The 112,925-nt window shown below is 66.3% G+C and carries 111 protein-coding genes and 1 pseudogene (2 of these 112 cut by a window edge); 65 read left to right on the top strand and 47 right to left on the bottom strand.

Going from position 1 to position 112,925, the window contains the following annotated elements; translation table 11 throughout:
• Positions 1-780, bottom strand: the 5' portion of a protein-coding gene (locus tag IC40_RS0119280; protein WP_051644387.1) for a DUF3060 domain-containing protein. The gene continues 6 nt to the left of window position 1, outside the view; the window shows 780 of its 786 coding nt (coding positions 1-780); its start codon is at positions 778-780; its stop codon lies beyond the left edge, outside the window.
• Positions 781-881: 101 nt separating this feature from the next.
• Entirely contained in the window at positions 882-2,285 is a 1,404-nt protein-coding gene (locus IC40_RS0119275) for a cation:dicarboxylate symporter family transporter (RefSeq protein WP_030136324.1), read from the bottom strand.
• Positions 2,286-2,403: 118 nt separating this feature from the next.
• On the opposite strand from IC40_RS0119275, the gene IC40_RS0119270 reads away from it, so the two are divergent.
• The 5 genes from IC40_RS0119270 to IC40_RS26615 all read left to right on the top strand — a co-directional run bounded on the left by IC40_RS0119270 (position 2,404) and on the right by IC40_RS26615 (position 7,306).
• Complete coding sequence (locus IC40_RS0119270; protein WP_234797890.1) at positions 2,404-3,990, top strand: sensor histidine kinase; 1,587 nt, start codon at positions 2,404-2,406, stop codon at positions 3,988-3,990.
• The gene (locus IC40_RS0119265; RefSeq protein ID WP_030136322.1) at positions 3,987-4,676 is read left to right on the top strand and encodes a response regulator; all 690 of its coding nucleotides are present in this window, start codon (positions 3,987-3,989) and stop codon (positions 4,674-4,676) included. Before IC40_RS0119270 ends, IC40_RS0119265 begins: the two co-directional genes overlap by 4 nt.
• Before the next feature lie 122 nt (positions 4,677-4,798).
• Entirely contained in the window at positions 4,799-5,569 is a 771-nt protein-coding gene (locus tag IC40_RS26620; RefSeq protein ID WP_234411643.1) for an amidase, read from the top strand.
• Between the two features lie 423 nt (positions 5,570-5,992).
• A complete protein-coding gene (locus tag IC40_RS0119255; protein WP_138158172.1) occupies positions 5,993-7,009 on the top strand; it encodes an MmpL3/TtfA transport complex stabilizer in 1,017 nt (338 codons plus the stop codon).
• Positions 7,010-7,048: 39 nt separating this feature from the next.
• On the top strand, positions 7,049-7,306 hold the full coding sequence (locus IC40_RS26615; protein ID WP_030136319.1) for a hypothetical protein: 258 nt from the start codon (positions 7,049-7,051) through the stop codon (positions 7,304-7,306).
• Here IC40_RS26615 and IC40_RS0119245 read toward each other — a convergent pair.
• From IC40_RS0119245 to IC40_RS0119230, 4 genes are all read right to left on the bottom strand, one after another.
• Positions 7,303-8,490: a lipid-transfer protein gene (locus IC40_RS0119245; protein WP_030136318.1), complete on the bottom strand. Its 1,188-nt coding sequence runs from the start codon at positions 8,488-8,490 to the stop codon at positions 7,303-7,305. The two genes, IC40_RS26615 and IC40_RS0119245, sit on opposite strands and share 4 nt — an antisense overlap.
• Before the next feature lie 53 nt (positions 8,491-8,543).
• Positions 8,544-8,879 (bottom strand): DUF732 domain-containing protein, encoded by a 336-nt coding sequence (locus IC40_RS26610; RefSeq protein ID WP_036461781.1) that lies wholly within the window; start codon positions 8,877-8,879, stop codon positions 8,544-8,546.
• A gap of 89 nt (positions 8,880-8,968) precedes the next feature.
• Positions 8,969-10,621, bottom strand: a complete 1,653-nt coding sequence (locus tag IC40_RS0119235; RefSeq protein WP_030136317.1) for a serine/threonine-protein kinase — start codon at positions 10,619-10,621, stop codon at positions 8,969-8,971.
• Between the two features lie 29 nt (positions 10,622-10,650).
• Positions 10,651-11,826 carry a BTAD domain-containing putative transcriptional regulator gene (locus IC40_RS0119230; RefSeq protein ID WP_036470304.1) on the bottom strand — a complete coding sequence of 392 codons (1,176 nt, stop codon included), beginning with the start codon at positions 11,824-11,826 and terminating at the stop codon, positions 10,651-10,653.
• Positions 11,827-11,923: 97 nt separating this feature from the next.
• On the opposite strand from IC40_RS0119230, the gene IC40_RS0119225 reads away from it, so the two are divergent.
• Together IC40_RS0119225 and IC40_RS0119220 are read left to right on the top strand one after the other, a co-directional pair.
• A complete protein-coding gene (locus IC40_RS0119225) occupies positions 11,924-12,979 on the top strand; it encodes an NAD(P)H-dependent amine dehydrogenase family protein (RefSeq protein ID WP_030136315.1) in 1,056 nt (351 codons plus the stop codon).
• The gene (locus tag IC40_RS0119220) at positions 12,976-13,827 is read left to right on the top strand and encodes a patatin-like phospholipase family protein (protein ID WP_030136314.1); all 852 of its coding nucleotides are present in this window, start codon (positions 12,976-12,978) and stop codon (positions 13,825-13,827) included. Before IC40_RS0119225 ends, IC40_RS0119220 begins: the two co-directional genes overlap by 4 nt.
• On the opposite strand, the gene IC40_RS0119215 is transcribed toward IC40_RS0119220, so the two are convergent.
• Both IC40_RS0119215 and IC40_RS0119210 read right to left on the bottom strand, forming a co-directional pair.
• Entirely contained in the window at positions 13,824-14,774 is a 951-nt protein-coding gene (locus tag IC40_RS0119215; RefSeq protein ID WP_030136313.1) for a patatin-like phospholipase family protein, read from the bottom strand. The genes IC40_RS0119220 and IC40_RS0119215 overlap by 4 nt on opposite strands.
• 97 nt (positions 14,775-14,871) lie before the next feature.
• On the bottom strand, positions 14,872-15,294 hold the full coding sequence (locus IC40_RS0119210; RefSeq protein WP_030136312.1) for a lipoprotein LpqV: 423 nt from the start codon (positions 15,292-15,294) through the stop codon (positions 14,872-14,874).
• Between the two features lie 124 nt (positions 15,295-15,418).
• On the opposite strand from IC40_RS0119210, the gene IC40_RS0119205 reads away from it, so the two are divergent.
• Together IC40_RS0119205 and IC40_RS0119200 are read left to right on the top strand one after the other, a co-directional pair.
• The gene (locus tag IC40_RS0119205) at positions 15,419-15,967 is read left to right on the top strand and encodes a cysteine dioxygenase (RefSeq protein ID WP_030136311.1); all 549 of its coding nucleotides are present in this window, start codon (positions 15,419-15,421) and stop codon (positions 15,965-15,967) included.
• 5 nt (positions 15,968-15,972) lie between these two features.
• On the top strand, positions 15,973-16,365 hold the full coding sequence (locus tag IC40_RS0119200) for a rhodanese-like domain-containing protein (protein ID WP_030136310.1): 393 nt from the start codon (positions 15,973-15,975) through the stop codon (positions 16,363-16,365).
• On the opposite strand, the gene IC40_RS0119195 is transcribed toward IC40_RS0119200, so the two are convergent.
• From IC40_RS0119195 to IC40_RS0119185, 3 genes are read right to left on the bottom strand one after another with little or no spacing between them, the layout of a single operon-like run.
• The gene (locus tag IC40_RS0119195) at positions 16,348-18,033 is read right to left on the bottom strand and encodes an alpha/beta hydrolase (protein ID WP_030136309.1); all 1,686 of its coding nucleotides are present in this window, start codon (positions 18,031-18,033) and stop codon (positions 16,348-16,350) included. The genes IC40_RS0119200 and IC40_RS0119195 overlap by 18 nt on opposite strands.
• A gap of 9 nt (positions 18,034-18,042) precedes the next feature.
• The gene (locus IC40_RS0119190; RefSeq protein ID WP_030136308.1) at positions 18,043-18,816 is read right to left on the bottom strand and encodes an enoyl-CoA hydratase; all 774 of its coding nucleotides are present in this window, start codon (positions 18,814-18,816) and stop codon (positions 18,043-18,045) included.
• Positions 18,813-19,862: an enoyl-CoA hydratase/isomerase family protein gene (locus tag IC40_RS0119185; RefSeq protein ID WP_030136307.1), complete on the bottom strand. Its 1,050-nt coding sequence runs from the start codon at positions 19,860-19,862 to the stop codon at positions 18,813-18,815. Before IC40_RS0119185 ends, IC40_RS0119190 begins: the two co-directional genes overlap by 4 nt.
• Positions 19,863-20,057: 195 nt before the next feature.
• Here IC40_RS0119185 and IC40_RS0119180 point away from each other — a divergent pair, with 195 nt between their 5' ends.
• Positions 20,058-20,912: a Bax inhibitor-1/YccA family protein gene (locus IC40_RS0119180; protein WP_019511387.1), complete on the top strand. Its 855-nt coding sequence runs from the start codon at positions 20,058-20,060 to the stop codon at positions 20,910-20,912.
• Positions 20,913-21,121: 209 nt separating this feature from the next.
• Positions 21,122-21,973 (top strand): endonuclease domain-containing protein, encoded by an 852-nt coding sequence (locus IC40_RS0119175; protein ID WP_030136306.1) that lies wholly within the window; start codon positions 21,122-21,124, stop codon positions 21,971-21,973.
• Between the two features lie 47 nt (positions 21,974-22,020).
• On the opposite strand, the gene purT is transcribed toward IC40_RS0119175, so the two are convergent.
• From purT to IC40_RS0119160, 3 genes are all read right to left on the bottom strand, one after another.
• A complete protein-coding gene (gene purT, locus IC40_RS0119170) occupies positions 22,021-23,220 on the bottom strand; it encodes a formate-dependent phosphoribosylglycinamide formyltransferase (protein WP_030136305.1) in 1,200 nt (399 codons plus the stop codon).
• Between the two features lie 73 nt (positions 23,221-23,293).
• On the bottom strand, positions 23,294-24,511 hold the full coding sequence (locus tag IC40_RS0119165) for an acetyl-CoA C-acetyltransferase (protein WP_030136304.1): 1,218 nt from the start codon (positions 24,509-24,511) through the stop codon (positions 23,294-23,296).
• 37 nt (positions 24,512-24,548) lie between these two features.
• Positions 24,549-25,505: an SGNH/GDSL hydrolase family protein gene (locus IC40_RS0119160; protein ID WP_030136303.1), complete on the bottom strand. Its 957-nt coding sequence runs from the start codon at positions 25,503-25,505 to the stop codon at positions 24,549-24,551.
• Positions 25,506-25,694: 189 nt separating this feature from the next.
• Here IC40_RS0119160 and IC40_RS0119155 point away from each other — a divergent pair, with 189 nt between their 5' ends.
• From IC40_RS0119155 to IC40_RS0119130, 6 genes are all read left to right on the top strand, one after another.
• Positions 25,695-26,735, top strand: a complete 1,041-nt coding sequence (locus IC40_RS0119155) for an alpha/beta hydrolase (RefSeq protein ID WP_030136302.1) — start codon at positions 25,695-25,697, stop codon at positions 26,733-26,735.
• 30 nt (positions 26,736-26,765) lie between these two features.
• A complete protein-coding gene (locus IC40_RS0119150; protein ID WP_030136301.1) occupies positions 26,766-28,160 on the top strand; it encodes a cystathionine beta-synthase in 1,395 nt (464 codons plus the stop codon).
• 83 nt (positions 28,161-28,243) lie between these two features.
• The gene (locus tag IC40_RS0119145; protein ID WP_110783425.1) at positions 28,244-28,870 is read left to right on the top strand and encodes an Rv1078 family RDD domain-containing protein; all 627 of its coding nucleotides are present in this window, start codon (positions 28,244-28,246) and stop codon (positions 28,868-28,870) included.
• An 8-nt stretch (positions 28,871-28,878) separates the two neighbouring features.
• Positions 28,879-29,370 (top strand): Rv1078 family RDD domain-containing protein, encoded by a 492-nt coding sequence (locus IC40_RS0119140; protein ID WP_234411645.1) that lies wholly within the window; start codon positions 28,879-28,881, stop codon positions 29,368-29,370.
• 185 nt (positions 29,371-29,555) lie between these two features.
• Entirely contained in the window at positions 29,556-30,566 is a 1,011-nt protein-coding gene (locus IC40_RS0119135; protein WP_030136299.1) for a DUF2189 domain-containing protein, read from the top strand.
• Between the two features lie 81 nt (positions 30,567-30,647).
• Positions 30,648-31,820, top strand: coding sequence for a cystathionine gamma-synthase (locus IC40_RS0119130; RefSeq protein WP_030136298.1), 1,173 nt, complete (start codon positions 30,648-30,650; stop codon positions 31,818-31,820).
• A 74-nt stretch (positions 31,821-31,894) separates the two neighbouring features.
• Here the strand turns inward: IC40_RS0119130 and IC40_RS0119125 are convergent, their stop codons facing one another.
• From IC40_RS0119125 to IC40_RS0119115, 3 genes are all read right to left on the bottom strand, one after another.
• Entirely contained in the window at positions 31,895-32,548 is a 654-nt protein-coding gene (locus tag IC40_RS0119125) for a GOLPH3/VPS74 family protein (protein ID WP_030136297.1), read from the bottom strand.
• A 23-nt stretch (positions 32,549-32,571) separates the two neighbouring features.
• Positions 32,572-33,066, bottom strand: a complete 495-nt coding sequence (greA, locus tag IC40_RS0119120; RefSeq protein ID WP_030136296.1) for a transcription elongation factor GreA — start codon at positions 33,064-33,066, stop codon at positions 32,572-32,574.
• A 203-nt stretch (positions 33,067-33,269) separates the two neighbouring features.
• Positions 33,270-33,695 carry a DUF4307 domain-containing protein gene (locus IC40_RS0119115; protein ID WP_030136295.1) on the bottom strand — a complete coding sequence of 142 codons (426 nt, stop codon included), beginning with the start codon at positions 33,693-33,695 and terminating at the stop codon, positions 33,270-33,272.
• Between the two features lie 96 nt (positions 33,696-33,791).
• Between IC40_RS0119115 and mca the strand changes: the two genes are divergently transcribed.
• The 4 genes from mca to IC40_RS0119095 are packed head-to-tail and all read left to right on the top strand — an operon-like array spanning position 33,792 to position 37,267.
• On the top strand, positions 33,792-34,658 hold the full coding sequence (gene mca / locus IC40_RS0119110) for a mycothiol conjugate amidase Mca (protein WP_030136294.1): 867 nt from the start codon (positions 33,792-33,794) through the stop codon (positions 34,656-34,658).
• Complete coding sequence (locus IC40_RS0119105) at positions 34,655-34,915, top strand: hypothetical protein (RefSeq protein ID WP_019511372.1); 261 nt, start codon at positions 34,655-34,657, stop codon at positions 34,913-34,915. The genes mca and IC40_RS0119105 overlap by 4 nt, the downstream gene beginning before the upstream one ends.
• Positions 34,899-36,887, top strand: a complete 1,989-nt coding sequence (locus IC40_RS0119100; RefSeq protein ID WP_030136293.1) for a thioredoxin domain-containing protein — start codon at positions 34,899-34,901, stop codon at positions 36,885-36,887. The genes IC40_RS0119105 and IC40_RS0119100 overlap by 17 nt, the downstream gene beginning before the upstream one ends.
• A gap of 11 nt (positions 36,888-36,898) precedes the next feature.
• Entirely contained in the window at positions 36,899-37,267 is a 369-nt protein-coding gene (locus IC40_RS0119095; protein WP_019511370.1) for a nuclear transport factor 2 family protein, read from the top strand.
• Positions 37,268-37,324: 57 nt separating this feature from the next.
• Here IC40_RS0119095 and trhA read toward each other — a convergent pair whose 3' ends face one another.
• Entirely contained in the window at positions 37,325-38,062 is a 738-nt protein-coding gene (gene trhA / locus IC40_RS0119090; RefSeq protein ID WP_030136292.1) for a PAQR family membrane homeostasis protein TrhA, read from the bottom strand.
• 56 nt (positions 38,063-38,118) lie between these two features.
• On the opposite strand from trhA, the gene IC40_RS0119085 reads away from it, so the two are divergent.
• The 3 genes from IC40_RS0119085 (at position 38,119) to IC40_RS0119075 (ending at position 40,923) form a co-directional block, all read left to right on the top strand.
• A complete protein-coding gene (locus IC40_RS0119085; protein WP_036461789.1) occupies positions 38,119-38,925 on the top strand; it encodes a (2Z,6E)-farnesyl diphosphate synthase in 807 nt (268 codons plus the stop codon).
• A 5-nt stretch (positions 38,926-38,930) separates the two neighbouring features.
• Positions 38,931-40,283: a hypothetical protein gene (locus tag IC40_RS0119080; RefSeq protein WP_030136290.1), complete on the top strand. Its 1,353-nt coding sequence runs from the start codon at positions 38,931-38,933 to the stop codon at positions 40,281-40,283.
• Positions 40,284-40,518: 235 nt separating this feature from the next.
• On the top strand, positions 40,519-40,923 hold the full coding sequence (locus IC40_RS0119075; protein WP_030136289.1) for a hypothetical protein: 405 nt from the start codon (positions 40,519-40,521) through the stop codon (positions 40,921-40,923).
• A gap of 65 nt (positions 40,924-40,988) precedes the next feature.
• Here IC40_RS0119075 and coaA read toward each other — a convergent pair whose 3' ends face one another.
• Positions 40,989-41,921 (bottom strand): type I pantothenate kinase, encoded by a 933-nt coding sequence (gene coaA / locus IC40_RS0119070; RefSeq protein WP_030136288.1) that lies wholly within the window; start codon positions 41,919-41,921, stop codon positions 40,989-40,991.
• 30 nt (positions 41,922-41,951) lie between these two features.
• Here coaA and IC40_RS0119065 point away from each other — a divergent pair, with 30 nt between their 5' ends.
• From IC40_RS0119065 to IC40_RS26935, 6 genes are all read left to right on the top strand, one after another.
• Positions 41,952-43,148 carry a hypothetical protein gene (locus IC40_RS0119065; protein ID WP_030136287.1) on the top strand — a complete coding sequence of 399 codons (1,197 nt, stop codon included), beginning with the start codon at positions 41,952-41,954 and terminating at the stop codon, positions 43,146-43,148.
• A 34-nt stretch (positions 43,149-43,182) separates the two neighbouring features.
• Positions 43,183-44,640, top strand: coding sequence for a glycine hydroxymethyltransferase (locus IC40_RS0119060; RefSeq protein ID WP_030136286.1), 1,458 nt, complete (start codon positions 43,183-43,185; stop codon positions 44,638-44,640).
• Between the two features lie 78 nt (positions 44,641-44,718).
• Complete coding sequence (locus tag IC40_RS0119055; protein WP_030136285.1) at positions 44,719-45,549, top strand: acyl-ACP desaturase; 831 nt, start codon at positions 44,719-44,721, stop codon at positions 45,547-45,549.
• Positions 45,550-45,751: 202 nt separating this feature from the next.
• Positions 45,752-47,065, top strand: a complete 1,314-nt coding sequence (locus IC40_RS0119050) for an RNA 5'-3' helicase PhoH2 (RefSeq protein ID WP_030136284.1) — start codon at positions 45,752-45,754, stop codon at positions 47,063-47,065.
• Positions 47,062-47,772 carry a polysaccharide deacetylase family protein gene (locus IC40_RS0119045; RefSeq protein WP_030136283.1) on the top strand — a complete coding sequence of 237 codons (711 nt, stop codon included), beginning with the start codon at positions 47,062-47,064 and terminating at the stop codon, positions 47,770-47,772. The genes IC40_RS0119050 and IC40_RS0119045 overlap by 4 nt, the downstream gene beginning before the upstream one ends.
• Before the next feature lie 35 nt (positions 47,773-47,807).
• Entirely contained in the window at positions 47,808-48,269 is a 462-nt protein-coding gene (locus tag IC40_RS26935; RefSeq protein WP_030136282.1) for a PRC-barrel domain-containing protein, read from the top strand.
• A gap of 73 nt (positions 48,270-48,342) precedes the next feature.
• Here the strand turns inward: IC40_RS26935 and IC40_RS0119035 are convergent, their stop codons facing one another.
• Both IC40_RS0119035 and glpX read right to left on the bottom strand, forming a co-directional pair.
• On the bottom strand, positions 48,343-49,758 hold the full coding sequence (locus IC40_RS0119035; protein WP_030136281.1) for a class II fumarate hydratase: 1,416 nt from the start codon (positions 49,756-49,758) through the stop codon (positions 48,343-48,345).
• 31 nt (positions 49,759-49,789) lie between these two features.
• A complete protein-coding gene (gene glpX, locus IC40_RS0119030) occupies positions 49,790-50,818 on the bottom strand; it encodes a class II fructose-bisphosphatase (RefSeq protein WP_036461797.1) in 1,029 nt (342 codons plus the stop codon).
• Positions 50,819-50,874: 56 nt separating this feature from the next.
• Between glpX and IC40_RS0119025 the strand changes: the two genes are divergently transcribed.
• Positions 50,875-51,534: a DUF4245 domain-containing protein gene (locus IC40_RS0119025; RefSeq protein WP_090559203.1), complete on the top strand. Its 660-nt coding sequence runs from the start codon at positions 50,875-50,877 to the stop codon at positions 51,532-51,534.
• Positions 51,535-51,567: 33 nt separating this feature from the next.
• On the opposite strand, the gene IC40_RS0119020 is transcribed toward IC40_RS0119025, so the two are convergent.
• From IC40_RS0119020 to IC40_RS0119010, 3 genes are all read right to left on the bottom strand, one after another.
• A complete protein-coding gene (locus tag IC40_RS0119020; protein ID WP_030136278.1) occupies positions 51,568-52,764 on the bottom strand; it encodes an AI-2E family transporter in 1,197 nt (398 codons plus the stop codon).
• Between the two features lie 21 nt (positions 52,765-52,785).
• Entirely contained in the window at positions 52,786-53,544 is a 759-nt protein-coding gene (locus IC40_RS0119015) for an SDR family NAD(P)-dependent oxidoreductase (RefSeq protein WP_030136277.1), read from the bottom strand.
• A gap of 73 nt (positions 53,545-53,617) precedes the next feature.
• Positions 53,618-54,688, bottom strand: coding sequence for an NAD-dependent epimerase/dehydratase family protein (locus IC40_RS0119010; protein WP_030136276.1), 1,071 nt, complete (start codon positions 54,686-54,688; stop codon positions 53,618-53,620).
• Positions 54,689-54,886: 198 nt separating this feature from the next.
• Between IC40_RS0119010 and IC40_RS0119005 the strand changes: the two genes are divergently transcribed.
• Positions 54,887-55,348 carry a DUF5994 family protein gene (locus IC40_RS0119005; RefSeq protein WP_051644384.1) on the top strand — a complete coding sequence of 154 codons (462 nt, stop codon included), beginning with the start codon at positions 54,887-54,889 and terminating at the stop codon, positions 55,346-55,348.
• 151 nt (positions 55,349-55,499) lie between these two features.
• Here the strand turns inward: IC40_RS0119005 and IC40_RS0119000 are convergent, their stop codons facing one another.
• The 4 genes from IC40_RS0119000 to IC40_RS0118985 form a co-directional block, all read right to left on the bottom strand.
• Entirely contained in the window at positions 55,500-56,600 is a 1,101-nt protein-coding gene (locus IC40_RS0119000; protein ID WP_030136274.1) for a 3-beta-hydroxysteroid dehydrogenase, read from the bottom strand.
• Between the two features lie 73 nt (positions 56,601-56,673).
• Positions 56,674-56,886, bottom strand: a complete 213-nt coding sequence (locus tag IC40_RS0118995) for an exodeoxyribonuclease VII small subunit (RefSeq protein WP_030136273.1) — start codon at positions 56,884-56,886, stop codon at positions 56,674-56,676.
• Positions 56,873-58,111, bottom strand: a complete 1,239-nt coding sequence (gene xseA / locus IC40_RS0118990; protein ID WP_030136272.1) for an exodeoxyribonuclease VII large subunit — start codon at positions 58,109-58,111, stop codon at positions 56,873-56,875. Before xseA ends, IC40_RS0118995 begins: the two co-directional genes overlap by 14 nt.
• Positions 58,108-58,704 carry a lipid droplet-associated protein gene (locus tag IC40_RS0118985; protein ID WP_030136271.1) on the bottom strand — a complete coding sequence of 199 codons (597 nt, stop codon included), beginning with the start codon at positions 58,702-58,704 and terminating at the stop codon, positions 58,108-58,110. Before IC40_RS0118985 ends, xseA begins: the two co-directional genes overlap by 4 nt.
• A 52-nt stretch (positions 58,705-58,756) precedes the next feature.
• On the opposite strand from IC40_RS0118985, the gene IC40_RS0118980 reads away from it, so the two are divergent.
• Both IC40_RS0118980 and IC40_RS0118975 read left to right on the top strand, forming a co-directional pair.
• Positions 58,757-59,758: a 4-hydroxy-3-methylbut-2-enyl diphosphate reductase gene (locus IC40_RS0118980; protein ID WP_030136270.1), complete on the top strand. Its 1,002-nt coding sequence runs from the start codon at positions 58,757-58,759 to the stop codon at positions 59,756-59,758.
• A gap of 62 nt (positions 59,759-59,820) precedes the next feature.
• A complete protein-coding gene (locus IC40_RS0118975) occupies positions 59,821-61,539 on the top strand; it encodes a penicillin-binding transpeptidase domain-containing protein (RefSeq protein WP_042509935.1) in 1,719 nt (572 codons plus the stop codon).
• Here IC40_RS0118975 and IC40_RS0118970 read toward each other — a convergent pair whose 3' ends face one another.
• Entirely contained in the window at positions 61,540-62,676 is a 1,137-nt protein-coding gene (locus IC40_RS0118970) for a DUF6542 domain-containing protein (protein ID WP_036470298.1), read from the bottom strand.
• A gap of 83 nt (positions 62,677-62,759) precedes the next feature.
• Here IC40_RS0118970 and ychF point away from each other — a divergent pair, with 83 nt between their 5' ends.
• The gene (gene ychF / locus IC40_RS0118965; RefSeq protein ID WP_030136267.1) at positions 62,760-63,851 is read left to right on the top strand and encodes a redox-regulated ATPase YchF; all 1,092 of its coding nucleotides are present in this window, start codon (positions 62,760-62,762) and stop codon (positions 63,849-63,851) included.
• A gap of 3 nt (positions 63,852-63,854) precedes the next feature.
• Positions 63,855-64,622 (top strand): TIGR02391 family protein, encoded by a 768-nt coding sequence (locus IC40_RS27345; protein ID WP_199900932.1) that lies wholly within the window; start codon positions 63,855-63,857, stop codon positions 64,620-64,622.
• A gap of 32 nt (positions 64,623-64,654) precedes the next feature.
• Here IC40_RS27345 and IC40_RS0118960 read toward each other — a convergent pair whose 3' ends face one another.
• On the bottom strand, positions 64,655-65,587 hold the full coding sequence (locus tag IC40_RS0118960; RefSeq protein WP_030136266.1) for a DUF5655 domain-containing protein: 933 nt from the start codon (positions 65,585-65,587) through the stop codon (positions 64,655-64,657).
• Between the two features lie 651 nt (positions 65,588-66,238).
• On the opposite strand from IC40_RS0118960, the gene IC40_RS0118955 reads away from it, so the two are divergent.
• The 3 genes from IC40_RS0118955 (at position 66,239) to IC40_RS0118945 (ending at position 71,258) form a co-directional block, all read left to right on the top strand.
• Positions 66,239-68,188, top strand: a complete 1,950-nt coding sequence (locus tag IC40_RS0118955) for a site-specific DNA-methyltransferase (RefSeq protein WP_036470295.1) — start codon at positions 66,239-66,241, stop codon at positions 68,186-68,188.
• A gap of 4 nt (positions 68,189-68,192) precedes the next feature.
• Positions 68,193-70,523: a DEAD/DEAH box helicase family protein gene (locus IC40_RS0118950; protein ID WP_030136264.1), complete on the top strand. Its 2,331-nt coding sequence runs from the start codon at positions 68,193-68,195 to the stop codon at positions 70,521-70,523.
• 174 nt (positions 70,524-70,697) lie between these two features.
• Complete coding sequence (locus IC40_RS0118945; protein WP_030136263.1) at positions 70,698-71,258, top strand: recombinase family protein; 561 nt, start codon at positions 70,698-70,700, stop codon at positions 71,256-71,258.
• 109 nt (positions 71,259-71,367) lie between these two features.
• On the opposite strand, the gene IC40_RS26600 is transcribed toward IC40_RS0118945, so the two are convergent.
• The gene (locus IC40_RS26600) at positions 71,368-72,975 is read right to left on the bottom strand and encodes a hypothetical protein (RefSeq protein WP_051644382.1); all 1,608 of its coding nucleotides are present in this window, start codon (positions 72,973-72,975) and stop codon (positions 71,368-71,370) included.
• 158 nt (positions 72,976-73,133) lie between these two features.
• Between IC40_RS26600 and IC40_RS0118935 the strand changes: the two genes are divergently transcribed.
• Positions 73,134-73,304: a hypothetical protein gene (locus tag IC40_RS0118935; protein WP_157837329.1), complete on the top strand. Its 171-nt coding sequence runs from the start codon at positions 73,134-73,136 to the stop codon at positions 73,302-73,304.
• A 191-nt stretch (positions 73,305-73,495) separates the two neighbouring features.
• On the opposite strand, the gene IC40_RS0118930 is transcribed toward IC40_RS0118935, so the two are convergent.
• Positions 73,496-74,857: a recombinase family protein gene (locus tag IC40_RS0118930; RefSeq protein WP_030136260.1), complete on the bottom strand. Its 1,362-nt coding sequence runs from the start codon at positions 74,855-74,857 to the stop codon at positions 73,496-73,498.
• A 185-nt stretch (positions 74,858-75,042) separates the two neighbouring features.
• Positions 75,043-76,608 (bottom strand): hypothetical protein, encoded by a 1,566-nt coding sequence (locus tag IC40_RS0118925; protein ID WP_030136259.1) that lies wholly within the window; start codon positions 76,606-76,608, stop codon positions 75,043-75,045.
• A gap of 396 nt (positions 76,609-77,004) precedes the next feature.
• Here IC40_RS0118925 and IC40_RS26930 point away from each other — a divergent pair, with 396 nt between their 5' ends.
• Positions 77,005-77,622, top strand: coding sequence for a hypothetical protein (locus IC40_RS26930; RefSeq protein ID WP_138158173.1), 618 nt, complete (start codon positions 77,005-77,007; stop codon positions 77,620-77,622).
• 122 nt (positions 77,623-77,744) lie between these two features.
• On the opposite strand, the gene IC40_RS27340 is transcribed toward IC40_RS26930, so the two are convergent.
• The gene (locus IC40_RS27340) at positions 77,745-78,752 is read right to left on the bottom strand and encodes a DUF3644 domain-containing protein (protein ID WP_158631990.1); all 1,008 of its coding nucleotides are present in this window, start codon (positions 78,750-78,752) and stop codon (positions 77,745-77,747) included.
• Between the two features lie 341 nt (positions 78,753-79,093).
• Between IC40_RS27340 and IC40_RS0118915 the strand changes: the two genes are divergently transcribed.
• The 3 genes from IC40_RS0118915 to IC40_RS0118905 are packed head-to-tail and all read left to right on the top strand — an operon-like array spanning position 79,094 to position 80,610.
• Entirely contained in the window at positions 79,094-79,435 is a 342-nt protein-coding gene (locus tag IC40_RS0118915) for a DUF1801 domain-containing protein (protein WP_030136257.1), read from the top strand.
• Between the two features lie 29 nt (positions 79,436-79,464).
• Positions 79,465-79,932 carry a methyltransferase family protein gene (locus IC40_RS0118910; RefSeq protein ID WP_030136256.1) on the top strand — a complete coding sequence of 156 codons (468 nt, stop codon included), beginning with the start codon at positions 79,465-79,467 and terminating at the stop codon, positions 79,930-79,932.
• 51 nt (positions 79,933-79,983) lie between these two features.
• Entirely contained in the window at positions 79,984-80,610 is a 627-nt protein-coding gene (locus IC40_RS0118905; protein ID WP_324604707.1) for a GNAT family N-acetyltransferase, read from the top strand.
• A gap of 3 nt (positions 80,611-80,613) precedes the next feature.
• Here IC40_RS0118905 and IC40_RS0118900 read toward each other — a convergent pair whose 3' ends face one another.
• Both IC40_RS0118900 and IC40_RS0118895 read right to left on the bottom strand, forming a co-directional pair.
• Complete coding sequence (locus IC40_RS0118900; RefSeq protein ID WP_030136254.1) at positions 80,614-81,180, bottom strand: dihydrofolate reductase family protein; 567 nt, start codon at positions 81,178-81,180, stop codon at positions 80,614-80,616.
• A gap of 49 nt (positions 81,181-81,229) precedes the next feature.
• Positions 81,230-81,826: a TetR/AcrR family transcriptional regulator gene (locus tag IC40_RS0118895; protein ID WP_036470292.1), complete on the bottom strand. Its 597-nt coding sequence runs from the start codon at positions 81,824-81,826 to the stop codon at positions 81,230-81,232.
• Between the two features lie 163 nt (positions 81,827-81,989).
• On the opposite strand from IC40_RS0118895, the gene IC40_RS0118890 reads away from it, so the two are divergent.
• Positions 81,990-83,204 carry a cytochrome P450 gene (locus IC40_RS0118890; protein ID WP_030136252.1) on the top strand — a complete coding sequence of 405 codons (1,215 nt, stop codon included), beginning with the start codon at positions 81,990-81,992 and terminating at the stop codon, positions 83,202-83,204.
• A 12-nt stretch (positions 83,205-83,216) separates the two neighbouring features.
• Here the strand turns inward: IC40_RS0118890 and IC40_RS0118885 are convergent, their stop codons facing one another.
• The 3 genes and pseudogenes from IC40_RS0118885 to IC40_RS26595 form a co-directional block, all read right to left on the bottom strand.
• Positions 83,217-83,711 carry a nitroreductase/quinone reductase family protein gene (locus IC40_RS0118885; protein ID WP_030136251.1) on the bottom strand — a complete coding sequence of 165 codons (495 nt, stop codon included), beginning with the start codon at positions 83,709-83,711 and terminating at the stop codon, positions 83,217-83,219.
• A 28-nt stretch (positions 83,712-83,739) separates the two neighbouring features.
• Positions 83,740-84,465 carry a DUF72 domain-containing protein gene (locus tag IC40_RS0118880; RefSeq protein ID WP_030136250.1) on the bottom strand — a complete coding sequence of 242 codons (726 nt, stop codon included), beginning with the start codon at positions 84,463-84,465 and terminating at the stop codon, positions 83,740-83,742.
• Positions 84,465-85,114, bottom strand: a pseudogene (locus IC40_RS26595) (UdgX family uracil-DNA binding protein). Before IC40_RS26595 ends, IC40_RS0118880 begins: the two are co-directional and overlap by 1 nt.
• A gap of 69 nt (positions 85,115-85,183) precedes the next feature.
• Here IC40_RS26595 and IC40_RS0118870 point away from each other — a divergent pair.
• Positions 85,184-86,131, top strand: coding sequence for a DUF1214 domain-containing protein (locus tag IC40_RS0118870; protein ID WP_030136249.1), 948 nt, complete (start codon positions 85,184-85,186; stop codon positions 86,129-86,131).
• Here IC40_RS0118870 and IC40_RS0118865 read toward each other — a convergent pair.
• Positions 86,128-86,823: a hypothetical protein gene (locus IC40_RS0118865; protein ID WP_036461813.1), complete on the bottom strand. Its 696-nt coding sequence runs from the start codon at positions 86,821-86,823 to the stop codon at positions 86,128-86,130. The two genes, IC40_RS0118870 and IC40_RS0118865, sit on opposite strands and share 4 nt — an antisense overlap.
• Positions 86,824-86,849: 26 nt before the next feature.
• Here IC40_RS0118865 and IC40_RS28055 point away from each other — a divergent pair, with 26 nt between their 5' ends.
• Entirely contained in the window at positions 86,850-87,008 is a 159-nt protein-coding gene (locus tag IC40_RS28055) for a hypothetical protein (protein ID WP_110783429.1), read from the top strand.
• A 19-nt stretch (positions 87,009-87,027) separates the two neighbouring features.
• Here the strand turns inward: IC40_RS28055 and IC40_RS0118855 are convergent, their stop codons facing one another.
• Both IC40_RS0118855 and IC40_RS0118850 read right to left on the bottom strand, forming a co-directional pair.
• Complete coding sequence (locus IC40_RS0118855) at positions 87,028-89,922, bottom strand: aminotransferase (protein ID WP_030136247.1); 2,895 nt, start codon at positions 89,920-89,922, stop codon at positions 87,028-87,030.
• A 5-nt stretch (positions 89,923-89,927) separates the two neighbouring features.
• Complete coding sequence (locus tag IC40_RS0118850; protein WP_030136246.1) at positions 89,928-90,791, bottom strand: alpha/beta fold hydrolase; 864 nt, start codon at positions 90,789-90,791, stop codon at positions 89,928-89,930.
• An 87-nt stretch (positions 90,792-90,878) separates the two neighbouring features.
• Between IC40_RS0118850 and IC40_RS0118845 the strand changes: the two genes are divergently transcribed.
• The 13 genes from IC40_RS0118845 (at position 90,879) to IC40_RS0118785 (ending at position 104,582) form a co-directional block, all read left to right on the top strand.
• The gene (locus IC40_RS0118845) at positions 90,879-91,502 is read left to right on the top strand and encodes a TetR/AcrR family transcriptional regulator (RefSeq protein WP_030136245.1); all 624 of its coding nucleotides are present in this window, start codon (positions 90,879-90,881) and stop codon (positions 91,500-91,502) included.
• A 193-nt stretch (positions 91,503-91,695) separates the two neighbouring features.
• Positions 91,696-92,475, top strand: coding sequence for an MlaE family ABC transporter permease (locus IC40_RS0118840; RefSeq protein ID WP_023986154.1), 780 nt, complete (start codon positions 91,696-91,698; stop codon positions 92,473-92,475).
• Positions 92,472-93,314 (top strand): MlaE family ABC transporter permease, encoded by an 843-nt coding sequence (locus IC40_RS0118835; protein WP_042509885.1) that lies wholly within the window; start codon positions 92,472-92,474, stop codon positions 93,312-93,314. Before IC40_RS0118840 ends, IC40_RS0118835 begins: the two co-directional genes overlap by 4 nt.
• Before the next feature lie 2 nt (positions 93,315-93,316).
• Positions 93,317-94,789 carry an MCE family protein gene (locus IC40_RS0118830; RefSeq protein WP_030136243.1) on the top strand — a complete coding sequence of 491 codons (1,473 nt, stop codon included), beginning with the start codon at positions 93,317-93,319 and terminating at the stop codon, positions 94,787-94,789.
• Between the two features lie 34 nt (positions 94,790-94,823).
• Positions 94,824-95,855, top strand: coding sequence for an MCE family protein (locus IC40_RS0118825; protein WP_030136242.1), 1,032 nt, complete (start codon positions 94,824-94,826; stop codon positions 95,853-95,855).
• On the top strand, positions 95,852-97,216 hold the full coding sequence (locus IC40_RS0118820; RefSeq protein WP_030136241.1) for an MCE family protein: 1,365 nt from the start codon (positions 95,852-95,854) through the stop codon (positions 97,214-97,216). Before IC40_RS0118825 ends, IC40_RS0118820 begins: the two co-directional genes overlap by 4 nt.
• The gene (locus IC40_RS0118815) at positions 97,213-98,559 is read left to right on the top strand and encodes an MCE family protein (RefSeq protein ID WP_042509887.1); all 1,347 of its coding nucleotides are present in this window, start codon (positions 97,213-97,215) and stop codon (positions 98,557-98,559) included. The genes IC40_RS0118820 and IC40_RS0118815 overlap by 4 nt, the downstream gene beginning before the upstream one ends.
• Positions 98,556-99,686: an MCE family protein gene (locus IC40_RS0118810; protein WP_030136239.1), complete on the top strand. Its 1,131-nt coding sequence runs from the start codon at positions 98,556-98,558 to the stop codon at positions 99,684-99,686. Before IC40_RS0118815 ends, IC40_RS0118810 begins: the two co-directional genes overlap by 4 nt.
• Position 99,687: 1 nt before the next feature.
• Positions 99,688-101,154 (top strand): MCE family protein, encoded by a 1,467-nt coding sequence (locus IC40_RS0118805; protein ID WP_030136238.1) that lies wholly within the window; start codon positions 99,688-99,690, stop codon positions 101,152-101,154.
• Positions 101,118-101,786 carry an Rv1363c family protein gene (locus IC40_RS0118800; RefSeq protein ID WP_030136237.1) on the top strand — a complete coding sequence of 223 codons (669 nt, stop codon included), beginning with the start codon at positions 101,118-101,120 and terminating at the stop codon, positions 101,784-101,786. Before IC40_RS0118805 ends, IC40_RS0118800 begins: the two co-directional genes overlap by 37 nt.
• A complete protein-coding gene (locus IC40_RS0118795; RefSeq protein WP_030136236.1) occupies positions 101,783-102,424 on the top strand; it encodes a hypothetical protein in 642 nt (213 codons plus the stop codon). The genes IC40_RS0118800 and IC40_RS0118795 overlap by 4 nt, the downstream gene beginning before the upstream one ends.
• A 3-nt stretch (positions 102,425-102,427) precedes the next feature.
• Positions 102,428-103,342, top strand: a complete 915-nt coding sequence (locus IC40_RS0118790) for an alpha/beta fold hydrolase (protein WP_030136235.1) — start codon at positions 102,428-102,430, stop codon at positions 103,340-103,342.
• Positions 103,329-104,582, top strand: a complete 1,254-nt coding sequence (locus IC40_RS0118785) for a WS/DGAT domain-containing protein (protein ID WP_030136234.1) — start codon at positions 103,329-103,331, stop codon at positions 104,580-104,582. Before IC40_RS0118790 ends, IC40_RS0118785 begins: the two co-directional genes overlap by 14 nt.
• A gap of 41 nt (positions 104,583-104,623) precedes the next feature.
• Here IC40_RS0118785 and IC40_RS0118780 read toward each other — a convergent pair whose 3' ends face one another.
• Positions 104,624-105,022 carry a RidA family protein gene (locus tag IC40_RS0118780; protein WP_051644380.1) on the bottom strand — a complete coding sequence of 133 codons (399 nt, stop codon included), beginning with the start codon at positions 105,020-105,022 and terminating at the stop codon, positions 104,624-104,626.
• A complete protein-coding gene (locus IC40_RS0118775) occupies positions 105,019-105,624 on the bottom strand; it encodes a TetR/AcrR family transcriptional regulator (RefSeq protein ID WP_030136232.1) in 606 nt (201 codons plus the stop codon). The genes IC40_RS0118780 and IC40_RS0118775 overlap by 4 nt, the downstream gene beginning before the upstream one ends.
• Before the next feature lie 24 nt (positions 105,625-105,648).
• Here IC40_RS0118775 and IC40_RS0118770 point away from each other — a divergent pair, with 24 nt between their 5' ends.
• Together IC40_RS0118770 and IC40_RS0118765 are read left to right on the top strand one after the other, a co-directional pair.
• A complete protein-coding gene (locus IC40_RS0118770) occupies positions 105,649-106,398 on the top strand; it encodes an SDR family NAD(P)-dependent oxidoreductase (protein WP_030136231.1) in 750 nt (249 codons plus the stop codon).
• 22 nt (positions 106,399-106,420) lie between these two features.
• Positions 106,421-106,930: a DoxX family protein gene (locus IC40_RS0118765; protein ID WP_030136230.1), complete on the top strand. Its 510-nt coding sequence runs from the start codon at positions 106,421-106,423 to the stop codon at positions 106,928-106,930.
• Between the two features lie 56 nt (positions 106,931-106,986).
• Here IC40_RS0118765 and IC40_RS0118760 read toward each other — a convergent pair whose 3' ends face one another.
• Complete coding sequence (locus tag IC40_RS0118760; RefSeq protein WP_030136229.1) at positions 106,987-107,877, bottom strand: NAD(+)/NADH kinase; 891 nt, start codon at positions 107,875-107,877, stop codon at positions 106,987-106,989.
• 73 nt (positions 107,878-107,950) lie between these two features.
• The gene (locus IC40_RS0118755) at positions 107,951-108,949 is read right to left on the bottom strand and encodes an SPFH domain-containing protein (RefSeq protein ID WP_030136228.1); all 999 of its coding nucleotides are present in this window, start codon (positions 108,947-108,949) and stop codon (positions 107,951-107,953) included.
• An 84-nt stretch (positions 108,950-109,033) separates the two neighbouring features.
• On the opposite strand from IC40_RS0118755, the gene IC40_RS0118750 reads away from it, so the two are divergent.
• On the top strand, positions 109,034-109,723 hold the full coding sequence (locus IC40_RS0118750; protein WP_030136227.1) for an NUDIX hydrolase: 690 nt from the start codon (positions 109,034-109,036) through the stop codon (positions 109,721-109,723).
• 51 nt (positions 109,724-109,774) lie between these two features.
• Positions 109,775-111,538: a DUF3556 domain-containing protein gene (locus IC40_RS0118745; protein ID WP_030136226.1), complete on the top strand. Its 1,764-nt coding sequence runs from the start codon at positions 109,775-109,777 to the stop codon at positions 111,536-111,538.
• A 29-nt stretch (positions 111,539-111,567) separates the two neighbouring features.
• On the opposite strand, the gene IC40_RS0118740 is transcribed toward IC40_RS0118745, so the two are convergent.
• On the bottom strand, positions 111,568-112,365 hold the full coding sequence (locus IC40_RS0118740; protein WP_036461829.1) for a FadR/GntR family transcriptional regulator: 798 nt from the start codon (positions 112,363-112,365) through the stop codon (positions 111,568-111,570).
• A gap of 177 nt (positions 112,366-112,542) precedes the next feature.
• On the opposite strand from IC40_RS0118740, the gene IC40_RS0118735 reads away from it, so the two are divergent.
• Positions 112,543-112,925: the start of a thiolase family protein gene (locus IC40_RS0118735; protein WP_030136224.1), read on the top strand. It continues 775 nt past the right edge of the window; 383 of the gene's 1,158 nt are visible here — the first part of the coding sequence; the start codon lies at positions 112,543-112,545; its stop codon lies off the right edge, out of view.

The raw sequence follows: 112,925 nt of genomic DNA, 5'->3' as shown, positions 1-112,925 counted from the left end.
TTGTTCGATGGCGTTTCCGCTGCCGGACTGGTTGATCGTCGGTGACCCGTCACGGTAGGTGACCCGGTTTTCGAAACCCGACACCGTGATCTCCTCGGTGGACTGGGCGGTGACGACATTCTCGAAGCCCGATACGGTGACCGCCGTGCAGTGACCGGTCACATCGATGGTGTTGTTGGCGCCGCTGATGATAACGATGTGGTCCGCACAGGCCACCGTCCGGTTGGTGCCGATGCCGGTGATCGTGATCGTGCCACCGGGTTCGACGGGGGTGTTCGGGCCGCCCGGATCGACGACGATCGGCGGCAGTTCGGGTATCTCGGGCAACCCTGGCACAGCGGGCCGGACGGGCTCATCGATCAGCACACCACCGCCACCGGCCACATCCGGAGTCGAATCGTCGGCACTGAACAGCCAGAACGCGGCGGCCGCCCCGCCGAAGAACAGCAACACCAACGCCAGCGGAACAATCACCATCCACGGCCGCAGCCCGGAACGCTGCGGTGCCGACGGATACGGCTGGGCGTACGCGCCGCCATAGGGGTCGGCACCGTAAGGACTCTGGCCGTAGTTGCTCTGGCCGTAGGAGTTCAGTCCGTATGGATCCGATGCGTGGGGCGCCTGGCCGTAGGGCGGCTCCGGCCACGGCTGAGTCGGCGGTGGCAGCGGCGGCGCGGCGGGACTTCCGGTGCCGTAGGTGGACGGGCTCGGCTGCTCGGCACCCAGCTCGGTCGGCTCCAGTGCACGGATCCGAGCTTCCGGGTCGTCCTGCGGATTCATACCGGGATGGTCGCATATCGGCCGATTTCACGTGCGGCGGTGCGAAAAAGGCTGTGGCGCCGGACCTCCACAGAGGTCCGGCGCCACAGTTCTCGCGCACCCTATACCGGAACGACAGCTCCGGTCTTTTCCCGTGCAGGGGGATCGGTTTCGGCGCGCGCGGCGTGATCGTCGAGCATGGTCAGCTCGTCGAAGGGGTCCCGTCCGCCGAGGACGGCGTCGACCTTGGCGCGGTCGATCGTCTTGGTCCAGGTGCCGACCAGCAGCGTCGCCACGGCGTTACCGGAGAAGTTGGTCACCGCGCGGGCCTCGGACATGAACCGGTCGATGCCGACGATCAGGCCGACACCATCGAGCAGGTCGGGGCGGTGGGCCTGCAGGCCGCCGGCCAGGGTGGCCAGACCGGCGCCGGTGACGCCGGCAGCACCCTTGGAGGCGACGATCATGAACACCAGCAGGCCGATCTGCTCGGTCACCGACAGTGGGTCACCCAGGGCGCTGGCGATGAACAGCGACGCCATGGTCAGGTAGATCGCGGTGCCGTCCAGGTTGAACGAGTAGCCGGTGGGCACCACCACACCGACCGTCGAGCGGTCCACGCCAAGGTGCTCCATCTTGGCGATCAGCCGGGGAAGGGCGGACTCCGACGACGAGGTCGACACGATGAGCAGGTACTCGCGGGCCAGGTAGCGCAGCAGTTTGAAGATCGAGATCCGCGACACCAGTTGCAACAGGGTGCCCAGGACGCCGAAGACGAAGATGGCACAGGTGATGTAGAAGCCGAGCATCAGCGCGGCCAGCTGGCCGACCGCCGCCCAGCCGGTCTGGCCGACGACATTGGCGATCGCACCGAACGCACCGATAGGAGCCAGCCACAGGATCATCACCAGGACCTTGAACACCAGCTTCTGCAGGTGCTCGATACCGCGCAGGATCGGATCACCGGCCGTACCGAGGCCCTGGATGGCGAACCCGACGAGCAGTGCGATGAACAGCGCCTGCAGCACGCTGCCCGCGGTCAGCGCGGAGAACAGCGAGGTCGGGATGATGCCCTGGACGAAATCGAGCAGGCCGCCGGATTCGTGTGCCTTCTCGGCGAGTTCGGCACCCTTGCCCGCAGCGCTCTCGGTGAGCTTGAGGCCGCTGCCGGGATGCAGGATGTTGCCCACGAGCAGGCCGATGGCCAGCGCGAAGGTCGACATCGCCAGGAAGTAGACGAAGGCCAACCCGCCGACCTTGCCGATGGTGGCGGCCTTGCGGACCGAACCGATGCCCAGCACGATCGTGCAGAAGATGACCGGGGCGATCATCATCTTGATCAGTGCGACGAACATCGTGCCAAGCACGCCGACGCTCTTGCCGACCTCCGGGGCGTAGATGCCCACCCCGATGCCGGCGATCACCGAGATGATGACGGCGATGAACAGCCAGTGGGTGCGGTCGTGCTTTTTCTTCGGCGCGTCCGGTGCCGGCTCGGGCGCCGGCCGGTCCATCGTGGTTGTCATCGGGTTCTCCTTCGAACACTGCACGGAAAATGGGTCTGAAAGGATGGTCGAACACGCACGTGAGGTAGGTCACGTTTTAGTTCATTACGTTCAGCCGGGAGAGGGTTGCGCAATGCGGGTGGGCGGCACGCGAGGCCCGGCCCGGGGCTGGTCCTCGGGGTGGCCCAAGTCGTTGGCCGGACAGTCGATCGCGCTGCAGATCCTGGTGATCGCGCTGATCGTGGCGGCAGGTAGCGCGCTGGCGCTCTTCGATGCCCGCCGCGACGGTGATGCCGCGGCCAGGGCGCAGGTGCTCGGCATCGCCACCGCGCTGGCCGATTCACCGTCGACCGCCGACGCGATCGTCGCCGGGCGCGCCACCGAGATCCTGCAACCGGTCACCGAACTGGTGCGCAGGCACACCGATATCGCCTTCATCACCATCATGGCGCCGGACCGCACCCGCTACACCCACACCGATCCGAGCCAGATCGGTGGGAAGTACCTGGGCAACATCGCACCCGCGTTGCGCGGTGAGTCGTTCACCGAGCTGTATACCGGCACGCTCGGACCGTCGATCCGCGCCGTCGTCCCGGTGCCCGATGCGGACGGGCGGGTCATCGGTCTGGTGGCCGCCGGCATCCTGCAGCAGAGTCTGGCCGATCGCTGGCACGATCAGTGGGCGAAGATCGCCACCGTCGCCGTTGGCGCGCTTGCGGTTTCGTTGATCGGGGTGTGGGGGATCCGACGCCGCCTGCTGCGCCAGACGCGGGGATTACGGCCCGACGAGCTGCGTGTCATGTACGACCACCACGACGCCATTCTGCATTCGGTGTCGGAGGGGCTCATCGTGCTGGACCGCGACGGGGTGGCACTGGTCAACGACGAGGCCCGTCGGTTGTTGGGGCTGCCCGACGGTGCGGTGGCGCGGGCCGATCTGCCCGAATTCCTACGGTCCTACAACCCCGGGGCCCGCGACGAGATCCACGTGACCGATGACCGCGTGCTGGTCGTGAACCGGTCACCAGTGCAGTCGGACGCGAACGCCGCGGAGGTGGTGACGATCCGCGACCGGACCGAACTACAGGGCGCACTCGGCGAATTGAGCTCCCTGAAGGTCCTCACCGACTCGCTGCGCGCGCAGGCCCACGAGGCCGCCAACAAACTGCACACCATCGTCACCATGGTCGAGATGGGGCACGCCGAGCGAGCGGTCACCTTCGCCACCGCCGAACTGGAACTGTCCCAACAGCTCGTCGACCGGCTGTCGGCTGCCGTCGGCGAGCCCGCACTGGTCGCCCTGTTGCTCGGCAAGACGGCGCAGGCCGACGAGCGTGGTGTCGAGCTGACGATCACCGAGGAGACCGGCCTGCCCGCCGACACCGACGATCTGCTGCTGAGCGGACAGGAGATGGTCACCGTGCTGGGCAATCTGATCGACAATGCCATGGACGCCTGTGACCCCGAGGACCCGTGGGTGGAGGTGACTGTTCACCAGGACGAGGAGCAGTTGCTGATCCGGGTTGCCGACAGTGGGCCGGGCATGGACCCAGGGACCTTCGAAAAGGCAATGCAGCGCGGCTATTCGACGAAGTCGGACCATGATGCCGGCGCGCACGGGCTGGGTCTGGCCCTGGTGGCGCAGGTGGTCAAGAAGCACCAGGGGACCCTGACCGCCGATGTGACGTACGGTTCGGTCGTGACGGTGACGGTGACGCGCCGATGATCAACGTGTTGATCGTCGAGGACGAGAGCCTGATCGCCGAGGCGCACAAGACCTACCTCGGGCGCATCGCCGGGTTCTCCGTGGCAGCCGTGGCACATACCGCTCGTGATGCGATGCGGGTGGCCAGTGAGGCGGCGGCCTCCGATGTGCCGATCGATCTGGTGCTGCTCGATATCGGGCTGCCAGATGCCAGCGGCATCACCCTGGCGTCAGCGCTGTCGGGCATCCAGCCGCCACCCGACATCATCACCATCACATCCGAACGCGACCTGGAGATGGTGCGGGCGGCCGTCGGCCATGGTGCCCTGGCCTACTTGCTCAAACCTTTCACCTTCGCGGCGTTCCGTGACCGGCTCGAGCGCTATCAGCGCTACCGGGAGGCGCTGCCCGCGGGAACCGACGCTGCCAGTCAGGACGAGGTCGACCGGGCGCTGGCCGAGTTGCGGGTGGGGTCCGGCCGGACGGCGGCGCCCAAGGGGGTCGCGCCGGGCACCAACGACGAGATCGCGCGCGCGGTGCGGGATTCTGCGGATGGGATCACCGCCGATGCGGTCGCCAAGCAGGTCGGGGTGTCACGGGTGACCGCCTGGCGGTATCTGGAGCGCCTGGCCGAGGAGGGCACCGTGACCCGACATACCGACTACGGCAAGGCAGGGCGGCCCAAGACCCGCTACCAGTGGCGGTGACCGTGCCGCGGCGGCCGAACACACCCGGCAAATGACGGTCGGCCTCCCAGCAAATGATCAGTCGGGAACTTATGCTGTGCGCACCGGTGTCCGAAAGGCTTGCTGTGCACCCGACAGTGCTGATGAACAGGCGGCGTGGCCCGCTGGTCGTGCTCGCGATTTCGGCGGTGGTCCTGGCCGCGGCACCGGTCGTCGGTGCGGCCCCTGAATCGGTGGCCGAATCGGGATCGGCGACGGTCACGGTCAACACCGGTAGTCGCGACCTCAACATCCGATCGGCGCCGTCCGCCGAGAGCCAGAAGATCGGGACACTTCCCGACGGCGCGCGAATAGTCATCACCTGTTACGCGCGCGGTGCGGTGTTCTCCGGTGGCCCCTATCGGATGTCCACCGATCTGTGGAATCGGTTGCCCGACGGCGGCTTTGTCACCGACGCCATGTTGGACACCGGCTCGGACGACCCGGTCGTGCCACCGTGCGCCACCGAATCGATGACGGTGTCGCAGGCGCGCGCCACCGGCCGCTCGGTCGCGACCAACCCCGCCGAGAAGGGCAGTGCGGCCTGGGGGGCCTTGGAGAAATGGTTCTTCGCCTCGGGGGAGCGGTCCTATCCGGCCCTGCGCGGCGCACCCCGGGAGCTGGCCGGTGCCGCCCGCGCGGCCGGTTGGACCGTCGTCGACGAACCCATGCAGCGGTCGCTGGTGGTGATTCCGCCGGGCGTGCTGGCTGCGCCGGAAACCGGGCATATCGCCTGGGTGGACACCGTCTCGACCCGGCCCGACGGGACGTATCTGGCGCTGACCGAGATGAACGCCGCGGGCAAGGGGCCCAATATCTGGTCGGGGCGCACGGTCAAGGCCGAGCCGGGGTTGCTCTACATTCTGCTGCCGTGACGGTGGCTGGAGCAGTCAGCAAAACTTCGAGGTACCCGCTCGCGAATCGCTCGTGTTGGTACCGGTGACGCCGGTCACAAAGTTTGCTGACGCGGCTCCTGTGATCTGGCGCTCACTTTTCCGGCAGGCCCTGAGGAAATCGTGTGGGGCTGGTGGGGTTCGGTGCCGGAGGGTGATTCGCTGAAATCTGAAAAGGGCTGATAGAAGGAAATTGTCAGTTCGCTGCAAGCAGGTCACAACTGTATAACGATCTTTTCCTGAGGGATGTCTGAGATGTTGCGCGCCGGTGAACGTCTGGGGCGACAAGATCACGATTTCGGTGTCACCGTCCGTCGCTAGACTCGCTCACAGGAACGCGTCCGACCTACGGACGCGTGGCGTGATCAAGTGCCGGCGTAGCCACCCGGCGGAGGTGTCGAAGAGATGGCAAGTGTTTCCGTGCGTGCCAACGCCGCAGCGCTGAACGACTCACGAACCGCTTTCGCCGGTTCGGTCACGGTCAACCGCGGCCCCATCGCGACGGTGGCGGCCAACACCGGCGCCATCGTGGCGGCCAACCTCGGTGACGACAGTGTCGCGGTCGTCCGTGCCGATGCCGCCGCCGTGCCCGCCCTGGTGGAACTCGACGGAGCTCCGGTCGCGGTCAGTCTGACCGAGGACCGCGCCTTCGTGGTCACCAGCGCGGCCGAGGCCGACTGTCTGACGATCGTCGACATCCGCACCAATGCGGTGGTCGCCGAGTACCCGCTGGCTTTCACGGTCACCGCCGTCGCGGTCAGCCCCGACGGTAAGCGCGCGTACGCAGCCCGCACCGGTGACGACCATGTCGACGTCGCGGTCGCGGACACCACCGCCGACCGGGTCGGCACCATCGATATCGCCGCCGGTGCCGCCACGTCGATCGACGGACTGGTCGTCGACCCGTCCGGCCGACGGTTGTACGTCGGCGTCAGCACCGCGACCGGTAGCCGGCTCGTGGTCGTCGACACCGAGACCGCGCGGGTGCATCGGACGGTGGCCATCGGGGCGCCGATCCGGCAGCTCGCGGTCGCGGCCGACGGCACCGTCTATGTGCTGACCTCTGACCTGCGAAACCGCGGCGTCATCAAGACCGTCGACCCGGCCCGGCTCGTCGTGACCGCAGGTTTCGCGGCCGGCACGCTGCCCATCGACATGGTGCTGTCCGCAGACGGTGCCCGCGCCTACGTCGTCGACTACGACGAGGTGTCGGTCCTGTGCACGCTGACCCACGAGGTGGTGGAGACCATCACCCTGGGCGCGCGTGCGACCGCGATCGCACTCAACACCCCTGGTGACCGGCTGTACATCGCCGATGTGGACGGCCAGATCACCGCGCTGCGGGTGCCCGCGCCGGCGCCGACCTACGCGCCGTTCGACGCGGCGGCCTTCGCCGATATGCGTGAGCTGGCGCAGGTCTGATTTCCGTTTAGCGTCCCGCCGAGCGGTAATGCCTGTGGCATGGGTACCGAAAACACCGATGCCACCGGCGCTGCCGGGGCCACTTCGGCCAATGATCTCGGAGGCTCCGACGACCTGTTGAGTCCGATGGAGGCCACCGACCCGGACGAATTGGGTGCCGAGGAAGACGAGGTGCCCGACCCGCCGCAGACCTGGTCCGCGGCAGACAAATTCGGGATGTCTGCCGAGGAGCAGCGGGCGGGGGAGACCCTCGATGATCGGCTGGCGGCCGAGGAACCCGATATCTCCGAGAACTAACGCTCGGCGCGCTGGTAGGCGGTGACCACGGCCGCGCCGCCGAGCCCGATATTGTGCTGCAACGCCGCGGTGACGTCGTCGACCTGCCGTTTGTCGGCGGTGCCGCGCAGTTGCCAGGTCAGTTCGGCGCACTGGGCCAACCCGGTGGCGCCCAGCGGATGGCCCTTCGAGATCAGCCCGCCCGACGGGTTCACCACCCAACGCCCGCCGTAGGTCGTGTCATCGTTGTCGATCAACGTGGGCGCCTCGCCGGGGGCGCACAGACCCAGCGCCTCGTACAGCAACAATTCGTTCGCGCTGAAGCAGTCGTGCAGTTCGATGACCTGGAAATCCTGCGGGCCCAGCCCCGACTGGTCGTAAACCTGTTGTGCGGCGTGCACGTTCATGTCGTAGCCGATGATGTTGGCCGCGCTTCCGTCGAAGGTCGACGCGAAATCGGTGGTCATCGCCTGGCCGACGATCTCGACCGCCTGACCGGCCAGCCCGTGCTGGTCGACGAACGCCTCGCTGGCCAGGATGGCCGCGCCGGACCCGTCGGAGGTGGGTGAGCACTGCAGCTTGGTGAGCGGATCGGAGATCATCTTGGCGGCCAGGATGTCATCGAGGGTGTATTCGTCCTGGAACTGCGCATACGGATTGTTCACCGAGTGCTTGTGGTTCTTGTAGCCGATCTTCGCGAAATGCTCGGCGGTGGTGCCGTACTTCTTCATGTGCTCGCGGCCGGCCGCACCGAACATCCACGGCGCCACCGGGAAACCGAACTCGTCGATCTCGGCCAGTGCCTTCACATGCTTGCCGAGCGGGGATTCGCGGTCCTGTGCGCCACCCCCGAGCGAACCGGGCTGCATCTTCTCGAAACCCAGCGCGATGGCGCAGTCGGCAAGCCCGCCCCGGATCGACTGGGCGGCAAGGTAGAGCGCCGTCGATCCGGTCGAGCAGTTGTTGTTGACGTTGACGATGGGGATACCGGTCATGCCGAGTTCGTAGAGCGCGCGCTGTCCGGACGTGGAGTCCCCGGAGCAATAGCCGACATAGCCCTGCTGGACCTGGTCGTAGGAGATGCCGGCGTCCTGGAGGGCCTTGGTGCCGGACTCGCGCGCCATATCGGGATAGTCCCAGCCCTCGCGTGCGCCCGGCTTCTCGAATTTGGTCATCCCGACCCCGACGACGAACACCCGGTTCATAGCTGTCCCTTTCGCGCTGCTTTGCGGTCAGGTCAACATAACCCGCTGTCCGGTCAGCCGAAGGCTTCTGCGTGCTGCGGGCAGTAGTAGTCGATCGAGTTCACCAGGAACGCCGCGGCCTGTCGGGCGTTGATGCCGGTGTGGTCCATGATCTCCAGTCCGATCGCGGTGGCGCTGATCCCCGAGTCGAGCTCGCTGCACACCTGGTAGGCATTGGCGATCACGTCACCGGCCGACTCGTAGCCGATGCCCTCGGCGCGCAGATCGGACAGGAAGGCCGAGTCCGCCGCCGAGGTGACCGCACTCGCCGGCGCGGCAACCAACACCGCGATCGCACCCGTGACCAGGGCGGTACCCGTCAGCTGGAGCAGGCGTGTGGTGCTGTACATCGTGGATCTCCGTCAGGGGCCGACCCGGCGTGTCCGGGTGTGTGCCCACAGGATCCAACGGCGCACTTGGCGGATTCTTGGCGTGCCGATCAGCCGTACGTCAACCACCACTGGTGCAGGTCCTCAATGGTCGGGCCCTGGGCGTTGCCGAGGATCAGGCCGTCGTTCTTGGTCCAGGTCAGGTCAGGGCCGCCCTCGTACACACCGCAGGCGATGGACCCCTCCACCGTGCCGGGGGTCTCGGTGTAGTGCCAGGTGGTGGGCGAGTCGAGGTCGCTTGCCGGGCACGGGAACAGATCGGAGGCCTCGGCGATGGCGTCCTCGAAGTGCGAGCGCAACGCGCCCTGATCACCGAACAGCGAGTACCGCGACGTCGTGGGACCACCGGGCAGATCGGACTGCCCGCAGTCGGCGGTGGCCAGCGCTCCGGTCACCGGCGGCCGCACCGGCTGGCAGACCCCCGGCGCATAACCCTGCGGCAGCATCGCCATCAGCTTGTCCGCCATCGCGGCCGGGTCCGGGGCGCGCGTCGTACGGGTGGCCCGGGTCGAGGACGTGTCGGGGGCGGCCGATGCGCTCGTCTTCGGGCCGGTGGCCCTGCTGTCCTCGGGCTGCACCAACAGGAAGATACCGACGGCACCCAGCACCAGGATCAAGACGCCGGCCACCGCAGCCACCGGCACCCAGGTCCTCTTCTTCCTCGGCGGTGGCGGCGGACCCGGTGCGTGCCACTGCGGCCCGGACGGGTACGGCGGCGCGGTGCGCAACGGTCGTGGCGTCACACCGAAACCAGGCGTCGCGCCCGGGGGCGGGGTGGCACCGGGCACCTGCGGCGGCACCCCGAACAGCGGACCGGGCATGGTGGCGGCCTCGCCACGTTGCACGATATGGGCGGCTTGGTCCTGGTCACGCACGCTGAGTGCGTCGGTGGCGGCCGCGGCCAGGTCCCCGGCACTGGCGAACCGGTCGGCAGGCTTCTTGGCCATGCCGCGGGAGATCACCCGGTCGAACGCGGCGGGGATGCCGGGGCGCACCGTGCTGGGCGCAGGAACCGGCTGCATCAGGTGGGCGGTGATGACCATGCTGACGCTGTCGCCCGGAAACGGCTGTGAACCGGTCAGGCATTCGTGCAGCACACAGGTCAGCGCGTAGACATCGGCCCGGTAGGTAACCTCGTCGCTGGTGAAGCGCTCGGGCGCCATATAGGCGTAAGTCCCTACCGCCGTGCCCATTTCGGTGAGCTTCTCATCGCTGGCGGCATTGGCGATACCGAAGTCGACCAGGTACGCGAAATCGTCGCGGGTGATCAGGATGTTCTCCGGCTTGACGTCACGGTGCATGATGCCGCTTTCGTGCGCGGCGTCCAGCGCGGAGGCGATCTGGCGCACGATGGCCACCGCGCGGGCCGGGGTCATCGGACCGTAGCTCTTGAGGATCTTGCGCAGGTCGGCACCGTTGATCATGCGCATGTCGACGTAGAGCACGCCGTCGATCTCGCCGTAATCATGGATCGGCACCACATGAGGTTCCTGCAGCCGGCCCGCCGAGTGAGCCTCGCGCTGCAGCCGCTTGCGGAAGACGGGATCGTGGGATACGCCCTGCGGCAACAACTTCAGCGCGACGATGCGGTCCTTCTCGGTGTCCTCGGCCTCGTAGACCTCACCCATGCCGCCGCGGCCGATCAGTCGGCGCAGCCGGTACCTGCCGAACTCCGTTCCGACCCGCGATGTCGGCTCGCTCATCTACCTGCCCCCGTCCGCAATTCGGTTCATCACACTAATGCGTCGGCGGGATACTCACCCCCGGTGGCACGGTCGTGGCGCACGATCTCGAACACATACTCGTGATCGCATACCCGGATGCGATCCCCGTGGGCGAGGGTGGCGGTACCCCGGATGCGCCTGCCGCCGACCTCGACACCGTTGGCCGAGCGCAGATCGGTGATCACGAAGCTGGTGCCGGTATCGATCAGCACGGCGTGATGGCGGCTGACCCGCACGTCGTCGAGCACGATGTCGTTGTCGGGCAGGCGGCCGATGCGCGTCGCGGCCGCCGCCAGCGGATGCACCCGGCCGGATTCGGCGCGCAACTGGGCGGGCGCGGACTGGGTATTCACCGCGGTGCGCAGGTCGATCCGCGAGATCTGGTGCACCGCGGTGGTGCGCGCACTACGGCGGGCGTCGAGCGGCTCCTGACGCAGGATGCGCTCGGCCAGCCGGCGAACCGTCGGGCCGGGGTCGATACCGAGATCGTCGGCCAGCGTCGTGCGCAGCCGCTGATAAGCGTCGAGCGCATCGGATTGTCGGTCGCTGAGGTAGTAGGCGATGATCAGCTGGGCCCACAACGGCTCCCGGTACGGATGCTCGGCTACCAGCTGCTCCAACGTGCCGATCACGGCATGGCCTCGGTTGCAAGCGATTTCGGCCTCGGCGTGGGCGGTATGGGCGACCACCTTGTCCTCGGTCAACGCCGTCGCGAACGGGCCGACGAACTCGAAATCGCGCAGATCGTCGAGGACCGGTCCGCGCCACTGCGCCAGCGCCTCGGCGAGGTGGGCGCTGGCCTGCTCGAAACGGCTCTCGGCGGCGGCCTGCACACCGGCGTTCTTGGCGGCAACGAAACGCCCGATATCGCAGTGCGGATCCGCCACGCTCAGGCGGTATCCGGGCGGGGCGGCGGCCAGCACGGACCGGCCGTCGGCACCGGAACTGCCGATGAGCTTGCGCAGGTTGGAGACGTAGGAATGCAGACTGGCCTTGGGCTCCGGCGGCGGGAACTGCTCCCAGGCCGCTGTCACCAACGCGTCGCTGCTGACCGGACGGTTGCGGCTCATCACCAGCATGGCGAGCACCGCGCGCTGCTTGGGTGTGCCCAGCGCGACGGGCTGCCCCGCGATGCGCAGTTGCAGCGGACCGAGCACTCCGAAGTCCAGTCCTGGGCTGTCCATGGTCAACGATTGTGCCCGGATGCCGCCTCGCGCCGCCCCGCGAGATGGTAGAACGTGTTCTAGTTTTGCGTGTGCTGGGCGATCGGAAGGGATGACGATGGCGTTGCGAGTCGTGCAGTGGGCCACCGGCGGAGTGGGCACGGCCGCCATCAAAGGAGTGCTGGAGCATCCCGACCTCGAACTCGTGGGTTGCTGGGTGCACTCGGCGGACAAGAACGGCCGCGATGTCGGCGAGCTGATCGGCGGTGATCCCATCGGCGTGTTCGCCACCACCAGCGTCGAGGACATCCTGGCGCTGGACGCCGATGCCGTCGTCTATGCGCCGCTGCTGCCGAATCCCGACGAGGTGGCCGCCCTGCTGCGCTCGGGCAAGAACGTCGTCACCCCGGTGGGCTGGGTGTACCCCAGCGAGAAGCAGGCCGCGCCGCTACGTGCCGCAGGCCTGGCCGGGAACGCGACCCTGCACGGGACCGGGATCGCCCCCGGCGGCATCAGTGAGAAGTTCCCGATCCTGTTCTCGGCGATGTCCACCGGCGTGACTTTCGTTCGGGCCGAGGAGTTCTCCGACCTGCGCACCTATGACGCGCCGGACGTGGTGCGGCACGTGATGGGCTTCGGTGAGACACCGGACAAGGCGCTGTCGGGCCCGATGCAAAAGCTGCTCGACGGCGGGTTCATCCAGGCCGTGAAGATGTGCGTCGACGCCTTCGGGTTCGCGGCGGATTCCAAGATCGTTGCCCGGCAGGAGATTGCGGTGGCGACCGCGCCGATCGACTCGCCGATAGGAACCATCGAACCGGGTCAGGTGGCCGGCCGGAAGTTCCACTGGGAGGCCCTCGTCGGCGATGACGTGGTGGTCAGGGTGACGGTCAACTGGCTGATGGGGGAAGAAAACCTCGATCCGCCATGGGATTTCGGCCCCGGAGGTCAGCGCTACGAGATGCAGGTCCAGGGCAATCCGAACTTCTCGGTCGTCATCACGGGTTTCCAGGGTGAGGTCGGTGAACAGGGACCCGAACCGGGTGTGGTGGCCACCGCCGCGCATTGCGTCAACTCGATTCCCGCAGTCTGCGCGGCACCGCCGGGGGTGGCGACCTATCTGGACCTGCCGCTGTTCGGCGCCAAGGCCGCGCCGGGCCTGCATCGAGGATGACCGGGCTCGCGCTGGTGCTCGCCGGCGGCGGGCTGGCGGGCATCGCCTGGGAGACCGGTGTCCTTGCCGGTATCGCCGAGAGTTCGCCGCAGACCGCGGCCGCCGTGTCGGGCGCCGACGTCCTGGTGGGCACCTCGGCGGGGTCGGCGGTGGCGGCGCAGATCGGCAGCGGTACCGCCATCGCCCGGCTGTACGACCGTCAGATCGCCGCCGACACCCACGAGCTCGATCCGGGCGTCAGCATCGAGGACATCACCGCGGTCTTCCTAGAAGCGCTGACCGGCACCAGCGACACCGGCGAGCGGCTGCGCCGCATCGGCGGGATCGCGCTGGCCGCCGATACCGTGCCCGAGGCGACCCGCCGGGCGATCATCGGGCACCGGTTGCCGTCGCACGACTGGCCGGGGCGGGCGCTGCGGATCACCGCCATCGACGCCGCCACCGGTGAGCTGGTGGTGTTCACCGCCGACTCCGGGGTGCCGTTGGTCGACGCCGTAGCGGCCAGCTGCGCGGTGCCGGGGGTGTGGCCGCCGGTGAGCATCGGGTCCGCGCGCTACATGGACGGGGGAGTGCTCAGCACCGTGCACATGCCTGTCGCGGCGGACTGCGCCCGCGCGGTGGTGCTGGCGCCTGCCGCCCCGGACGCCCCGGCGCCGTTCGGTGATGGGGCCGCCGCCGAGATCGCCGCATTCGGTGGTGCGACGTTCGCGGTGTTCGCCGATGATGACGCGCTGGCCGCGTTCGGAGCCAACCCGTTGGACCCGGCCTGCCGCGTGCCGTCGGCCGTCGCCGGATTCGCACAGGGTCGACGGGTGGCCGAGGGGCTGCGCGGTTTCCTGGGCGGCTAGTCCATGGCGTCGAGGGCGGCCGCCGCGAGCTCCTGGCCGATCTCGATGACCTCCTCGGCGCGGTGGTACTCCAGGCTGCGGCAGGCCGTGCGCGGCACCTCGATCAGCAGATCCGGCGGATAGGTCGCCAGCGTGTGCCGGGCAAGTGCGGCCTGGGCGATATCGATGGTGCGGTTCATGATCTCGAAGCTGCCGAGCCGCGGTAGCGCGGGCACGCCTTCTGCAGGTTCCTCCGGTGCCTCGTCCAGCGCGCTGCTGAACCGGCCGAGCACGGATTTGGCGGCCGGACTGTCCATCATCCGCTGGGCGGTGGCGGTATCGAGCAATGCCGTTGTGCTGCGCCACATCCTGCCGAGGAACTCGGTGGTCACCCGCGGCTGTGGCGTGTTGATCCCCGGCGCCGGATCGTCACCGGACAAGCTCACCGCGATGGTCAGATCGGCGTTGACGGCCGCGATCGGCGCCATCGGCAGCGGGTCCAGGATGCCGCCGTCGGCCAGCAACCGCCCGTCGAGCAGATGCGGGGTGAAGATCCCCGGTATCGCGATCGACGCGCGGATCGCATCATCGAGCGGGCCGCGTTGCAACCACACGGCCTTTCCGCTGATCAGATCGGTGGCCACCGACGTGTACGGGATCGGCAACGCCTCGATGGTGACGTCGCCGAGAATATCGCGCACGGCGTCCAGGATCTTCTCCGCGCGCAGCACGCCGGGGGAGTTCAAGGACGGGTCGAGCAGGCGCAGCACCGCGCGCTGGGTCAGCGAGCTCGCCCAGTGCGAGAATTCGTCGAGCTTTCCCGCCGCGTGCAGACCGCCGACGAGGGCCCCCATCGAGGACCCGGCGACGCCGACGATCTCATAACCCCGCTCCTGCAGCTCGTTGATGACCCCGATGTGCGCGTACCCGCGCGCACCCCCGCTGCCCAGTGCCAGCGCAATCCGCATACAGCCATTCTGGTGCACCGGTGTCGTCGGTTGCGCGGACTGTGACGATCGCGATGCCACGCCGGCGGCGGGCTTTCCGCTCGCCGTGATCGCAACCTCAGCCGCACTCGCCGCGCGACGCGGCGTTGGCGGCCATGATGACCCCCGCCTGGCGGGCCGGGGTCAGTTCCGCCCACGCCGTGTTGAAGCTGCCGGGGCCCGCCGCGCCGTCGCTCTGCAGCGTCTTCAGATACGCCTCCACCGGGTCCTTGTGCTCGTCGAACCACCGCTTGGCGGCCAGGCAGGCCTGGCCGTATTCGGATTCGGTGGCGTCGGACGGAACGTCGACGACGGTCGTCACCCCATCGGGTGACACCCGGACCGCGCCGCTGACCGCGGCCTCCGCCGGCAGTCGGGGCGTCTCGCTCGCCGGGGTCTGCGAGGACGCCGCGGTGTCCGTGGACTCGGGTTCGGAGGACCCGCACCCGGCGAGCAGCGTGACGGCGGCGGTGGCGAGCAGAGCGATCGGGTAGCGGCGCATGTGGCCAATCTATGCAACACTCGCGTCCATGACCGAGAGGGCTCAGAACGTGGGTGTGCGGGGCTGTTGTCGCGCTCGTTGAGTGCGCCCACCCGTCCCTTTCTCTTTCTGGAGTTCCATTCCCATGGTTGCCCCACTGCTCGCTCCGCCCGCTGTCTCCGCGCCCACCCGGTTGCGCCTTCCCGACCTGCTCGCCGCCACCGACCGGTGCGCCGATGATGTGCTCTCCGGCCGGTACGACCGGCTGATCGACAGGGACCGGCTGCCCATCGACGAGCGGTGGTACCGGCGGCTCTACGGTGACGACGAACTCGACATCTGGCTGATCAGCTGGGTGCCCGACAAGTCGACCGAACTGCACGACCACGGCGGATCGCTCGGTGCGTTGACGGTTGTCTCCGGTGCGCTGCGTGAAACTCGTTGGGATGGAACCGAATTACGTAACCGTCAGTTGGAAGCCGGTGATCAGGCCGCATTCCCGCTCGGCTGGGTGCACGATGTGGTGTGGGCGCGCGAGTCGGTGTCGGCGGGTGGGGTTGCGGTACCGCCGGCGCCGACACTGAGTGTGCACGCCTACTCGCCGCCGTTGACCGCGATGTCGTACTACTCGGTGACCGAGCGCAACACCCTGCGTCGCAGCCGCACCGAACTGACCGACGCCCCGGAAGGATAGGACGCATGCCCAGTCGTATCGACGCGGTGCTCGCCGCCGCCAGGTCCCGGTTGCGTCGGCTCCCCGCCGCCGATGTTCCTGCCGCGCTGCGCCGTGGCGCGCTGTTGGTGGACATCCGGCCGGGTTGGCAGCGGGCGCAGGAGGGTGAGGTCGCCGCGTCTCCGCAGGTCCTTGTCATCGAACGTAACCATCTGGAGTGGCGGTGCGACCCGACCAGCGAGGCCCGCATCCCCGAGGCCGTCGACGATGACGTGGAATGGATCGTGCTGTGCTCGGAGGGCTACACCTCCAGCCTGGCCGCCGCGGCGTTGCAGGACCTCGGTCTACACCGGGCCACCGACGTCATCGGCGGTTATCACGCCCTGCCCGCCGAACTGCGGTCAGCTGTTCTCGTCTGAGCGCAGGATCGGCCGCAGCTTGTCGGTCTTGGCCGGCGTCCAGCCCGGCGGCTGCAGGATCGCCGCCCACGCGTTGGCGACATCGCGCACGTAGACGTGGCCATGGCCGTCGGGCACATCCACCGCGACCGCCATATCGGCGGACACCTGCAGGAAGGTCACCACGGGGATCCATTCCATCCGGGGTGAGACGTCGTAACCGCGGGGTTCCCTGAGCCAATCGGGTTTGGCGAACAGCAGATCCGGGTTCCACCACGAGATCGGGTCCGAGGCATGCTGCAGATAGACCACGCGGGGTTGCCCCCACGGGGCATCGGGCCTGCGCAGATCCTGTTCGGCGCGGGCCGAGAACCGGACGTTCTCGCCGCGATCGTAGATCGGCAGCCACTCCGGGGATCCCGCGTCGCGATCGCGGGTGAGCGTCGTCCAGATGGTGTTCTTGAACGTGGGACCGCTGAACAGCGCCCCGTCGGTGCGGGCGATCAGATTGTTCAGTGCCAGGAACGGGGCCTCGCCGCCGAATGAACCCAGGCTTTCGCCGAACACCACCAGTTTGGGGCGTTCGGCCTGCGGCATCTCACGCACCAACGCGTCGACCGCCTCGAACAGCGCCTGCCCGGCCTGCAGCGCGTTCTCCTGGTCGACGAGGAACGAGATCCAGCTGGGCAGGAACGAGTACTGCATCGACACGATCGCGGTGTCGCCGTTGTACATGTATTCCAGCGCGGAGGCCTCGGCCTCGTTGACCCAGCCGGTTCCGGTGGTGGTGGCGATCGCGATGACCGCGCGGTCCAGCCCGCCGGTGCGGCGCAGTTCCTCGGCGGCCAGTGCGGCGTCGGCCTTGAGATTGTCGCCGGAGTTCAGCCCGGCGTAGGCGCGAATCGGTTCGGTGGCCGGTGCCCCGTTGAAGGCGGTGAGCTCTTCCACCGTCGGGCCACCTGCGACGAAGTTGCGACCCTGATGCCCCAGCGACTCCCAACTGACCAGTGACTGCGGGCCACCGGACCGCAAAGTGGATGTGGGAGCGGGGTTGTCGGGATCATCCTCGTTGTTGACGTTCTCGAATGTGCTGTTGATGGTGGTCATCGCGAAGCGCACCACGATGCCGTTGAGCAACGCGATGGTCAGCGCGAGCACCAGCGCCACCGCTACCACACCGGACACCCGCGGCGGCGCGATGCGCTCCAGTTGGCGCACCAGGTAACGGATCAGCTTGCCGACCAGCTGGCCGATCTCGACGAACAAGAACAGGAAGACGATCGCCAGCACGGCGGTCAGCGGGTGATCCCAGAAGCCGAGTCGCGGAACCCCCATCAGATCCCGGATATCGTCTTGCCACACATGGAAGTAGACGATCGCGGCGATCTGCCCGATGACGCCGACCACGACCAGGACCAGCCAGGCCCGTTTGGGCGGCGGCGGCGTGCTGTCCCGCGACAGCATGTACCGGAACAGCCAGACGCCGAAAACGCCGAGCCCATAGCCGATACCGCCGGCCGCGCCGCTGACGAGGCCCTGGAACAGCGGTCCGCGCGGTAACAGCGACGGTGTCAGGGACAGCCAGATGAAGACCAGGCCGACCGCCGTACCGGTGAAGGTGTAGTGCCGAATCCACCACGCGCGCTTGGGTGGCGCGTCGGGTGCTGGCGGTGCGGCGGTGGCGGTCACCGCTCGACTTTAGCGATGGGTGAAGTTCGGCGCGCGCTTCTCGGTGAACGCGGCCATGCCTTCCTTCTGGTCTGCGGTGGCGAAGGCCGAATGGAAGATCCGGCGCTCGTAGAGCAGTCCCTCGGTCAGCGACGACTCGAAGGCGCGGTTGACCGCCTCCTTGGCCATCCGTGCCGCCGACAACGACATCCCGGCGATGGTGGCGGCGGTGGCGTTGGCCTCGTCGAGCAGGGTGTCGGCGGGGACCACGCGGGACACCAGGCCGCTGCGCTCGGCTTCGGCGGCGTCGATGGTGCGCCCGGTCAGGATGAGGTCCATCGCCTTGGCCTTGCCGATCGCACGGGTCAACCGCTGACTACCGCCCATGCCGGGCAGCACACCGAGCTTGATCTCGGGCTGGCCGAACTTCGCGGTGTCCGCGGCGATCAGCAGATCACACATCATGGCCAGTTCGCAGCCGCCGCCGAGTGCGTATCCGGCGACCGCGGCGATGGTCGGGGTGCGGGTGGCCGCGAATTTGCCCCAGAGGGCGAAGAAGTCCTGGCCGAACACGTCGGCGAAGGACAGTTCGGCCATCTCCTTGATATCGGCGCCGGCGGCGAAGGCCTTCTCGCTGCCGGTCAGGATGATCGCACCGATACCCGGGTCGTTGTCGAATTCCGCTGCCGCGGTGGTGACCTCGTGCATCACCTGCGTGTTGAGCGCGTTGAGCGCCTTGGGCCGGTTCAGGGTGATGGTGCCGACCCGACCGTCGCGGGTCACCAGGATGGTCTCGAAACTCATGATTGCTCCTCGTGGAATGTCAGATCGGGGTCGGCGGAGGCGAAATAGGCGTCGACGGCGGCGTCGTCGACGTCAGCCAGAGTGGCGGGCGACCATTGCGGATTGCGATCCTTGTCCACGAGCTGGGCGCGGATGCCTTCGACGAAATCGTGCGACTTCATCGACGCCACCGACACCCGGAATTCCTGGTGCAGAACCTCTTCCAGGGTGGGCAGGTGGGCCGCGCGGCGCACCGCGGTCAGGGTGACGGCCAGCGCGATGGGGGAGCGGGTGGCGATCAGCTCGGCGGCGTCGTGTGCGGCGGGCGCGGCGTGGGCGCGCAGGTCGTCCAGGATCGCTGCGACGCTGTCGCCTGAATAGCAGTCATCGATCCAATCCCGTTGGGCAAGAAGTTCACTGGCCGGTGGCTCCTCGGCGTAGCTGTTCAACGCGTCCTGATGCCCGTCGGTGACGACGGCTTCGGCGAAGTCGGCCAGCCGGGCCTGGGGGACGAAGTGGTCGGCGAATCCGAGGGCGATGGCGTCGGCGCCGGAGAACGGGGCACCGGTCAGCGCGGCGTGCAGACCCAACGATCCCGGTGCCCGGGAGAGCAGGTAGGTGCCGCCGACGTCGGGGATGAACCCGATGCCGACCTCGGGCATGCCCATCTTGGTCTTCTCGGTGACCACGCGGACGTTGCCGTGTGCGGCGACCCCGACACCGCCGCCCATCACGATGCCGTCCATCAGTGCGACATAGGGCTTGGCGAAGCGGCCGATGTGCGCGTTGAGCAGGTATTCGTCCCACCAGAACTTGCGGGCGTAGGAGCCGTCGGCGCGCGCCGAGTGATACAGCGCGACGACGTCACCGCCGGCACACAGGCCGCGCTCACCGGCACCGGTCAGCAGCACGGCCGAGATCGCATCGTCGTTCTCCCAGGCGTTCAGTGCCTGCTGCAGTCCGTCGACCATGACGGCGTTGAGCGAGTTGATCGCCTTGGGGCGGTTCAACGTCACGATGCCGACACCGTTACGGACAGTTACTAGGATGTCCTCGTTTTCTGCCACGAATGCAATCTAGTTCGTGGTCCGCGCGTGATGTGCGACGGGTAGGGTTTGCACAGCTTCATCCCAGGAATGGGGTCGCGGCCGATACCTGAGAGCGCTCTCAGTGCAGGGGTATCGCGGGAACCCGTTCCCGGCAATGATCGTTGACTGTGTGTTCGTAAATCGAACCACCAGTACTGAAGGAGAGGACCTACGGTGCGCGAAAGCAGCAACCCGGTATTCCGATCCCTGCCCAAGGGGCAGCAGGGCGGATACGCGCAATTCGGTACCGGAGCCGCAAGCTTCGGTGCCCAGCAGGTACATGCGGACCCTTATGCCGCAACCCAATACCCCGATCAGCAGCAGGCCGGCGTCTCGCGGCCGATGACGATCGACGACGTCGTCACCAAGACGGGCATCAGCCTGGCGATCCTGACGGCGGTGGCGGTCGTCTCGTACTACCTGGTCAGCACCAACCTCAGCCTGGCCACCCCGTTCACCCTGGTGGGCGCGCTCGGCGGCCTGGCGTTGGTGCTCATCGCGACGTTCGGGCGTAAGCAGGACAACCCGGCCATCGTGCTGAGCTACGCGGCGCTGGAAGGTCTGTTCCTCGGCGCGGTGTCGTTCATCATCGCCAACCTGGCCTCGGTCGGTGGCGTCGGGATGATCGCCCAGGCGATCGTCGGCACGCTCGGCGTGTTCTTCGGCATGCTCGTGGTCTACAAGACCGGTGCCATCCGCGTCACCCCGAAGTTCACCCGCATGATCGTCGCCGGCCTGTTCGGTGTGGTCGCGCTGATGCTGGTGAACCTGGTGCTCGGCCTGTTCGGTGTCGGCGGCGGTGCGGGCATGGGCCTGCGCGACGGTGGCGCCATCGCGATCGGCTTCTCGCTGCTGTGCATCGCACTGGCGGCGTTCAGCTTCCTGATCGACTTCGACGCGGCCGACCAGATGATCCGCGCCGGTGCTCCGGAGAAGGCCGCATGGGGCGTCGCCCTTGGCCTGATGGTCACCCTGGTGTGGCTGTACCTGGAGATCCTGCGTCTGCTCAGTTACTTCAACAACGACTAGCAGTTCGGCCAGAGAAAGGGCGTCCCGCGCGGGGCGCCCTTTTTCGTTGCCGTTTTCTCGCTGACTCTGCGGTGAGGGTGCGGGCTACTCGTATTCTCGCGCCGTACGCGCAGAGTCAACGCATCCACAGTGGCGGATTGATTCACAGGGCGTGTCGGATGATGGGTGCCCGCCGTGTGTCTGTCGGCGCGTGTCGGCACGGTCCGGTCATGGATATCCCGGAGGTCTTCATCGGTAGCGAAGCTTTGGCGGCAGGCACCCTCAGCCGTCACGAGCTGCGTAAGCACTACCGCGCTGTGATGCCTGACGTGTATGCGGGCACGCGCGCCGCGCTCACCCTTCGACAGCGCACCATGGCGGCGTGGTTGTGGTCCGGGCGTGAGGCGGTGATCGCGGGTGCGGCAGCATCAGCACTCCATGGCGCCGAATGGGTTGCCGATGACGCGCCGATCGAGCTGATCTGGCCGAACGCTCGTGCGCCACGGCAGGTCATCACCCGCCACGATCTGCTGATCGACGGCGAGGTGCTGGTGCTCGACGGTATGACTGTCACCACGGCCCACCGCACCGCATTCGATCTCGGTCGACGCGGCCGGTTGGCCGATGCCGTCGCACGCCTGGACGCGTTGATCCGGGCTACCGGCCTCGCACCGGCTGATGTGCGTGGGGTAGCCGAACGTCATCGTCGTACCAGGGGACTGCGGCAACTCGAGCGGGCGCTTGAGCTTGCTGACGGCGGTGCTCAGTCTCCGAAGGAGACGTGGCTCCGACTGATGCTGATCGAGGATGGTTTTCCTCGGCCGCGCACGCAGATTCCGATCCTTGATCCGACCGGATACCCGAAGTACCACCTGGACATGGGGTGGGAGGACCGCAAGCTCGCCGTCGAGTACGACGGGGTGCAGCACGCGGACGCACTCGCCTACGACATCGAGCGACACGACTACATCGCAGGCCTCGGGTGGACCGTCGTCAGAGTGGCGGCGGGCCAACGGCGTCCCGGCATCATCGCGCGTGTCGAGCGGGAGTGGAGACGACTATCAGCGTTGACTCTGCGGTGAGGGCGCGGACTACTCGCACTTTTGCGCCGTGAGCGCAGAGTCAACGGTCAGGGGACGCGCGGGGTGACCCGGCTCGCCGCCTCGGCGGCATTGGCCCGCGCCGCGTCGACATCGGCGTCGTAGGCCAGCGCCACGCCCATGCGGCGCTTGACGAAGCTCTCCGGCTTGCCGAACAGCCGAATATCGGTGCGCGGCACCCGCAATGCCTCGTCCACGCGATCGAACACCACCCCGGAGGCGTCCACGCCGCCATAGATGACCGCGCTGGCGCCGGGCGTCTTGAGCGTGGTGTCCACCGGCAGGCCGAGGATGGCCCTGGCATGCAGCTCGAATTCGTTCTGCCACTGCGTGATCATCGTGACCATGCCGGTGTCGTGCGGGCGGGGGCTGACCTCGCTGAACCACACCTGGTCGCCCTTGACGAACAGCTCCACCCCGAAAATGCCCTGTCCACCCAGGTTTTCGGTCACCGCGGCGGCGATCTGCTGGGCCGACTCCAGCGCGGCGGCCGACATCGGGTGCGGCTGCCAGCTCTCCACGTAATCGCCGCTGACCTGCCGGTGCCCGATCGGCTCGCAGAACTGGGTCTCTATCGCAGCAGACGCGCCGACCCCGCGCACCGTCAACAGCGTGATCTCGTAGTCGAAGTCGATGAAGCCCTCGACGATGATGCGGGTATTGCTGACCCGGCTGCCCGACATGGCGTACTCCCACGCGGGCTCGACACCGTCGGGTCCGTCGATCTTGCTCTGCCCCTTGCCCGAACTGCTCATCACCGGCTTGACCACGCACGGGTAGCCGATCTCGTCGACCGCCGCCCGCAGCTCGGCCAGCGAATCGCAGAAACGGTACGGACTGGTCGGCACGCCCAGGGTCTCGGCCGCCAGGCGCCGGATGCCCTCGCGGTCCATGGTCAACCGGGCCGCCCGCGCCGTCGGGATCACCCGGACCGCGCCGGCGTCCTCGAGCTCTTCGAGCACCGGGGTCGCGATGGCCTCGATCTCGGGCACCACCAGATCCGGCTTCTCGGTCTCGATGAGCTCGCGCAGTGCGTCGGCGTCGGTCATCGCGAGCACCCGCGCATGGTGGGCGATCTGGTGCCCCGGCGCGTTCGGGTAGCGGTCGACGGCGATGGTCTCGACGCCCAGGCGCTGCAGCGCGATCAGGACTTCGCGGCCGAGCTCACCGGAGCCGAGCAGCATCACCCGGGTGGCGTGCGGGGACAGGGGTGTTCCGAGTGTGGTCATCGGCAGGGAGTTTATGCACAACGACGCCGCGGCGGAGGCGCAGTACGCACCCCCGCCGCGGCGTCGTGAGAAATCAGGAGAGGCGCTCGACGACCATCGCCATGCCCTGCCCGCCGCCGACGCACATCGACTCGATGCCGAAGGTCTTGTCGTGGGTGGCCAGGTTGTTGAGCAGGGTGGCGGTGATGCGGGCGCCGGTCATGCCGAACGGGTGGCCCAACGCGATGGCGCCGCCGGAGACGTTCAGCTTGTCCTCGTCGATACCCAGTTCGCGCGCCGAACCCAGCACCTGCACCGCGAAGGCCTCGTTGATCTCGACCAGGTCGATATCGGAGATCGTCTTGCCGGCCTTGGCCAGCGCCTTGCGGATGGCCTCGATCGGGCCGAGGCCCATGATCTCCGGCGACAGCCCGGACACCCCGGTGGACACGATGCGCGCCAGCGGGGTCAGGCCGAGCTCCTTGGCCTTGGTGTCGCTCATGATGATGACGGCCGCCGCGCCGTCGTTCAGCGGGCAGGCATTACCCGCGGTGATCGTGCCGTTCGGGCGGAACACCGGCTTGAGCTGGCTGATCTTCTCGTAGGTGGTGCCGGCGCGCGGGCCGTCATCAGTGGAGACGACGGTGCCGTCGGGCAGCGTCACCGGGGAGATCTCGCGCTCGAAGAAGCCGCTCTTGATGGCCTCCTCGGCGCGGTTCTGCGAGCGCACCCCCCAGTGGTCCTGATCCTCGCGGCTGATGCCGGTGTAGGTGGCGACGTTCTCGGCGGTCTGGCCCATGGCGATGTAGACGTCCGGGATCAGGCCGTCCTCGCGGGGATCGTGCCAGGTGGATTCGTCTTCGGCCTGCTTGATGGTGCGCGCCTGAGCCTCGTCGAACAGGGGGTTCTTGGAGTTCGGCGCACCGTCGGCGGCGCCGACGGCGAACCGCGACACCGTCTCCACACCCGCGGAGATGAAGACGTCACCCTCGCCGGCCTTGATCGCGTGGAACGCCATCCGGGTGGTCTGCAAGGAGGAGGAACAGTACCGGTTGACGGTGGTACCGGGCAGGAAGTCATAGCCGAGCTCGACGGCGACGGCGCGGCCGATGTTGTAGCCGGCCTCACCGGCGGGCTGTGCGCTGCCCATCATCAGGTCGTCGATATCGCGGGGGTCCAGCGAGGGCACCTTGTCCAGGGCGGCGCGCACCATCTGTGCGGCCAGATCATCGGGACGCATGGTGACCAGCGATCCCTTACCCGCCCGACCGATCGGTGAGCGTGCGGTGGCGACGATGACGGCTTCGGGCATGTTGACCTCCGTGAACAAGTGCTTGGTTGGCTCTACGCTAACTCGCGGGCACCACTATGGGTGCGGGGACCCCGGTGGAACGACGCCACAGCCGACTGATGTTGCCGATCCGGGCCAGCAGCGAACCACTGCCGTCCATCCGTGATTCCAGGGCGGCCTCGGTCGGCGTCTGCGAGTTGAACTCGCCGAGTGCCCGACACAGCGCCGGAAGCAGCTGCTTGGCCGCCAACTCGTAGCCGGCCGCCGACGGATGGAACATATCGGCGGAGAACAACACCTCGGGCGCCTCGTAGAAGTGCGGGGCCAGCAGGTCCGAGAACGGCACCGGCACCCCGCCCGCCGCCCGAACCGCGGCGGCCTGGGCGCGGGCCAGCCGCAGACCCCGGTTGCGTGTCACCCACCGCAACGGCTGCGGGATGGCCTTGATGACGCCGAAGTCGGGGCAGGTACCGACCACGACGACCGCGCCCGCGCTGCGCAACCGCTCCACCGCCTGGCCGACGCGGCGCGCCGACGGGCCGAGCCCGTTGGGTTTGGTGATGTCGTTGGCGCCGATCATGATGACGGCCGCATCCGGCGGCGGTCCGGCGACGAACATGGCATCGATCTGTCCGGACAGCCCCTTGGAGGTGGCGCCGACGATGGCCTTGGTGCTCAGCCGGATGCGCTTACCGGACTCCTCGGCGAGGCCGCGGGCCAGCAGCACCCCGGGCACCTCATCGCCGCAGGTGCTGCCATACCCGGTTGCGGTGGAGTCGCCGAAGATCATCAGATGCAGGTCGACGGGGGTGTCGCGGGTCCACCGTTGCACCGGTCCGCCGCCGGGGGAGTAGACACCGTCGGCACGCGGGGGCGCATCCCAGGATTTCGGAATGGTCTGGCGGGCCTGGTCGGCCTGGCCGCTCAGCAGGTTACGGGCGCCGACGTAGGCCGAACCGGTGGAGACGAGCGCAGCGGCGGCCACGGCGACGGACGTGATGCGACCCACGACCACGATTTTAGGTCTCGATTCAACAAAGTCAGTAGGCGCGCGAGTAACCGCGGTCACATTGGGGTATCGAACGCGGTACCAAATTTGAATCAGGCATTGTTGAACAAATTGACGGCAGGCAAGCTAAATTCAACCCCCTGGCTAACAACTTATCGGCCAACGGGCACTACAACGGCGTAGGAAGTGGTGGCGATGACGGCACCAAGCAGGGTCTCCGGGGCCCCACATGCAGCGATAAGCCCTGCTAGGGCGCGTCAATCGCGGCGTTTTCCGGTCGGCGACTGGCGTCCTGTCGAGATCGTCGAAGACGGTGCAGGCCTGGCGGGCAGGCTCGCCGGACTGGTAGCCATGATGACGATCAAGCCAACTTTGGCAATCGGATCGCACGTGCCGAAGCTGCCCTGGCCGTTCGGTCTCGTCGACTTCGCCGCCCGCGTCCTGCGGCCCGCGCCGGGCACGGTGCGTGCCACGATCGCGCTGCCGCACTGCACGGCCCAACTGATCCGCGCCGCCGGGGTGTTGCCCGCCGACGGCAAGCGTTCGGTGATCCTCTACCTGCACGGCGGGGCGTTCTTGACCTGTGGCGCCAACACCCACGGCCGGATGGTCACCGAACTGTCCAAGTTCGCCGACAGCCCGGTGTTCGTCGTCAACTACCGGATGATCCCCAAGCATTCGATCGCCAGCGCGATCGACGACTGCTACGACGCCTACAAATGGCTGCGCCTGACGGGCTATGACCCGGCCAATATCGTCCTGGCCGGCGACTCGGCCGGCGGCTACCTGGCGCTCGCGCTCGCCCAGCGCCTGCAGGCCGAGGGCGGCGAAGTGCCCGCGGCGGTGGTCACCATGTCCCCGCTGTTCGAGATCAACAGCGACAGTCGTGCCCAACACCCCAACTCGCGTTCCGACGCGATGTTCCCGCCGCGCGCGATCGAGGCCCTCGGTGCCATCGTCGAGGAATCGGCCAAGCGGCACGGCCAGGAGGTCTACGAGCCGCTGGAGCACGTCGAACCGGGCCTGCCCCGCACCCTGATCCACGTCTCGGGCTCGGAGGTTCTGCTCAACGATGCGCGAAAGGCGGCCCGGATTCTGGCCGAGTCCGGCGTCCCGGTCGAGGTGCGCATCTGGCCCGGTCAGATCCACGTTTTCCAGTTGTGTTCGCCGATCGTCGGGGAAGCGACGCGCTCGTTGCGCCAGATCGGTGAGTACATCCGAGAGGCGACGTGGTGAGTCTGCGCGCAGCCTGACACGATAGGTGTCATGCGCATCGCCAGCCATATCAGTGAGCTCATCGGTAACACCCCGCTGGTCCGGCTGAACTCGGTGGTCCCACCGGGTGCCGGTGTGGTCGCGGCCAAGGTCGAGTACCTCAACCCCGGCGGCAGTTCCAAGGACCGCATCGCCGTGAAGATGATCGACGCGGCCGAGGCGTCCGGCGAGCTCAAGCCGGGCGGCACCATCGTCGAGCCCACCTCGGGCAACACCGGCGTCGGGCTGGCGCTGGTGGCCCAGCAGCGCGGTTATCACTGCGTGTTCGTGTGCCCGGACAAGGTCAGCGAGGACAAGCGCAACGTGCTGCGCGCCTACGGTGCCGAGGTGGTGGTCTGCCCGACTGCGGTGGCCCCGGACGATCCGGCGAGCTATTACAGCGTGTCCAATCGTCTGGTCGAGGAGATCGACGGGGCATGGAAGCCCGACCAGTACTCGAACCCGATGGGTCCGGCCAGCCATTACGAGACCACCGGTCCGGAGATCTGGGCCGACACCGACGGCAAGATCACCCACTTCGTCGCCGGCGTGGGTACCGGCGGAACCATCACCGGCACCGGTCGTTACCTCAAGGAGGTGTCCGGCGGACGGGTGAAGATCATCGGTGCCGACCCGGAGGGCTCGGTGTACTCGGGCGGCACCGGCAGGCCTTATCTCGTGGAGGGTGTCGGCGAGGATTTCTGGCCCAGCGCCTACGACCCCGCCATCCCCGACGAGATCATCGCCGTGTCCGATGCCGATTCCTTCGATATGACCCGTCGGCTGGCCCGTGAGGAAGCGCTGCTGGTCGGCGGATCGTGCGGCATGGCCGTCGTCGCCGCGCTGCGGGTCGCCGAGAAGGCCGGACCCGACGCGGTCGTGGTCGTGCTGCTGCCCGACGGCGGGCGAGGCTACCTGTCGAAGGTGTTCAACGACTCGTGGATGTCCTCCTACGGCTTCCTGCGCAGCAGGCTCGACGGTTCCATCGACGAGCCGACCGTCGGGGAGGTGCTGCGGCACAAGTCCGGAGCCCTGCCGGATCTGGTGCACACCCATCCGTCGGAGACGGTGCGCGACGCCATCACCATCCTGCGCGAGTACGGGGTCTCCCAGATGCCGGTGGTTGGTGCCGAGCCGCCGGTGATGGCGGGCGAGGTCGCCGGCAGTGTCTCCGAAAGAGAGCTGCTCTCAGCGGTTTTCGAGGGACGAGCGAAGCTGGCCGATGCGGTGTCGTTGCACATGAGCGCACCGTTGCCGCTCATCGGTTCCGGCGAGCTGTTGGGTACCGCGGCAAAGACGTTGCGGGACTGCGATGCGGTGATGGTCGTCGAGGACGGCAAACCGATCGGTGTGCTGACTCGCCACGATCTGCTCGGCTCGCTGTCCAAGGGGTCCGTCGGGCGCTGACCGCCGGTACCGACCTGGACAGCGACTTCTCCGGTAGGGTTCTGGCCGCAGAGCAGGCTAATTCCTCACCAGGAGGGCGTCCCATGACTGAGCAACCGCCACCACCTCCTGGGGACTATCCGCCGCCACCGCCCGGTGGCTACCCGCCGCCCCCGCCGCCTTCGGGTAGCTACGCGCCCCCGCCGCCCGGTCACCCGGGTGTCGAGGCCGCAGCGCCATTGCCCAAATCGGCCTACACCTCGTGGTTCACCCGGGTGCTCGCATTCCTGATCGACGCCGTTCCGGTGCTGATCCTGCAGGGAATCGGCTACGGTTTGCTGCTCGGTACCCGAGAGACCGTGTGCCTCACCGAGACTTCGGAATACGACCTCGGTGCATTCTGTGCCACAGGGGCTTCCACTCTGGGGCAGGTGGCCGTTGCGGTGTGCGGTGTTCTCGCACTTGCCTACTACGTGTGGAACTACGGCTACCGGCAGGGCACCACGGGTTCCAGCATCGGTAAGGCCATCATGGGTTTCCGGATCGTCGGGGAGGCCACCGGCCGGCCGATCGGCTTCGGCATGTCGATACTTCGTCAGCTCATCTACTTCGTCGCCAATGTGATCTGTTTCCTGCCCTGGCTTGTCGCCGTGTTGTTCCCGCTCTGGGATCCCAAGGCGCAGACGCTGGTCGACAAGGTCGTGAAGACGGTCGCGCTCCCGGGCCGATGACCGGCAGCATGAACGGCGACGGTTCCTCGTCGGATGCCTACACCCCGTGGCTGAGTCGAGTGCTGGCATTCGTCATCGACCTCATTCCCTTCGCCGTGCTGCAGGGCATCGGGTATGCGTTGCTGTTGGGCACGCGGGAGACGGTGTGCGGCACCAGCGATTCGGGCTATGCCCGCGCCGAATTGTGTGCGGCGGGGGCATCGACGTTCGGTCAGGTGGCGTTTGCCGTGACCTGGATCCTCGCGGTCGCGTACGCGCTGTGGAACTTCGGATTCCAGCAGGGTAGGACGGGCTCGAGCCTGGGCAAGGGGGTGCTCAAGTTCAAGGTGGTCGGTCAGAACACCGGGCAGCCAGTCGGATTCGTGGCATCGGTGGTGCGCCAGGTGGCGCACGCCGTCGACGCCGTCATCTGTTATGTCGGCTTCCTGTTTCCGCTCTGGGACGCCAAACGACAGACGTTGGCCGACAAGCTCGTCAAGACGGTCTGTGTGCCGCTGTGACGAGGTTGTGACGGAGAGGTGCCGCGCGTCGGCCCCTTCCAAGAATTCTCCAAGTGCGGCACCGCAGACTTCGTCTGAAACTCATGTCGATCTTGAGCGCCGCGAGACCACCGGCGTGACATAGGCTCACCTCACGCGCCGACGGCGCGGCGTTTGTCGGTACTCAATTCTCACGAGAAGGTGAAATGACACAACCGCCTCCTCCGCCGGGCAGCACCCCGCCCGGTGGATTCCCGCCACCCGAGAACGTCCCGCCGGGCGGCTATCAGCCGCCCTCGCAGGGTGGTTACCAGCCGCCCCCGCCGCAGGGTGACTATCCGCCCCCGCCCGGGAACTTCCCGCCGCCGCCACAGGGCGGCTACCCGCCACCCCCGCAGGGTGGCTATCCGCCTCCGCCGCAGGGTGGTTACCCGCCGCCCCCGCCCCCGCAGGGTGGCTTCGCGCCGCCGCCTCCGGGATACCCGCAGCCGGGCTACCCGGGTGGTGCCGCGCCCTACAGCGTCGGCGACGCGTTCTCCTGGGCGTGGAACAAGTTCAGCAAGAATGCCGGCGCGCTGATCATCCCGACCCTGGTCTACGCGCTGGTGGTGGGCATCTTCGGCGGCATCGTCTTCGGCATCGCCGCTGCGGTGGCACCGAGCGGGGTCACGACCTACGACTCGTATGACAGCGGCTTCAGCTACGAGTACAGCTCAAGCCTCGGCGGGGCCAGCATCTTCGTGCTGGTGATCGGCCTCATCCTGCTGCTGGTACTGCTGGCGGCGATCTCATCGGCCTACTTCGGTGGTGTCCTGGACATCGCCAACGGGGTGCCGGTGACGGCGGGTTCGTTCTTCAAGCCACGCCTCATCGGCCCGGTGATCATCGCGACCCTGCTGGTCGGTATCGCGGTCAGTATCGGCAGCGTGCTCTGCTACATCCCCGGTCTGATCGTGTCGATCTTCGCCTTCTTCGTGACTCCGGCGCTGATCGATCGCAACCTGTCGGCCATCGATGCGATCAAGCTGAGCATCGACGTCACCAAGAACAATTTCGTTCAGGTGCTGCTGAGTTGGCTGCTGTACTCGGTGATCCTCGCCGTCGGATCGTTCCTGTGCTACGTCGGTCTGCTGGTCGCCGCGCCGCTGGCGATCCTGTTCCAGGTGTACGCCTACCGTCGCCTCACCGGTGGACAGGTTGCACCGCTGACACCGTAATCGGGCATAGCGCAACAGAACGGGGTGGACCGAACCGGTCCACCCCGTTTCTGTTGTCCGGGCACCACTACCCTGGACGGCATGGGTGAACAGCGCAGTGCTCACGACGCACACCGGTGGCAGGGTCTGGCGACCAGGGCGATCCACGCGGGGTTCCGGCCCGATCCGGCCACCGGCGCGGTCAACGCCCCGATCTATGCCAGTTCGACCTTCGCCCAGGATGGTGTCGGTGGATTGCGCGGTGGCTTCGAGTACGCGCGCACCGGCAACCCGACCCGCGCCGCCCTGGAGGCCTCGCTGGCCGCGGTCGAGGAGGCCGATTTCGGCCGGGCTTTCGCCTCGGGGATGGCGGCCACCGACTGCGCCTTGCGTGCGGTGCTGCGTCCCGGCGATCACGTCGTCATCCCCGACGACGCCTACGGTGGCACCTTCCGGTTGATCGACAAGGTGTTCACGCAGTGGGGGATTCGCTACACCCCGGTCGCGTTGGCCGATCTCGATGCCGTGGCCGCCGCGGTGACGCCGGAGACCAAGCTGATCTGGGTCGAGACGCCGACCAACCCATTGCTCTCGATAGCCGATATCGCGGGCATCGCCGAGATTTCCCGCAAGAACGGCGCGAAACTGTTGGTGGACAACACCTTCGCTTCTCCGGCGCTACAGCAGCCATTGACCCTCGGCGCGGATATCGTGCTGCACTCCACGACGAAGTACATCGGTGGGCATTCCGATGTGGTCGGCGGCGCGTTGCTGACCAACGACGAGGAGCTCGACACGGCGTTCGCGTTCCTGCAGAACGGCGCGGGCGCGGTGCCCGGTCCCTTCGACGCGTACCTGACCATGCGTGGCCTGAAGACCCTGGTGCTGCGCATGCAGCGGCACAGCGAGAATGCGGCCAAGGTGGCCGAGTTCCTTGCCGAGCATCCGGCCATCGACTCGGTGCTCTACCCGGGTCTGCCGAGCCACCCCAACCATGAGGTCGCGGCCAAGCAGATGTCCGGTTTCGGAGGGATGATCTCGGTCCGGCTGCGCGGTGGCGTGGCCGCGGCGCGCGATTTCTGCGCCCGCACCGAAATTTTCATTCTCGCTGAGTCTTTGGGCGGTGTGGAATCGCTGATCGAGCATCCCGGTGCGATGACGCACGCCTCGACCGCCGGCTCCCAGCTGGAGGTGCCCGAGGATCTGGTGCGCCTGTCGGTCGGTATCGAGGAGATCGCCGACCTGCTCGGCGATATCGAGCAGGCGCTGCGGTAGTCCGGTCCTCCGGCGAGCAGACGCAGATACCCCTGGATCGCCCGATGTCTGGGGGTAGGAGCGTCTGCTCGCGGTCAGGACTGCAGCACCGGCCGCAGCGCTGCGGCGGTCACCGCGACGTTGATCTCCGGCAGCGCCGAGGGTGATTCGTCGAGCCAGCTGCCCAGGGCGATCTCCCCGGCCCGGGCGTGCACCCAGCGCCACCCGCGATCGTTGAGGCTCAGCACGGCGCCGAGACCATCCGCGGCATGTAGCAGCGTGATCGCCGCGGCCGTCGGCGTCGACGGCGGTCTGCGGTCGAACAAGGCCGCCAGCAATGCCTCTCGAGCCGGCCCGACCCGCGCCCGAGTCCGCAGCGGATAGCTGAATTCCTTGGGCCCCAACGGGACCCGCTGAATCTGTCCGGCCCGTTCCAGCTGGTCGAGCAGCTGTTGTTCGGCATCGCGGCTCAACTTGGACACTGCCGCGCCCACCTTCAGTGGTCGCCGCGTCAGCAGCGTCCACGCCGGGCCGGTCACCGGGTCCAACGGGGCATCACCGGCCAATGCGAGCAGGCGACCGGCGGGGACGGAATCCCCGTCGGCCGACGGTCGGACCCGGCAGACGCGGGCCAGGTCCAACAACACCGCAGCTGCAAGAACGCGTTGCCTACGGCGTCGTTCGATGCCCGGGCGCGCTGCGGCATTGTCGAGGAGAAGCAGCAGCAGATCCTCGGCGATCTGGGCCATCTGGAGCCGATCGTCCCGACGGGTCAGGCGTGGTAGGGCTCCGCGCTGATCAGGGTGACCTTGACGGTGTTGCCGCTGGGCACGGTGTAGGTGCGGCTCTCGCCGACCTTGGCGTCGATCAGTGCGTTGCCCAGCGGGGAGTTCGGGGAGTAGACCTCGAGCTTGCCGTCGCTGACGCCCTCCTGGCGGGTGGCGATCAGGAACGTCTCGGTGTCCTTCTCGTCATCGTCGTAGTAGACCTTGACCACCGAACCGGGCAGTGCGACGCCGGACTGCTTGGGGGCCTCGCCGACCTTGGCATTGTTGAGCAGTTCCTGCAGCTGGCGGATGCGCGCTTCCTGCTGGCCCTGCTCTTCACGGGCGGCGTGGTAGCCACCGTTCTCGCGCAGGTCACCCTCTTCGCGACGGTCGTTGATCTCGGCGGCGATGACCGGCCGGTTGGCGATCAGCTGATCCAGCTCCGCCTTCAACCGGTCGTAGGCCTCTTCGGTCAGCCAGGTGACCTGGGTATCGGTCATGTCCTCGCGCTCCTGTCGTTGGTCATTTCCCCCGCGACGCATCGCGTGAAAAGGTCGTGTATCGCCGCTGTTGCAGGCGCTTATCGCGCGCAAATGCAGCAATACACGGCTCCAGTGCGGAACCGTGTATGGGTCGAGCTTACCACCGCCGCGTTGCCGGGTTTTCACGTTTGTGCAGCCCGGCGTCGGTTGTGCCCCGCGGATCAGGGAGCTACCAGATACCCCGGAACGTCGATCCCACACCCGTAGATATCGCCCACCACCGGCGGCTTCGTCGACTTGACCTCGGCATCGATCACCACCGAATCCGCGGTCGAGGGCGGCACCAGGATCTCGCGACGGCCGGTTTCGGCGCCGTCGATGGAGCGTGCGCGCACGATGCAGACCGCAGGGACCGACGGATCCGCCCGCGTGACGGTGATGGTCACGGCGACGGTCTGGTCGTCGATCAGCCGATACCCGCTGAGTTCCCCCTTGGCGTCGGCGGTGCCGAAGCGCTGGAAGGCGATGATCGCGATGCCCACCCCCACCGCCACGATCAGCAGGAACAGGCCGATCACCAGCCCGCGCCTGCCGTTGCGGGACAGCTTCTGGCGCCCGTAGCGGGCGGCGGGACGCTCGATGGTCAAGGTTTTGGGTGCCCGTCGGTCGGTGGCTTCTCTTAGACCTGGAACTATAGGGGGCGTGGGCATAAGCGAGAGGGACGCCTTCGTTGAAGAGACACGATGACTGAATTGCGCTTGATGGCGGTGCACGCCCACCCCGACGATGAGTCCAGCAAGGGTGCGGCGACGACCGCACGCTACGCCGATGAGGGCGCCAGAGTGATGGTGGTGACCCTGACCGGCGGTGAGCGGGGTGACATCCTCAACCCGGCGATGGACATCCCCGAGGTACACGGCCGCATCCACGAGGTACGTCGCGACGAGATGGCGCGTGCCGCGCAGATCCTCGGCGTCGAGCACCACTGGCTGGGCTTCGTCGACTCGGGGCTGCCGGAAGGGGACCCGCTGCCGCCGCTGCCGGAGGGCTGCTTCGCCCTGGTGCCGCTGGAGGAGCCGGTCGAGCGGCTGGTCAGGGTGATCCGCGAGTTCCGGCCCCACGTGCTGACCACCTATGACGAGAACGGCGGTTACCCGCACCCGGACCACATCCGTTGCCACGAGGTGTCCGTGGCGGCCTACGAGGCGGCCGCCGACCACGTCCGGTATCCCGACGCCGGAGAGCCTTGGGCGGTGTCCAAGCTGTACTACAACCACGGTTTCCTGCGGCAGCGCATGCAGGTGCTGCAGGACGAGTTCTCCAAGCACGGCCAGGAAGGCCCCTTCGGCAAGTGGCTGGAGAGCTGGGACGCCGAGGAGGACAGCATCGAGAAGCGGGTGACCACCCGTATCGAATGCGCCAAATACTTCGCCCAGCGTGACGATGCGTTGCTGGCCCATGCCACGCAGATCGACCCCAAGAGCTTCTTCTTCACCACGCCCATGGAGTGGCAGCAACGGCTCTGGCCCACCGAGGAGTTCGAGCTCGCGCGGTCCAGGGTTCCGGTGCAGCTGCCCGAAACCGATCTGTTCGCCGGAATCGAGCCATGACTGACCTGATTTTGATCGCCGCCACCCTGCTCGCCGAAGACGGCGGGCCCCGCCAGACCGGACCCGATTTCGGCAAGGCCAGTCCCGTCGGCCTGCTGGTGCTGATCGTGCTGCTGGTGGGCACCTTCGCGCTGGTGTTCTCGATGAACCGGCACCTCAAGCGGTTGCCGGAGTCCTTCGACCCCGATCATCCGGAGCCGGACCAGGCCGTCGACGAGGGCACGACGAACGAGTTCAAGGGTGACGCCAAGGATTAACGCCCTGGGCGAGGCGACCAGCCCGTACTTGCGTCAGCACGCCGACAACCCGGTGCACTGGCAGCAGTGGACCCCGGCTGCGCTGGCCGAGGCCGTCGAGCGCGACGTGCCGATCCTGCTGTCGATCGGCTACGCGGCCTGCCACTGGTGCCACGTGATGGCGCACGAATCCTTCGCCGATCCAGAGGTGGCGGCGGCGCTCAACGACGACTTCGTCTGCATCAAGGTCGATCGCGAGGAGCGTCCCGACCTCGACGCTGTCTACATGAACGCGACCGTCGCGCTGACCGGTCAGGGCGGCTGGCCGATGACATGCTTTCTCACCCCGGACGGCCGGCCGTTCTTCTGCGGCACCTACTACCCGAAAGACGGCTTCCTGCAGCTTATCTCGGCGGTCCGGGAAACCTGGCGGCAGCGCCGCGACGAGGTGGAGCGGGCGTCCGACGAGATCGCCGGCGAGCTCCGCGCGATCAGCGTCGGATTACCGGGCTCCGGCACGCCGCCCGACGCGCGGTTGTGCGATGACGCGGTCGCCGCGGTGCTGCGCGAGGAGGACGTCGAGCGCGGCGGCTTCGGGCAGGCGCCGAAATTCCCGCCGTCGATGACGCTGGAGGCGCTGCTGCGACATCACGAACGGACCGGGTCGGCCGATGCGCTGGCCGCGGTGCGGCGCAGTGGCGAGGCGATGGCCCGCGGCGGCATCTACGACCAGCTGGCCGGCGGGTTCGCGCGCTACAGCGTCGATGCCGCCTGGGTGGTCCCGCATTTCGAGAAGATGCTCTACGACAACGCATTGCTGTTGCGCTTCTACGCGCATTGGGCCCGTCGCGACGCGGATGCGTTGGCGCGCAGGGTCACCGATGAGACCGCGAGGTTCATCATCGACGGTCTCGGCGCGGACGGTGTGTTCGCCTCGTCCCTGGACGCCGATGCCGACGGGGTGGAGGGCCTGACCTACGCCTGGACGCCTACCGAGTTCGACGAGGTGCTCGGAGCCGATGCCGACTGGGCTGCAGCGCTTTTCGGGGTCACCGAGGTGGGCACGTTCGAGCGGGGGAGTTCGGTGCTGCAGCTGCGGGCCGATCCCGACGACTGGGCCCGTCATGCGCGGGTGCGCGCGGCATTGTTGGCGGCACGGTCGCGTCGGCCGCAACCCGCGCGTGATGACAAGGCGGTGACGGCATGGAACGGGCTGGCGATCACGGCGCTCGTCGAGGCCTCGGTGGCGCTCGGTCGCCGCGAATACCTCGATGCGGCCATCACGTGTGCGCGCGAACTGTTGCGGTTGCATCTGGTCGACGGTCGGCTGCGGCGGGCCAGTCTCGGCGGTGTGGTCGGTGACAGTGCGGCGATCCTGGAGGATTACGCGGCGCTGGCGTCCGCGTTGTGCGCCGTGTACCAGCAGACCGGTGAACAGTCCTGGCTCACCGCGGCCACCGGCCTGATCGACACCGCGCTGGACCATTTCGCCGATCCGCAACGGCCAGGGCATTGGTTCGACACCGCCGACGACGCGGAGGCGTTGGTGCTGCGCCCGGCCGACCCGCTCGACGGTGCGACCCCAGCGGGTGCGTCCGCGATGGCCGAGGCACTCCAGATCGTCGCGCACCTCAGCGACGATCCGCGCTACCGCACGGCCGCCGAGGCCACGCTGGCCGCCGGGGCCACGGTATTGAACAAGGCGCCGCGCTCGGGTGGGCATTGGCTGGCGGTGGCCGAGGCCGCCGTGCGCGGGCCGATCCAGATCGCGGTGGCCTGTGACCCCACCGACTCGCATCTGCTGGCCGCCGCCCGGATGCTGGCGCCGGGCGGGGCGGTGGTCGTCGGCGGCGAGCCGGACTCCGGTGAACTGTTGCGCGGCCGGGACCGGGTGGGTGGTTGCGATGCGGCCTATGTCTGTCGCGGCCGGGTGTGCGACCTGCCGGTCCGCACAGTGGAAGATCTGGATACCGCGCTGCGGCGTGCCGTGTAGCGTGGCCGGTCATGAGCTTCGAGCCTGATGCCTTGCAGGGTTTCGTCCAGCGCTATCTGGACACGGTCTCCGGCGGCAGCGCCGACGATGTCGCCGCGCTCTATGCCGAGGACGCCACGCTGGAGGATCCGGTGGGCGGCGGCGAGGTGCACATCGGACGGCAGGCCATCGCCGGCTTCTACAAGAACGTGCAGGGCGCCGAGATCTCGACCGAGTTGCTGTCGTTCCGCGCCGGTGGGACCGAGGCCGCGTTCGTCTTCGCCATCACCGTCGGCGGGGCGATGCGCATCGAACCCATCGAGGTCATGACCTTCAACGGCGAGGGCTTGATCACCTCGATGAAGGCCTACTGGGGTCCGGCGAACATCACCCAGCTCTGACGTGATTTGTGGAGTGTCACCCGGAAAGAGCGCGGGTGAGACTCCACAAATCGCATATCAGAAGACCGCGAACCACATCGCGATGTAGTGGCACACCGCCGCGACCGCGGTGCAGGCGTGGAAGAACTCGTGATGGCCGAACGTCGCAGGCCACGGGTTGGGCCATTTGAGTGCGTACAGCACGCCGCCGACCGAATAGAACGCGCCGCCGACGATCAGCAGCACCACCGCGGCCACCCCGGCCCCGTCCATGATCGGCCCGATGAACCACGCGGCCACCCAGCCCAGCAGGATGTAGAGCGGCACCCCGAGCCACCGCGGCGCCGACGGCCAGAACATCTTCAGCAGCACACCGGCGATGGCCCCGCCCCAGACGATCCAGAACAGCACCATGCCCTTCTGCGAGGGCAGCGCCAGCAGTGCGAACGGGGTATAGCTGCCGGCGATGAACACGAAGATCATCGAATGGTCGAGGCGCTTCATCCAGGTGCGCGCCTTGACCGACTGCCAGGTCACCCGGTGATAGGTGCCGCTGACGGCGAACATCGCCACGATGGTGAACGTGTAGATCAACGTCGCCACCCCGGCGCGGGTGGACTCCGCCGACCACGACACCGCCACCAGTGCGGCGCCGGCGATGAACGCCACGACCGCCGAGTAAACGTGAATCCAGCCTCGGGCGCGCGGGCGGCCGAGGATCTGCGCGACACCTTCGGCGAGTGCCTCGGGCAGATCCTCCGCGGGACGCACCGCCGCCGACCGGTAGGGCCGACTGGAATCGATGGGCGTGGACATTTCACCTCCCCTGAGTGGCTTAGAACTGCGCCACGATCACAGTAGTCTGGATCGCTGTGGAGATCATTCCGCCGCGACTCAAGGAGCCGGCCTACCGGCTGTATGAAATGCGGTTGCGCCGCGAACTGGCGCAGTCCCGGTCCGAACTCCCACGTCACATCGCGGTGTTGTGTGACGGAAATCGCCGTTGGGCGCGCGATGCGGGCTTCGACGATGTCAGTTACGGATACCGCATGGGCGCGGCCAAGATCGCCGAGATGCTGCGCTGGTGCCAGGCCGCCGGTATCGAGCTGACGACGGTCTATCTGCTGTCCACCGAGAACCTGCAACGCGATCCCGACGAGCTGGCGGCGTTGATCGAGATCATCACCGATATCGTCGAACAGATCTGTGCTCCCGAAAACCGTTGGAGCGTACGCACGGTCGGTGATCTGGAGCTGATCGGCGAGGAACCCGCCCGCCGGTTGCGCGAGGCGACGGAACGGACGCTGGGCAGCACCGGTGCGGCCGTTCCCGGCGTGCTGCAGGTCAACGTCGCCGTCGGCTATGGCGGTCGGCAGGAGATCGTCGACGCGGTCCGCGGACTGCTCGGTAAGGAACTGGCCAACGGCGCCACCGCCGAGCAGCTGATCGAATCGGTCACCGTCGACGCGATCTCGGAGAACCTCTACACCTCGGGCCAGCCCGATCCGGACCTGGTCATCAGAACCTCCGGTGAGCAACGTCTCTCCGGATTCCTGTTGTGGCAGAGCGCCTACTCGGAGATGTGGTTCACCGAGGCGCACTGGCCGGCGTTCCGGCGCGTCGACTTCCTGCGTGCATTGCGCGACTACACCAATCGGCACCGCAGGCACGGGTTGTAGCAGCGATGTCGGGGCTGTCGGCGGTCGTCTTCGCACTCAGCTGGTGGCTCGGGTTGTATCTGCTGGCGCGTGACCCCCGCAAGCCGGTGCTGGTGTTGGCCGCGGCCGGGTTGGCCAGTTTCGCCGCCGTCGTTGCTCTCGACGCGGTGCGCACCGTGACCGGTTCGGAGCTGCTGAGCCGCATCGAGGTGTTCCTGGTGGTAGCGCCCGGCATCTTCTGGTTCGCGGTGCTCGTCGAGCTGTCCAGGCCGATCGACACCTGGCGCAGCCGGGTCGGCGAGATCGCGTGTGTCTGCGGTGTTGCCGTCATCGCCCTCGGCGGCGCGGCGCTGGCCGGCAGTGTCGACGGACCGCTGCGCGCCGGCCACTGGTTGATGTTCGCGGCGGTCTCGCTGCCGTCGCTGGCGGCGATGGTCACCACCATGCTGCGGCCCGCCCAGCCAGTCCCGGTGGTGCGGTTCGTTCTGGTCGCGACGTTGTTCTTCGCCCTCGGCAACGCCATCCTGGTCATCCCGCTGGGACTGCTACCCAGCGGTCTTGCGCTGGCCTCCACCGGGTTCGACGTGGCCCTGCTCGGCGTCGCCGTCGCGCTGTGGGACGCGTTCGACGAGGGACAGGCGCTCAAGGCCGATATGGCGCGCTCATTCGTCGGAACGGCCGCGGTGGCGACGATCTTCGGCGGGCAGGCCGTGATAGGCATAGCTGTCGCGGGGGAGTCGGCCCAGCCTGCGCTGACCGTGCTGCTGTTCACCAGCCTGGCGCTGGCCATCGCGATCAACGTACTCGCCGATCCGCTGGCCGGGGTGCTGGACCGCCTGACCTTCTCCCCGGCACTGCGGGCCGACCGGGCGACCCTGCGCGGCACCGAGGCGGCGCTGCCGCTGCGGTCGGACAACCCGCTCGACGAGCTCGACGATGACACCTTCGCCCGGCTGACCCGCCGCGCGCTGGGCCACTACGGCGATCTGTCCAAACTGGTGGCCAGTCCGCTGTGCGCGCTCCCGGCGATCGACGCCAGGCTGGCCGCCCGCGGCGCACCGGATCAACCGCTGGAGCGGGCGAACGAACTGCGGGCGCTTTTGGCCGACCGGATCGCCGCGCTCAAACCGCGCGATGGCGGGGATTTCGGCACCGGGGAGCAGTGGCGGCACTACAACTCGCTGTACTTCCCGTATGTCGTCGGCGTGCGGGCCTATGCCCAGAACGCCACCGCCGCCGGTCTCGACCCCGTCGCACGACAGGCGTGGCAGTGGTTGGTGACGGAGGTCCCGCAGCGCTCACTGCACAACTGGCAGAACGCCGCGGCCCGGATGATCGCTGCGGATCTGCGCGGCGCCCAGCCGGTTTCGGCCGCCTGATTCCGGCTTGCCCTGGCCCACGGAATCGGCGCTGACCTGGCGTTGGCAGTAATTGGCAGCGTTCGGCGTCGAACTGGCAGCGGTCGCCGAGCAGTCTTCGACGTGGCAGAAGCATCTTCGGCCAACCGGTGCGGGGACGTCACGCACACACCGGGAGCGCGTGCCGGCGTGTCGAGGCTTGCGGGGCGCTCCCGCACCGGTCTCCCTTCATCAACGACTGCTGGAAGGAACCACCATGTCCGCCATCACCGCTTCGGCCACATCCGCCCGATCCGATGCGTTCCTCAGACTCGTCATGCGCGTCGACGCGATCATCGTCGGGCTCGCGGGAGTGGGCCTGCTGGCCGCGACCGGCTGGTTCGCCGACCTGAGCGGATTGCCCCACGCGGTGGAACTCGGGGTCGGCATCTTCTCGGTCAGCTACGGTGCCGTCGTGCTGGTGCTGGCCGCCCTGCAGCGCGTTCGGCCGGGCGGTATCGCCACCGTCGTGGCCAATGCGATCTGCACCGTCCTCGCGGTCGGCGTGGTGGTCGCCGGGGTGTTCCCGCTCACCGGTCTAGGCATCGCGCTGGTCCTCGGTGTCGGGCTGTACACCCTGGCTATGGCCGAGCTTCAGTGGGTCGGGGTGCGACGCACCTGAGACCGCGCAACTTCGGCGCGCTGACGTTCGCTCACCGAACGTCAGCGCGCCGAAATCGACGGCGTCTACAGCTTGCGCAGGCGCAACCGGTTGATCGAGTGGTCGGAATCCTTGCGTAGCACCAGGGTCGCGCGGGGCCGGGTCGGCAGGATGTTGTCGATCAGGTTCGGTCGGTTGATCGAATGCCAGATGTCACGGGCGGCGAACACCGCCTGCTCATCGGTCAGCGTGGCGTAATGGTGAAAGTGCGATGCCGGGTTGGAGAACGCGCCGGCCCGCATCGACAGGAATCGGGAGATGTACCACTTCTCGATGTCTTCGATGCGGGCGTCGACGTACAGCGAGAAGTCGAACAGGTCCGACACCATCAACGCAGGCCCGGTCTGCAGGACGTTGAGTCCCTCCAGGATGAGGATGTCGGGCTGGCGGATGCGCTGCTTGTCGCCGGGGACGATGTCGTAGATCAGGTGCGAGTACACCGGTGCGCAGGCCAGATCGGCACCCGACTTGACCGCGGTGACGAACCGCATCAACGCCCGCCGGTCGTAGCTCTCTGGAAACCCCTTGCGGTGCATGAGATTTCGACGCGTCAGCTCGGCGTTGGGGTAGAGGAACCCGTCGGTGGTGACCAGGTCGACGCGCGGGTGGTGCTCCCACCGGGCCAGCAGCGCCTGCAACACCCGCGCGGTGGTCGACTTGCCGACCGCCACGCTGCCGGCCACCCCGATGACGAAGGGCACCGGCCGGTGCGGGTTCTGCTCGCCGAGGAACTCGGCGGTGGCGGCGAACAACCGTTGGTGGGCGGCCACCTGGAGATGGATCAACCTGGCCAGCGGCAGGTAGACGTCCTCGACCTCGGCCAGGTCGATCTGCTCACCGAGACCGCGCAGGCCGACCAGTTCGGCTTCGGTCAACGCCAGGGGGGTCGACATGCGCAACGAACGCCACTGGGTTCGATTGAACTCCACATACGGGCTCGGCTCGCTGGGCCGCGACATCCGTCAAGTCTTGCATCTACCGTTGAGGCCATGAACGCCAGCACCCTCATCGATGAATATCTGTTGCTCGGGCTGCGCTTCGACCGGGTCGAAGAGGGTTACGTCGACTCGTTCACCGGCGACCCCGCGTTGCGCCGGAAGGTCGCCGACGAGCCGGCGCCCGATCGCGCGGATCTGGCCAGGACCGCCCAGCGGCTGCTCGCCGAGGTGCCCGCCGCCGAAGGGCTCGACGCCCAGCGCCGCGCCTACCTGTCGGCCCACCTGAAGGCGTTGGCCTGCGCGGGCCGCAAGTTCGCCGGTGAGGATGTCGGGTTCGTCGAGGAGGTCCGCGAGTACTTCGACGTCGACATCGTCAAGGGCGACCAGGACCGCTACCGTGACGCGCACCGCCGCCTCGATGAGGCGCTCGGCGGCAGCGGGCCACTGGCGCAGCGGCTGCAGTCGCACCGGCAGGCCGAGGAGATCCCGCCGAACCGGCTTGAGGAATGCATCCACGCGTTCTCCTCGGCGCTGCGCGACACGGTGCGCGCCGTCTTCCCGCTGCCCGACACCGAGACCGTCACCTACGAGGTCGTCACCGACAAGCCGTGGTCGGGCTTCAACTACTACCTCGGCGACTACGCCTCGACCGTGGCGGTCAACGCCGACCTCAAACAGCAGATGTCCAACCTGCCGCGACTGGTGGCCCACGAGTCCTACCCCGGGCATCACACCGAGCACTGCCGCAAGGAAGCCGGCCTGGTGGCCGGGCTGAATCAGCAGGAACAGACCATCTTCCTGGTCAACACCCCGCAGTGCCTGATGGCCGAGGGGTTGGCCGACCTGGCTTTGTACGCGGCCATCGGACCGGACTGGGGCGGCTGGGCGACCGAGATCTACGCCGATCTGGGGTTGCGGTTCGACGGTGAGCGTTCGGCGGCGGTCTCCGAGGCCGCCGCGGCGCTGGCCGACGTCCGTCAGGACGCTGCGCTGATGCTGCACGACGAGCACCGCGATGTCGACGATGTGGTCGCCTACCTGAGTCAGTGGCTGTTGGTGTCCGACGAGCGGGCCCGGCAGATGCTGCGCTTTCTGTCCTCGCCGCTGTGGCGGGCCTATACCTCCACCTATGTGGAGGGCTACCGCCTGCTGCGCGCGTGGCTGGACGATCGACCCGCCGAGGTGTCGCTGACCGAGCGCTTCACCAGGCTGCTCGACGAGCCGCTGATCCCGTCCAGCCTGCGGTAACTGGGCCTGCAGCCAGGGCGATAAGCTGAGCCCCATGACTGCTGATTCGTCGATCGCCGCCCCCGGCACTGATTACGCCGCCACCGCCAGTGAGGCGTACCGCGCCGCGCTGAAGGTCATCGAGTCGGTCGAACCGCGGATCGCCGAGGCAACCCGTCAGGAGCTCGCCGACCAGCGTGATTCGCTCAAGCTGATCGCCAGTGAGAACTACGCCTCACCCGCGGTGCTGCTGACGATGGGGACCTGGTTCTCCGACAAGTATGCCGAGGGCACCATCGGCCACCGCTTCTACGCGGCGTGCCAGAACGTCGACACCGTCGAGGCGCTGGCCGCCGAGCATGCCCGCGAGCTGTTCGGCGCTCCCTATGCCTACGCCCAGCCGCACTCCGGTATCGACGCCAACCTGGTCGCGTTCTGGGCCATCCTGGCCACCCGGGTCGAGGCGCCGGGCCTCGCCGAACTGGGCGCCAAGCACGTCAACGACCTGTCCGAGGCGGACTGGGAGACGTTGCGCGCCAAGCTGGGCAACCAGCGGCTGCTGGGCATGTCGCTGGACACCGGCGGTCACCTCACGCACGGCTTCCGGCCCAACATCTCGGGCAAGATGTTCCACCAGCGCAGCTATGGCACCGACGCGCAGACCGGCCTGATCGACTACGACGCCGTCCGCGCCGCGGCCAAGGAGTTCAAGCCGCTGATCCTGGTGGCCGGCTACTCCGCCTACCCGCGCCGGGTGAACTTCGCCAAGATGCGCGAGATCGCCGACGAGGTCGGTGCCACCCTGATGGTGGACATGGCGCATTTCGCCGGTCTGGTCGCGGGCAAGGTGTTCACCGGTGACGAGGATCCGGTGCCGCACGCCCACGTCACCACCACCACCACGCACAAGTCGCTGCGCGGCCCGCGTGGCGGTCTGGTGCTGGCCACCGAGGAGTACGCACCGGCCGTCGACAAGGGCTGCCCGATGGTGCTCGGCGGACCGCTCTCGCATGTGATGGCCGCCAAGGCCGTGGCGCTGGCCGAGGCCCGCCAGCCCGCGTTCCGCGAGTATGCGCAGGCCGTTGCCGACAACGCGCAGTCGCTGGCCGAGGGGTTCACCTCCCGGGGCGCCCGGCTGGTCACCGGTGGTACCGACAACCACCTGGTCCTGCTCGATGTCACCTCCTTCGGGCTGACCGGCAGGCAGGCCGAGTCGGCGCTGCTGGACGCCGGTGTGGTGACCAACCGCAACGCCATCCCGGCTGACCCGAACGGGGCCTGGTACACCAGCGGTATCCGGTTCGGCACCCCGGCGCTGACCACCCGCGGTTTCGGTGCGGCCGAGTTCGACAAGGTCGCCGAGTTGGTCGTCGAGGTGTTGTCGAACACCCAGGCCGAGGGCACCTCCAAGGCGAAGTACGCCACCGCCGACGGCGTCGCCGCTCGCGTGCACGCCGCCTCCTCGGAGATGCTGGCGGCGAACCCGCTGTACCCGGGTCTGACGCTGTCGTAGTCGCGACCGCGAAGCCCGCGGCGTGACACGCGGCACGGAATTTCAGGGAACGTGTGTCGACGGGTTACAGTTACTTTCATGGCTGAGAAACCCGTTGCGAATGCGCTGACCCTCGAACTCGAGCCGGTCGTGGCGGAGAACCTGTCGCGACACCTCGCGACCGAGGAGCCCTGGTACGGGCACGATTACGTGCCGTTCGACCAGGGCGAGAACTTTGCCTTCCTCGGCGGCAAGGATTGGGACCCGTCGGATGTGACGCTGCCCAAGCCGGTCACCGACGCCTGCGAGATCCTGCTGATCACCAAGGACAACCTGGCCGGCTACCACCGCGAGCTCGTCGAGCACTTCATCCTCGAGGACAAATGGGGACGCTGGCTGGGCCGCTGGACCGCCGAGGAGCACCTGCATGCCGTCGCGCTGCGCAACTATCTGGTGGTCACCCGGGAGGTGGACCCCACCGCCAACGAGGACGTCCGCGTCGAGCACGTCATGAAGGGCTACCGCGCCGACCGTCTCACCCAGATCGAGACGCTGGTGTTCATGGCGTTCTTCGAGCGCTCGCACGCGGTGTTCACCCGCAATGCCGAGGCCCAGACTCCCGAACCGGTGCTGCGCGGGCTGCTCGGCCGGATCGCCGCCGACGAGGAGCGCCACACCGTGTTCTTCGCCAACCTGGTCGGCTATCTGCTGGACGGGGACAAGCGGGCCGAGACCATCGCCGCCATCGCGTCGCAAGCCGCCGCCCTCGACGTCGTCGGCGGGGATATCGACGCCTACGGTGACAAACGTGCCGTGGTCGCCGAGGCGGGCATCTTCGACGAGGCCGCCAAGCGTGCGGTGGTGGCCGAGCTGATCACCTCGTGGGGACTGGCCGAGGTGCCGGAGTTACGAGAGTTCACCGGCGCGTAACCTGTTGTGCCGGTTGAGTCGGCGCGCCTGGCAGGCAGACGCCGCGCCGCCGGAGTAGCGTCGAGGTCGATGGCTAGCGAATTGCTTTGCTGTCCGGGCGGTACCGAATCTCTTCACGAGAACAGGACCGGCCCCGGTCCTGGTACCGCGCGCGCCCGCCGAAACGCCTTCGCGGGGCTCGCGGAGGTTCTAGGAGCGCCTCGTGACCGATTCGCCGATCCGGACCTACGTGCTCGACACCTCCGTGCTGTTGTCCGATCCCTGGGCAATTACACGGTTCGCCGAACATGAGGTGGTCGTCCCTCTCGTGGTTATCAGCGAGTTGGAGGCCAAACGGCACCATCACGAACTCGGCTGGTTCGCCCGCCAGTCACTACGATTGCTCGACGATCTCCGGCTGGATCACGGTCGCCTGGACCAGCCCATTCCCATTGGCACAGAGGGCGGGACGCTCCAGGTCGAGCTGAACCACAGTGACCCGAACGTGCTGCCCTCGGGCTTCCGCAACGACAGCAACGATGCCCGCATCCTGACGGTGGCCGCCAACCTGGCCGCCGAGGGCAAGTTGGTGACGCTGGTCAGCAAGGACATCCCGCTGCGGGTGAAGGCGGGCGCGGTCGGTCTTACCGCCGACGAATACCACGCCCAGGACGTCGTGACCTCGGGATGGACCGGGATGGGTGAGCTCGACGTCTCGGCCGAGGAGATCGACACGCTGTTCGCCGACGGCGACCTGGATCTGGCCGCGGCGCGGGATCTGCCGTGTCACACCGGTATTCGCCTGCTCGCCGGGAGCTCGTCGGCGCTGGGTCGGGTCAACGCCGACAAGCGTGTGCAGCTGGTGCGAGGTGATCGCGAAGTGTTCGGCCTCCGGGGAAGGTCCGCCGAACAGCGCGTCGCACTCGATCTGCTGCTCGACGAGTCCGTCGGCATCGTGTCCCTCGGCGGCAAGGCCGGCACCGGAAAGTCCGCCCTGGCGTTGTGCGCCGGCCTGGAAGCCGTGCTGGAACGCCGCACCCAGCGCAAGGTCGTCGTCTTCCGGCCCCTCTACGCGGTCGGCGGGCAGGACCTGGGGTATCTGCCGGGCAGCGAGAGCGAGAAGATGGGGCCGTGGGCGCAAGCCGTCTTCGACACCCTGGAGGGGTTGGCCAGCCCGGCGGTGCTTGAGGAGGTGCTCTCCCGCGGGATGCTGGAGGTGTTGCCGCTCACCCATATTCGCGGGCGGTCGTTGCACGACTCGTTCGTCATCGTCGACGAGGCGCAATCGTTGGAACGCAATGTGCTGCTGACCGTGCTGTCGCGGTTGGGTTCGGGATCGCGGGTGGTGCTCACCCACGATGTCGCCCAGCGCGACAATCTGCGCGTCGGCCGGCACGACGGGGTTGCCGCCGTCATCGAGAAGCTCAAGGGCCACCCGTTGTTCGCGCACATCACGCTGACCCGCAGCGAGCGGTCGCCGATCGCGGCGCTGGTGACCGAGATGCTCGAGGAGATCAGCCCCAACGCGCTGCCATGAGAGTGATTTGTGGAGTCGCAGCCGTGCTGCTCGCGGCTGCGACTCCACAAATCGCAGAGGCACAGACCGTCGACTGTGCGGTGGTCAAGTGCGTCGCGCTGACCTTCGACGACGGGCCGGCAGCCCCGACCGACAGACTGCTCGACGTGCTGACCGCCAATGGTTCCGGCGCGACGTTCTTCCTGATCGGGGACAAGGTCGCCGCCGACCCGGCGGCCGCCGCGCGGATCGCCGCGGCGGGGATGGAGATCGGCAATCACACCTGGAGTCATCCCGATCTGACGACCATCCCGGCCGACCAGATCGCCGGACAGCTCGCCCGTGCCACCGATGCCATCGTCGCGGCGACCGGGCAGCACCCCACGCTGATGCGTCCGGGATTCGGCAAGATCGACGACCGGGTTCTTACCGAGGCGGGCAGACAGGGTCTGGCGGTCGTGAACTGGGATGTCGTCCCGTACGACTGGATTCACGACCGTGATATCGCGGCCAGTCGCGCCCTGTTGATGAGTCGGGTGCAGCCCGGGTCGGTGGTGCTACTGCACGACATCTTCGACTCGACGGTCGATCTGGTCGAGCAGTTCCTGCCGGTGCTGCGGGCGAACGGCTATCACGTGGTGACCGTGGGTGAGCTTCTCGGGCCGCGGGCACCGGGCACGCTGTACGGCGGCGTCGAGAACGGACCCGCGGTCAACGCGCTGCGCTGACGTTTACCGATTTCGCCGATCGGATATCCGAAGGCATGGCGACTTTGGTGGAGCAGTACGTCGGAGCGACCGTGTACGACGTCGCGGGGGAGAAGATCGGCAAGATCGACAAGCTGTTCGTCGACGACGAGACCAGAGAACCGAAATGGGCCCTGGTGCGCTCGGGGTTCCTCGGCATGTCACATGCGGTGGTGCCGCTGAAGGCCTCCCGCCGCGGTGAAGGCGCCGTCACCGTCACGGTGACCAAGGACGCGGTCAAGGACGCGCCGACGGTCCACACCGACGAAGGCATCACCATCGACGAAGCCGATCAGCTCAGCAGGCACTTCCGGCTCGACGAGGAACACCCGGAGGCACCCGAGCCGCCGCCACCGAGCACCCACTCCTCGGTGCTCGACATCGCCTCTGCCGCAGCGGGTATCGGCGGCACGGCGGTGAACACCGCGGCCTACACCGATACCACCGCCGACGAGACCGCCGACACCCCGCCGCGCTGATCGCGCCGACCAGACGCGTGTGCCCCCGAAAGCCGCAGCTTTCGGGGGCACACGTGCGTGCTCGCGGGGTGGGCTACTCGCCCGGCGCGACCTTGGCCATGGCCAGCACATCGAGGCGCTTATCCAGCTCGGCTTCGGAGAGCTTGTCGCCGATCAGACCGCGGTCGATCACGGTCTGGCGGATGGTCTTCTTCTCCTTCAGCGCTTCCTTGGCGACCTTGGCGGCCTCCTCGTAGCCGATGGCGGAGTTCAACGGCGTCACGATCGACGGTGAGGACTCGGCCAGCTGCAGCAGATGCGCGTCGTTGGCCACCAGGCCCTCGATGCACTTCTCGGCGAACAACTTCGACACGTTGGCCAGCAGGGTGAACGACTCCAGCACGTTGCGGGCCATCATCGGGATGTAGACGTTGAGCTCGAACGCACCCGACAGACCGCCCACCGTGACCGCGGCATCGTTGCCGATCACCTGCGCGGCGACCTGCGTGACGGCCTCGGGCAGAACGGGATTGACCTTGCCCGGCATGATCGAGCTACCCGGCTGCAGGTCGGGCAGCTGCAGCTCGCCGAGCCCGGTGAGCGGACCCGATCCCATCCAGCGGATGTCGTTGGCGATCTTGGTCAGCGAGGCGGCGATCGTCTTGAGCGCGCCGGACGCCTCGACAAGACCGTCGCGAGCGGCCTGAGCCTCGAAATGGTCGACGCACGGGCGCAATTCGGCGATACCGGTCTCGTTGACCAGGACCTCGACCACCTTCTCGCCGAACCCGTCCGGTGCATTGAGCCCGGTGCCGACGGCGGTGCCGCCGATCGCGAGCTCACCGAGGCGGGGCAGCGTCGCCTTGACCCGTTCGATGCCGGCCTCGACCTGCCGGGCGTAGCCGCCGAACTCCTGGCCGAGGGTCACCGGGACCGCGTCCATCAGGTGGGTGCGACCCGACTTGACGGTGGTCCGCCACTGCTTGGCCTTCGCCGCGAGCGAGGCGTGCAGCAACTCGAGGGCCGGGATGAGGTGGCGCACAGCGGCTTCCGTCGCGGCGATATGCGTCGCGGTGGGGAAGGTGTCGTTCGAGCTCTGCGACATGTTGACGTCATCGTTGGGATGCACGGTTACGCCGTTGGCGGCCGCGATCGAGGCGATGACCTCGTTGGCGTTCATGTTGGAGCTGGTGCCCGAACCGGTCTGGAAAACGTCGATCGGGAACTGGTCGTCGTGGCGGCCGTCGGCGATCTCGGCGGCCGCGGCGATGATGGCATCGGCCTTGTCCGCGGCCAGTAGGCCCAGGTCCTTGTTCACCTGCGCGCAGGCGCCCTTGAGCAGACCGAGGGCGCGGATCTGGGTGCGCTCCAGCGGCCGGAAGGAGATCGGGAAGTTCTCCACGGCCCGCTGGGTCTGGGCGCGCCACAGCGCGTTCTTGGGCACCCTGACCTCGCCCATGGTGTCGTGCTCGATGCGGTACTCGGTGTTGTCGACAGCGCTGTCGGGCATTGTGCTCCCTGTTTCGTTGAGGTGTGATCGATTACGGAAGTGGATATGCGGCCGAGCTGTCGCCGGTGAAGTTGACCGCGGAGTACTCGTTGAGCTTGGAGAGCCGGTGGTAGGCGTCGATCATCCGGACGGTGCCGGACTTGGACCGCATCACGATGGACTGGGTGGTGCAGCCGCCGCCGAAGTAGCGGACACCCTTGAGCAGATCGCCGTCGGTCACACCGGTGGCGCAGAAGAAGACGTTCTCGCCGGCCACCAGGTCCTTGGTGGTCAGCACGCGGTCAAGGTCGTGGCCGCGGTCGAGCGCCCGCTGGCGCTCTTCGTCGTCGGTGGGGGCCAACGTCGCCTGGATCTCCCCGCCCATGCAGCGGATGGCGGCGGCGGCGATGATGCCCTCGGGGGTGCCGCCGATGCCGACCAGCAGGTCGGTGCCGGAGTCGGGGCGGCAGGCCGCGATGGCGCCGGCGACGTCACCGTCGGAGATCAACCGGATGCGGGCACCGGCCGAGCGCACCTCCTCGATCAGCTTGGCGTGCCGGGGGCGGTCCAGGATGCAGACCGCGACATCGGAGACCGAGGCCTTGCGGACCTTGGCGATGCGCTGGATGTTGGCCGCGATCGGGGAGGTGATGTCGATGAAATCGGCGACATCCGGGCCGCCGGCGATCTTGTTCATGTAGAACACCGCCGACGGGTCGAACATGGCGCCCCGCTCGGCGACCGCGAGCACCGAGATGGCGTTCGGCATGCCCTTGCTCATCAGGGTGGTGCCGTCGACGGGATCGACGGCGAAATCGCAATCCGGACCGTCGCCGTTGCCGACCTCTTCACCGTTGTAGAGCATCGGGGCGTTGTCCTTCTCGCCCTCACCGATGACCACGACGCCCTTCATCGAGACCGAGTTGACGAGCTCGCGCATGGCGTCGACGGCAGCACCGTCCCCGCCTTCCTTGTCACCGCGTCCGACCCAGCGGCCGGCGGCCATGGCACCGGCCTCGGTGACACGGACGAGTTCGAGGGCAAGGTTGCGGTCCGGCGCTTCCCGGCGCGTAGGCGTCATAGCTGCAGATTGTCCCATTAGCGGGGTCGGCTGAGGGAACTGGGATACTGGCTGTCATGAGCACCCCGGAACCTGGCCAGGACGGCGGCCGCGACGAGACCGTGGTCGTGCCCGTCGCGCGACCGGCCAAGGACCGGCTGTTACACGACGGACGCGATATGTTCTGGTCGATGGCCCCCCTCGTGGTGGCCTGTGTGGTGCTCGCCGGGCTGCTCGGCATGTGCTCGTTCCAGCCCAGCGGTCCAGGTCAGGGAGCCGTGCCCAGCTTCGACGTGCCGGCGGCCCTGAAGTCCGATGCCCAGACGCTGAAGCTGGCGGTGCGGCTGCCCGCGCTGCCCGAGGGCTGGCAGGCCAACTCCGGCGGACGCGGTGGCATCGACGGCGGGCGCACCGATCCGGCGACCGGCCAGTCGGTGCGCGCGGTGACATCGCGGGTGGGCTACCTGGCGCCCGACGGGATGTACGTCAGCCTGACCCAGAGCAATGCCGACGAGGCCCGGCTGGTCGGCTCGATCGACGTTGAGGCGGTGCCGACCGGGGCCCAGGATGTCGACGGGGTGACCTGGGTGGTCTACGAGCCCGGTGAGGGGGAGCCGATCTGGACCACCCGGTTGTCGGGTCCGGCCCAGATCGCCATCACCGGCGCGGGATCGCCCGAGGACTTCCGCACGCTGGCCAAGGCCGTGCAGACCCAGCAGCCACTGCCGACGAGCTGATCCGCGCGCCGACGGTGCGGACAGATCGAGTTCTCAACCGTTTTCGCGATCTGATGGCACCGTCGGCGGTGGTGTCGGGGTCACTCGGCGGGCTCGCGCCTTGGCGATGAGTTGCCGTAATCGGCTGGGTTTGTCGGGTTCGTCATCGTCTTCGGTCCCCAGGTCCATCGGTACGCCCTGATAGACCCACAGGTAGACGCTGATGGTGGTGACGATGACGATCATCACCACCGGCCCGATCACGATGCCCAGGAACCCGAACATCGTGATACCGGCGAAGACCGACAGCAGCATCAGCGCCGGATCCAGCTTGGCCTCCCTGGGCACCAGGATCGGGCGCAGCACATTGTCGATATTGGTCACCACGAGGATGTGGAACGCGATGACGAAGATGCCGCCGATCACGTTGCCGAACAGGACGAGCCCGATACCGAACGGGATCGTCACGATGCCGCTGCCCAGCGGGATCACCGACAGCGCCGACAGCAGGATCGCGAAGATGAAGAAGCCGTCGTGGAAGCCGGCGATATAGATCGAGATGGCGCCCGCGACGCCTTGCACCACCGCGATGACGAACTGCCCGCGGACCGTGCCGCGGACCATGGCCGCCATCTTGGCCAGGTACAGATCGGTGGCCTCCTCGCCGAGGGGGTTGAGGCGGCGGACCAGCAAGCGCAGTTCGTCGCCGTTGACCAGGAGCGAGATGAACACGTAGAGGAAGATGATCGCCGCGGTCAGGCCGCCGAACAGACCGCCGAGGGCGCCCTGCAGGAAATCCAGACCCCATTCGCCTGCTCGTTGGGCGAAGGTGACGACCCAGTGCTGCACCTGATCGGTGGTGATCTCGGTGCTCTTCATGAACGGCACCTTGTCGAGCAGCGTGTTGACCGCTTTGAGGGTCTTGTCGCCGAGTCCACTGAGGTCGGTGCGGCCCACCCAATCGGCGACGCTGCGGATCATGTTGCTGATCTGCATCACGCCGAATGCCACCGCGCCGCAGATCGGGATGATCACAACTGCCAGCGCGGTCAGCAACGTCAGGGTCGCCGACATGCCGGAACTGAACCGGCCGGTCAGGCGGTCATAGAGCGGGTTGAACAGATAGGCCACCACGGCGGCGACGACGATCAGGATGAAGAAGCCGCGCAGGAAATACGCGCCGAACACCAGGGCGATGACGGTGGCGACAGCCAGCGCCCGTTTCTGGCTGAGAGTGAACTCAGTTTTCACGGCTCTATTTGACCGGTTATTTCACTGCTGCGCGAGCTTCGCGATGTGACCGAGCAGATCCGGGTAGCGCTTCATGTGCGCACCGCCATTGAGGTCGAGCACCTCACCGGTCAGCCACGGGGACTTGGTGAGGAAGACGACCGCCTGCGCGATGTCCGCAGGCGTACCCGCCCGCCCCAGCGGCGTGTTCTCCACGTACTCCTCGACGACACCGGGAATCAGTGCGGCCCCCTCGGTCAGCGGGGTGTGCACGAATCCGGGCGCGATCGCGTTGACCCGGATACCGCGCGGTGCGAACTCCAGCGCGGCGACCTGGGTGAGCATCGACAACCCGGCCTTGGCCGCGCAGTAGGCGCTCATCCCGGCGGCGGGCTGGCGACCGTTGAGTGAGGACATCGAAATCAGCGAGCCGCCTTCGGTGAGGTGCTTGCCCGCGTACTTCGCGACGATGAACGCGCCGTTGAGGCAGACGTCGATGACATCGCGGAAGTCCTGCACCGCCAGGTCGACGATGAGGCCGATGGTGGAGAACCCGGCGCAGCTGACGACCACCTGCACGGGGCCGACGCTGTCGAAAAGCGTTGCCACCGAGGTCTCGTCGACGACGTCGACCTCTGCGGCCAGGTGTGGGTCGCCGAGTTCTGCGGCCCGGGCCGCGGCGCCCTCGCCGTTGCGGTCGGCGATGACGACGCGGTAGCCCTCGGTCGCCAGCGCCTGCGCGGACGCCCAGCCGATACCGGAGGCGCCGCCGACGACGATCGCTGTTCTGTCTTTGCTCATGCCTCGTCTTCCGTTCGCTCCGGTCCTCGCTCGTTCCTCGCTGCGATCCTCGCTCGCGGTCGACTTCGGGTGCTCATGCCTGCGCTCCGTCCGGTCGGGGATCGCCCCACTTCTCGGTGATGGCCGCCCACGGGTCGGCGTACCTGTGTCCGCTGCCGTGATAGGGGCTCATCCTGGTCAAGATCTGCTTGGCCAGCGGTGCCACCAGCCGCAGCAGCGGTCGTTTGATACCGGCGTTCTCCGCAGTCTCGATGAGCATGTCCGGCCACGAATGCTGTTGGAAGTTCAGCACCTGTTGGGCTCGGGTTGTGTCCATCCAGTCGGTGTTGAACCAGGCGTCATCGTCACCGGGGTCACCTTTGAGTCCGGTCGGCAGCCCGCCGACCAGACCGAGGGCCGCCGCCATCGCCGGCGCCACGTCCCCCTGGACGAGCCGATGGGTGGCGTCGTCACCGCCGATCAGCAGCGTTTCACCGATGGCATCGGCTGTGGTGGCGGCCGCGAAGGCCCGCGCCACGTCGCGCACGTCGACGGTCTGGATCCGGCCGTCGATGGGCAGCATCGCCTCGAAGGCGAAGTTGTCGAGCTTCATGTAGGACCCCGGGTCGGCCGTCAGCACGCCGCCCAGACGCAGGATCACCCAGTCCAGGTTCGAGGTGCGCACGATCTTCTCGGCTTTGACCTTGTGGTCGCCGTAGATATCGGCAGGGTTGACCGGCGTGTCCGCGGTGAGCACCCCGTCCACGGTGTGCGGGTTGCGTGAGCCGTACACCGCGATGCTGGAGGCGAGAACGAATCGTGCTGGCTGCGAGAGCTTTTCGGCCGATCGCACCAGGCTGGCGGTGGCCTCGACGTTCACCTTCTCGGCAAGCCCGCGCCGCTGGTAGATGAACGGTGGGATGACGGCGGCCAGGTGGATGATCGCCGTCGGTTCGGTCTGTGTCACCAAGGCCCCGACGGCGGCGGGGTCGGTCAGGTCGGCCCAGCGCACCGTCACCCCGGCGGGAAGGGACTCGGCGGCCTTGCGATTGGGCGGGTTGTCCAGATCGGTGGCCACGACGCGGCGTCCGTCGGCGGCCAGTCGGCGCACGGTAGCGGAACCGACCAACCCGAAGGCCCCGGTCACCAGCACGGTATCGGTCATCGCAACCCCATCAGCCGCTGGATAGAACGCCTGTCACAGTAGCGAACAAGCTCGCAGTTGGTTAGGCAGTCTTTGGAACTGTCCTGCGTTCCGGCGATGCATCGGATCATTGCGGGCGGCGCGGGCTACGCTGGTTGCAGTCGTGGGTTTCTCGCGTGCCCGATTCATCGGTTGCCGTCTGCGATTGCTCTGATAGTGATGGGAGCATCGCCGGTGGTCGATGTCCAATGTCAGCCCGATACCCGGCTCGCGATCTGCGGGCGCACCGATGTACAGGGCAGCGTCGACGGCGCGTGGTGGCCGCCGAATTATGACCTGCGGACCGAACTGCCGGACCTGGTATCGGTGATGGGCCGCTGGTTGGGCCCCGTGCGCCGAGTTCTGTACGACGCCAGTGTTTTTCCTTCGGCGCCCGCGCGCGTCATCCGTGGTGGCGCGGCGATCTCTGTGGATCGATATGCCATGGTCTCACCGGACACGCTGTACCTGGTCGGCTCCCACTCCCGCACGGCATTGTTGTGGGTGGTGCCGCCGCAGACGCCGGCCGCCGATGCACGTACGCTGCTCGCCACCGTTGCCGAGGCGGCGATGCCCATGACTGTCCGGCGGTTGCGCGCGATTGTCGGCGGAGATCCCCTGAACTGCGAAGAGATGGGGTGAGTTTGGCTTCCCAGCGCGGCGTCACGTATCCTTGGAGGCAAGCTTCCCCGGTTCTGTAGACTCCGTGCGGGAAGCCAGAGGCCGGGGCGCTACAGCGCCACCGGCCTTGTCCATATCTGAGGCCTGTGGGGTGTGAACCGGCCGACGACGATCAGCTCTTCGGTGCCGCGGCCACAGCAGGCTGGGCGCCCTGAGCCACCATCGTGTCGAACAGCTCGGTGTAGTAGGGCAGGCATTCGGCCATCGCCTGTTCGGTGGTGAACAACGGCTCGTAGCCGAGGTCGCGCCGCGCCTTGGCGATCGAGAAGTAGTTGTTCAGGTAAAGCCGTTCCACGGCAAGGGGTTCCACCAGTGGCTCGCGGATGCCGTACTTGAAGTGCAACCACTGCCAGCCCATCATCGCCTTGTGTACAAGCCGTCCGGAGACGCGGATGTTGGGAAGCTTGCGACCGCACGCGACCACGACCGGTCGGGCGAACTCGAACATGTTCAGTGGTTCGCCGTCGTTGATGAAATAGGCCTGCCCGGGTGCGGTGCCGCCCGGCACCAGATGTTCGGCGGCCAGGATGAAACCGTGAATGAGGTTGTGTACGTAGGAGTTGTCGAGCTTGATGTTCTTGCTGCCGACGAGCACCTTCACGTGACCGGCCAGCACGTTCTCGAACACTTTGCGGAACATGGTCTGATCGCCGCGACCCCAGATACCGCTGGGCCGGATCGAGCAGGTCAACATGCCCTGCTCACCGTTCTGGCCCAGCACGAACTTTTCGGCGACCACCTTGGTCTCGGTGTACAGATCGTTGAATCGCGTTGTGTAGGGCAGGGTTTCGTCACCGTTGACGATGTCCTGACCACCCATCACGACGCTGTTGGAGGCGGTGTAGACGAATCGTTGGACGCCGGCCTGCTGACCGGCGTGCACCAGGTTCTTGGTGCCCTCGACGTTCACCGAGAAGCTGCGCTGCCGGTACTGCTCGGTGACGGTGGCCCCGCCCATGAGGTCGATGATGGCCGCAGTGTGGAAGATCGTGTCGATGCCCGCGACGGCGGTCGCGACGTCCTCGCCGTTGGTGATATCTCCCACCACGGTCGTCAGCTTGGGATGCGCAGGCAGCGGCGACGGCACCCGATCGAAGGACCGGACCTCGTGCCCCCGCTCGAGCAGCGTCGTCACCAGGTTGGCGCCGACGAAGCCGGAGCCGCCCGTCACCAGCACTCGGCCCAGGTCAGTACGCAAAGTTGGGTCACCCATGTGGCGAGGATAACTGAAACGTGTTCCAGTTTTGAAGTCCTGGCCGATAAGTCCGACTAATTCGGCTGCGTCGTCACTCTTCTTCGGGGGTACCCGAGGCCAGCGTGTCGGCGACCTTCTGGCGGGCCCCGGCCAGGTGTTCCTCACAGCGTTTGGCCAGTTCCTCACCTCTTTCCCAGAGCTTGAGGGACGCGTCGAGGTCCAGCCCGCCGTGTTCGAGCTGGCGTACCACCTCGATCAGCTCGTCCCGCGCCTCTTCGTACCCCAACTTACTAATGGGCTTCATCTGCTCCCTCGCTCACTGCGGTGACGGCGCCGTCGGCAACCCGCACCCGAAGTCGTGTACCGGCCGACGCGTCCGCCGTCGACCGCAAGACCTGCCCGCTGGAACTGCCGTCCAGCACCTGCACCACCGCGTATCCGCGGGCCAGCGTCGCCGCCGGTCCGAGTGTGCTCAACCGCGCGGACAGGTGCTCGAGTCGATCGGTCTGCACGGCGATCATCCGGTTGATGTCTCGGCGTGCGGTGGTCCGCGCGCGCTCGATCTCCTCGGCGCGGGCGTCGAGGGCCCGCAGCGGATGCGCCAGCACCGGGCGCGATCGCAGTCCCTCGATGATGTGCGCCTCGCGCCGCACCCAATTGCGCAACGCCTGGGCGCTGCGCCGGCGCATCTCGGTCACCCCGGCCTGCTCGGCGGCGGCGTCGGGCACCACACGCTTGGCGGCATCGGTGGGGGTGGCCGCCCGCAGATCGGCCACCAGATCGCAGACCGGATTGTCCGGCTCGTGGCCCACCGCGCTGATCACCGGTGTGGTGGCCGCGGCGATGGCGCGGCACAGCGTCTCGTCGGAGAACGGCAACAGGTCCTCCACGCTGCCGCCGCCGCGGGCCAGGATGATCACGTCGACATGCGGATCGGCGTCCAGCTCGGATAAAGCGGCCACCACCTGCGGCACACAGTTAGGGCCCTGCACGGCGGTGTTGCGGACCTCGAAGCGCACCGCGGGCCACCGTGCCGACGCAATGGCCATCACATCATGTTCGGCCGCCGACGCCCGGCCGGTGATCAGCCCGATGGTGTTGGGCAGGAACGGGATCGGGCGTTTGAGTCGCGGGTCGAAGAGCCCCTCGGCGTCCAACAACCGGCGCAGCCGCTCGATACGCGCCAGCAGTTCACCGATGCCGACGGCACGGATATCGGTCACCCGCAGCGAGAACGTCCCGCGGCCGGTGTAGAACTGCGGCTTGCCATAGACGATGACCTGGACACCCTCGGCCAGCTTCACCGGCGCGTTGGCCACCAGGTCTCGCGGACAGGTGAGGGACAGCGACATGTCCGCGGCCGGGTCGCGCAGCACCAGCCACGCGGTGTTCGAACCCGGGCGCATGGTCAGCTGCGCGATCTGACCCTCCACCCACACGGTGCCCAACCGGTCGATCCATTTGGCGACCCGTGTCGCGACCGCGCGGACCGGCCACGGGTTCTCCGGGGACTGGCCGGGTTCGCTCACTTCGCCGACGCGCGGGTGATCCTGTTGGCGATCAGCGTCTGGAAAGGGGCGCGGGCCTTGTTGGCCTCCTCGAAGGCCAGCAGTGCCTCCAGATCGGTCAGCTTCAGCGAGGTCAACCGCGCGCGCAGCTGTGCCAGCGTCAGTGTCTCGTAGCCGATCTTGTCCACGATCGCCGGAACCTCGCCGTTGCTCGTCGGTGCGGTGGCCGCTGCCGGCACCTCCGAATTGGCCTCCGAATGAGCCTCACCCTCACTGAACAGTGCGAACCGGCCCTCGGTGAGACGTGTCACCGACGCGAGGTCCTCGCCGCCGTCCGCATCGGAGGTGTCGGCGAAGCGATCGCGCGGTTCGTCCTCGTCGAACGTCGCCCACTCCGGCTGTTCGTCCTTGGGTGGGAACAGTTCCTCGAGTGCCTCGTCACCGCGATTGACCAGGTCGGCGACGTCCTGCTGCACCTTCATCACCAGATGCGCCAGCTGGCTGGCCACCGTCATCGGATAGGTGAGGATGGTCTGGGGGAGTTTGCGGGTCTCGTCCAGGGCGGTCACCGCCGCACCCACCAGCAATCGAACTCCGTATGGTGCTGTTGCCATGGGGTCAGCCTACGGCTGGCCCGTGACGGGTGCGGGTAAGTACCCTGGATGCATGCCACCAACCGTCAACATGGGAATTCCCGGTGCCACCAGTTCGGTGGCCGCGCGGGTTGACGGCAAGCGCGTGCTGCTGGCCGAGCCTCGCGGCTATTGCGCAGGCGTCGACCGGGCGGTCGAGACCGTCGAGCGTGCGCTGGAGAAGCACGGCGCTCCTATCTACGTGCGCCACGAGATCGTGCACAACCGCTACGTGGTGGACACGCTGGCCAAGGCCGGCGCGGTGTTCGTCGAGCAGACCGACGAGGTCCCCGAGGGCGCCATCGTGGTGTTCTCCGCCCACGGCGTGGCGCCGACGGTGCACGAGGAGGCCGCCGCCCGCAACCTGCAGACCATCGACGCGACATGCCCACTGGTCACCAAGGTGCACAACGAGGCCAAGCGCTTCGCCCGCGACGACTACGACATCCTGCTCGTCGGCCACGAGGGCCACGAGGAGGTCGTCGGTACCGCCGGTGAGGCCCCCGACCACGTCCAGGTCGTCGACAACCCCGACGCCGTGGACAAGGTGACGGTGCGCGATCCCAACAAGGTCATCTGGCTGTCGCAGACCACGTTGAGCGTCGACGAGACCATGGAGACCGTGCGCCGGCTGCGCGAGAAGTTCCCGACGCTGCAGGACCCGCCCAGCGACGATATCTGCTACGCCACCCAGAACCGCCAGGTCGCGGTCAAGGCGATGGCACCCGAATGTGATCTCGTCATCGTCGTGGGCTCGAAGAACTCCTCGAACTCGGTCCGCCTCGTCGAGGTGGCGCTGCTGGCCGGTGCCAAGGCCGCGCACCTGGTCGACTACGCCGACGATGTCGATCCGGCCTGGTTCTCCGGGGTGACGACGGTCGGTGTCACCTCGGGTGCGTCGGTGCCCGAGATCCTGGTCCGCGGGGTATTGGACCGACTCGCCGAATACGGTTACGCCACTGTGCAGCCCGTGACCACGGCCAATGAGACGTTGGTGTTCGCCCTGCCGCGGGAGATCCGTCCGCCGCGCGGCTGACCCGGGTACGTTCGGGCGTTGTGGGCTCTCTGCGACGCATCATTCCCGTGGCCCTGGTGGCCATGCTCCTGCTGGCAGGCTGTGGCGACAGCGAAGACCGGCTGAACAACGCCACCGACGGGTTCGCCGAGGCACTCAGCCGCGGTGACGCCCCCGCCGCGGCAGCGCTGACCACCGATGCCGCCGCCGCGACGGGAACTTTGGACGCCCTCTACGCCAGCCTGGGCACCGATGTCCGTTTCGAGGTCTCCGAGGTGCGACGCGAAGAGGACAAAGCGACCTTCACGCTGGCGGCAACCTGGAAGTTCGGGCCGCAGAAGACGACCGAGTGGACCTACACCACGACCGGGTCGGCCGCCGCCGAGGGCGATGACTGGAAGGTCCGCTGGGACGCGGCGACCGTCGCGCCCGGTCTGGACAAGGGCCCGCTGTCCTTCGGCACGCTGGCCCCGCAGCCGGCGGCCAGGGTGCTCGATCGCACCGGTGCCGACCTGCTCACCCAACACATCGTCACCCTCGTCGACGTCGCCCCCGGCGCCGATGTCAACGCCGTTGCCGCACTGCTCAATCCGATCGCGCCGACGGTCACTCCGGAATGGCTCGGCGGGGAACTGGCCAAGGGTGCGCCCGTCACCGCCGTCACCCTGCGCGATGAGGACCTCGCCCCGATCCGGGAGCAGCTGGCTGCGCTGCCGGAGGTGACCCTGCGCCCGCAGACCCGGCTGCTGGCCACCGACCGCGCGTTGACCTCGCCGACCCTGTCCGGATTGTCCGAGCTGTGGCAGCAGCGCACCGATGCGGCCGCCGGCTGGGCGGTGTCCGCGCAGACCCCCACCGGACCCACCCGCGTCGGCGGACAGGACCCCGGCTCCGTCGGCGATATCGCCAGCACACTCGATATCGGCATGCAGCTGGCCGGGGAGACCGCCCTGGCATCGCTGACCACGCCCGCGGCCATCGTGGCCATCCAGCCGTCGACCGGCAATCTGCTCGCCGTCGCGCAGAACGCCCCCGCCGATGCGCAGGGCCCGATCGCGCTGACCGGCCTCTACCCGCCGGGATCGACCTTCAAGACCGTCACCGTCTCGGCGGCCCTGCAGGACGGGCAGGTGACCCCGGACAGCATCGTCGGCTGCCCGGGCACCGAGAACATCGAGGGCCGCCAGATCCCCAATGACGACAATTTCGACCTCGGCGAGGTGCCGCTGCACACCGCGTTCGCGCGGTCCTGCAATACCACGATGGGCAGGCTCGCGGTCAACCTGCCGCCCGACGGGCTGACCAAGGCCGCCGCCCAACTCGGTCTCGGCATCGATTTCGTCGCACCCGGCATGACCACGGTCACCGGTTCGGTGCCGGCGGCGGACACCTCGGCGCTGCGCGTCGAGGAGGGCATCGGCCAGGGCAAGGTCACCGCCTCGCCGTTCGGGATGGCGCTGGTGGCCGCGACGTTGGCGGAGGGATCGGTGCCCGCCCCGACCATCGTGCAGGGTTCCCCGGGTGTGCCCGACCGGACGCCCGACCCGTTACCGCAGTCCGTCGACGAGCAGGTACGGGCGATGATGCGCGAAACCATCACCGGTGGCACCGCGACGGCGCTGCAGGACATCCCCGATCTGCTCGGCAAGACCGGAACCGCCGAATATATCGACGACACCCATGCGCACGGCTGGTTCGTCGGCATCCGTGGTGACCTGGCGCTGGCGGTGTTCGTCAGCGATGCGGGCAGTTCGGCGCCCGCGGTCGAAGCGGCGGGCACGTTCCTGCGCGCCGTGCCCTAGCTAGTCCCAGTCGTCGCGGCGGTGGCTGGCCCGGGGACGGGTGCGGTGCTCGGTGCGCCGCTCGTCATCAGTGCTGCGATAGCGAACCCGCGAGACCGGGTGATGCGCACCCTCGGTGGCGGCGCGGCGAGGCGGCTCCGGATAGTCCGGGTACTCCGGATAGCGGTCCTCGGGGCGAGGCCGGTAACCGGGCTGGTAATCGGCGTACGGGCTGTCGTACTCACGGCGGCGGCGCGGGCGCTCGTAGGAATCCGGGGCGTCTTCGGCGCGGCTGCGGCTCGGCGGCGGCGTGCGGCGCGGCTGACGGGGTTCGCGTGGATCGCGTGCGGAAGGCTCGCGGGTCCGGCGTGCGCGGCGCGGCGGGGTATCGCGCGGCTCCTCGTCGGGACGGGGGCGGCCATAGCGCTCCCGGGTTGCGGCGCGTTCGCGCCGGTCGGCGGCGGCGGCCGAGGCCGCGATATCCGACTCCGGCGGCCGGTTGTGCCGGGCACGCGACGGTTGGCCCGCGCGGGTGCGGCGGGTCTCACGCTCCTGGCCGGCGCGGGCGGCGGTCTGGCGCGGCCGCCGCGACCGGCGTGCGGGCTGCTCCTCGGCATCGGGATCCTGGGTGCGGCGCAGCCGTCGAGCGACACGTTCGGCCAGATCGGGGGCGTCGGGGTTCGCCGACTCTGCGACCTCGGCGGCATCTGCGCTCTGCTTGTCCAGGTACCAGCGCGCCACACCGACCGCCAACACCGCCACCGAGGTGAAGAACATCAGCGGGAAGCGTTCGATCAAGGGGTAACCGCAGTTGATCAGGATGTCCTTGAGACCGCTGATCTGACCGCTGTGCATCAGAAAGTAGGCAGACGGCACCGAGATGAACAGGATCAGCGGGGGCTGGATGACCGTGGCGAAGATGCCGGAGCGACGCACCAGCAGCACCGCCGCCAGACAACCCAACACATAGAACGTGGCGAACACCGCACCGAGCTCGCCGGTACCGGCCCCGGCGTGATAGGCGAAGCCGACCAGGGTTGCCGTGACGGCCACCAGAACAGCGCCCCACCAGGGCAGCAGTCCCGATGGCCAGCCCGGGATGCGGGGGAGGACGGTTCGGTGGGACACCGACTCCGTCGGCTCGGGCTGACCTGACACATGTTGACCGTACCGGCTGACGCTGGGTGGGCGCTGCCAGCACGCGCTGGCGAGCCTGTCACACCCTCTAGACTCTGGAGTCCGTGAGCTTGAACCTCGGAATCGTCGGACTCCCCAATGTCGGCAAGTCGACCCTTTTCAATGCGCTGACGCGGAACGACGTGCTGGCCGCGAACTACCCGTTCGCGACCATCGAGCCCAACGAGGGCGTGGTGGCGCTGCCCGACCCGCGGCTGGACAAGCTCGCCGAGATCTTCGGCTCGGAGAAGACCGTCCCTGCACCGGTGACGTTCGTCGATATCGCAGGCATCGTCAAGGGCGCCTCCGAGGGGGCCGGGCTCGGCAACAAGTTCCTGGCCAACATCCGCGAGTGCGATGCCATCTGCCAGGTGGTGCGCGCCTTCGCCGATGACGATGTGGTGCACGTCGACGGTCGGGTGGACCCGCGCTCGGATATCGAGGTCATCGAGACCGAGCTGATCCTGGCCGATATGCAGACGTTGGAGAAGGCCGTCCCGCGGCTGGAGAAGGAAGCCCGCAACAACAAGGACCGCAAGCCGCTGCTCGACGCCGCGGTGGCCGCCCAGGCGGTGCTCGATTCGGGTAAGACCCTGTTCTCGGCGGGGGCGGACGCGTCGGTCCTTCGCGAGCTGAACCTGATGACCACCAAACCGTTCCTCTACGTGTTCAATGCCGACGAGTCGGTGCTCACCGATGAGGCCAAGAAGGCCGAGCTGCGCGAGCTGGTCGCCCCGGCCGATGCGGTGTTCCTGGATGCGAAGATCGAATCCGAGCTGATCGAGTTGGACGATGAGTCGGCGGCCGAGCTGTTGGAGTCCATCGGCCAGACCGAGCCCGGGCTGGATGCGTTGGCGCGGGCAGGTTTCCACACCCTGAATCTGCAGACCTACCTGACGGCGGGACCGAAAGAGGCCCGCGCGTGGACGATTCACCGCGGCGACACCGCGCCGAAGGCGGCCGGGGTGATCCACACCGATTTCGAGAAGGGCTTCATCAAGGCCGAGGTCGTGTCCTTCGATGATCTGGTCGAGGCCGGGTCGATGGCCGCGGCCAAGGCGGCGGGCAAGGTGCGCATGGAGGGCAAGGACTACGTGATGGCCGACGGGGACGTTGTGGAGTTCCGTTTCGGATCAACGTCTACAAGCAAGGGGTAAGCCGTGCCGGAGACGGTCAATCGTGAGTGGGCAAGAGAGGTCCTGACCTGGTGGATTGAGCAGGGCGACGCTGCGCTCGCTGCCCTCGATCGCTTTGGGTCCGTTGACACCCACACCTACTGCGAAGCGGGTCCGGCGACCGACGCCATGCTCGGTCGCGAGATGCAGACGCGACGAGTCATCGGCCTAGTGCTCGGAATTAAGAGCGTTGGACCTCTCATCGAACAGCTGAAAACGAGAAACGCCCGCAATTTAGTAGAACTACGGGCCGGGATCGACCTAGCCCGACGTGCGTTGGGACACCTAGCCACATCTGCCGAGACCGAGCGACATATTTTTGGTACATCAGCGCCGACTATGTCTGCCGACTCACTGCATGCTGTGGTGTGGGACGCCGCAGCAAAGCTATGGCGGGACGAGCATCACGAGTCCGCAGTCCAACGTGCGGCAACCTTCCTCAACGCCCACGTGCAGGACCGCACCGGTCGTAGAGATGTGTCAGACAGCGCCCTAATGGCCCAAGTCTTTTCGCTCAGTCCTCCTGAGGCGGGCAAGCCACGCCTGCGTTGGCCGGGGGATGACATGGATCTCACAGTCAGAGCAATGCGTACTGGTCTTCTACAATTCAGCCAAGGCTGCTTTGCCGCGATACGGAACCCGGCGACACACGGTACGGCCGATATTGCCCCTCAAGAAGCACTGGAACAGCTTGCGGTCCTAAGCACTCTGGCGCGCTGGATCGACCAGTGCATTCTTCTTAAGGCACCATAAGCCGCGTAGTGGTCGGATCTGTTTCGTATCAGCTAGCTTGCTTCATAGCTCGACCGAACCAAGGGAAGAGCCTGCTGTAGGTGTTCGGATGTGCTCACTCGAAGTTCGAGGTCACCTGTGCCGAAGTGGCCGATCGCGCGGACGTCTCGGCTGTACCCGGGAGTGAGCTCGATGGTTTCGGGATCGACTTTTAAATACACGAGCAAGTTGTTGGACTGTGGATGAACCTCAACACATGCGAAATTCTTCAGCCGTCGAAACGCCGTGTAATTCTTTCGGACGGTCACTGTGACGTCGTCACCGAGGTTCTGGCAATACCGTTCAAGGTCGGCGTAAAGGGTCTTGAGGGCATCCGAAGATTGGAGTAGTAGCTCGCTGAATGTCTTCTGTCCCTTCGTGCCGATCCCCTTCCTATTCGTCTTGCCAAACGACTCAGGCGAAATGCTCGTTACCGCGTCGGCTTTGGAGGTTGTGACCAGTTCAAGCGCAAGCAACTCGCCGCCGAAATCGCGATAGCGCACGAGTTCAATCGCGCGGTTGATCTGCAGCACGGCGTGCTCGTCGTACCGTGTGAAGGCGTTAGCGATGCAAATGAGTCTTGGGTTGCGCCAGTCGATCGTGCCGGCAGTCTCTTCGTCGAGTGTCTTGCGAACCAGAAGTTCAAACTCCGCGCGATGGTCGAGGAGCCAGTCGAGATAGAAGAGGCCCTGGTTAATCACGTTTTCGTCAATCGCGCGTTTGTATTCGAAGATCACCGGAGTGAAGTTCTCGTCGATGCCGAGGGAGTCGATGCGGCCCCGATGCTTTGCACCGGTGTGGTACTCGCTCGCCAGAAAGCGAGCGCCAAAGAGCGTCTCCATGTTCTGCTCGATTAGGGTCTGCAGCGACTTCTCAAGTGCGACAGACTTGCTCATGATTTCAGTCGCATTGCCAGCCGCCATTCGGAACAACTTGAGATCAGACACACGCTCTCCTACAGATTCGACTTGGTGCAGCCAGGATCAAACCATGATTAGTGCGATTCGCTATGCGCGTCTGAAAGAAGGTGTCGTCGGCCATCTGCCCGGACGTGGAGACAGGCTACGTCGGCCTGTCGGATCGATGGTGCTGACGTCTGGAGGCCGCTCTCCGCGGGCCACCTTCGCCGCAGGATCCAACATAGTTGCGTTCGACCGTCCTTCCATAGCGCAAGGCCAGGCGTCGCGGAGGTTAGCTCGCTGGTGAAGTCGCGGGTCCCTCACGATTTCCGATACTTCGCTCGGTTGTCGTACGTCCGTTCTGCGCATACCTATGTCACTGGCGGGAGTATGCAGGACAATACCGACATGCCGCTTAGAGATCGCCGGTCGAGGTCAAACGAAATCTGGCTCTCAGGCTCCACCCGTCCGGACCACTTCGCGATGGGGCTCCGCCGAGGGCGTCATAGCGCAGTCCGGTTCTAAGCAACATTCGGACAGTCGAGAAAGCGTAACCTCTGACCGCTGCGGACGCCGCCGAGGCCCGGTGTTCCGGGTTGTCGGTGGCAGCTGGTGTACTGCTTTCAAGTGCGCATCTGAGCCGTTCTTCGTGGACAGCGCTCCGCACCTTTGCTAGTTCGGACGAACCAGGGGGAGCTCATGGTGGATGACGTGAACGGACTTGAGGCGCTGCCAGTCGAGCAGCTTGTCGAGATGATCCGCGAGAAGACAGGAGCGGGGGTGAATCTCTCGTTCCCTGGCAAGGTGGTGGCGCGTCAGCTCGGACGACGGGTCCGCCCGCGCAACCAGAGGACGATCAAGTCGCTGAGTACGGGTGACGAGTACGGTCGGTCACGGAACTTAGTGATCGAGGGCGACAATCTCCAGGCGCTGGCTTCCCTATACCGCGAGCGCGGCCAGATCGACATGATCATGACGGATCCGCCCTACAACACGGGCAATGACTTCCGATACAACGATAAATGGGACAAGGACCCAAACGACCCTGATTTGGGCGAGTTCGTAGGCAGCGACGACCCTGCGAAACACACCAAGTGGATGAAGTTCATGTATCCGCGGCTTCAGATGATGCGGGCCATGCTGAAGCCTTCTGGCGTGCTAGCCATTTGTATTGACGGCCGCGAGCTGTTCCATCTCGGTCAGATGCTTGACGAACTCTTCGGAGAAGAGAATCGCCTCGCGATTATCAACTGGCAGAAATCATACTCGCCGAAATCGGACAACCGACACGTTTCCACCGCGACCGAGTATGTACTTGTCTACGCGCGCAACGAAAAGATGGCCAAGACCGGCCTAGAGACACGCACCGAGTCCATGAATGCCCGATACATCAACCGAGATGGCGACACTCAGCTCTGGAAGAGTGAAAACGCCACGGGACCAAAGGCCCGTACACACCAAGGGATGGTTTACGGGATTCAGTCACCTTTCACAGGCGAGATGCAATACCCGCCTGCGGGCCGATGCTGGGTGTATCCGCAGCGCGTGACCAAGCGGATTCTGGAGGAGTGGGGTGCTGACTACACGCTCCGTACGTTGGACGACGCCAAACTCCGCGCTGAAATCGCGGGCGTTGACGAGAGCGACGTCCGCGCAGTGAAGGCGCTCGTCCTCAAGACTCCAATGAAAGCAGCGAAGGCGGCAGCGCTCCGGAAGCTGGACAACGGCCCTTGGCCAGAAATTTACTTTGGCATCGAGGGCAATGGCCGGCCACAACTGAAACGCTATTTGGAGGACGTTAAGAAGGGACGAGTCCCGCTGACCTATTGGGCAGATGAAGACATAGAAGATCCGGAGGTCCTGGGCGACGTTTCATGGGACCACGAGGATTCTGGGCACAGCCAGACCGGCGTCACCGAGTTGTCTAACATCGTCGGCTCGGGCCATGGGTTCGAGACCGTCAAGCCAATGAAGCTGATCACCAAGCTGATTCAGATCTGGTGCCCGACCAATGGAACAGTGCTGGACCCCTTTGCAGGCTCTGGCACGACCGGTCACGCGGTGCTCGAACTCAATGAGGTCCAGGGGGCGGACAGACGTTTCATCTTGGTAGAGCAGGGTCGCCCAGACAACGGGGATTCGTATGCAAAGACGCTGACGGTCGAACGCCTCCGCAGAGTGATCGACGGCGATTGGTCAAAAAGGGCAACCGCCCCTCTAGGCGGTGGGTTCACGTTTAAGACGCTTGAGAAGAAGGTCGATGCGAAGACACTCCTTCTTATGGAGCGTGACGAGATGATTGATACCGTCATCGCTTCGCATTCCAGCACGGGTATGCGTCGGAATGCCACGCTCATAGCGCTGGGCGGAGACGCCGAACCTTATACGTATCTTGTGGCGAAGAACGCCGCTAATGAGGGTATTTACCTCGTGTGGTCGGGCGCGGGCTCGAACACCGATCTCACCGAAGATGCATACGAGAAGATTACTCAGGAGGCTGAGGCGGCCGGGCTAGCTGAGGTCTACCACGTCTACAGCAGGCGCAACCTGATCGTCACGGACGATGTCATCTGGTACCAAATTCCCGATCGCATCTTGTCCGACTTTGGCCTGGACGTCCGTACAGAGTCGTTCACAGAGGAAGTGTGAGCATATGGGGATTGAACTTTTCCAGTTCCAGCAGGACGCCGCCTCACAGATGGCCGATCGCTATATGGAGTACAGCTCTCAGCCGATCGTAATGGGTCGGCGCGCGAATACGCGCGACGTAGCGTTCTACCAAGCGCTGTCCTCCATCACGGGTTCCGGCAAGACTGCAATTTTGGCGCAGGCAGTTAGCGAAATTGCGGCGTTGTCGGAGATTCCGCCGGTAATCCTGTGGCTATCCAAGGGAAAGGTAGTCGTCCAGCAGAGTTATGCGAATCTGGCGGAGGGCGGCAAGTATTCGCACCTGCTGCCGGACATCACGGTGCGTTTGCTCAGTGAGTACGACCCGGAAGAAGTCGCCAATGCAAGAAGCGCAATACTCTTCTTCGCCACGGTTGGCACTTTCAACCAAAGGGACCGCGACAACAGCAAGCTCAGAATCTTCTCGCTTGATACTGACAACATCGAGTCCACCCGGTGGGAGGCGCTTAAGGCCCGCGAGACGTTTGACGGTCAGCGTCGCCCACTTGTAATTGTGTATGACGAGGCTCAGAACCTCAGCGATCAACAGACGACGCTGCTTCTTGAGCAGCAGCCGGCCGTGTTCCTTCTTGCGAGTGCAACCTTGCGGTTCCCGGCCCAGTTCGATGCGGACGTCATCCAGCCGTTGCGAACACAGGGCGAATACAAAGATGAAGACCTGATCACTTCGGTCAAGTCATCGACTGTTGTTGCGTCGGGCCTGGTGAAGGGCATCATCTCACTTGACGGCCTCAATGCGCCTATGCAGGAAACCATCTCAACGATGCTGTCGGATATGCGTGATGCAGAGGACGACGTCCGTGCTGCAGGGCTGAGTTTTTCACCGAAAGCGATCTACGTCTGCAATACGAATGTGCTTGCCGATGACGCCAGCCAGACGGACGACCCAAAGCAGGCATTCGATCAGCGGCAGGCTCCGCCGATCCAGATCTGGCGCTACCTCACAGAGCAGTGCGACGTACCGTCAGACGAGGTAGCGGTTTACGCAGACCTCAGGACACATAAAGACTTTCCGCTTCCATCCGATTTCACGCTCTTTAACGGTGGTGAGAGCGACTACGAAGACTTCCTTGCCGGAAACTTCCGCCACGTCATTTTCAATCAGACCCTTCAAGAAGGCTGGGACGACCCTACCGTCTACTTCGCCTACGTGGACAAGACTATGGAGTCTTCGACCCAGATCACCCAAGTGGTCGGGCGCGTGCTCAGGCAACCCGGTTCCACGCATTACGAATCCGATCGCTTAAATACCGCTCATTTCTACGTGCGCGTCGACAGGAACGAAACGTTTGCCCAAGTTGTGGACGAGGTTCGTAAAGGTCTCGGTAGTGAAGCTCCAGAGGTACGAATTCTCACGTCGCCTCCGGGATCGGAAGAGCCCCAGAGCTTAGCTGCGAAGCAATCGCTAACTGTTCCTCGCACCGCGATTGATAACACGCCAACTGTGAAGCCGGTGGAAAGGGTGCTTGCGAAGGTCCACGACTATTCAATTGATGCCGTGAACACACGAGGCGTTGGTCGACGTCGCACCGTTCAGCAGGCCGTCGGCGCAGGCGAAGCTGTCGATTCTGAATGGGTGGACTTTGAGCAATCCAACCGAGTTAATGCCCGATGGGTATTCCGGCGGGAAGTAGCTCGCCGCTACCGGCCTGCCTTGATGGTGATGAACACCGATACGGAGAAATACGATGCCAAGGTTGGTGTGGGTAGCAGCGCGTACGCGAGCTTGACGGAAAGTGCTGCCGATGCAGTCGATGAATATCTTCGCCATGCGATCGTCAAGCAGCTCAAGCCGAAGCCCTACACTATCGGCAGTACTCTCGTGCGCCGCGGCGGTATGGATACATTCAAGAACGCACTCCACGAGGGTTACGACGGCCTCAACGAACTGGAACGACGGTTCGCGCGCGCGGTTGATGAAACCGGTTTTCCTTGGGCTCGAAATCGATCGCAGACGGGGTACAAAATCCCTCTTGTAACTCTCGGCCAGACGGTGTGGTTCTTTCCAGATTTCCTCATTTGGGTGGACGAGAAGGTGCTCTGTGTCGACACAAAGGGCCATCACCTTGTTGAAAGCGACGCGCGCCGGAAGTTGTTGACCATCCAGCCTCATAAGGATGTGCCGACGACGATCGAGGTGAAGTTCGTTACCGAGGGAACCTGGAAAGCCGACGGCACCCCAGACGGCAAGGATGGGTTTTCCGTCTGGGAGCTGGGCAGCGGTCAGTCCCTACGTGCGCTGGCATATGAGGACCTGGAGTCTGTAGCGAACTCATTCGTCGGACGGGAGACTTAGCGACGGCTCGGATTCGTAGGTCTAGGTGGCACGCGATCTTGCGCTGTCCAGCTAGGGCACACCCATAGTGGACACCCGCCACTTCCCTCCTGGCTGTCAAAATAGAATCCATCGGCGCATTGATTGACAGTCGTCCATCCAAGTCCTCGAGTCTATGTTGACAAGCGCCTAGTGATGGAGACGGACGTGGGGCAGCGCCTCGGATACCTGCGAGTGAGTACCGCCGATCAAAACACCGTTCGTCAACTTGATGGGGTCGAGCTGGACAAGGTGTTTACGGACAAGGCCAGTGGCAAGGACACCGACCGCCCCGAGTTGGCCCGTGCTGTCGATTACGCCCGTGAGGGTGACACGCTTGTGGTGCACTCGATGGACCGCCTCGCACGCAACCTCGAAGATCTCCGACGTTTGGTCAGGGAACTCACCGGCCAAGGCGTCAAGGTTGAGTTCGTCAAAGAGAACCTGACTTTCGCCGGTGATGACTCGCCGATGAATACGCTGTTGCTGTCCATGCTGGGGGCCGTCGCCGAGTTCGAACGGTCACTGATCCTTGAACGGCAGCGCGAAGGCATTGCCATTGCCAAGGCTGCTGGCAAGTACAAGGGTCGGAAAGCGGCGCTCACCGACGATCGGGCGGGAGAACTCCGCGGTCGCTTGGCCGCCGGTGAGTCCGTCACTACCCTTGCCCGTGAGTATGGGATCAGCCGCCAGACTGTCTACAACTATGCGAGCTGAGAACTGATCGCCCCCCTGGGGGGTGCCCCGATCGGCACCACCCCGCCGGGCCTCGTACGGCCAGCGACTCTTCTCTCTCTGGAAGTCGGGCTAGCAACCGGGATGCGCGCTAGGCCACCTTGGCCAGAGACCACGTACAGCCTTTGCGGCCACGACGGTCGGCCACTGGGATGTCGCGACGCTTGGTCTTAGCGACATAGAGGCTGCCATCGCTGTAACCGGCGGCGCGGCCAGCGTCGTAGACGGCAGAAGACTCGACGATCGTTTCTCCTGCCGCGACCCGTTCCGCGATGTGTTGATCAAACCACTTCTGGCAGGACAGCGTCGCCTTGCCGGCCTTTTCCTCCTGGTGGTTGTCCGGATCCGTCGCGCTACCGCCGTGGTCACCGTGACCAGGGCGGTCACCGGCCTTGACATGCGAGTTTGTGGGGTGACCAGTCTGGTCACCGTGACCACAGTGAATGAGCCGGTATCGGGTCCCGCCGGTGACACGCACAGGCTCGATTGCATTCTCGTCGATCAGTTCCGCGATTGCCTCGTCGAAGAATTTGCGCCTACCAGTGCTGCTACCCAACCTGCGCTTCAGATCGCCACCCGCTTGCTCGCCTACCGCGAGGAAGCGAACAATGCTGGCCTTCACAGATTCCAGCGCATACCGAGCTTGTGCCTCGTTGATTGCAGCTCGCTTCTCGCCTTCCCGACGCGCTTGCTCGATGGCGGCCTTAGTGCCATGGTCGACCAGTTCAGTGCGGGTCTGCTCAGACACCGCCATGACTTCCGCGGACATGTCCCAATCCCACTGGTTGACCTCGACGCGCCCGTGCATGATCCCCAAAAGCGCGGCGACCTTGCATCGCATCAGCAATATATGGCCGTCGAGCGCGTTCCCTTCGCCACGCTGCCGGGCGATGTGGGCCGCAACGATGGTCTGTTTGATTTCTGGCGGCCCGTAGACGACCTCCACTACCCCGTCCTCGCCGGGCTCCCATATCGGCAACGCCGTGTCGAGTGGAGGCGGAGGCTCAGTTGCGGTGTCGGGCATGCTCGGATCAGTGGTCGGTGCCCATAAGAACCGCTGCGGGGTCCCGCCGGTGGTGTCGTTGAAGAGCACACCCGTGTGGCCCGGCTGCGCCCCGACTGACAGGCACATCCGATACGAGTGCGCCACTACGATCCTCGTGGTGTCCTCCTTGGCGTTCGCTTGGCCAATCGGCTCGCCCATCGCGGCGGCCTTCAACTCGGCAAGTAAGATACTGCCGGCTCTACCAGCGATGCCCGCGATCTTGTCGATCTCCGATGCCGTGAAAATCACCGGAATGCCTGCCGCCCCAGCTTTCCCGCGCGAGAACTGCTCGGCGATGCCTTCCCCGGAACCGATTGGCAGCTCGATGATGTCGTCTGGCCACGCTGCCCGCGCCACGTTGTCGCTGACACCCTTGCCACTGCCCGACTTGCCCGCGAAAGCGCAGAACAGATTTAAGCTGGCCCGCCCACCAATGACGGGCGGCAACTGCACCGATGGCGGGACGCTCGCGGCTACGCGCAGCAGCACTCCAAAGAACACCGCCCATGGTGCCGCGTACCGTGCCCGCGCCCAACGGTAGATCTTCTCCAGCTGGTCGCTGCCGGAGTTCAGGAAGAATTCTTCGGGGGCATCGATGGTCGCGCCGCGGTATGCGGCGATGTTGGCTGCGTCAATAATTGGAGCCTCAGACATGACTTACTTTCCTGGTGGCAACGCTAACCCGTTGCCGTTCGGTACCCGCTCAAGAATTGAGCACTGGACGCTTGCGGGATCAACCGCCTGAGTTTCGTTGCATGTCTGAAGTGCTGTGCGCGTCCACTGGTCGCGCCAAGTTAGCACGGGTGTTCGAGATGGCAACTCGACACGCCGAGATGCGTGTCGACGACCCATGGGTGGCCCAACTGGTCGCGACGTCGTTGGTATCCGAAGATCTGGACCACGGCGTGTCGGGGTTGCGGGTGAACGGGCTTTCGGGTACCTATCTTCTCGACGCGGGGGCTGCGACTGCCGGGCCGCGTTGAGGAATCCGCCGCATGGGTCGGGCCTGGGAAAAGTCGCAGGGGGTACCGATGAATGTCGGAGTGCCAGAAAGCCAGTCGCGAGACTGAAGCGGAGCGGAGGCTACGCGCCATCCGCGAGACTGTTTCCAAGGCGCCACCTCTTACAGCCCTTCAGCGGGCTGCAGTGGTGGCCGCGCTGACAGGCGGTGTCACTAGCCCGCCCAATCGATCTGGACCGTTTGGGGATCAAACACGCGCGAACCGCGAGTGCCTCGGTGAAGTCTTACAGTTGCCAGCGAGTCCACCACTACGCGCTGCCTCATGATCCCTGCTGTCAGAAACTCCGCTGCAGGGTCTTCGCTCCCCAGAAGCTCGGCCAGTGTTGCACCCTGGTTAGATGTGGCCATCTTCTGTTGTGCGGCAGCGAGTTCCGCGCGAATGGACTCGTTGGCAGAAGCGAATCTGCGGCCGTCGATGAGACCTGCGTCGTAGTCGGACTCCACGCTGACAAGTCTGATTCGCAACCGCTCGACTTCGACCAGCAGGGGAGCTAGGTCTTCGGTGGCTGGTTTCAGTAGGTCTGCTACATCGGGTTGTCGTAAACGTTCCGCGATCACGTCGAGCACGTACTGATCAACCTGTGACTGCGATCGGTTGACGTGCTTGTCCTTACAGCGGTATCGCCCCTGGGACCACGATGACGTTGGTTGGTCGCAGGCCGCACACAGATACAGCCCCGAGCCGAGGTGCTTGCGGTCGGTGCCGACACGATTTGTTTTGCGGCGTGGATCTGCCAGGCGCGCTTGCACGAGGTCGAACACGTCGTCGCTGACAAACGGTTCCCAATTGCCCTGTCTCCCTGTGGTTTCGCCCTGGTAGATGGCGCGACCCGCGTAGCGCGGATTCGTCAGGATGCCCCGGATGCTTGACGGATTCCACGGACGGCCCTTGCGAGTGGTGACGCCTTCATTTGTCAGCAGGCGTGTGATCGAACGCAGTGACTCGCCCGCATGGAACAGCTTGAAGATTCGCCGCACCAGCTCGGCCTCCTGGGCGACGGTGTCACCCTGCGGCGTATAGCCCGTTAGCCTCGTCCCAAGCGGGGGGCGGCCGAGGTTTGAACGTTGGACGGCCGCGGCTGTCTGCCGTTCACTCTTCAGTCCAATCTCCATCTCGGCGACTTCGCCGAGCACTCCGATAACCAGTCGTCCGGATGCTGTGGTCGGGTCCATGTCAGAGCCTTGGACGAGCGCGATGATGACGCCATGGTCTCGACATGCTTCGACGAGTGCCAGGCGGTCACGTGCGTTACGTGCAAGGCGGTCGAGGGACCAAGCAACGACGGCCTGAATCTCGCCGCGCTTGATGGCGTCGAGCATCCTCGTAAACTCCGGCCGCTCCTTCTTGCCGGCCGCGCTCACAGAGTTATCCGTGTAGGTGTCGACGATGTTCCAGCCGCGCTGCTTGACGACACGCTCGGCGTCGTTCCGCTGTCGCTCGACGGCCAGCTGCTCACCCGTGCGATCGAGTGATACGCGCAGGTACAGGGCTGTTCGGAGCGATGCGGTCTTCATGGTGAGACGAGAGTACCTTGACACGTGTATCAATCTTGCGATCAAGACACGTTTCGCTTCAACGTGTGAAGTTATTGGCCTGCCGTCGTCAGAAGACGTTGATGTGTGAACTACTGCGTATGCCATCAATCTGTGAGCCAACGATGACTAGCGATCGCTGGCGTTGTCGGATTTCGCCCGCGCGCCTAGTGCCGCCACCAGCTGGGTCTGCCTTGCATGCCCGGATGCCACGGCCGCGGCTGTGGCACGTGTGTGAGTCGCTGCTCGGGCTTGCTGAAGCTTGCGCTGTAGTCCTTGTGCGGGGCCGACGGGTCCCAGCCCTCCATGTGGGGTCGCAGGTCGTCCGCGGAGGGCTCGGCTTTAAACACATCGTCGTCCAGATGCTCCAGATTCGTAACGGGGTCCATCACGTCCGCGCGGGAGCGCGCCCATTCGAGCCATTCCCGTAGCTTGGGGCGGCTCTCCAGCAGTCCCTGCGAGGTCGCCGCCTCAAGTCGCGCCGCGAAGGCGCGCAACTCCTGAGCTCCCTGCCAAGCCTCAAACATGCGCACGAAGGTAGCCTCGCGCAGTTCGACGATTGCCTTCTCCCGGGCGCAGTTTCGTAGGTCTTCCCAGGCTCGCCTTTGGGCCGCCTGCTCACGCTCGTGTGCTTCGTGAGCTTCGACGCGCCGTTGTTTTTCGCGTTCGCGGGCGTCATCGTCATCGACCGTTCCCTTCTTGATGGCGCTTGCGATTTCGGGGATCTGGCGTTCGAGGGTCTTCCTCTTCTCGTCGAACCATTCGTCGCCATTGCGCTTGTACTGGGAGTAGCCGCTGCGGTCGGGTTTCGTCATGTGCGAGCCGTCTCTCTCCACCTGGAGATGCAGTCGGCCGGACGGCACTCGGTCGGATTTCGGGACCTGCTTCCAAGGCGTACGCCGCAGCTCGCGCTGTTCGGCCGCTGTCGGGATGTGGGGGACCTCGTCCAAAAGCTCGGTGAGTGTGAGGGTTGGGCGTCGAGAGCCGGCCTGGATGAACAGCTTCGGGGTCTTGAGCTTGACGTTGGCACCAAGCCGCACCTCGTGGGCGAGTAGGTCCGCTGCTAAGTCGAGCAGTATCTCGATGGCACGGGGTCGCAGGTCCTTGCTGATCTGCTTGAGTATTGAGGTTGTCTCCAGTGCGGCTCGGAGTGCCTCGATGTTTGTCGTGATCTTTCTGGTCGTCGTTCTGATGCGGTCCCAGTCCGACGTCTCCGCAGGCGAACCGGTGCCGAGGATGACGACGATGTCACCGGAGCTGCGGCCCGTAGAGCGTAGGTCGTGCCCGGCTGGTACAAGGTGGTGTGCTCTGCACGCGTGCAGCACACGACGATAATGTGCGCGGGTTGACTCCGTCGGGTCGGCGACAGTGATCTTCCCTGACTCCTGCAGCTGCTCGATTAGCGCCTTAGCCAGTCGTAGTGTCTCTGACGCGCCTTCGCCGAGGTTGAGATTCGGTGGCTCGCCTGCTCGGTCGCGGACAGGGAAATTGACCAGGTGTCGAGGGACGGCTTCCAGGGGGAAAACACCATGCTCGATGTAGTGCTTGCCCGCCTCTGTGACCGCTGCAGACCATGTCCTGGCGTGGCCCTTGATCGTCACCAGACCGCGGGCCTTAAGGGCCGAGGCGCTGGTCTTATGCGAGAAGTTGCCCTCGGGCCATTTGCCCGCAGGGCAGCCGTCGGCGATCCACTGAAGGACTTCGAGTTGCCGGTCGTTAACCCGTCTGTTCATAAATCACGGTATCCAAATCTCGGATGCTGGCGGCTCGTACGCTGCCCGAGCGAATCGCTACCTACTGGACATCGCGCGGAAGGCGCGGGCGCTTTTTGTCACTTTTCAGCGGTTCTACGTCACTATGTGGGTGTGGATACCCAACGGTTTTACTCAGATCGAACGTATGGGCCGGTTGCACAACACACGGAGGCACTTTCGACCGCCACACGAACTGGTCTAGTCAGCCTCTTTCGCAACAAGGTCGAGTCGAATTGGCTAGCAGAGTCTTTCCCGGAGACGTGCCACGACGGTAACGGGATTGTCGGTACAAACACGGCGGCTCTTCGGGAAAACCTCGCTGCCGTGATACCTACCCTGACATGGCCGTTCACCAAAACTACTACTACCGACGACGTGGCAGTACTGGATTTGATGGAATACGCATGCGATCATGTCGGACTGCCCAAGCAAGCTAAGTATCACGATTTCTTGAGGCACTGGGAACTCACATTCGACGCGCGTACTGGACGAGTTCGGTTTCGCGCCGAAGTGAACCGCATTCTTCAAAGGGGTGGAAGCGTCTTCGAGCTAACTGATGAGAACAGAATCAGGCGGAACGGCTGCGAAGAAACCACTACTGCATTGGGTGCCATACGGGCTCCCACGGGCAACGAAGGGCTGGACGAGCTGATCGAGCAGGGTCGAACCATGTACATGTCGCACAGGCCTGAGGAGCGGCGACTAGCTATGGAACGGTTATGGGATGCTTTCGAGCGTCTCAAAACGATCGAGCCTGGTGCGAATAAGAAGGCTCAGATTGCCGCTCTGCTATCCAATATTGATTCAGACGCATTCCGGGCCGTGGTTGACGAAGACATGACTGCGCTCACCAAAATAGGCAATACTTTCGAGATTAGGCACCGCGAGACCAACACCCATCCGGTACCGGGTGACGCAAGCGACTACCTAGTAGGACGAATGGCGCTCGTGATTGGCTACCTCATACATGTCAGGAGCATGAAGCGGGACTAACGAGGACGGCGTGCGGGGTTCTCCATCGCACGTCCCAGGGCTTGCCGCATACTACCGGCGACGTTTTGCTTCACGGCACGGCTAGCTTGCCAAGGCCTTGGTCCGGGCAACTTTCCGCTCGCTCAACTAGATTTAGCGGCCGCTTCCTGACGCTTTATTAGTCCGTACTTCTCCCGAGCGGCGACGACATCTTTCCGTGTCAGTTTATTTATGAAAGCTACGACATCGGGCGACCACTTTACTAGGCTGACGTTCTCATCTCGCCAGCAGTATCGGCTGTCGCCGCGTAGCTTATAGACGTAAGTGATAGCTAGGAAATCGTAAGATACCACCCTGAGTTCATCTTTTAACAGCGGAAGAACGTCTTTCTGGCGATATGGATGCGACTTGTTCGGATCAACCTTCTTGTGCACTATCGTGGCACTTTCTGTGTCAACGCCGCTTATTCCGACTGTGACATCAGCATCACTTAGTTTCTTAGTCGATTGCAGATTAACGGAATAAATTGTAAGTAGCCGCGCACTGTCGGCCTTTAACTGCTCATGCGCGGTCTGGACTTCCTGTAAGAATTCCTGAACTGCGCTAGCGGCTTTCTTGCCCGCGGGTGCTCCTCCGCTGCTCAGGTACTTCACTGGGTCAACGGGTGTCTTAGCGCCTAGTGGCAGTATTTGCCAAGAGATCTCTTCGGCAAGGTCTTGACGGAAAACCGATTTCACTATATCCCGGTAATTGTGAATTGAAGTCTGAGCGAGTGAATATACAACTACTCCGAAATCTGGTTCGTTGTAGAAGTGAACGGTCTTGTCGCGGTAAAGAGCTAGCAGTTCTAGATTTCTTCGGACAGGTTCCGCCTTCACTTGGCTGGGCCAAACGGCGGTATTTGAGGCTTTGCGGAAAGCGTCGTCTAAAGATATGGTCTTGTAAGGTTCTCGCCGCCGCTTCGGGTAGTAGATGGAATTTCCCGATTTTGAGACTATGGCCTTCAACATCAGCTCCCACGCATTGATGAGAAGGACCACAACAACTTCGTCCCGGTACGGAAACCGCGGCTTGTTGTAGACCTCTATCGCCGCAAGCATCGCCGACACCGAGTTGCCGAGCAATTTGCGGTATGAACCTCGGTAGTTCATCCGGCACGCCAAGCGCAGACAAATAACGTGAACCATCGCACCGTGCGAACGATAGCGGCAGTGTGGGGGTGTGGAGGTAGGCGTACCGGCTGGGGGGGGGGGGCTAATCGGGCATAGGTCCATCGAGCTTTCATCCTGACGTTGTTTCGTATTTGTATGTGGTGGAGTTCCGGTTCAACGTGTGAGCCTGGCCGGCGAAGCGACCTATTGTTCCGCTGACAGCGTCACAACGCCTATATATCCATGGTGGGCCTGTCAGCGGAACATTGCGGGCGGGTCGGCCCTTGGCAGACGGTCGAGTTCGGATTCACCGTCCTGGTCCCGGTAGTACATTGGCGGCTGTGAGTGGGGATTGGCGTAACGATCGTGTCGAGGAGCTCCGGTCTCTGATCACCCAGGCCGAACCCGATGTGGTCGAGGAAGTCAAGTGGCGAAAGCCGTCCAACCCTGACGGGGTGCCCGCGTTCTCGCTCGACGGGTTGATCTGCACCGTGGAGACGTACAAGGACAAGGTCAAATTGACCTTCGCCAAGGGCGCGTCGGTGAACGATCCGGACCGCCTGTTCAATGCGAGTCTCGACGCGTCGGTCCGACGCGCCATCGATCTGCGTGAAGACGATCAACTGGACGCCGAAGCCTTCAAGGCGCTGATTCGTGAGGCCGTGCGCGTCAACCGCGGCTAGCCCGGTTCGAACATCGAGGAGTGAGCACCATGCGCGTTCCCCCGGTCGGTGTCGCGGGCGCAGCCGCGCTGGTCCAGATCTGGCTGAGCCGTGGGGCATCCGGGTCCACCGCATCACGGTTGGTCGCAGGCGGCGTCGCGGCGTTGTCGGCCGGGGTGCTGCTCGCGTCGGTGGGCTCGTTCCGGCGTCACGACACCTCGGTCAATCCCCTGGAGGTCGATCGGGCCGCGACCCTGGTGCATACCGGGATCTTTCGGGTCTCCCGAAACCCGATGTACGTCGGCATGGCGGGACTGCTTGTGGCCCAGGCCATTCAGCGTCGGTCCTGGGTGTCGATGCTGCCCGCGGCACTCTTCGTGGCGGTCATGCAGCGGGTCCAGATCCCGGTCGAGGAGAAGTTCCTACGCGAGCGGTTCGGACCGGAATTCGAGTTGTATCTGCGCGGGGTCCCGCGGTGGGTGGATCACCGGTCGGTGGGCCCCCTTCTCGGCCGCTAGCCGATCACAATGTTCCGCTGACAGCCTCATCGCGCCAATACATCCGTGGCTATGCTGTCAGCCGAACATTACGTGCACGCAGACGACACGATGGAGGTGTGTGCGGTGAGCCACCGCATCCAACGCGCAGCAGCGACGGATCTGGAGGCGGCAGCCGCCACCCTGGCTGCGGCCTTCGACGCGTATCCGTGGACCAGGTGGTCTATTCCGCAGGCCGGCTACACAGAACGTCTCGAGCAACTGCAGCGGCTCTACCTGCAGTTCGCGCACGAGCATGGCATCGTGCTGATCGCCGACGGGGAACGCGGCGTCCTGGCATTGCTGCCGCCCGATGCCCCGGAACCTCCGCCGGACTTTCAGCAGCGGGTCGCCGATCTGCACGGTGACCGGCTTGAGGTCCTTGGACAGGCGGACATCCCGGCCCAACCCGGGGGCGCCTGGAATCTGGCCACCCTCGGTGTTGCTCCGGACCACCAGGGCCAGGGCCTTGGCGGCGCACTGGTCGACGCCGGTCTGGCGGCGGTGAGCGCGGTCGACGCGGCCGCGGGCACGGCGTTGGAGACATCGGACGAACGCAACGTCCGCCTCTACGAGCGGTCGGGCTTCACCGTCACCGCCACGACGTCGATACCCGATGGGCCGGTGGTGTATTCGATGTTCCGGCCCGCTGCGCACTGAGTCTCACCGATCTCGCGGCGCGTAGCGCAGCAGGACCGTCCCGCCGGGAAAGGCTCGATGCTCCAGTAGTTGCAACGGCATCCACGATGGCAGCGTCGGGAAGAACGATGTGCCACCGCCGACCGCGGTGGGGGAGATGACCATTCGGTACTCGTCCACCAGTCCGGCCCGCACGATCGGTGCCGCCAACGTGGCGCCGGCCACTTCGAGTTGACCGTCGGTGTCGGCCTTGAGTCGCCGCACCACCTCGACCGGGTCGCCACGTTCCAGCCGGGAGTTCCACGCGACCGATTCCAGGCTGGAGGAGAACACCACCTTCGGCATGTTGCACCACACCGCGGCGAAGTCGGCGGCGATCGGATCGGCATCCGCCGACTCGTGGACAGCCGGCCAGTGCCCGGCCATCAGTTCGTAGATTCGCCGACCGTAGAACGACATGGCGGTGTCGCGTTCGAAGTCATTCCAGTATTGGTGCAGTTCGTCGCTCGGATCGCTCCAGTCGATGTTCCCGTGCGCGTCGGCGATATAGCCGTCCACCGATGTGGTGAAACCATAGATGAGTGTGCCCATACAGATCAGACTCGACCACGACACAATTCTGAGCGCTCGCGACGCGTGGTCACGGCAATTGGTTACCCGCGGTGGCGTATGCGGCCCCGAGGAATCGCCGCACCATTTCCTCCTCGGCTTCGGGGTCGGGGAGCGGCCAGTACCACAGCGCCAGGAAGGTGCGGATCAACCACTGTGCGGCAAGCGGATCCGGTTCTGCCAGGCCGAGCATCTCGGCCGCGAAAGCGGAGACGACGGGGGAATCGGTGATCCATTCGTCGCCGGTCGGCGTGACCATCGACCTCATGATCTTGGCCAGCGGGTCGGCACGCATCCGGCGCAGGGCGACCACCGTGGCGGTGACGACCCGGGCGGGTCCGGTCAGGTCGGTGATCGCCGCACGTACCGAGTCCAGGATGCGTTCGGCGTGCCGGGTCAGCACGACATCACGGATGGCCGCCTTACCGCCGGTGTGGCGGTAGACCGTCGCCGGTGAGCAGTGCACCGCGGCCGCAACTGCGTCGATGCTGAAGCGTTCGTACCCGTGCCGGGACAGCAGGTCGGCTGCGGCGGCGTAGATGCGTTCGGCCGCCTCGTCGTGCCGGTCCCGCCCGAGCAGCCAGTCACCGGACGGTGCCGTCCGGGTGATCGTGTCCCGCGAGGCCATAGTGCACTTTTATCACCATGAGAGAAGAGCCGTAGTTTTTCTCACCGAACTCGCTGGTCCGAGGGATCGGGCGAGAACTACGCAACCGGACCTGGGTCGGGCATGCTCTCATGTTTGCCGCGCACCGTTGACCAGTGACTTCGCCGGCGTCCACGCTGTGACCATGACCTTGTCAGCGGATGTGACGGACATCTTCGGCGCCGAAGCCCTGCAAGATCCGTACCCGCACTACGCCCGGATGCGCGACCGCGCCCCGGTGCAGCGGATCGGTGATTCGGACTTCTACGCGGTGTGCGGATGGGACGCGGTCACCGAGGCTGTCGGCCGGGTGGACGATTTCTCCTCCAACCTGACCGCGACGATGGTGTACCACGAGGACGGCCGCGTCACCCCCTTCGACATGGGTGCCCCCGGCGGCCCGATGCATGCCCTGGCGACCGCCGACGACCCGGTACACGACGTGCACCGCAAACTGCTCCTGCCACATCTGTCGGCCCGGCGGATCCGCGTCATCGAGGATTTCGCCGAAGCGACCGCCGTCGATCTCTTCTCCCGGGGACTCGAAGACGGTCACGTCGAGTGGATGAGCGCGGTGGCCGACCGGCTACCGATGATGGTCGTCGCACGACTGCTCGGGTTACCCCACGACGACGTCGACACCCTCATCCGGTTGGGTTACGCCACCACGACCCTGCTCGACGGAATAGTCAGCGCGGATCAATTGGAAGCCGCCGGTATGGCGGCCGTCGAGCTCTCCGGCTACGTGATGGATCACTTCGGCAGGGCCGCTGACGGTTCCGCACCGGGACTCATCGGTGACCTCGCGGCCCGCTACGCCTCCGGAGAACTGGAACAATTGCCGGCACTGGCCATCATGCTCACGCTGTTCAGCGCGGCCGGTGAATCGACCGCCTCGCTTCTGGGCAGCGCCGCGTGGATCCTGGTGAACCACAGCGATATCCAGCGTCGACTTCGCGACCGACCCGAGCTGCTCGGGCCGTTCATAGAGGAGGTGCTGCGCTACGAGTCACCATTTCGCGGCCACTACCGGCACGTCATGAAGGACACCGCACTGGCCGGGGTGTCGGTCCCGGCCGGCTCGCGGCTACTGCTGATGTGGGGCGCGGCCAACCGCGACCCGCACCATTTCGACACTCCTGATGAATTTCGGTTGGACCGTCGGGAAGCCAAAGGACACATTGCATTCGGTAAAGGTGTGCATTTCTGTGTCGGTGCGGCCCTGGCCCGTCTGGAGGCCAAGATCGTGCTGCGGATGCTGCTGGAGCACACCGACTGGATCGATGCCGTCGAGGTGGGACCGTGGCTGCCGAGCATCCTGGTCCGCAGGCTCGCGCACCTGACCCTGGCGGTGCGCTGAGCGACCGTTCGATCAGCGCGGGGTGAGCCGGAAGATCGGGATCGTCCGCCCCTCCGGGGCAGTCTTTTCCCGGTAATCGTCATAGCCGGCGTAGACCCGGCCGGCCAGACCGAACAGCCGGTCGTACTCGTCGGGGTCGGTCACCTGGGAAGCGGTGAAGGGCTCCATGCCGAACTCGCAGGCCGGATTGGCCTTCAGGTTGTAATACCACTGGGGGTGCTTGGCGCCGCCGTAATTGGACGCCAGCAGGATCACGTCCGCACCGTCGTTGAAGTAGGTCAACTGCACCTGGCGACGTTTGCCGGACTTCGCGCCGGTCGTCACCAGCGGGGCATTGATGATGGGGCCCATGTTGATGCGGCCGCGGGTCAACCGGAAGAGATACGGGTCGGTCCGCCGGGCGATATGCCTGGCGATGAACTGCCCGATCGGTGAGCGCCCGAAGCGCACACTGGCGTGATACTTGGAACCACGGGGCCTCTCGGGATCCACATAGCGCAACGGCATGTACTGCACCGTACGCGTAGGCTCTCGGTCACACGAGCATGCTGCGCAACTCCTGCGCATTGCGTACCGCGTGGCCACCGAGATCATTGTTGAAGTACACCAGTACATCTCGCCCTTCGGCGTCCCAGGCGCGGATCTCACGGGCCCAGCGGCGCAACTCCTCGGTGTCATAGGACCCGCTGTACATGGCCTCCTCGCCGGGGCCGTGCAACCGGAGATAGGCCAGCCCGGCAGTCGCCGTCACGACGCACGGCAAGCCAGGACCACTCATGACGACGTAGGCCGCGCCGTGCCCGCGCAGCAGGTCGTACACCGCGGGGTCATCCCAGCTCGGGTGGCGAAGTTCCATCGCGACCGGGATCGAATCCGGGACGGCGGACAAGAAATGGTCCAGGCGTTCGTCGTCGCGCTGCTGGGCGGGATGCAACTGCACCAGCAGCGCCGCCCGCCGATTGCCCAGCGCGTCCCACCCGGCCGCGATGCGTTCGATCCATTGTTCCGGGGAACCCAACCTGCGGGCGTGGGTGAGTCCGCGGGGTGCCTTCACCGTCATGGTGAAGCCGTCGGGCAGTTGGTCGCGCCACTGGGTGAATCGCGCCGGCGTGGGCCACCGGTAGAAGCTGGCGTTGAGCTCGACGGTGTCGAACTCCTCGACGTAGACCGCCAGCCGGCGCGTGGCCGCCAGCTTGGGCGGATACAGCACCCCGGTCCAGTGATCGTAAGACCAGCCCGAGGTTCCGATCCGGACCACCATCAGCGCAGACCCTTCGACAACAAGCCGGCTGCGGTGCCCAGGTCGGCGACCAGATCGGCGAACGCGCTCTCACGCCGATCCGCCGGTCCGCGCAGCACCGAGGACGGATGTGGGGTGGCCACGACCTGGAAGCCCGCTTCGGGCGCGCGAAGCACCTCACCGCGATGTTCGGTGATGCGAAAATCGTTTCCCAGCAATGCCTTCGCGGCCGTCGCGCCGAGTAGCACCACCACCTCGGGCGCTACCGACTCCAGTTCGGCGAACAACCAGGGGCGGCACGCCACCACCTCGGTCCGACTGGGCGCCTTGTGGATACGGCGGGCGCTACCCCGCGGGTGAACTTGAAATGCTTCACCACATTGGTCAGGTAGACATGCTCGCGATCGATATCGGCTGCTGCCATGGCCTTGTCGAGAAGCCGGCCGGCCGGCCCCACGAAGGGTTGCCCGGCACGGTCCTCACGGTCGCCGGGTTGCTCACCCGCCAACAGCATCGGTGCCGCACGCGGTCCGGCCCCGAACACCGTCTGCTCGGCGTCCCGGTACAGCTCGCATCCTCGGCAGTTCCGGGCGGCCGCTGCCAAGGCAGCCAGATCACGGGATTCCGGCAGGAAGTCCTGAGCGGTGATGTGAGATGTGTGGGCCGACATCGGAATCGGTTACCCGCAATGTCGGCCGTCAAGCGCCGGGATGGGTGCGCATGGTGGACAATTCACGCCATGCCGATCCACGTCGATGCCGACAATTTCGTCCGGGCCGAAACCCACCGGATGTTCCGCGACAACCAGGACGTTGCGGGCGGTATCGGGCGGTTCCGGCACAACCGGACACCGGCGCGTATCGAGGAGCAGACCGTCATCCGGCTCAATCGCGACACGCTGTACAGCTTCGCGCTGCTCGACCTTGCCGAGGCCGTGCGGCTGACGCTGCCGGATGCCGGTGAGCGGTATCTGTCGGCGATGATCGTCAACGAGGACCACTACGTCAATCGCGTGCTGCACCGGCCCGGTGAGCATGTGCTGACCGCCCAAGAGTTCGGCTCCCGATACGCGTTCCTCGCGGTCCGGATCCTGGTCGATCCCACCAGCACCGAAGACGTCGCGGCCGTCGCGCGGCTGCAGGACGCGCTGCGGCTGGTCGGCGACGCACAGCAGCCGTTCGTCATGCCCGACTACGACACCGCCGCGTTGGACGCGACCCGTGACGCGCTGCTCGCGCTGGCCGCCGGTCTGCGGAACTTCGATCGGACCTTCGGCACCCGTGCCGAGGTGGACCCGGTGCGCCACCTGATCGGCTGCGCCGCCGGCTGGGGCGGTCTGCCGACGAGCGAGGCGGCCTATATCGGCGTCGACCCGAAACTGCCTGCGGGACAGTATCAACTCGTGTTCGCCGACGTCCCGGTCGACGCGTTCTGGTCGGTGTCGGTGTACAACGGCAAGGGCTTCTTCGAACCCAACGCCGCGGGCCTGTACTCGGTCAACAGCGTGACCGGTGTGCGTGGTGCGGACGGATCGGTGACGGTGCGGTTCGTGCCCTCGGCCGACGGCGAGCTGCCGCCGAACGCGATCATCGTCCCGGACGGCTGGAACTACCTGATCCGGTTGTACCGGCCGCGCCCCCAGATCATCGACGGGAGCTGGGCGGCACCGGAACTCACGGCGATCTAGTCGACCCGCACCGCAATTTCGTCACCGAGCGCGTAGCCCGGCGCCAGCCGCAGGGTGTCCCCGCTCCAGAACTTGCCGGGGTCGAAGTAGTTCTCCCGTTTCTCGGTGGTCAGCAGCCCCATCTCTTCATAGGTGATCGCCACTGTCTCCGCGCAGTAGGCCGTCTCCAGCCCGGCCGACCTGCGCTGCACCTTGTCGCGCTCGGCCGATTCGCGGACCTTGCGGTGGATGATCGGCAGACCGCGGGTGAAATCACTGACGATCGGCAGGCGGCCGCGCAGCCACCGTCCGGTCAGCCGTGCCGTCGAGGGAAAGGCGGTGCCGTTCATCCGGGCGATGACCTTGAGCATCCGGTCCTCCTGCGTCCGGTCGGCCGGCGGTGTCAGCTGCCGCAACCAGGCCTTCTGCCCGTACTCGTGGACCCAGCGTTCGACGACCTCGCGGGCGTCGTTGAGTTGCACGCCGCGGTGGTGGGTGCCGGTCCACAGGTCCAGCAGCTTCTGACCGAGTTCGGCGTGCCAGATCAGCGGCGGCAGATCATCGATGGCGACCGTCATCCCGACATGGTTGACCGGCGCGTTGGTCAACGCCTGGATGGCCCGGTCGGGCCCCGAACCACCCCGGAACAGCCAGATGTCCCCGGTGCGGGTCTCCTGCAGCGCGCGGGTCAGGTCCACCGTGTGTGCGTCCACCCGGGCAGCTTAGGCACAATCACAGGATGCGAAGCGTCTGGAAGTGGGTCGGGCTCGCCGGTGTCGCCGGTGTGGTGGCCGGCGGTGTGCTGGTCGCCAGGGATCAGCGGATCCGCCGGTCGTACACGCCCGAGGACATCCGGGCCCGCCTGCACCAGCGCCTCGAAGAGGCCGAGAAGGCCTGATCGCTGCGCTCGCCGGGATTCAGAAGAGCTCGGTGAGCGCGCGGTCGAGCATGTCGACGTAGAAGTCCGCGCCGGCGGTGTCGATGCACAGCGGCGGTTTGGTCTTCAGGATGTTCTGGTGGTCGCCGGTCGGCTGGATCACCACGCCGAGTTCGAGCATCCGTTCACAGATCGCCATCGTCTCCGCGGTGGCGGGTTCCAGCGTCACCGGGTCGCGGACCATCTCCACACCCAGGTACAGGCCCATCCCGTGCACGGTGCCGATGATCGGATGCTTGTCGGCCAACGCCTCCAGCCGCGACTTCAGGTACCCACCGGTGCGCAAGGCGTTCTCCTGCAACCCCTCATCGCGCAACGTGTCGAGCACCGCGAGTCCGATCGCACACGAGAGCGGGCTGCCTCCGGTGGAGGAGAAGAAGTAACCCTGAGAACGGAAACCCTCGGCGATGGCCCGGGTGGTGATGACCGCGCCCAGCGGGTAGCCGTTGCCGGTCGCCTTGGCCACCGACACGATATCGGGCACGACCTGTTGTTGCGGGAAGCCCCAGAACCACTGTCCGAGACGGCCGTAACCGACCTGGACCTCATCGGCGATGGCGACGCCGCCGGCCGCGCGCACCGCGCCGTACACCTGTTCGAGATAGCCGTCGGGAAGCGCCATCCCGCCGGCATTGCCGTACACCGGTTCGCAGATGAACCCCGCGGGCGGGCGCCCGGCGGCCGCCATCTGCTCGATCTGGGCCACGGCTTCCTCGGCGTACCGGTATGCCTGCGCGCCGCGGTACTTGCCGCGGAAGCTGTTCGGCGATTCCACGGTGTGCACCCAGTCCGGTCGGGTGGACAGCGCGTTCGGGTTGTCCGCGGTGGAGGTCGACACCGCGTCGGTGGCGTAGGTCCAACCGTGATAGGCCTCGCGGACGGCCACCACATCACGACGTCCGGTGACGGCCATTGCCAGCCGGATCGCGAGATCGCTTGCCTCCGAACCGGAATTGACCAGGAACACGGTGTCCAGCTGCTCGGGCAGGGTCGCGGCGATCCGCTCACTGAACTCGACGACGGCCTCGTAGTTGAACCGGGAGTTGGTGTTCAGTCTGCGTAGCTGTCGCGACGCGGCATCGGCGACGCGGGGGTGCGCGTGTCCGAGTACCGCGACGTTGTTGACCATGTCCAGGTAGATCCGGCCCGCGGTGGACATCAGGTAGTGCCGGTGGCCGCGTTCGATCCGCGGCGGGTTGCGATAGTAGCGCTCCTGGACCGAGGCGAAACTGTCGTCACGGCGGTCCAGTAGATCGCGCTCAGGTGCCTCATGCAGGAGATCGAGACCCAAAACGGTTCGGGGATCACAGGACAACGCCAACCAGCCCGCTGCGAGCTCGGCGGTGCTGAACACCGGCGCGACGGGCGCACCTGCCGGCCGGACAGCCAGCTGCGTCCAGCGGTCGGCCTCGAGCACCCCGAGGTGCTCACCGGCGCGTACCCGACCCGGTGCGGCACTCGAACCCACCCCGGTGAGGGTCAATTCGAAGTCCATACCGCGCAACGTGATCCGGTCGTCCGTCCGGTCGATCACCTCACCGTCCCACGGTGCCAACACCCGGGTGGTCGTGGCCGACCACAACGAGATACCGGTCTCGACCACCTGCGGGCTGTCGGCCGACAGCAGCGGGGCAAGACCCAGGCGGGGCTTGCCGAATCGGGTGAGCACCAACGTGCTGCCCGCCCTGACGGCCTCGGCGGCCAGTTCGTCGGCGTCGTCGAGGGTGTCCGACAGATCCAGCGTCACGACGGTATCCGGGTCCAGATCCGCGATCAGCCGGTTGTCGATCTCCGGTCGGGCCTGCGGCTCGGCCAATCCGAGCTCGCTGAGGATCAACGCCGTCATGACGTCGGCAGGCACCGATGTCGCGGTATCGAACATCCGCCATTCGTCATCGGACTGTTCGGTGAGGTAGCTGTTGTCGGGGTCCAGCACGCCCTGTTGGGCGCCGCTGACGATGAGCACGGCGGTGCGCAACACCAGCAGCGGCCACAGTGCGCGGGCCTCGGCCGGCTGCAGCGGCCGAATCGCGTGAAACGCCTTGACGCCGGGCATGATCGACGTGGCATCCGCCCCGGGATGGCCGAGCACAGAGGACAGCGTGATCGCGATCTCCGACACCGCCCAGGTGCGGGAGAGATCGCCGAAATCGATGACACCGTCGGGAATGCCCGAGGGGCCGACGATCACATTGGCGTCGGTGAGGTCCAGATGCACCGCCTGCTGCGGCAACTCGTCGGCGACGACCGCGATGCGTTCGACCGCCGTGCGCGCGGCCGCGGCGACCTCGTCGCGCCGATGGGTGACGTGGGTGATCAGCTCATCGACCACCCGGTTGCCGTACCGCAGATCCCATTGCACTATCCGGTCCAGCCCGGGGTGGCTGAAGTCGGCGAGCGCCACGCTGACGCGGCCGGCGATATCACCGAGTGCGGCCACCACCGCAGGCGACAGATAACCGCGGGCGTTGAGCGTCCCACCGGACAGGTAGGGCAGCAGCCGGATCTGACCGGCACCCGAACCGGGCGCGGCGACCGCGAACTTCTGCCCGTCGGCGGTGTCCAGGGGCACCGCGACCCGTAGGTCGGGCTCGGCGTGGGCGATCAGCGCGGCCGCGACGTCCTGGGCGACGAGCTCGGCTTCGGTGAAGGCCGGGTTGGCGACCTTGAGCACCGCCACCGGGACGTCTTCCTCCAGCACGGTGAAGTTGCAGTCCTGCTGGCTGCCCAACGATCGCACCGTCTTGCGCAGCGCGTAATGCGTTGCCAGCAGCTCGGTGGCCTGGTCCTCGGTGAGCCGGGGTGCGGGAAGTGCGGGCTGCTCCAGGAAATTGAACCCTGAGCAACCCGAGCGGCCCGCGCCGCCGGAGGCCATGGCGCTCACTTGTCGACGAAGGCGACGACGGCCTCGGTGAAGGCGTCGTTGTCATCCCCGGCAGCGGTGTGCCCGGCATCGGACAATTCGACGAACTCGGCGGCGGGCACCTGTTTCAGGAAGCTCTGCACGCCCTCGACGGACACCACATCGGACAACTTTCCCCGGATCAGCAGGATCGGCACACGCAGATTCTGGGCCGCTTGTTCCAGCATGTCCACCCGCGCGAACGGGTCGTCACCGGGTTTGGTGAGGAACGCCGGATCCCAGTGCCAGTACCAGCGGCCGTCGCGCAACCGCAGGTTCTTCTTCAATCCCTCGACGCTGCGTGGCCGCGGTCGGTGCGGAAGGTAGGCGGCCACCGCGTCCGCGGCCTGCTCCAGCGAATCGAACCCGTGCACGTGGTTGAACATGAAATCGCGGATGCGTGCGCTGCCGTCCTTCTCGAAGCGTGGCACCACGTCGACGAGCACGAGCTTGGTCACGACGTCGGGGCCCGCCTCGTGGGCGGCCAGGATGCCGGTCAGTCCGCCCATGCTGGCGCCGATCAGCACGACGGGCCTGCCGATCTGGAGGAGGACCTGCTGGACGTCGGCGCTCAGCGTCTCGACGGCGTAGTTGGCCGTGGGGGAGTAGTCGCTGTCGCCGTGGCCGCGGCTGTCCATCGCGATCACATGCTTGCCCCTGGAGGCCAGGATCTGCCCGGTGTTCTTCCACGAATGCCGGTTCTGCCCGCCGCCGTGCAGCAACAGGATGGTGGGGCCGTCCCGATCGGACACTTCGTCGCGGTTCCACTCGTCGGCGACCAGTGCCAGGCCGTCGACGCCGCGAAAGGTCACGGTGTGCGGTGTGCTGTCGACAGTGCTCACGTGGATCCTCTCGCCGTTCCGCGCATCTGTGAGCCACGTTACTGACCGGTGGGTTGACCGCGACGGCCGGTCTCTAGACTCCCCATCGTGCTGTCCAACGACCCCGCAGCGGATGAGCGCGGCAGCATTGTCGAGGCGACCTTCGCCTGCCTGGCAGAACCGCACGACGGTCCCATTTCGGTGGCGGCCATCCTGTCCCGGGCCGGGGTGTCCAGCCGCGCGTTCTATCGGCATTACCAGTCCAAGGACGAGCTGTTCCTGGCGATGCTCGACGATGTCACCCGGCGCCTGGCGGTCCGGCTCGACCAGATTGCCGCCGGAGTGGACGCCGCACCGTTGGACCGGCTGCGGGCCTGGCTCGACCAGATGTTCACCCTCGCGGTGGATACCGACCTGCATCGTTACCTCGCCGTGCTCGATTGCGACGAGATGCGCTCGGCGAAGGGGTACCGCGAGGCGCGCGAACTGTCCCGTTCGCGACGGGAATCGTCGCTGGTCGAGATCCTGGCCGCCGGACGGGCGGACGGATCGTTCCCGCTGGCCGAGCCGGACTCCGATGCCATCGCGATCGCCGCGCTGGTCAGCCGGGAGCTGACCTCGACCAGGATCTTCGATGCCGATCAGGTACCGGTAGCGCGGGCGCGCGTGGAGGGTTTCGCGCTGCGCGCGCTCGGTGTGTCGGGGCACGTTTCCGGTGGTGATGGGCCGTGACGGGGGTGCGGACCGGTGAGCACGCCAGTTGTGACTGTGAAAATCCTTATGTACGTTCTTCCGCATCCATAGCGACGCCTGTGGTCATATCGTGTTCGGACCGGCCGGGACATGCCGGCCCCGCGGACAGCGGGCATCGTCGAAGGGACTTCATGGCCATGCGGAGGTTGTGCGGCATGGGGGCAACCCGCTGATGGCTGCGCAGGACGCCATCCCGAACGTCGTGGCCAAACCCGTGCGTTCCTTCGGCGGATTCTTCTCGATGACGCTGGACGTCTTCACCCTGATGTTCCGTCCGCCGTTCGCCTGGCGCGAGTACATCCTCCAGTCCTGGTTCGTCGCACGGGTTTCGTTGCTGCCGACGTTGATGCTGACCGTCCCGTACACGGTGCTGCTCACCTTCACGTTCAACATCCTGCTGACCGAGTTCGGCGCCGCCGACTTCTCCGGAACCGGCGCGGCCCTCGGCACCGTCACCCAGATCGGGCCCATCGTCACCGTTTTGGTCATCGCCGGGGCCGGTGCCACCGCCATGTGCGCCGACCTCGGAGCGCGCACCATCCGCGAGGAACTCGACGCGCTTCGCGTCATGGGTGTGAATCCGATTCAGGCGTTGGTCATCCCACGGGTGCTGGCCGCCACGACGGTGTCGCTGGCGCTGTCGGCGACCGTGGTGCTGGTCGGCCTCACCGGGGCATATCTGTTCTGCGTGTACGTCCAGCACGTGTCGCCGGGTGCCTTCGTGGCGGGTCTGACCCTGATCACCGGTCCGTCGGACGTGTTGGTCGCGCTGGTCAAGGCCGCGCTGTTCGGACTCACGGCCGGTCTGATCGCCTGTTACAAGGGCATTTCGGTGGGCGGCGGTCCGGCGGGCGTCGGTAACGCGGTGAACGAGACGGTGGTGTTCACGTTCATGGCACTGTTCGCCATCAACGTGGTTGCGACCGCGGTCGGTGTGAAGGCGACGATGTGACGACCACAGTGGGCCTGCGGGTCAAACGAAGCGTCAACAGCGTCGTCGATTCCTGGAATCAGGTCGGTGAGCAAACCCAGTTCTTCGGTCGGACGCTGATCTCCATCGGCGACGTGTTCATCCGGTACCCGAAGGAACTCGTCCGCCTCATCGCGCAGATGGGCCTGGGGACCGGGGCTTTGGCCATCATCGGCGGCACCGTGGCGATCGTCGGCTTCCTGACCGTCAGTACCGGTGCGTTGGTCGCCGTCCAGGGCTACAACCAGTTCTCCGAGATCGGTGTCGAGGCGCTGACCGGGTTCGCCTCGGCCTTCTTCAACGTCCGCCTCATCGCGCCGGCCACCACGGCGATCGCGCTGTCGGCCACCATCGGTGCCGGTGCCACCGCCCAGCTGGGCGCCATGCGCATCAACGAAGAGATCGACGCGCTGGAGGTCATCGGCATCCGCAGCATCGCCTACCTGGCGTCCAGTCGCGTCATCGCCGGTGTGATCGTGGTGATTCCGCTGTACTGCGTCGGCGTGCTGATGTCTTTCTATGCGGCCAAGATCGGCACGACCGTGATCTACGGTCAGTCCAGCGGCGTCTACGACCACTACTTCGACACATTCCTCAACCCGATCGATCTCATCTGGTCCTTCGTCCAGTCGATCGCCATGGCCATCGTGATCATGCTGGTGCACACCTACTACGGCTTCACCGCCAGCGGCGGCCCGGCCGGTGTGGGTGAGGCGGTCGGTCGAGCGGTGCGTACCTCGCTGGTGATCTCCGCGTTCGTCGTCGTGATGATTTCCCTTGCGGTGTACGGGCAATCCGGCAACTTCAATCTGGCGGGTTAGCCGTGGCAGCGACGAAACGTAACTCAGGGATCGCACCGGGCTGGTGGACGCTGCTGCTGGTGGTGTTCGTCATCGCCGCCATCTGGTTGTCCTTCTCCCTGTTCACCGGAAGCCTGCGCAGCACCGTTCCGGTGACCCTGACCTCGGATCGCTCGGGTCTGGTCATGGAAACCAACGCCAAGGTCAAGTTGCGCGGCGTCCAGGTCGGCAAGGTCGCCGCCATCAGCGGCGGTGACACCGAGAGCGCGTCGCCGGTGAAGCTGCGCCTGGATATCGATCCCGACCAGATCCGTTTCATCCCGTCGAATGTCGAGGCCAGGATCCGGTCCACCACGATCTTCGGCGCCAAGTTCGTCGACCTGGTGTACCCGGCCGATCCGAAATCCGAACGGTTGAGCGCCGGCCAGGTACTGGTGTCGCAGAACGTCACCACCGAGGTCAACACCGTCTTCGAGAACCTCGTCGGCGTGCTCGACCAGGTGGACACCGCCAAACTGAACAGTGCGCTGGCGGCGCTGGCCGAGGGTGTGCGTGGCCGCGGTGAGGTGATCGGCCGCGCCACCACCGATGCGAACCAGGTGCTGATCGCGCTCAACGACCGCAGTGACACCATCCGGGCCGACTGGCAGGCGTTGCAGGGTTTCAGCGCCGCCTACGGTGATGCCGCGCAAGGCATTTTGGCGACCCTGGACGCCGCGAGCACCACGGCGGTCACCATCAGCGAGAACTCCCGGCAGCTCGACGCCCTGCTGTTGGCCACCACCGGGTTGTCCAACACCGGAATCGAACTGCTGGCCCCGAATCAGCAGAACCTGATCAAGGCCGTCAACACCCTGCAGCCGACCACCGACCTGCTGTTCAAGTACAGCCCGTCCTACACCTGTCTGCTGACCGGGGCGAAGTACCTGCTCGACCACGGTGGCTACGACGCCACCGGCGGTAACGGCAAGTCGTTCATCCTGGACACCGCGCTGATGCTCGGCGATGATCCCTACGCCTACCCGCGCCATCTGCCGATCGTCGGTGCCAAGGGCGGACCCGGCGGGAAGCCGGGGTGTGGCTCGCTGCCCAACGTCGACCAGAACTGGCCGGTGCGCCAGCTGGTCACCAATACCGGCTTCGGCAGCGGTCTGGACTGGCGGCCCAACCCGGGTATCTCCTTCCCGTTCTACGGAAACTGGTTGCCCGTCACCCGTGCGGTTCCCGAACCGCCCAGCATCCGGAACACCTTCGGCGGCCCGGCAATCGGACCGATCCCGTACCCGGGTGCTCCCGCCTACGGCGCCCAGCTCTACGCCCCCGACGGCACGCCGTTGTGGCCGGGGCTGCCGCCGGCACCGCCGCCAGGCGCTCCGCGTGACCCCGGCCCGCGGCCGGGTTCGGAGCCGTTCATCGTGACCAATCCCGGTGTTCAGCCGACGCCGTTGCCCCCGCAGCCGCTACCGGTACCGGCCGCGCCCGGCCCGCCGTCCTGAAACCCGACCCGCATCAGAGGAGACGTAGTCAGTCATGAAAGACAACTTGGGAGGCGCCATCTGGCGGCTCACCATCTTCCTGGCAGTGTGTCTGCTGGGTGTCTTCGGGCTGTTCGCGATCTTCTCGCAGCTGCGATTCGGGGAGACCGAGCAGGGTTACAAGGCCGAGTTCACCAATGTCAGCGGCATGGAGCCCGGTGACTTCGTCCGTATCGCCGGCGTGGAGGTCGGCAAGGTCGGCGATATGCAGATCCGCGATGACGGCACCGTGCTGGTCAACTTCAGCGCCGACTCGTCGGTGGTGTTGACCAAGGGCACCCGCGCCGTCATCCGCTACGACGACCTGATCGGCGGGCGCTATCTCGGCCTGCAGGAGGGTGCCGGCGACACCGAGCGTCAGCAACCCGGTTCGACGATCCCGCTGGCCCGCACCGCGCCGGCGCTGGATCTCGACGCGCTCATCGGCGGCTTCCGGCCGTTGTTCAAAGCCCTTCAGCCCGACCAGATCAACGCGTTGTCGGGCACCTTGATCAGCGCTCTGCAGGGGCAGGGCGCCACCATCGGATCGTTCCTCAATCAGACCGCCGCGTTGACCAACACGCTGGCCGACCGCGATCAACTGATCGGAGAGGTCATCGTCAACCTCAACACCGTGATGGGCTCGCTGGGCGACCAGAACGAGCAGTTCGCCAAGGGCGTCGACGGATTGAGCCAGCTGGTCGACGGGCTCGCGCAGCGCCGCACCGATATCGCCAACGGTGTCGCCTACGTCAGCGCCGCGGCAGGCAGCATCGCCGAGCTGCTCGATCAGGCCCGCCCACCGCTGGCCAAGACCATCACCGAAACCGACCGGGCGGCAGGAATCGTCGTCGCCGACGCGGACTATTTCGACAACCTGATCAACACCCTGCCCGACGCCTACCAGGCGCTGGCACGGCAAGGCATCTACGGTGACTTCTTCAGCTTCTACCTGTGCGATATCGTGCTCAAGCTCAACGGTAAGGGTGGTCAGCCGGTCTATGTGAAGGCCGCTGGGCAGAGCACCGGGAGGTGCACCCCGCGATGAAATCCTTCGCAGAGCGCAACCAATTGGTCGTCGGCGCAATCGGTTTGGCGCTGTTGGCGGCCATCATTCTCGGTGCCCTGAACTACGACAAGCTGCCCTTCCTCAATGGTGGCCGCGATTATTCGGCGTATTTCGCCGAGGCCGGTGGGATCCGCGAGGGTGCCACCGTGCAGGTTTCCGGCATGCGGGTGGGGCAGGTCTCCGGTGTCGAACTGGAGGGCCAGCAGGTGCTGGTCACGTTCAAGATCGACAACGGCGTGCGCATCGGTGATCGCAGCGAGGCAGCCGTCAAGACCAAGAGCCTGCTCGGCACGAAATATCTTGAGGTCACACCGCGCGGCGACGGCTGGCAGGACGGCACCATCCCGATGGACCGCACCACCCCTGCCTACCAACTGCCCGATGCACTCGGCGATCTGGCCTCGACCATCAGCGGTCTGAACACCGATCAGCTCTCCGACTCGCTGCGCGTGCTCTCGGAGACCTTCGCCGACACCCCGCCGGAACTTCGCGTGGCCATCGCCGGTGTGTCCCGGTTCTCCGAGACGCTCAACGAGCGAGATGCCGAACTGCGCAGCCTGCTGGGCAATGCGAACAAGGCCACCACCGTGCTCGCCGAGCGCAGTGAGCAGATCGTCACGTTGGTTCGCAGCAGCAACGCGTTGCTTGCCGAACTGCGCACCCAAACGGCCGCACTGGATGCCATTTCGGGCAACATCTCGGCACTGAGCCGCCAGCTGCAGGGCTTCATCGCCGAGAACGACGAAACCATGAAGCCGGCGCTGGAAAAGCTCAACGGGGTGCTGACCATCCTGGACAACCGCAAGCAACGGCTGCAGCGCTCGCTGAAGCTGATCGGGGACTACGCGATGTCCCTCGGCGAATCCGTCTCTGGCGGACCGTTCTTCAAGTCCTATGTGGCCAATCTGCTGCCGGGCCAGTTCGTGCAGCCGTTCATCGACGCCGCGTTCTCCGACCTCGGCTTGGATCCCAATGTCCTGCTGCCGTCGGAGCGCACCGACCCGCAGGTAGGCCAGCCGGGCACGCCGGCCATGCCGAACCCCTACCCGCGCACCGGTCAGGGCGGTGACCCGCGCCTGACCCTGCCCGACGCCATCACCGGCAACCCGGGCGATCAGGGTTGTGGCCCACCGGGAATTCCGCTGCCCGGACCGACCGGTTGCTACCCGTACCGCGAACCGCTGCCCGCGCCGCCGCCCGGCGGGCCGCCTCCGGGTCCGCCGGCGATCGCCCCGCCGGGTATCGCCTCCACCCCGACCCCGCCGGGGCCGGTCCTCGTACCCGCACCCGGCGAGCCCGTCGCGCACGGGTCCGGCGCACAACCGGGAGCAGGCCAGTGACGTCATCTTCGGCTCCGTCCCGACACAACGCCGTCCGCAACACGCTGGCCCTCGCGCTCGTCGCGATCCTCGGGGCCGGTGTCTACCTCGTGGTGCGTACCGCCGAGACGCTCAACCGCGTCAACGTGGTGGCGTACTTCGACAGCAGCAACGGCATCTTCGTCGGCGACGATGTGGTCATCCTCGGTGTCCCGGTCGGCCGGATCGAGAAGATCGAGCCGGAACCCGAGCGGGTCAAGATCTCGTTCTGGTACGACGGCAGCCACAAGGTGCCCGAGAACGTCAACGCGGCCATCCTGTCGCCGATGCTGGTCACCTCACGGGCAATTCAGCTGACCCCGACCTACTCCGAGGGACCGGTCCTGCAGGACAACGCCGTCATCGGCCAGGACCGCACCGTGGTCCCCGTCGAATACGACGATGTCCGTGAGCAGCTGCATCGCATCACCGAGACGCTGCAGCCCACCGAACCCGGCGGCGTCAGCGAGCTGGGGGCGTTCATCAACACCGCGGCGGACAACCTGCGCGGTCAAGGCGCCGATATCCGCGCCACCCTGGTCAAGCTGTCCCAGGCGATCTCGGCGGTCGGCGATCACAGCACCGATGTCTTCGCCACCGTGAAGAATTTGTCGATCCTGGTCTCGGCGCTGCAGGACAGCACCGATGTGATGCGCGCGCTCAACCAGAATCTGGCCTCGGTGACCGGCACGCTGGCCGATAATCCCACCGAGGTGGGCAATGCGGTCCAGGACCTGTCCGAGACCGTCGGGCTGGTGCAGAATTTCGTGGCCGACAACCGTGAAACCCTTGGCACCACATCGGACAAGCTCGCCGGGGTGACCACGGCGCTGAACGAGAGCCTCGCCGACCTGAAACAGTTCCTGCACGTCGCGCCGACCAGCTTCCAGAACTACATCAACATCTACCAACCTGCTCAGGGTGCGGTGTCCAGCGTCCCGGTGATCAACAACTTCGCCAACCCGATCAGCTTCCTCTGTGGCGCGGTACAGGCCGCCTCGAGACTCAACGCCGAGCAATCCTCCAAGCTCTGCGTGCAGTACCTGGCTCCGATCGTCAAGAACCGGCAGTACAACTTCCTGCCGATCGGCCAGAACCTCGGTGTCACCGCCTCGGCACGACCCAATGAGCTGACCTGGAGCGAGGATTGGCTGCGTCCGGATTACATCCCGCCCGCCGGTCCGCCGCCACCGCCCGCGCCGCCGGATCCCAACAGTCCGGCGGCGCCGGTGCCCGGCCCGCCATTGGCCGCCGAGCTTGCGCAGCCGACCAACCCGGCCGCCGGGCTGCCCGGGCTCATGGTGCCGACAGGACCGGGCTCATGAGGACCCGGCTTGTGAAGACCCAGATACTCGGCTCGTTGCTGATCGTCGCCGCGGCCGCCACCGGATGCCAGTGGAAGGGCCTGAATTCGGTGGCCCTGCCCGGTGTCGAGGGACGCGGGCCCGGCTCGTACACAATCCAGGCCCAGATGCCCGATATCGATCACCTCTCCCCGAACTCGCGGGTGCGGGTCGGTGATGTGACCGTCGGCAACGTCACCGATATCGAACGCCAGGGTTGGCATGCGCTGGTCACCATGAGCCTCAACGGTGACGTGGTGCTGCCCGCCAACGCGACCGCCACGCTCGGCCAGACCAGCCTGCTCGGATCGCAGCACATCGAACTCGCGGCGCCCCCGGATCCGCAGGGCCGGTTGCAGGCCGGCGCGGTGATACCGCTGGAATCCAGCGGCGCCTACCCGACCACCGAGCAGACGTTGGCCGCAATTTCATTGCTGCTCAACGGTGGTGGGCTGGGCAATGTCCAGGACATCACCGCAGCCTTCAGTCAGGCATTCACCGGTCGCGAGGCCGACCTGCGCAGCCTGATCGAGCAACTGGACCGGTTCATCGCCTACAACAACGACCAGAAGGGCGATATCATCGCCGCCGCCGAGAGCTTGAACTCGCTGGTCGGTCAGGTCGCCGAGCAGAAGCCGGTGGTGGACAGGGCATTGCAGACCCTGCCCGAGGCCGTCGAGGTGCTCAAGGATCAACGTGACACCCTCGCCGAGGCGCTGGTGCAGCTCGGCCGGTTCAGTGCGCTGGCCGCCGACTCGACCAACCAGACCCGAGAGGCGCTCGTCGCCGAGCTGAAAGCCCTTGGGCCCACGCTGGAATCGCTGGCCAACGCCGGTCCCGCGCTGACCAGGGGACTGAGCTTCCTCACCACCTACCCGTTCCCCAAGGAAACGATCACCAACTGGATGCGCGGTGACTATGCCAACCTCACCCTGGTGGTCGACCTGACCCTGAGCCGGATGGACCAGGGCCTGTTCACCGGGACCCGGTGGGAGGGTGACCTCACCGAGCTGGAGATGCAGTGGGGTCGCACGATCGGGCAGCTGCCCAGCCCGTATACCGCGGTGAATCCCCTTGTGGCGCCGTACCGCTGGGATCAGGGGCGATGACATGGTGCTGACCAGGAAGATCCTGATACAGGTGGCGGTCTTCATCGCCATCTCCATCGTCGCCATCGGCGTCATGGCGTTCAGCTATATGCGGCTGCCTAACCTGCTGTTCGGTGCCGGGCACTACCGCGTCACCCTGGAGCTGCCCGAGACCGGCGGCCTCTACGAGCGCAGCAATGTCACCTACCGCGGCTCACAGGTGGGCCGGGTCGAGAAGGTCGGCCTGACCGAACGCGGCACGGTCGAGGCAGTGTTGTCCCTGGAGTCCGGTGTGGCCATCCCGGCGGACCTGGACGCGGCCGTACACAGTCAGACCGCCGTCGGCGAACTGTTCGTCGAACTGCTGCCGCGCACCTCCGATGGACCGGATCTGCGTGACGGGGATGTCATCCCGTTGGACCGCACGACGGTGCCGATGGACGTCAACACCCTGCTCGATGCCACCAACCGTGGGCTGCAGGCGATCCCCGGCGACAACCTGCGTACCGCCGTCGACGAGGCGTACCTCGCCGTCGGCGGGCTGGGACCCGATCTCAACCGCCTGGTCAAGGGTTCCACCGCACTGGCCATCGACGCGCGCGCCAACCTGGACCCGCTGACCGCGCTGATCGATCAGTCCAAGCCCGTACTGGACAGCCAAACCGATACCGCGGGCTCGATCAGGGCGTGGGCATCCAATTTGGCCACCGTCACCGCCGAGCTGCGCGATCACGACGGGGCGGTGCGGTCGATCCTGCAGCAAGGGCCCGGCGCGGCCGAGGAGGTGCGCGCGCTTCTGGACCGGTTGCAGCCGACGCTGCCGATCGTGCTGGCCAACCTGGTGAACATCAACGAGGTGGCCATCGCCTACCAGCCCGCGCTGGAGCAGCTGCTGGTGCTGCTGCCGCAGGGCACCGCGACCACCCAGGCCACCGGTACCGCCAACCGCAACACCAAGCAGGACTACAAGGGCGCGTACCTGAACTTCAACCTGAACCTGAACCTGCCACCGGCGTGTACCACCGGCTTCCTGCCTGCTCAGCAGCAGCGGGTCGCGGCGCTGGAGGATTATCCAGACCGACCGGCCGGCGATCTGTACTGCCGCATCCCCCAGGATTCGCCCAACAACGTCCGTGGTGCCCGCAACCTGCCCTGCATCACCGTCCCGGGCAAGCGGGCACCCACCGTGGCGATGTGCGAGAGTGACGAGACCTACGTCCCGCTCAATGACGGCAACAACTGGAAGGGCGACCCGAACGCCACCCTGTCGGGTCAGGCCGTTCCCCAACTGCGTCCGGGCCAGCAACCGGCGGAAACGGTGCCGGCGCCGGCACCGGAACCGCCTGCCGTCGCGGCCGCCGAATATGATCCGGCAAGCGGCACGTACGTTGGACCGGACGGCAAGGTGTACACCCAGTCCAATCTGGGCCGCACCGCGAACGAGGAGCAAACATGGCAGACGATGCTGCTACCCCCACCGGGGAAGTGAGCGAGTCCGCAGCAGAGACCGCAGCGAAATCCGAGGACACCGAGTCTGCAGCGGGTGTCGACGAGGGTACGGCTTCGGAGGTCTCCGAAGAATCCGAGAGTGCTGAAGACTTCGACGCGGCCGAGAAGGCCGCGACGGCCGACACCGGATCGCATCTGCGGTTGGCCACCGTCGTCGGACTCGTCGTGGTGCTCGCCCTCGCCGGCCTGGTCGGCTGGCTGGGGTTCCGGACCTACGAGTCGCAGAAGCTCGAGGCCAAGCGTGAGCTGTTCCTCCAAGTCGGCAGGCAGGGTGCGATCAACCTGACCACCATCGACTGGGAGCATGCCGAGGGCGATGTCCAGCGCATCCTCGACTCGGCGACCGGATCTTTCTACGATGATTTCGAACAGCGTGCCGCGCCGTTCGTCGACGTCGTCAAGCAGGCACAGTCGAAGTCGGTGGGTTCGGTCACCGAGGCCGGGCTGGAGTCCGACACCGATACCGAGGCGCGCGTGCTGGTCGCGGTGACCGTGCAGACCTCCAATGCCGGTGCCGCCGAACAACAACCCCGACTGTGGCGGATGCGCGTGACAGTGCAGGACGTCGGCGATGACCAGGTGAAGGTGTCCAACGTGGAGTTCGTGCCGTGACCGAGAACAAAGCCGAATCCGACACCCCGGACGTGGAGTCCACGGCCGTCGAACTCGACGAGACCGTGGAGTCGCCCGAGAGCACCGAGAGCACGGAAAGCGCCGAGAGCGCCGAAGCCGCGGCCGAATCCACCGGCACCTCCGCCGCGCAGGGAACCCGGTGGGGACGCGTGCTCGCCTACGGCATCCTGCCGGGCCTGGCGCTGATCCTCGGCCTTGTCGCGGGATTCCTGAAGTGGCAGGACAACTCGGTGCGAGATGGTGACCTCGCCCGGATCGAATCCGTTCAGGTGGCCAAGGACAGCACCGTGGCGTTGCTGTCGTATCAGCCCGACACCGTCGAGCAGCAACTGACCGATGCCCGATCCCTGCTGACCGGCGATTTCGCCCAGGCCTATACCGATCTGACGACCGACGTGGTCATTCCCGGTGCCAAGGAGAAGCAGATCTCGGCGGTGGCGACGGTGCCCGCGGCGGCCTCGGTGTCGGCGGATCCGAACAAGGCCGTGGTGATCGTCTTCGTCAACCAGACCGTCGTCGTCGGCGGTGACGCCCCGACCGATACCGCCTCCAGCGTGCGGGTGACCATGGAGAAGCACGGCGACCGCTGGCTCATCTCCGGTTTCGATCCGGTCTAGCACGTGGCGGCGGGGCCCCTGGAGATCGTCACCGACGATGTCACGCTGCGCGCGCTGACCTGGGGCGACTGGACCGACCCGACGGCGCCGGTGGCGGTCTGCCTGCACGGCTTCCCGGACACCGCACACGGCTGGCGCGAGGTGGCGCCGCGGTTGGCCGACGCGGGTTGGCGGGTGGTGGCCCCGTTCATGCGGGGATACGCACCGTCGTCACTGTCGGCACTGGACAGTTATCACGTCGGCGCGTTGATGGATGACGCGCTGCGGGTACTCGCCGCCGCCGGACCGACCGGTCGCGATGTCATCATCGGGCATGACTGGGGTGCGATGGCGGCCACCGGGTTGGCAGCCATGCCGGACAGTCCGTTCGTCAAGGCCACCATCATGTCGGTACCGCCGTCGGCGGCATTCCGGTCGCGTACCGGTCTGGCCGATGCCCTCCGGCTGATGGCGCGCCTGCCCCGGCAGTTGCGCCGCAGCTGGTACATCCTGTTCTTCCAATTGCCTTGGCTGCCCGAGCGGGTCGCCGAGCGGGTGGTCCCGCGACTGTGGCGCGACTGGTCTCCAGGATATGACGGCGCCGAGGATGTCGGCCAGGTCCTGCATGCCATCGGTGCGCCGGCCAACTGGCGGGCGGCGCTGGGCTACTACCGGGCGATGGTGCGCAACTCGCGGCCGCCCGCCCGCTACGCCGAATTGCAGCGGCACTGGTTGCAGGCACCGGTGCTGCCGACGTTGTATCTGCACGGCAGCGATGATGGTTGTGCCTCAGCCGATTACACCGCATGGGTGCGTCGGGTGTTGCCGACCGGCAGCTCCGCGCAGGTGGTCGACGGCGGAGGGCATTTCCTGCAGCTGGACCAGTCCGACGCCACCGCGCACCACATCCTGGAGTTCATCGGAAGTGGCCACCGATAGGTTGACCGCGGTCGACGCCCAGATGTTCTGGATGTCGGCCAAGATCCCCAACGACACCTTCCTGCTCTACGCCTTCGACGGTGTGCCCGCCGACCTCGACGTGGCCATCGATGAGCTGATCGCCCAGGCGCGCAACTCCGTCGATCTGTCGCGCCGTGTGCACGATGAATCTCGGCTGCTTTACCCGGAGTGGGTGCCTGCCGAGGTGGATCGGGATCGGTTCACCATTTATCCATCCGGCGGCTGGTCCGACTGCCTGTCGGCCGTCGTGGCTCTGGTCGACCATCAGCTCGATGCGCGGGTGATGCCCTGGCGCATCCATCTTTTCGTCGGTGTCACCGATGTTCCCGGTATCGCCGGACCGGCAACCGTTGCGGTACTGCAGATCACTCATGCTCTCGGCGGTGGCGGGCGGACCTGTGTACCGGCCGCGGTGATGTTCGGCAGGCGGGCTGTCGTGGAACCGATCCGGCCCAGGTATGGTCACCCGGCGCTGCTCATCAGACGCAGTATCGAGGCGGCCAAGGCGCACCGAGAGTTGTTGCGCGACACCGAGGCTGGGCGCGTACCGGCCCCGGCCGCGCCGAGGCCGCCGCGGCGCACCAACGCCAGTCCGGCCGGCCTGCGCAGCATGCGCACGCTGGTGTTCGACCGCGCCGAGCTGGCGGGGGCGACGGTGACGGTCGCCGCGCTGTCGGCCATCTCGGCGGCACTGGCCGGTCAGTTGTCCGCCCTGGGTGAGGACACGTCCACGCTGGGTGCCGAGGTCACGATGACCAAACCGGGTCACCGCCGCGCGTACAACCATTTCGGCACCGTCGGGATCGGCCTGCATCCCAATCTGGCGTTGCCGCAACGTCGTACAACCATTGCAGCCGAGCTTGCCGACCGCCGCGCCCGCGCTGCGCACCCGGCGATGCGAGCCTCCGATCGCGCCTTCGCGGCCACCCCGGCGCCGCTGCTGCGGTGGGGGGTGAGCCAGTTCGATCCGTCGGTGCGCCCAGCGGCGGTGACCGGCAACACCGTGGTCTCCAGTGTCAACTGTGGCCCGGCGGATTTCGCCTTCGGTGGGAGGCCGGTGCGGATGGCGGCGGCGTTCCCCGGTTTGTCGCCGATGGTCGGTTTGACCCACTGTGTGACCGGCGTCGGCGACACCATCGCGATCAGCGTGTTCGCCGCCGAGTCGGCCGTCGGTGACGTCGACGAGTATCTGGAACGGCTGGGCTTCGCTTTCCCGTAGATTTGTGGAGCCGCACCCGCGCTGATGACGGCTGCGGCTCCTCAGATCACGGCGGTGGCGGTCAGTTCGACCAGCTGTGCGGGGTGGATGAAACCGGCCGCCCCGATCCAGGTGCTGGTGGGCCGGTGCTCCCCGACCCAATCACGCAGCATGGGAAGGCATCCCGACAGCGCGGACAGGTCACGGGCGTAGATCGTCCAGGCGACCAGCCGCGTCCGGTCGGTGCCCGCGGCGACGAGCGAGCGGTCGAGCACGTCGAGCACGAAACGTAGTTGCTCGGCGAGATCCGGACCGATCACATCGAATTCGGGTGTCAGCGGCGCGATACCGGACACGTAGACCGTGCCACCGGCGACGACGGTCTGCGAGATGCCGAGTTCGGCGAACGACTGCGGGCTCAGGTAGCCGATCTCGGGTGCGGACCGGACGATATCGGTCATCGGACGCCGCGCAGGCTCTGGATGCCGATGTCGAGAGCGGCCTCCAGGTAACCGATATCGCCGGTGGCCATCAGGATTCCGACACCGCCCTGCACGCCGGCCAGCAACGCCGCGGCCGCCTGCTCGGCGTCCACACTCGAATCGACCTTGTCCTGGCTCTGCATGGCACGCACCCCCGCGGTGAGCTCGTCGTGCCAGCGCCGCATCAGCGATTCGGTGACTGCTTGTGCTCCCGGTGTGCTGCGCCCGATCTCGGACATCAGTGTGCTCAGCGGACAACTCGGCCCCTGGCGGCGGTAACGGTCCACCACGGCCTCGCGCCAGCGCTGCCAGGCCGTCCACGAGGTCAACGCCCCCAGATGTGGTTGTTGGTCGGCGAGCACCTGTTCGGCCTCGTGGCGCGCCACCTCCAACAGCAGCTGCTCCTTACCGGCGGGGAAGTAGTGGAACAGTTGGCTCTTCGATGTCGCGGTGCGACCCATGATGTCGTCGAGGGTGGTCAGCACCACCCCACGGTCCCGGATCTCGGCCGCAGCACCCTCGATGATGCGCTGCCGGGTGGCCGCTCCCTTCCGGGTCAGATTCTGGACTTGTGGGTCCATTTTCATCGGCCTACACATGGACTCATGAGTGCGAACACTACGCGTTTCACCGGCCGTACAGCACTGATCACCGGCTCCACCGCCGGTCTCGGTGTCGCCATCGCCCACGCCTTTGCCGCCGCGGGCGCGCATGTCATCGTCACCGGCCGCGACGCCGAACGCGGCGGCGCCGTGGTCGCCGATATCGGTGCGCGCGGGGGCCGGGCGCGTTTCGTCGCGGCCGATCTGGCGGCGGGGGAGAGCGCCGTGCGGGACCTGGTCACCGCCGCGGGGGACGTCGACATCCTGGTCAACAATGCCGGGATCTGGTCCACACCCGAGCCGACCGAACAGATCTCGGAAGCCACCCTCTGGGCGTCCTACTGGGCCAATGTCATTGCGCCGTTCCTGCTGACCGGCGCGCTGGCACCCAGGATGGCGCGGCGTGGTCACGGGGCGATCGTCAACATCGGATCCATCACCGGTTTCATCGGTGGTGACAAGTCGGCGCTGTACAACTCCACCAAGGCCGCCGTGCATTCGTTGACCAAATCGTGGGCCGCCGAGTATGGGCCCGCAGGGGTTCGTGTCAACGCCGTCGCGCCGGGACCGATCGCCACGGAACGCGCCGCCGAGTCGGCCGATCACGTTGCGCCCGTGCTCGCGCGCATTCCGTCACGGCGGATGAGCACCCCGGACGAAGTCGCCGCGGCGGTGCTATTCCTGGCCTCCGACGAGGCCGCGAACATTCACGGCGCGGTGCTCAGTGTGGACGGGGGATGGGCAGCGACGTGACAGATGGCCTACATTTTGTCACGTGGCTTCCGATACAGCGCTCCTCGTCCTGCGGGTCGTCCTCGGCCTGACCATGGCCGCCCACGGCTACAACAAGTTCTTCGGCGGCGGCCGGATCCCCGGTACCGCCGGCTGGTTCGACAGCATCGGCATGAAGCCGGGCCTCTTCCACGCCCGGGTGGCCGCCACCACCGAGATCGCCGCGGGCGTGGGTCTCGCACTGGGCCTGTTGACCCCGGTCCCGGCGGCCGGGTTCGTTGCGCTGATGCTCGTCGCGGCCTGGACCGTGCACCGGCACAACGGCTTCTTCATCGTCAAGGAAGGTTGGGAGTACAACCTGGTGCTCGCGGTCGCCGCGGTGGCCATCGCCGGCACCGGACCCGGCCGCTACAGCCTCGATCACCTGTTGTTCCCGGGTGTCGGCTGGTTGTCGGGCTGGGGTGGGCTGGCCATCGCGGCCGGGCTCGGGTTGGCCGGCGGCATCGGCCAACTGGTCATCTTCTTCCGCCCGCCGAGCCCCACCTCTCGGTGATTTCGGTGAGGATGCGGGCGGTGACCGCACGTATCCTCACCGAAATCACGAGGGGGTCAGCGCAGCAGCCGCAATCGCTGTTGCGCCAGCCCGACGGTGATCCGCTGACCCCAGGACAGGTTCAGCGCGTCGGACTCCACCCCGTCGCCGAATGCGACCAGCCGGTCGGACTCGACACGCAGGCTTATGGCCGCACCCGTCAACTCACCCTCGACCAGTGCCGTCCCCGTCGCGGGTGATGGCCATGCCTCGCGGACGAACCACGCCAGCCGCGCTTCTTCGGGATCGGGCAGCCGAACGCTGCGCGCCTGCTGCTGCCAGATCGAGCGGCACCACCCGGTTGCGCCCGTTCCGGTGGAGACGATCACCCCCGAGGACGCCTGCTGCTCGACCCGACCGTCGGGCAACCCCAAGCTGTAGCGGGCGGTCTGGTGGCTCGCATGCCCGACGAAGATCTCATTGAGTGCGGTCAACTGCTGACCGTCGTCGGTTCGTGCGGCAACCATGGCCCGGAACTCGGCGTCGGCGTCGGCGTGCACCGCCGCCCGCAACAACCCGGCCACGGCAGCGGGCGGGTGGTGCACCAGCACGCCCGCGTTGCGGTCGGGATCGGGGTTTATCCCGATGACGGGTTGTCCGAGCAGGTATTTCGCGACGTTGGCCACCAGCCCGTCCTGCCCGACGACGATCACCACGTCCTCGGGCTCGAACAGGAACCGGGACAGGTCCGCACGCTCGACCCGGCCCCGACGCCAATCCGTGGGCACCGCGGCGTCGACCGCGGTCAAGGCCTGCTGAACCAGCCGGTGCCGCTGCTCCAGCTCGGCGATGTCCTGGCCGCGGCTGCTGAGGAAGTAGGCCGCCTGCCCGTGCGTGCCGTGCCGGGCCAGCGCGTCGTCGAGTTCGGTGCGGCGGTGGACGATGACGGCCCGCGGGGGCAATGTCATGGCTCGACTCCTGCTCGTTCCGGTCCTCGCTCGTGCCTCGCTGCGATCCTCGCTCGCCTTCGTCTCGCGGTGCTCATGACGTCGCCCCCAGTCTCGCCAGCACCGGCGCCAGCAGATCCGGTGTCAACACCAGGTGCTCCACCTTGGGCAGATTCGCCGCCAACTCCTTGACGGCCAATCCGATCAGCGTCGCCTCGTCCAGGTCGCGGTAGGCCGCCAGCCGCGCGGCCTCGGCATCGGCTTCGGCCGCGCCGACCAACCGTGCGGCCTGCGCCTGCGCCTCGGCCAGTGCGACCTCGCGTCGCGCCTTGGCTTCGGTGGCGATGGCATCGGCGGCCCAGGACTCCTGGGTCTTCAGCCGGTCATTGGCACCGTTCTGAGCCACCAGTTCCTCCTCGCGATGGGCGAGTTCGATCTTGGTCTGCAACTCGTTCTCACCGATGGCGCGCTCGCGTTCCACCGCCAGCGCGCGCCGCTCGAAGGTCGCTTTGTCGGCATCCTGTTGCACCTTCTCGCGCGTCGGCGTCTGCAGTGCACGCTCTACCTCCGGTTCGGGCCGGATGGCCACCACCCGCACGCCGATCACGGCGATGCCGGTTTCGGCCAGCCGAGGATCGGCGGTCAACCCGCCGCTCATCCGCTCCCGGACCGCGGCGATCCCGTCTACCAGTGCATCGGTCAGCGCGGTGCGTGCCAGCAGATCCAGTGCATGCTGCTGCGCCGATTCGGTCAACAGGCCGGCCACCTGCTCCAGCGGTGCCGCCCGCCACGCTCCGGTGTCGACGTCGATGGCGAAATCGATACGGGCGGCGGCCAACGCGGGGTCGACGATGCGGTACGTGACCGTCGCCTGCACGGTGACGTCCTGGAAATCGACGGTGCGAGCGTGGAAGAACAACGGCAGTTCGCGGTCGTCCAATGGAATCTCCGACAGGGCCGCGGTGAGCGGGCGGAACCAGAACGCCAATCCGGCCCCGTCGTGGCTGACCTTCCCGGACCGCAGTGCGCGGATGTGTGCGGTCGGTGCCACCCGCAGGTGACGGATCAGTGGGTATCGGGTGATCACGGCCATCGGGCCACCTCCTCGTTGATTATCGTCATTTCGACGATAAGCCCGGACGTGGCTTTTCGTCAAGATGACGATTACGCTGCAGGAGTGTCCTACGACTCCGGTGACCATCCGCCGGTCGCCGTCGCCGTCGATCTGGTGACGCTGACCATCCGTTCCGACGAACTGTGTGCGCTGATGGTGCGCCGGGGAGTGGAGCCGTACCGTGATCGCTGGGCGTTGCCCGGCGGTTTCGTGCGCCCCGACGAGGATCTCGATGCGGCAGCCGCACGCGAGCTGGCCGAGGAGACCGGCCTGACGACCGACCGGCTGCACCTGGAGCAGCTCGGTAGTTACGGTGCGCCGCAACGTGACCCGCGGATGCGGGTGGTTTCCGTCGCCTACCTCGGGTTGGCGCCCGATCTGCCGCTGCCCACCGCCGGCGGTGATGCCGACGGCGCCCAGTGGCTACCGGTGGCCGGACTGGACGGCCTGGCGTTCGACCACGATCGGATCCTGGCCGACGGGGTCGAACGGGCAAGGGCCAAACTGGAATACACGCCGCTGGCCGCCACGTTCTGTGCTGCCGAATTCACCGTCGCCGAACTGCGTCGTGTCTATGAGATCGTCTGGGGGACAACGCTGGACAGTCGGAACTTTCATCGCAAGGTGACCGGGGCCGATGGATTTCTGGTGCCCACGGGCCGTACCACCGGACGCGATGGCGGCAGGCCGGCCCAGCTGTACCGGCGGGGAGACCTGCAGCTGTTGCACCCGCCGATGATGCGCGCCGGGTGAGATCGCGGAAGTGCTGGCGGTCACACTAGAACACGTTCTAATCTGACCGGCATGGGATTCCTGAAGCAGAACACTCCGGTGATCGACTTCGAGGAGTGGAGCAAGGGCACCCGCGCCGAACGGATCGTCCCGATGGCGCGGCACTGGGCCGAGGTCGGCTTCGGCACACCGGTGGCCCTGCACCTCTTCTACGTCGTGAAGATCCTCGCCTACATCCTGGTGGCCTGGGTGCTGGTGCTGTCCACCACCGATGGCCTCGGCGGGTTCACCGACGTCACGTCCTGGTACGCCGAGCCGATCCTGTACCAGAAGGTCGTCTTCTACACGATGCTCTTCGAGGTCGTCGGCTTCGGCTGCGGGTTCGGGCCACTGAACAACCGCTTCTTCCCGCCGATGGGATCGATCCTGTATTGGTTGCGGCCCGGCACCATTCGCCTGCCACCGTGGCCGAACCGCATCCCGCTGACCCGAGGTGACGGCCGCGCCGTGCTGGACGTGGTGCTCTACGCGGCGTTGCTGGTGGTGCTCGTCATCGCGCTGTTCTCACAAGGGACCGGGCCCATTCCGGAACTGGGCACCGAGGTCGGGGTGCTGCCGGTCTGGCAGACAGCGACAATCCTCGGCCTGCTGGCGCTGGCCGGGCTGCGTGACAAGGTGATCTTCCTGGCCGCCCGCGGCGAGGTGTACGGATCGCTGGCATTCTGCTTCCTGTTCAGCGGCGCCGACATCATCATCGCCGCGAAGCTGGTGTGCCTGGTCATCTGGCTGGGGGCTGCCACCTCGAAGCTCAACAAACACTTCCCGTTCGTCATCTCCACGATGATGAGCAACAACCCGATCTTCCGCTCGCCGGCGATCAAGCGGAAGTTCTTCGAGCACTTCCCCGACGACCTGCGGCCCGGCTGGCGCTCCCGGTTCATCGGACACTTCTCCACCGCCGTCGAGGGCCTGGTCCCGCTGGTGCTGTTCTTCAGCCACGGTGGCGTGGCCGGGGCGGTCGCCGCGGCGATCATGCTCATCTTCCATTTCGGCATCCTGAGTTCCATCCCGATGGGTGTGCCGTTGGAGTGGAACGTCTTCATGATGTTCAGCGTGCTGACGCTGTTCGTCGGGCAGGCGCCGATCGGGCTCGGCGACCTGAACAGCCCGTGGCCGCTGCTGCTGTTCGCGGTCGTCGCCGGCACCGTCGTGTTGGGAAACCTGTTCCCGCGCAAGGTGTCCTTCCTGCCCGGCATGCGTTATTACGCTGGGAACTGGGACACCTCGCTGTGGTGCATCAAACCCTCGGCCGATGCGAAGATCGCCGCGGGCATCGTCGCGATCGCGAGCATGCCTGCAGCCCAGCTGGAGAAGTTCTACGGCAGCAAGGAGGCCGCGCAGATCCCGATGTACATGGGATACGCGTTCCGCTCCTTCAACACCCACGGACGTGCCCTGTTCACCCTCGCCCACCGGGCGATGGCCGGGCACAACGAGGACGACTACACGCTGACCGACGGCGAGCGGATCGTGTCCACCGCCATCGGGTGGAACTTCGGCGACGGCCACATGAGCAACGAGCAGTTGGTCGCCGCCTTACAGGCACGCTGTCATTTCGAGCCCGGCGAGGTGCGCATCGTCATGCTCGACGCGCAGCCGATTCATCGCCAGACCCAGCAGTACCGGCTGGTGGACGCCGCGACCGGAGAGTTCGAACGCGGCTACGTCAAGGTCGCCGATATGGTGACCCGTCAGCCGTGGGATGACACGGTGCCGGTCTACGACGTCGTCAGCCCACCGACTCTGCGCCAGGGGCGCGAGAGTGCGAGTGGCTGAGGCTCTCGCCGCAGAGTCAACGGGAAGAGCTATCCCATGACATCGCGGACCTTGACGGTCTCCATGCCCTTGAGCAGTAGTTCGCGGGCGGTGTCGAGATGTTTGCGCCAGTGCGCCTCGGCGGCCCCGCCGTCACCCGAACGCATCAACGTCATCAACCGCTTGTAGGACCGCATCAGCATCTCGAAGTCCGACTTGGACAGCGGGCGATTCTCCTTCATGGCGAAGGCGGTGTGCCGCACCGTGATCTCGTGCAGCATCCCGGCCATGATCGTCAGCGTCGCGTTGCCCGACAACTCCACCATGCGCTGGTGGAAATCGCCCGTCGTCTCCGCCATGCGGCCCGTCTCGCGCCCGGACGGGACATACTCGGCGATCATCGTGTCGAGTTCGTCGAAGGCCGCCGTGTTCCCCGACTCGGTGAGCAGTCGCACCGCCATCGGCTCGATACCGGCGCGCGCGGTCATCACATCGGCGATGGTGGCCCCGGACAGTTCCAGGAGCAGACCGACCGGGCGAGCGACGATCTCGGGGCCGGGCACCCGCACCCGGGCGCCGGTGCGCGAACCGCGGCGCACCTCGACGAGCCGCTCGGACTCCAGCACCCGCACGGCCTCGCGCAACGTGGGGCGGCTGACCCCGAAATGCGCCATCAGTTCGGCCTCGTTGGGCAGGAAGTCGCCCTCCTTGAGCTGGCCGTCGACCACCATGCGCCGCAGGGTGCCCGCGACCAGTTCGGCGGTCTTCGGACTCCGGATGGGCGCACCGGCCACCGAGGGAACGGCATCGCGGCCGATCATCGGTGAAAGCGGGGTGCTGCCTGCCACGGTGGGCTCCTCTGGGCTAACGTGCGTCGTAGGTGTTCAACTCAGTAAACCATGTCGTCGCACGCGCGGCGGGTATCCGAGTTCACCGGTCGTCTACCAACCAGTAGGTTGACCTAGTAAACCTTCTGCTCTACCTTCACCTATATATAGCGCCTACAACCTTCGAAGGAGAAGCTCATGGCTGAAGCGGTCATTGTCGAAGCGGTTCGGTCACCAGTCGGGAAGCGCAACGGCGCCCTGTCCGGTGTGCACGCCGCCGACCTGTCGGCGCAGGTGCTCAACGGTCTGGTCGAGCGCGCCGGCGTGGACCCCGCCCTGGTCGACGATGTCATCTGGGGCTGCGTCATGCAGGCCGGTGAACAGGCCCTCGACATCGCGCGCACCGCGGTGCTCTCCGCAGGTTGGCCCGAGACCGTTCCCGGTGTGACCGTGGACCGCCAGTGCGGTTCCAGCCAGCAGTCGCTGCACTTCGCCGTCGCCGGCGTCATCGCCGGACATTACGACGTCGTGGTCGCGGGCGGCGTGGAGTCGATGTCGCGCACCCCGATGGGTTCCTCGCT

It is taken from the genome of Mycolicibacterium neoaurum ATCC 25795 (genome assembly GCF_000691525.1).
GTDB classification, from domain to species: domain Bacteria; phylum Actinomycetota; class Actinomycetes; order Mycobacteriales; family Mycobacteriaceae; genus Mycobacterium; species Mycobacterium neoaurum.
This window is presented reverse-complemented; position numbering and strand designations above follow the sequence as displayed.

Bases quoted from the DNA above. Each gene is read 5' to 3' on its own strand.
- IC40_RS0119275 (WP_030136324.1), bottom strand. From the start codon at position 2,285: ATGACAACCACGATGGACCGGCCGGCGCCCGAGCCGGCACCGGACGCG.
- IC40_RS0119265 (WP_030136322.1), top strand. From the start codon at position 3,987: ATGATCAACGTGTTGATCGTCGAGGACGAGAGCCTGATCGCCGAGGCG.
- IC40_RS26620 (WP_234411643.1), top strand. From the start codon at position 4,799: ATGAACAGGCGGCGTGGCCCGCTGGTCGTGCTCGCGATTTCGGCGGTG.
- IC40_RS0119255 (WP_138158172.1), top strand. From the start codon at position 5,993: ATGGCAAGTGTTTCCGTGCGTGCCAACGCCGCAGCGCTGAACGACTCA.
- IC40_RS26615 (WP_030136319.1), top strand. From the start codon at position 7,049: ATGGGTACCGAAAACACCGATGCCACCGGCGCTGCCGGGGCCACTTCG.
- IC40_RS0119245 (WP_030136318.1), bottom strand. From the start codon at position 8,490: ATGAACCGGGTGTTCGTCGTCGGGGTCGGGATGACCAAATTCGAGAAG.
- IC40_RS26610 (WP_036461781.1), bottom strand. From the start codon at position 8,879: ATGTACAGCACCACACGCCTGCTCCAGCTGACGGGTACCGCCCTGGTC.
- IC40_RS0119235 (WP_030136317.1), bottom strand. From the start codon at position 10,621: ATGAGCGAGCCGACATCGCGGGTCGGAACGGAGTTCGGCAGGTACCGG.
- IC40_RS0119230 (WP_036470304.1), bottom strand. From the start codon at position 11,826: ATGGACAGCCCAGGACTGGACTTCGGAGTGCTCGGTCCGCTGCAACTG.
- IC40_RS0119225 (WP_030136315.1), top strand. From the start codon at position 11,924: ATGGCGTTGCGAGTCGTGCAGTGGGCCACCGGCGGAGTGGGCACGGCC.
- IC40_RS0119220 (WP_030136314.1), top strand. From the start codon at position 12,976: ATGACCGGGCTCGCGCTGGTGCTCGCCGGCGGCGGGCTGGCGGGCATC.
- IC40_RS0119215 (WP_030136313.1), bottom strand. From the start codon at position 14,774: ATGCGGATTGCGCTGGCACTGGGCAGCGGGGGTGCGCGCGGGTACGCG.
- IC40_RS0119210 (WP_030136312.1), bottom strand. From the start codon at position 15,294: ATGCGCCGCTACCCGATCGCTCTGCTCGCCACCGCCGCCGTCACGCTG.
- IC40_RS0119205 (WP_030136311.1), top strand. From the start codon at position 15,419: ATGGTTGCCCCACTGCTCGCTCCGCCCGCTGTCTCCGCGCCCACCCGG.
- IC40_RS0119200 (WP_030136310.1), top strand. From the start codon at position 15,973: ATGCCCAGTCGTATCGACGCGGTGCTCGCCGCCGCCAGGTCCCGGTTG.
- IC40_RS0119190 (WP_030136308.1), bottom strand. From the start codon at position 18,816: ATGAGTTTCGAGACCATCCTGGTGACCCGCGACGGTCGGGTCGGCACC.
- IC40_RS0119175 (WP_030136306.1), top strand. From the start codon at position 21,122: ATGGATATCCCGGAGGTCTTCATCGGTAGCGAAGCTTTGGCGGCAGGC.
- purT (WP_030136305.1), bottom strand. From the start codon at position 23,220: ATGACCACACTCGGAACACCCCTGTCCCCGCACGCCACCCGGGTGATG.
- IC40_RS0119165 (WP_030136304.1), bottom strand. From the start codon at position 24,511: ATGCCCGAAGCCGTCATCGTCGCCACCGCACGCTCACCGATCGGTCGG.
- IC40_RS0119155 (WP_030136302.1), top strand. From the start codon at position 25,695: ATGACGGCACCAAGCAGGGTCTCCGGGGCCCCACATGCAGCGATAAGC.
- IC40_RS0119150 (WP_030136301.1), top strand. From the start codon at position 26,766: ATGCGCATCGCCAGCCATATCAGTGAGCTCATCGGTAACACCCCGCTG.
- IC40_RS0119145 (WP_110783425.1), top strand. From the start codon at position 28,244: ATGACTGAGCAACCGCCACCACCTCCTGGGGACTATCCGCCGCCACCG.
- IC40_RS0119140 (WP_234411645.1), top strand. From the start codon at position 28,879: ATGAACGGCGACGGTTCCTCGTCGGATGCCTACACCCCGTGGCTGAGT.
- IC40_RS0119135 (WP_030136299.1), top strand. From the start codon at position 29,556: ATGACACAACCGCCTCCTCCGCCGGGCAGCACCCCGCCCGGTGGATTC.
- IC40_RS0119130 (WP_030136298.1), top strand. From the start codon at position 30,648: ATGGGTGAACAGCGCAGTGCTCACGACGCACACCGGTGGCAGGGTCTG.
- IC40_RS0119125 (WP_030136297.1), bottom strand. From the start codon at position 32,548: ATGGCCCAGATCGCCGAGGATCTGCTGCTGCTTCTCCTCGACAATGCC.
- greA (WP_030136296.1), bottom strand. From the start codon at position 33,066: ATGACCGATACCCAGGTCACCTGGCTGACCGAAGAGGCCTACGACCGG.
- mca (WP_030136294.1), top strand. From the start codon at position 33,792: ATGACTGAATTGCGCTTGATGGCGGTGCACGCCCACCCCGACGATGAG.
- IC40_RS0119105 (WP_019511372.1), top strand. From the start codon at position 34,655: ATGACTGACCTGATTTTGATCGCCGCCACCCTGCTCGCCGAAGACGGC.
- IC40_RS0119095 (WP_019511370.1), top strand. From the start codon at position 36,899: ATGAGCTTCGAGCCTGATGCCTTGCAGGGTTTCGTCCAGCGCTATCTG.
- trhA (WP_030136292.1), bottom strand. From the start codon at position 38,062: ATGTCCACGCCCATCGATTCCAGTCGGCCCTACCGGTCGGCGGCGGTG.
- IC40_RS0119080 (WP_030136290.1), top strand. From the start codon at position 38,931: ATGTCGGGGCTGTCGGCGGTCGTCTTCGCACTCAGCTGGTGGCTCGGG.
- IC40_RS0119075 (WP_030136289.1), top strand. From the start codon at position 40,519: ATGTCCGCCATCACCGCTTCGGCCACATCCGCCCGATCCGATGCGTTC.
- coaA (WP_030136288.1), bottom strand. From the start codon at position 41,921: ATGTCGCGGCCCAGCGAGCCGAGCCCGTATGTGGAGTTCAATCGAACC.
- IC40_RS0119065 (WP_030136287.1), top strand. From the start codon at position 41,952: ATGAACGCCAGCACCCTCATCGATGAATATCTGTTGCTCGGGCTGCGC.
- IC40_RS0119060 (WP_030136286.1), top strand. From the start codon at position 43,183: ATGACTGCTGATTCGTCGATCGCCGCCCCCGGCACTGATTACGCCGCC.
- IC40_RS0119055 (WP_030136285.1), top strand. From the start codon at position 44,719: ATGGCTGAGAAACCCGTTGCGAATGCGCTGACCCTCGAACTCGAGCCG.
- IC40_RS0119045 (WP_030136283.1), top strand. From the start codon at position 47,062: ATGAGAGTGATTTGTGGAGTCGCAGCCGTGCTGCTCGCGGCTGCGACT.
- IC40_RS26935 (WP_030136282.1), top strand. From the start codon at position 47,808: ATGGCGACTTTGGTGGAGCAGTACGTCGGAGCGACCGTGTACGACGTC.
- IC40_RS0119035 (WP_030136281.1), bottom strand. From the start codon at position 49,758: ATGCCCGACAGCGCTGTCGACAACACCGAGTACCGCATCGAGCACGAC.
- glpX (WP_036461797.1), bottom strand. From the start codon at position 50,818: ATGACGCCTACGCGCCGGGAAGCGCCGGACCGCAACCTTGCCCTCGAA.
- IC40_RS0119025 (WP_090559203.1), top strand. From the start codon at position 50,875: ATGAGCACCCCGGAACCTGGCCAGGACGGCGGCCGCGACGAGACCGTG.
- IC40_RS0119015 (WP_030136277.1), bottom strand. From the start codon at position 53,544: ATGAGCAAAGACAGAACAGCGATCGTCGTCGGCGGCGCCTCCGGTATC.
- IC40_RS0119010 (WP_030136276.1), bottom strand. From the start codon at position 54,688: ATGACCGATACCGTGCTGGTGACCGGGGCCTTCGGGTTGGTCGGTTCC.
- IC40_RS0119005 (WP_051644384.1), top strand. From the start codon at position 54,887: ATGGGAGCATCGCCGGTGGTCGATGTCCAATGTCAGCCCGATACCCGG.
- IC40_RS0119000 (WP_030136274.1), bottom strand. From the start codon at position 56,600: ATGGGTGACCCAACTTTGCGTACTGACCTGGGCCGAGTGCTGGTGACG.
- IC40_RS0118995 (WP_030136273.1), bottom strand. From the start codon at position 56,886: ATGAAGCCCATTAGTAAGTTGGGGTACGAAGAGGCGCGGGACGAGCTG.
- IC40_RS0118985 (WP_030136271.1), bottom strand. From the start codon at position 58,704: ATGGCAACAGCACCATACGGAGTTCGATTGCTGGTGGGTGCGGCGGTG.
- IC40_RS0118980 (WP_030136270.1), top strand. From the start codon at position 58,757: ATGCCACCAACCGTCAACATGGGAATTCCCGGTGCCACCAGTTCGGTG.
- IC40_RS0118975 (WP_042509935.1), top strand. From the start codon at position 59,821: ATGCTCCTGCTGGCAGGCTGTGGCGACAGCGAAGACCGGCTGAACAAC.
- IC40_RS0118955 (WP_036470295.1), top strand. From the start codon at position 66,239: ATGGTGGATGACGTGAACGGACTTGAGGCGCTGCCAGTCGAGCAGCTT.
- IC40_RS0118950 (WP_030136264.1), top strand. From the start codon at position 68,193: ATGGGGATTGAACTTTTCCAGTTCCAGCAGGACGCCGCCTCACAGATG.
- IC40_RS0118945 (WP_030136263.1), top strand. From the start codon at position 70,698: ATGGAGACGGACGTGGGGCAGCGCCTCGGATACCTGCGAGTGAGTACC.
- IC40_RS26600 (WP_051644382.1), bottom strand. From the start codon at position 72,975: ATGTCTGAGGCTCCAATTATTGACGCAGCCAACATCGCCGCATACCGC.
- IC40_RS0118935 (WP_157837329.1), top strand. From the start codon at position 73,134: ATGGCAACTCGACACGCCGAGATGCGTGTCGACGACCCATGGGTGGCC.
- IC40_RS0118930 (WP_030136260.1), bottom strand. From the start codon at position 74,857: ATGAAGACCGCATCGCTCCGAACAGCCCTGTACCTGCGCGTATCACTC.
- IC40_RS0118925 (WP_030136259.1), bottom strand. From the start codon at position 76,608: ATGAACAGACGGGTTAACGACCGGCAACTCGAAGTCCTTCAGTGGATC.
- IC40_RS27340 (WP_158631990.1), bottom strand. From the start codon at position 78,752: ATGAACTACCGAGGTTCATACCGCAAATTGCTCGGCAACTCGGTGTCG.
- IC40_RS0118910 (WP_030136256.1), top strand. From the start codon at position 79,465: ATGCGCGTTCCCCCGGTCGGTGTCGCGGGCGCAGCCGCGCTGGTCCAG.
- IC40_RS0118905 (WP_324604707.1), top strand. From the start codon at position 79,984: ATGCTGTCAGCCGAACATTACGTGCACGCAGACGACACGATGGAGGTG.
- IC40_RS0118900 (WP_030136254.1), bottom strand. From the start codon at position 81,180: ATGGGCACACTCATCTATGGTTTCACCACATCGGTGGACGGCTATATC.
- IC40_RS0118895 (WP_036470292.1), bottom strand. From the start codon at position 81,826: ATGGCCTCGCGGGACACGATCACCCGGACGGCACCGTCCGGTGACTGG.
- IC40_RS0118890 (WP_030136252.1), top strand. From the start codon at position 81,990: ATGACCTTGTCAGCGGATGTGACGGACATCTTCGGCGCCGAAGCCCTG.
- IC40_RS0118885 (WP_030136251.1), bottom strand. From the start codon at position 83,711: ATGCCGTTGCGCTATGTGGATCCCGAGAGGCCCCGTGGTTCCAAGTAT.
- IC40_RS0118880 (WP_030136250.1), bottom strand. From the start codon at position 84,465: ATGGTGGTCCGGATCGGAACCTCGGGCTGGTCTTACGATCACTGGACC.
- IC40_RS0118870 (WP_030136249.1), top strand. From the start codon at position 85,184: ATGCCGATCCACGTCGATGCCGACAATTTCGTCCGGGCCGAAACCCAC.
- IC40_RS28055 (WP_110783429.1), top strand. From the start codon at position 86,850: ATGCGAAGCGTCTGGAAGTGGGTCGGGCTCGCCGGTGTCGCCGGTGTG.
- IC40_RS0118855 (WP_030136247.1), bottom strand. From the start codon at position 89,922: ATGGCCTCCGGCGGCGCGGGCCGCTCGGGTTGCTCAGGGTTCAATTTC.
- IC40_RS0118840 (WP_023986154.1), top strand. From the start codon at position 91,696: ATGGCTGCGCAGGACGCCATCCCGAACGTCGTGGCCAAACCCGTGCGT.
- IC40_RS0118825 (WP_030136242.1), top strand. From the start codon at position 94,824: ATGAAAGACAACTTGGGAGGCGCCATCTGGCGGCTCACCATCTTCCTG.
- IC40_RS0118820 (WP_030136241.1), top strand. From the start codon at position 95,852: ATGAAATCCTTCGCAGAGCGCAACCAATTGGTCGTCGGCGCAATCGGT.
- IC40_RS0118810 (WP_030136239.1), top strand. From the start codon at position 98,556: ATGAGGACCCGGCTTGTGAAGACCCAGATACTCGGCTCGTTGCTGATC.
- IC40_RS0118805 (WP_030136238.1), top strand. From the start codon at position 99,688: ATGGTGCTGACCAGGAAGATCCTGATACAGGTGGCGGTCTTCATCGCC.
- IC40_RS0118800 (WP_030136237.1), top strand. From the start codon at position 101,118: ATGGCAGACGATGCTGCTACCCCCACCGGGGAAGTGAGCGAGTCCGCA.
- IC40_RS0118780 (WP_051644380.1), bottom strand. From the start codon at position 105,022: ATGACCGATATCGTCCGGTCCGCACCCGAGATCGGCTACCTGAGCCCG.
- IC40_RS0118775 (WP_030136232.1), bottom strand. From the start codon at position 105,624: ATGGACCCACAAGTCCAGAATCTGACCCGGAAGGGAGCGGCCACCCGG.
- IC40_RS0118770 (WP_030136231.1), top strand. From the start codon at position 105,649: ATGAGTGCGAACACTACGCGTTTCACCGGCCGTACAGCACTGATCACC.
- IC40_RS0118760 (WP_030136229.1), bottom strand. From the start codon at position 107,877: ATGACATTGCCCCCGCGGGCCGTCATCGTCCACCGCCGCACCGAACTC.
- IC40_RS0118755 (WP_030136228.1), bottom strand. From the start codon at position 108,949: ATGGCCGTGATCACCCGATACCCACTGATCCGTCACCTGCGGGTGGCA.
- IC40_RS0118745 (WP_030136226.1), top strand. From the start codon at position 109,775: ATGGGATTCCTGAAGCAGAACACTCCGGTGATCGACTTCGAGGAGTGG.